Source organism: Streptomyces dysideae, from assembly GCF_001514305.1.
Lineage (GTDB): Bacteria > Actinomycetota > Actinomycetes > Streptomycetales > Streptomycetaceae > Streptomyces > Streptomyces dysideae.
This window is the reverse complement of sequence record NZ_KQ949104.1, coordinates 2194-114012: the sequence shown is the minus strand read 5'-3', so window position 1 is coordinate 114012 and position 111819 is coordinate 2194. Positions and strand designations below refer to the sequence as shown.

Below are 111819 nucleotides of genomic sequence, written 5' to 3'. Positions count from 1 at the left end.
TCACACAGTTGGAGGTAACGCCATGGGGTGCGCCCTCCAGGGCGGCGGTCTTGGAGAGTCCCTCCAGGCCGTGTTTGGCGGCCACGTAGGCCGACTTGAAGGCCGAGGCCCGCAGGCCGTGCACGGAGGACACGTTGACGATGCGGCCCCAGCCCTGTCCGTACATGTGGGGCAGCGCGCCGCGGATGAGCCGGAACGGCGCCTCCAGCATCACGGTGAGCACCGTGTGGAAGACGTCGGGCGGGAACTCCTCGATGGGCCGGACCAGTTGCAGCCCGGCGTTGTTGACGAGGACATCGGTCCCGGCGGCGGCCAGTTCGGCGGCGTCCAGGTCGGTGAGGTCGAGGACGTGCGGCTCGACGGAGCCGACCAGGCCCCGGGCCTCCTCAGCGAGCGCCTCCAGGCCCGCGGCGTCCCGGTCGACCGCTCTCACCTTGGCCCCGGCGTCCGCGAGCCGCAGCGCACAGGCGCGGCCGATGCCGCCGCCGGCGCCGGTGACGAGAGCGGTACGGCCGCCGAGGTCGAGCGAGGGGGCGTGGGGGGCCGGAAGGGCGCTGGGCGGGGTCATGGCCCGACCCTAGACAGCGCCCCTGTCTCACCCCATATGGTCAGCACCCATACTTCAGCTGAGGCTCGTGGTGTCGAACCATGTGGGTGCCTGGGACATGGCCTGCTTGATCCGATGGTGACCGAACTCGCTCAGCTCGGGCAGCGCGTCCACCGCGAACCAGCCCACGTCCAGCGACTCGTCGTCATTGACCCGCGCCTCGCCGTCGAGGGCCCGGCAGCGGAACGAGATGTCCATGTACTGGCACATGTCGCCGTTGTCGTAGGTGACCGGCTGCAGCGCCTGGACGACGATCACCCGCTCGACGACGCATCGCACTCCCGTCTCCTCCTCGACCTCCCGCACGGCGCAGGTCGCCGGCTGCTCCCCCGGCTCCGGGATGCCGCCGATCAGCGACCACTTGCGGGTGTCGGAGCGCTGGTTCAGCAGCACCCGGCCCTCGTCGTCGAAGACGACGGCGCTGACGCCGGGGAGCCACAGCAGCTGGTTTCCGGCGGAGGCCCGGAGGGTGCGAATGAAGTCGGGAGTAGCCATGGCTCCGACCCTAACGGGCAGGTCCGGGCGCCCCCGGCGAATTCCGGGGGCGTGGGGCGGGCGTACGGCTACACGTCACCGGCGCGTCGCCCGCGCACCCCGGCGCCGATCGCCCAGCCGAGTCCGCCGGCTGCGACCAGCACCAGGGCGATCTCCGGGAGGATACCCAGCCGGGTCGCGGGCGTCTCGGAGGAGCGCAGCGGCACCTTCTGGACCAGCGAGTCGGCGACGAACATGCCGGTCTTCTGGGTGATCGTCCCGTCCGGCATGATGATCGCGCTGACGCCGCTGGTCACCGGCACGGTGACGGTCCGGCTGTGCTCGACGGCGCGGACGCGGGACATGGCGAGCTGCTGGTAGGTCATCTCGCTGCGGTCGAAGGTCGCGTTGTTGCTCGGGACGGAGATCATCTGGGCGCCGTCGGTGACGGTGTCGCGGACGGCCCAGTCGAAGGCGGCCTCGTAGCAGGTCGCGAGGCCGACCTTGGTGCCGTCGATGGTGAACACGCCCGGCTTGTCGCCCCGGCTGAAGTCCTGGCGGACCATGGACGTCCAGTCGCTGTTGATCGCCCCGATGAGCGAACGCAGCGGGAGGTACTCGCCGAAGGGCTGGATCTGGCGCTTGTCGTAGGTCTGCAGGGGGCCCTTGACCGGGTCCCAGAGGATCTGCTCGTTGAGGAGCTTGCCGTCCCGCCCGACGACGCCGCCGACCGAGATGGACGCGCCGATCGCCTTGGCGGCCCCGTCGATGACGGCGCGCGCGTCGGGGTTGGCGAAGGGGTCGATGTCGGAGGAGTTCTCCGGCCACAGCACGAAGTCGGGTTGGGCGACCTTGCCCGCCTTCACCTGGGCGGCCAGTCGCTCGGTCTCCCGGGTGTGGTAGTCGAGGACGGCCCGCCGCTGGGCGTTGAAGTCCAGCCCGGCGCGGGGCACGTTGCCCTGGATGGCGGCGATGGTCACGGTGCCGTTCTCGGCCTTGTCGCTGACCAGCGACCGGGCGGCCACGGCGCCCACCACCGGGACGGCCACGCTCAGCAGGGCGACGGCCGCGGCGGACCGCTGTACGGCGCGGGTGCGGCGCCCCTCCACGACCAGGCGTGCGGCCTCGTAGAGCCCGAAGCCGCACAGGACGACCGCGAAGCCGAGGACCGGGGTGCCGCCCAGCGCGGCGAGGGGGAGGAAGACGCCGTCGGCCTGGCCGAACGCGATCTTGCCCCAGGGGAAGCCGCTGAAGGGCGCACGCGCGCGTGCGGCCTCTCCGGCGATCCACAGTGCGGCCGCCCACACCGGCCGGCCGGGCAGTTTCGACACCGCGGCGATGCCCGCGCCGACCAGCGCGACGAAGACCGCCTCGATCACGACCAGCGCGATCCAGGGCCCGGGGCCGACCTCCACGCCGGTCCACACCAGCAGCGGCAGCAGGAAACCGAGGCCGAAGAGGTAGCCGAGCCCCAGGCCCGCCTTCCAGCTGCGGCCGCGCAGCACCCAGCCGAAGGCGGCGAAGGCCGGGAGGGCGAGCCACCACAGGGTGCGCGGCGGGAAGCTGACGTAGAGCAGCACTCCGGAGAGCGCTGCGGTGAGAGCCGGGACCATGCGCACGAGCCGCGCCGCGCGCGAGGCGGACGCTGTCTGCTGCTGCGACTGGGCCGACTCGTCCACAGAAGTTGCGGTGACGGTCACTCCGGGAGTGTACGGCGAGTGGTACGGGGACCGACAGCGCGGTCCGCGTCGGCAGCGACGGCCGTTCGGCGCCCGCATGTGCCGCATCGTTCCTGCGCAACACGTCCACAAACCGTCCATCAGCCGTTACGGTGTGCCGGAGCCCGAGTCGTACGGGGAGTGCGACGGGCCACGTCACAGGTCGGGGGACCGGGTTCGGGGGGACGGGGTGGGTGCCACGGGGATCACGTCTGCGGCCGGTCCGGACGAGGACGGCGAGAGACGAATCGTTTCTGACACAACGGGCGTGGTGGTGCTCGGGGCCTGTGCCGCCTGGTCCCTGATCACGGCGGCCGCGCACGACGGCCGTCCCGAGGGCGTGCTGCTGGCCATCCTGGCCGTGGCCGCCGGATATGCCGCCGGGCGGATCGGCGGGGCGCTCCTGCCGGTCGCCGCGCCCTGTGCCGGAGCACTGGCCGGAGTGGCCCTGACGGTGGCCGTCCCGCATCTCTCCCCCGGACCCGAGATCGTCGTTCCGCTGGGCCACGCCGGTGCCACCGCCGCCGTGCTGACCCTGTCCGTGGGCGCCGCGTGCTGTGCCGCCTGGGCGACGTCGGCGCCCGTGCCGCGGCTGGCCCTGCGGCTGCTGGCCGCCGGGATCATGGTGACCGCGGCTGTGGTCGGCTCGACCATCGGCTTCGTCGCCTGCTCCGCGGTCCTGCTGTGCTCGCTCGCCGCCGGCCGTGTGCGCCGCCGCGGCCCGGGCATCGTCGGACTCGCCCTGACCGCCACCCTGGTCACCGGCCTGACCTGGGCGGTCGCCGGAAACGCGGTCCCGGAGCGGCTCGCCGAGTCCCTGGAGGGCCGGCTGACCCGGCAGCGCGTCGAGCTGTGGCACGACGCGCTGTACCTGACGCGCCAGGACCCCGCCCTGGGCGTGGGCCCGGGACGCTTCGGAGAGCTCAGCGACACCTCGGTACAGACCCTGCTGTCCGACGGCAAACCGCACTCGGCGCTGCTGCAGCAGGCGTCGGAACAGGGAGTTGTCGGCGTGCTGCTCCTTGCGGCGGCCTTCTGTTGGGTGCTCTACGCGCTGTGGCGTACCGCGCGTCCCACGCCGATCGCGCTCACGGCGGGTGCGGCCCTGACGGTGCTGGCGGCGATCGCCGCGGTCGGCAACGCGCTCAGCTTCACCATGGTGTCGGTGGGCGCCGGACTGCTGGCGGGCCTGGCCACGGCACGCCCCCTGGCCGACGAGCCGGCGGGGTCAGAATGGGACGTACACGCGCGTGGCGACCGTCCGGCCCCGTGACCTCAGTGCGCCGGGCCGGGCGTCCTGGTGCGCAGCCGCTCCCGGATGACCCGTACGGCCGCCTCCGCGTCGTCCACGGTGATCGTGAACGTATGGCCGTCCCACAACCTGAGCACCACGCCCTCGCCGCGCCGTACGACGACCGCGGTGCCCTTCTCGGGCCGCCAGCGGTAGCCCCAGCCGCCCCAGTGGCGCGGGGTGACGTTCGCGTCGAAGTCGACGCCCGCGACCTGCGACAGGGGGATGCGGCGGCGAGGCACGCCCATATGGCCGCAGCGCACTTCGAGGGAGTCCTTGTCGACCCGCAGGGCGACGTGCACGAACGCCAGGGTGCCGAAGAGGACCAGCAGCCCGGCCGCGATGCAGCCGACGACGGCCATGACGAGCGGCGCGACCCCGGACGTCCACGCCGAACCCACGGCCAGCTCGATGCCGAGCGCCATACAGGCGCCTCCGGCGAGCGCCAGCAGCCACTGGATCCGGTTGGTCGCGCGACCGGTCCAGACGTCGGGGTGCGGCGTCTCGCCGTGGGGGTGGTCCCTCATGCCTTTGAGGTTACTCAGGTTTCGCTGCGCCGGTAGCGCGTCGCGGAGGGGGACTGCGCCGACCGGGCCCGCCGCGGACCCGGGGCGTCCCTTTGGTGGCCGCCGGTCACCGCACGGTGCTGACCGCCCGGAGGAGCCGGCCTTCCGCGTAGGCGAGGGCGGGCTCGGGCAGGGTGCCCTCGCGTCCGCTCAGCAGCACCACCAGGGTGCTGGCGGCCGCGGCCTCGGGGGCGGGCTGTTCGCCGATCCGGCGCAGCGCCTGGGCGGCGACGGCACCCGCCGAGCCGTGCAGGACGAGCGGCGGGGAGCCGGGGCGCTGCACGGCGGTACGGATGCGCTCGGCGACGAGCTCGTAGTGGGTGCAGCCGAGGACGACGGTCGTCACGTCGTCGGGGGTCAGCGCGGCGGCCGCGGCGACGGCGGCGTCGATCGCGCTCTCGTCGGCGTGCTCCACGGCCTCGGCGAGCCCGAAGCAGGGCACCTCGGTGACGGGCACGCCGTCGGCAAACTCCGCGATGAGGCTGCGCTGGTACGGGCTGCCGGTGGTGGCGGGGGTGGCCCAGATCGCGAAGGGGCCACCGCTGGCAGCGGCCGGCTTGACGGCCGGGACCGTGCCGATGACCGGCAGGTCGGGCTCGAGGCGGGCGCGCAGAGTGGGCAGGGCGTGCACGGTGGCCGTGTTGCAGGCGATGATCAGGGCGTCGGGCCGGTGCGCGGCGGCGGCCTCGGCGACGGCCAGAGCGCGCTCGGTGAGGTCCTCGGGGGTCCTGGGGCCCCAGGGCATGCCGTCGGGGTCGAAGGAGAGCACGATATCTGCGTCGGGCCGCAGGCGCCGTACCGCTGCGGTGGCCGCCAGCAAGCCGATTCCGGAGTCCATCAGCGCGATCTTCACCCGGCCACGATAGACGATGAGCCCTTGCGGGCCGGTCCGGTGGGGCAGACTGCGCGCGTGAGCGCCATCGTGTGGACCGCCGTCGGATCTCTCGCCGCCTGGCTGTGGCTGCTGCTCTGCCAGGGCTTCTTCTGGCGTACGGACGTCAGACTGCCACCCCGGACGGAACCGGACGGCTGGCCCCCGGTCTGTGTCGTCGTACCGGCCCGCGACGAGGCCGGGGTACTGCCCGCGAGCCTGCCGTCGCTGCTGGCCCAGGACTATCCGGGGCGGGCGGAGGTCTTCCTCGTCGACGACGGCAGCTCGGACGGCACCGGGGAGCTGGCACGCGAACTGGGGCGACGGCACGGCGGGCTGCCGCTCACCGTGGACTCCCCCGGCGAGCCGCCCGCGGGCTGGACCGGCAAGCTCTGGGCGGTACGTCACGGCATCGGCCTGGCACGCGCGCGTGGCCCCGAGTACCTGCTGCTGACGGACGCCGACATCGCGCACGGCCCGGACAGCCTGCGGACGTTGGTCGCGGCGGCGCGCACCGAGGGCTTCGACGCGGTCTCGCAGATGGCCCGGCTGCGGGTGGAGAGCCTATGGGAGCGGCTGGTCGTGCCCGCCTTCGTCTATTTCTTCGCGCAGCTGTATCCGTTCCGCCGGATCGGCAGGAAGGGCGGCCGTACGGCGGCCGCGGCAGGCGGCTGTGTGCTGCTGCGCGCCGACGCCGCCGAGCGGGCCCGCATCCCGGATGCCATCCGGCACGCCGTGATCGACGACGTGGCGCTCGCGCGGGCCGTCAAGTCCGGTGGCGGCCACATCTGGCTGGGGCTGGCCGAGCGGGTGGACAGCGTGCGCCCGTATCCGCGGCTGCACGACCTGTGGCGGATGGTCTCGCGCTGCGCGTACGCGCAGCTGCGGCACAACCCGCTGCTGCTGGCCGGTACGGTCACGGGGCTGACGCTGGTGTACCTGGTGCCGCCCGTGGCACTGGTCGTGGGCCTGGCGACGGGTGGTACGGCGGCTTGGGGCGTCGGCGGTCTCGCGTGGCTGGTGATGACGGGGACGTACATCCCGATGCTCCGCTACTACCGGCAGCCGCTGTGGCTCGCTCCCCTGCTGCCGTTCACGGCGTTCCTCTATCTCCTCATGACGGTCGACTCCGCGGTGCAGCACTACGGGGGGCGCGGCGCGGCCTGGAAGGGCCGCACCTACGCGCGCCGCAACGCCGTTCCGGACGAGACCTGAGGGGTCATTTCCGGCCGGGCGTCCAGTTCATGCCCCACCCGTAGGCGTAGTCGACGGTCCGCTGCGGGCTCACCCCGCGCTCGGGCACCAGGTAGCGGGCCTCGCGCTGGACGACCAGGTCGCTGCCGGTGTTGGTGATCAGGGCGAGGGCGCACACCGTGGAGGGGACCGTGCACTCGTCGAGCGAGAAGTCGATCGCGGCGCCGTGCTGCGGGGTCAGGGTGACCGTGGCGTGCAGGTCGGCGAAGGAGCGGGCGCCTTCGTAGATGGTCACGAAGACGAGGACACGCCGGAAGGCCTGCTTGTGGTCGAGGTTCACGGTGAGGTTCTCACCACTCGACCGGGCACCGGTGCGGTCGTCGGCGTCGAGGTGGATGTACGGCGGCCGGCTCAGCGAACCGAAGGCGTTGCCCAGGGCCTGGATGACGCCCTTGCTGCCGTCGGTGAGTTCGTACAGGGCGCACAGGTCGAGGTCGAGATCGGCGTGCATGGCGGCCACGCGGCCCAGCTTGCTCGCCCAGCCCGAGAACTGCTTGTGCACCTCCCAGTTGAGGTTCACGCGCAGCGCGCCGGAGGTGCCGCCCTGTTTGGTCAGTGACACCGAGGGGGCGGCCTTCGTCAGCGTCACCTTGGTGAGGCGGACCGGCGCGGTGGGGGGTGCCGCGGGCGGGGGCGGGGGCGCGGCGACAGGGGTCGCGACCGGCGGGGGCATGGTCACCGGAGAGGCGGCCGGCGGGGCCGTGGGCTGGGGCTCGTCCACCGTGATGCCGTAGTCGGTGGCGAGGCCCCCGAGTCCGCTGCTGTAGCCCTGGCCGACGGCGCGGAATTTCCAGGCTCCCTGGCGGCGGTAGAACTCGCCGAGCACGAAAGCGGTTTCGACGGTGGCGCCCGCGCTGTCGAAGCGGGCGATCACCGTGCCCTGTGCGGCGTCCTTGACCTCGATGCAGAGGTCCGGGACCTGGCCGAACGCGCCGCCGTCCGCGGAGGCGGCGAGGATCACGGTCTCGAACGCGGGCTCCACACGCGCGAGGTCGACGAGAAGGCTGTCGGTCACCCGGCCGCCGGCGTCCCGCTTGCCCTCGTGCCGGACCGCGCCGGAGGAGTGCACTGCCTGGTTGTAGAAGACGAAGTCGCCGTCGGAACGGACCTTGCCGCCGGCCAGGAGCAGCGCCGAGGCGTCCACGTCGGGCACGCCCGGTCCGGACCGCCAGCCCAATTCGACCCGCAGTGCCGTCGCAGGCACCGGAACATTCGATCCTTTCGACATTGACATGTCCGCCCCCATCACCTGTCGTCGCGCCAGGCCGAGCCCCGGCAGCCCATTGGGTTCTCCACCCGTCCAACCTATTCCCCGGGGCCGTGAACTCCCATGAGGAGCACCGGAAGGTCACTGTCCAACCCCCGGTAACCCGCCCGGAACTCGGCCTTTACCTGATCCGAACGCGGCACGGCGTCCCTTTTTGCCGAGTTCGCTCGCATTGGGGATCCCACGTCACTGCCGACACGGAAAACAACCCTCTTATCGGTCTCCCCAACCAGCACATCGTGGGCTTAACTTATGTGCCATGACCTCCCCCCGCTCCACTTATGGCGGCGGCTACTACTCCGCCTCCTTCCCGGACACTCCGATCTACGACTCGCTCGTGGCCGAGCGGGGCACCCCGCAGATCGCCCCGATCCGGGTCCCCGCCGCCTACGACACGGGCAGCAGCCACCTGCCCGCGCTCCCGTCGGCCCTGCCCGCCCTACCGGCGGGCCCCTCCCAGCCCTCCTACGGTTACCCGCAGGCGCAGCAGCCCTCTCCGCTGCAGCAGGCGCCCGGGGCGTACATCCCGCAGCAGGCCGGCGTGCCCCGCGGCTACCCGGGCCCGCAGGCCCAGCAACCGCGTCCGGCGGCGCCCGGCGGTACGGGCTACGAGGCGATGCGCCCCGCGGCTCCCCGCCCCGCCGCGGCGCCGTACCAGGACCCGTACAACAACCAGCAGTACCGCGGCTACTGATCCACTCCCCACGTTGTCCGTGCGGCCTGGCACGATGACGGCATGGGGAATGTGCAGCTGCAGTCGATCCACCTTCATCCGGTCAAGGCGTTCCGGGGTCTGGCGCCCCGGGAGGCCGTCGTGGAGCCCTGGGGGCTGACCGGAGACCGGCGCTGGGCGCTGATCGACGACGGGGGAAAGGTCGTCACACAACGTCAGCAGCCGCGCCTCGCACTGGCCGCCGCCGAGCTTCTGCCCGGCGGCGGCGTTCGGCTGTCCGCACCCGGCATGGACCCGCTGACCGTGTCCGTGCCGCGGCCGGTCGGCACGGTGCCCGTGCAGATCTTCCGGGACAAGGTCGAGGCGGTGCTCGCCGAGGACGCCGCCGCACACGCCTGGTGCAGCGCGTATCTCGGCGCCGAGGTGTGCCTCGTGCACCTGGACGATCCCGCCAGGCGTCGGCCCGTCGACCCGGAGTACGCGCTGCCGGGCGAGACCGTCACCTTCGCCGACGGCTATCCGCTGCTGCTCACCTCGGCGGCCTCCCTCGACGCCCTCAACTCGCTGATCGCGCGGGGCGATCACGCCGGGGAGGGCCCGCTGCCCATGAACCGCTTCCGGCCGAACGTGGTCGTGGCGGGCCCCACCGCCTGGGCCGAGGACGGCTGGTCGCGCGTCACCATCGGCGAGGTCGCCTTCCGCGTCGCCAAGACGTGCGGCCGGTGTGCGGTGACCACGACCGACCAGCGGACCGCCGAGCGCGGCAAGGAGCCCCTGCACACCCTGGGCAGACACCGCCGCATCGGCGGCAAGCTGGTGTTCGGCCAGAATCTGGTGCCGCTCCACCGGGGCACGATCCGGGTCGGTGACCCGGTCGAGATCCTCGATCAGGAATGACCCACCGAAGCTCCCGCGTATGGGAACCGGGCCCCGGGGCCCGCGCGTTGGGCTTTTCGTGAGAAGTTCATGAGAGGTCCGGTCGCGGGCGATTTCGCTCTCTCCTTGACCGGTCCCGCGCGTGAACTGCTCTTGCGGGGGTTATCACGGAGCGGGAAGGGGGTGCGGGACCGTGCGAGCGATCAGTGGACTCTGGCGCTGGCGGCACAATGCGCTGCGTCGCGCGACCGATCTGGCCGAGGCCTGGGTCGCCCTGGCGGCTCTGCTGCTGATCCTGCTCCTCGCGCCCGTCGTCGGGGCGCTCGTCGGCGGTGCCACACAGGACACCCTGCAGGAGTCCGTCCGTGAACAGCGCGCCGCCCGGCATCTGGTGACGGCCACAGTGATCCGCAAGGCGGGCGGCTCCGCCCTGGAGGCCGACCCGGAGGCCTCCTCCGGGCGGGATCTGCGCACCCAGGTCCTCGCCCAGTGGACGGCACCGGACGGCACCGGGCGGCAGGGCCCGGCCATGGCGAGCATCGACAGCCCGCAGCGGGGCGACCGCTTCACGATATGGACGGACCCGCAGGGCCGGATCGTCGCCCGCCCGCTGGACTCCGCGACCGCGGCGACGCACGCGGTGCTCGCCGGGTTCGGTGCGGCCCTGCTCCTCATGGGCCTCGTCGAGGGCGGCAGGCGGCTGATCGTCTGGCGCATGGTCCGCCGCAGGTACGCGCGTTGGGACCAGGCGTGGGAGCGCGCGGGCCCCGACTGGGGCCGCACCGGCACTGGCAGCTGACAGCCTTCCGGCTCTGGTCAACCCACCGCCCGCACGCACGCTACGGTGGACCGGCCGACTTCTTCGGCAATCAACCCGCGTACCACGAGGTGGGGGCTCAGCAACGCCATGGCACAGGGCACGGTCCAGGTGACGCACACCGGCACATCGCGGTGGCGGCGCCGCACGGGTGAGTACGCATCGCTCGCCGCCGCCCTGGAGGCCGCGGCCGACGGCGACGTCCTCACCGTCGCCCCCGGCACCTACCGGGAGAACCTCGTCGTCCAGCGGGCGGTGACCCTGCGCGGCCCCGAGGGCTCCCCCGGATCCGTGCGCATCGCGCCCCTGGACGGGGTGCCGCTGACCGTGCGTGCCTCGGCCGTGGTCCAGGACCTGCACATCGAGGGCCAGGACGCGGCCGCGCCGGCCCTGCTCGTGGAGGAGGGCACCCCGGAGCTGGCGGACATCCGGATCGTCACGCGATCCGCGGCCGGCATCGAGGTGCGCGGCGGCGCGCGGCCCACCGTGCGGCGCTGTACCGTCGACAACCCCGCGGGCATCGGTATCGCCGTACTCGACGGCGGGGGCGGGGTGTTCGAGGAGTGCGAGGTCGTCGCGGCCGGGCAGGCCGGCGTCGCGGTGCGCGGCGGAGCGCACCCGCGGCTGGAGCGCTGCCGGGTCCACCACGCCTCGGGCGTGGGACTGTCGGCGACCGGTGAGAACTCCGCGCTGGAAGCGGTGGGTTGCGAGGTCTACGAGGTGCGGGGCTCCGGCGTCCAGGTCACCGGCCGGGCCACCGCGCACCTCACCGACTGCGACGTCCACCGCACCACCGCCGACGGCGTCACCCTCGACACGGACGCGGTGCTGACGCTGGCCGACTGCCGTATCCACGACATCCCGGAGAACGCGATCGACCTGCGCTCCCGCTCGGTGCTCACGCTGACCCGGACAACGGTGCGTCAGTTCGGGCGCAACGGCCTGTCGGTGTGGGATCCGGGCACTCGCGTGGACGCCAACCAGTGCGAGATCTTCGACAGCACGGGCGACTATCCCGCGGTGTGGGTGAGCGACGGCGCCACCGCGGTGCTGGACTCCTGCCGGGTGCACGATGTGCCCGACGCCCTGTTCGTGCTCGACCGGGGCTCGCGCGCGGACGTCGTCGACAGTGACCTGTCGCAGGTCCGCAACACGGCCGTGTCGGTGAGCGACGGCGCCACCGCGCAGCTCGACGACTGCCGGATCCGGGAGGCGGCGACGGGCGCCTGGTTCCGGGACCACGGCAGCGGCGGCACCCTCAACAACTGCACCCTGGACGGCACCCAGACCGGCGTGATCGTCACCAAGGGCGCCGACCCCACCATCGAGCGGTGCACGGTCGACTCCCCCGCGGAGGCCGGGTTCTACGTCTCGGCGGGCGGCCGCGGCAGCTTCCTCGACTGCCGGGTCACGGGCAGCGGCGGCTACGGCTTCCATGTCCTCGACGGCTGCCGTACGACGCTGAAGAAGTGCCGCACGGAGCGGTGCGCGCGCGGCGGGTACGAGTTCGCGGAGGGCGGCCCCGACGCGGCGTCCGGAGCAGGACCCGTCGTCGAGGACTGCACCAGCGACGAGAGCGCGGGCCTGCGGCAGCCGCCCGTGCTGCCGGAGACCGTCGTGCAGACGGCGAACCAGTCCCCCGGTCTGCTGGGCGCGATCCCGGGCCAGCGCACCACCGAGCAGGAACCGCTCGTCGCCGCCCAGGAGCCGGAGAAGCCGGTGCGGGCCTCGCAGGCCGTGCTCGGTGAACTGGACGCGCTGGTGGGCCTGGAGAGCGTCAAGCGCGAGGTGCGGGCCCTCATCGACATGATCGAGGTGGGCCGGCGCCGCCAGCAGGCGGGCCTCAAGGCCGCCTCGGTCAAACGGCACCTCGTCTTCACCGGCTCCCCCGGCACCGGCAAGACGACGGTCGCCCGCCTCTACGGCGAGATACTCGCCTCCCTGAGCGTCCTGGAGAAGGGCCATCTCGTCGAGGTGTCCCGCGTCGACCTGGTCGGCGAGCACATCGGCTCCACCGCGATCCGCACCCAGGAGGCCTTCGACAGGGCGCGCGGCGGCGTGCTGTTCATCGACGAGGCGTACGCGCTGTCCCCGGAGGACTCCGGCCGGGACTTCGGCAAGGAGGCCATCGACACGCTGGTGAAGCTGATGGAGGACCACCGGGACGCGGTCGTGGTGATCGTCGCGGGCTACACGGCCGAGATGGAACGGTTCCTTTCGGTCAACCCCGGTGTGGCATCCCGCTTCTCACGGACCATCACCTTCATCGACTACAGCCCTGAAGAACTGCTGCGGATCGTGGAGCAGCAGGCCGAGGAGCACGAGTACCGGCTCGGTCCCGGCGCCTCGGAGGCCCTGCTGAAGTACTTCACGGCGCTCCCCAAGGGCCCGGCGTTCGGCAACGGCCGCACGGCCCGCCAGACCTTCGAGGGCATGGTGGAACGGCACGCGAGCCGGGTCGCCCAACTCGCGGAACCGAGCACGGACGACCTGACGCTGCTCTACGCGGAGGACCTGCCGGAGCTGTCCTGACCCGGATCCGGATCCGGCGGCTCCGCCATGAGGCGCTGCGCCGGCACCGCCGACCGCAGCCGGGACAGCAGCCGCTCCCGTTCCTCCGCGAACGCCGGGTCCGCCTGGTAGTCGGAGTGGCCCAGGATCGGGGCGGGCAGGGGGTGTTCGGGGGTGCGGCCGTAGGCCAGGGGGTCCGCCAGGGCTTCGCGGTCCACTGCGGGGCCGCAGTCGCCGGAGAGGCGAACCGGGCCGCCGATGGGGTCGGTGCGGCGGTGCAGGTTGCGCCAGCAGTCGACCTCGTCGTGCAGGGAGCTGAGCGCGGTCGGGCCGAAGTGGGCCGGGAACCAGCGGCCGTAGAGGCGCTCCAGCGGGGAGCCGTAGGTCAGCAGGGCGACCCGCTTGCGTACCGACGGCGCCAGCTGCCAGGCCGCGGCGGCCGCGAGCACGCTGCCCTGGGAGTGTCCGGACAGGACCAGCCGACCGCCGGTGGCGCGCGTCCAGGTGGCCATCCGCCAGGTCAGGTCGGGTACCGCGCGCTCGGCGTAGCAGGGCGGCGCGAAGGGGTGCGCGGCGCGCGGCCAGAACGTGCCGACGTCCCACAGGATGCCGATGGTGCGCCGCGCCGAGGGGTCCTTGTAGGCGCGCCGGCCCCAGGTGACGAAGAGTATGAAGCCGAGCCCGATCAGCCAGGAGCCCAGCGCCTGCGCGGTGTCCGCGGCGCCCTGGACGAAGGCGTGCGCGTGCCGCGCGGCTTCGCCCGGCGTCTCGTCGGTCGTCAGGGCGCCGACCAGGGCTCCGGCGCCCAGGAGCAGCGTCGTGGCGGAGCCGACGGCGACGAAGAGCGGGCCGCGGTCGGTGAGCGTCGCCAACGCGCGCGTGCTCGCGATACGGCGGGTACGTCCCGGGTCCTTGGGCTCCTCGTCGTACTCGGTCTCCACCGCGCCCAGTTCGGTGCGGCGCAGCAGCCAGGTCCGCCAGCCGAGCCCGCCGCACAGCAGCAACAGCACCACGAGCAGCGGCGGGATCACCGACGCCTGCCAGGTCAGCAGCACCGGCGGTCCGTCGATGGACGTCCCCGTGCCGTCCAGCCAGTCGGCCACCCGCTGGGACACACCGCCGGACATCAGCCCGCCGAGCGCGCAGGCCAGCATCGCCACGGCGGGTCCGCCCAGGCCGCGCATCGCGGCGCGCGGGTCGGGGTGGGTGCGGTGCAGGAGGTGGGCGACCACAGCGAGGACGATGACGAGCAGCCCCTGGAGGAAGGCGACGGCGCCGAAGGTGGTGTCGCCCGGGAGGCGGCCCGTCGACTCCCATCCCGGGCGGTCCCACCCTGCGTACACCAGGGCGAGGACCAGCAGGAGGAGGGAGGCGAGCGGCAGCCGTCGTACGACGTGCTCGTCGAGTTCCTGGTCCAGGCGCTTCTCGCTGCGGCCCCGGCGGCACACCACCCACACCACGCCGACCGCGGCCGCCACCAGGGCGACGCTCAGCAGCCGGCCGAGTGTGTCGAGTACGGCGGGCCCGCCCGGCCTGCGGTCGAAGCGTGCCGCCGCCGAGCCGACCGCCGCGGCGACGGTCAGCAGGCCGGCGGAGGTGTGCGCGGCGCGCAGCCGGGCGACCAGACGGCGGCCGTACCAGAAGCCGGGGCGGCCCAGCGCGGTCCGGCCGGTCTCCTGGTCGGGCTCGGCGGTGCGGGACATCGGCAGCTGGGACTCGTAGGCGCTCCAGGTGCGGTGGGAGAGGTACCAGAGCAGCCCGGTCAGGGCGAGGGGCACCAGGGCGGCGAGGGCGAGGCGGCGGCCCGGGCGGCTCCACCAGCCGCCGTCCGACATGTCGGGCGAGAGGAAGCCCAGCCAGGAGTGCCGCTCGGCACACGCGGGCGTGCCCGCGCACTGCCAGGCCGCCAGGTCGAGGGCGACCTCGCAGGCGGCCGCGACGAGCAGCACCGTCAGGCTCAGTCCCGCGAGCCGCACCAGCAGCCCGTACAGCCGCACCGTCCGCTTGCGCCCGCGCGCGGTGGGGCGCATCCAGTGCGCGAGGTTGACCACCATGAACGGCAGCAGCAGCAGCCACAGGGCGCGGGTGCCGTTCCCGGAGGTGAGGTTGCACCAGACGTACGCCTCGGGCACCGGCTTGCCCTGGTAGTCCTCGGGTCTGGCTTCGGCGTCGGCGTCCTCGGTGCGGCGGAAGACGGCCGCCGTGTCGTCGCCGGTGATCCGCACCGTGCGCGGATCACCGAGCATCTCCTCGGGTGTGGTGCCACCCACCCCGTGGACCAGAAGTTCCAGGGCCGTTCCATCGGCCGAGACACGTTCCACTGTTCGCACTCCCCCATGACACGCGATAGAGATGTGTCCGTGCGGGCACAAGGATCTCCACTCCGGGCGCGGCGCACACCTCTCGTCACGGAATCTCCCCGATCCGAGGGCGAGCGGTGCCTGTGTGGCGCGCGGATGACATGCGCGCGTCGGGCCGGTGGCACAACCGGCGCCGACCCGTGCAAGGATGGGACGCCCACACACCGAGACGGGAAGAATGACCTCGTCACCGCAGGTGCGAGGCCTGTCGGACGGCTTGACGCGAAAGGACCGGAGCGTACGTGAGTGAGAATCAGAACCTCCTCGCGGAGCAGCGCCGCGCCCTGATCCTGGACGAGGTCCGGCGCCGGGGCGGGGTCCGGGTCAACGAGCTCACCCGCAAGCTCGGCGTGTCGGACATGACGGTGCGGCGCGATCTGGACGCGCTCGCGCGACAGGGCGTGCTGGAGAAGGTGCACGGCGGCGCCGTGCCGGTGGTCGAGGCGAGTACGCACGAGCCCGGTTTTGAAGCCAAGTCGGGCCTGGAGCTGACGGCCAAGGAGGACATCGCGCGGGCCGCGGCCGAGCTGGTCGCACCGGGCTCGGCGATCGCGCTGTCGGGCGGTACGACGACGTATGCGCTGGCGCACCAGCTGGTCGACGTGCCCGACCTGACCGTCGTCACCAACTCGGTGCGGGTGGCCGACGTCTTCCATGTCGCGCAGCGCACCTCGGGCCCCCGGCAGGGCGCGGCCACGGTCGTGCTGACCGGCGGGGTGCGCACCCCGTCCGACTCGCTGGTGGGGCCGGTGGCCGACCAGGCGATCGCGGCGCTCCACTTCGACGTGCTGTTCCTCGGTGTGCACGGGATATCGGTGGAGGCCGGCCTGTCCACGCCGAATCTCGCGGAGGCCGAGACCAACCGGCGTCTGGTGCAGTCGGCGCGCCGGGTCGTGGTGGTCGCCGACCACACCAAGTGGGGTGTGGTGGGGCTGAGTTCGTTCGCGGCGCTGGAGCAGGTCGACACCCTGGTGACGGACGCGGGGCTGCCGGCCGAGGCGCGCACCGAGATCTCGGAGCAGCTGCGGCGGCTGGTGGTCGCGGGCGCGCCGGGCGACGAGGACTGACATCCATAGGAGCATCCTGGCCGTACGGGAATCCGGTGGTGGCGGCCGGGGCAGGCGGTACAGACATCTGACGGGCCGCCAGCTATCGTGGCGCTCCCGGAACTCGGCGTCGGCACAGGGGGTTTCGTCCATGGCGCACCTGCTGCGTGAGATGGGGCTCGACTTCGTCGAGACCGCGCCCGTACGGCTGGTCTTCGCACGCGAGATCGCCGCTCCCCCGGAAAGGGTCTTCCGCGCGCTCGCCGAGGACGTGCCGGGCTGGACGGAGTGGTTCGCGGCGGTGACGCTGGCCCGGCCGACCTCCCCCACTCTCGGCTTCGCTCGAGCGGGGGGACCCCCATCGGCGCGGGGACGCGAGATCCGGCTGCGGGGCGGTACGCGCTTCGAGGAGACGGTCCTCGCCGCGAAAGAGCCCGAGGTGTACGCCTACCGGGCCGACGTGACCAACGCGCCGGGCGCCCGCGCCCTGGTCGAGGAGTGGCGGCTCACCCCGGCCGGGACGGGCACACGGGTCCAGTGGACGTTCGCCGCGGACGGCACGGCGGCGTTCCGGTTCACCCTGAAGCTCGCGCGTGCGGGTCTGGGGCGCGCGTTCCGGGACGCGGTCACCTCGCTGGACCGGCGGCTCGCCGCGTAGCCGCTCAGTCGGGCCAGACGCCCGTCTCCAGCAGTTGCTCGATGGCCGCCGCGTACGGGTCGATGTCCAGGCTCTGTTCGGCGAGCCAGGTGTCCGAGTAGTACTTGTCCAGGTACCGGTCCCCCGGGTCGCACAGCAGCGTCACCACGCTGCCCTGCCTTCGCTCGGCCACCATCTCGGCGACGATCTTCAGCGCGCTCCACAGCCCGGTGCCCGTGGAGCCGCCCGCCTTGCGGCCGATGGTCCGCTCCAGGGCGCGTACGGCAGCGACGCTCGCCGCGTCCGGGACCTTCATCATCCGGTCGACGGCGCCGGGCACGAAGCTCGGTTCCATGCGCGGCCGGCCGATGCCCTCGATGCGCGAGCCGCAGTCGGTCGTGACGTCCGGATCGCCGGTGGTCCAGCCCTCGAAGAAACACGAGTTCTCCGGATCTGCGACACAAATGCGAGTGTCGTGCTGCATGTAGTGGACGTACCGCGCGATGGTCGCGGAGGTGCCGCCGGTGCCGGCCGTGGCGATGATCCACGCGGGCTCCGGGAACCGCTCCAACTCCAGCTGACGGAAGATGGATTCGGCGATGTTGTTGTTGCCGCGCCAGTCCGTGGCCCGCTCGGCGTAGGTGAACTGGTCCATGTAGTGGCCCCCGGTGTCGACCGCGAGGCGGGCTGACTCCTCGTACATCCTGCGCGAGTCGTCCACGAAGTGGCACCGGCCGCCGTGGAACTCGATGAGGCGGCACTTCTCGGCACTGGTCGTGCGCGGCATGACGGCGATGAAGGGCACACCGATCAGCTTCGCGAAGTACGCCTCGGAGACGGCCGTCGAGCCGCTGGACGCCTCGATCACCGGGCGGCCCGGCCGGATCCAGCCATTGCACAGGCCGTAGAGGAAGAGCGAGCGGGCCAGCCGGTGCTTGAGGCTGCCGGTCGGGTGGGTCGACTCGTCCTTCAGATACAGGTCGATGCCCCATTTCTCCGGCAGCGGGAACCGCAGGAGGTGGGTGTCGGCAGAACGGTTGGCGTCCGCCTGGACCTTGCGGACGGCTTCTTTCAGCCAGTGCCGGTAGGCGACGTCACTGTGGTCGACGTCGAGGGTCGCGCCGGTCCGGGTCTGCTGGGGCGTGATCACGGCGGGGCTCCTTAGGCTTCGCGCCGACGACGCGTCGCGCGGCCGACGCCTCGATCATAAACACCTTCCGCACGCTTCTCACCTGCATAAACATACCTTTGAGGGTCTCAAAGGCACCCCAGGGGAGACGCCATGCCGAAGAGGTAGGGGCGCATTCACGCGAGTGCTCCGGGCGCCCCGCGACCAGGGCGTCGTGCACACTGGTGCTCGACGCCGGGGCCGGGCAGACTGCCACGGGACGGGACGGCGATCCCGCACGGGGGCGCACACTGGATCACGACATGAACTGGATCACGCCGACGCCGGCGATCCAGCACACCGACGCGTACAAGGGGGCGGGCGGCATGGCGGAGCCGGAGTTCAGGGCCACGGGCGTGCGAATCGGGAAGCGGCTGCGCTCACTCACCCGGGCCGGGCAGGTCCGGATCAGCGACGGCAGGCTCCAGTTGCTCACCAGCTACGGCAGTGAGATCGACAGTGCGCCGGTGCAGGCGGTGCGGGCCTCCAAGCCCTGGTTCGCCCCGGACGACCGGGCGCTGGCGGACCTCAACGGCAAGCGGTACCTGCTGACGCTGGGCGATCACGATCCCGCACCGGGCGAACCCGGGCCCCCCGCGGCACGCCGGTTCATCGAGGCCGTACGGAAGGCGGCGGGGCGGGGCCGCTGAGCTACCGCGAGTTGCGGTACCTCACCCCCTGCGTCACGCTGATCTCACGTCACTCTGGGTTTACCGGCGATAGCGCTGCGAACCAGCCCGCCGGCCAGGACAGCAGGCGGCCGTTGCACGCAGGCACTCTGCTGGAACGATCCGAACTCCGTGTTCTTCCGGACCTTCTTCAGTCGGGGAGTCGCAGCCGTGATCAGTCACCCAAGCAGGCACTGCACGGTGGAGCTGCAAGCCCTGCCGTCGCGGATCGGCCAGGTCCGCAGAATCGTATCGGCGCAGTTGCGCTACTGGCATCTTGATCCCCTCATAGACCGAGCCGCGCTCGGTGTGACGGAGCTGTTGACCAACGTCCACCAGCATGCGCAGCCCGACAAGATGTGCACCGTGGAGATCGAGCTGCTGCTCGACCGGCTCATGGTCTCGGTGCACGACCACGACCCTCGACTGCCGGTCGTGACGGACCCGCAGGACGCCGAATCGCTCGCCACGTGCGGGCGTGGGCTCGCCATGGTGGCCGCCGTCAGCGAGAGCTGGGGTGTGCGGCCGGACGGCGAGTCCGGGAAGGTCGTGTGGTTCACGCTGCCGACCGACGCCACGACACGGCCCGCGACCGCGCGACCGCCACGGCGTATCACCGTGGAGAAGCCCGCGCGCCGGTTCGCGGAGGTCGACCACCGCGTCGACCTGCGCAGGCCCGAACACACTCCCGCCCGGTCGGCCGTTGCCGGCTGACCGGGCGGTGACACGCGTTTGATGGCTCGGCCGGTGGCGTTGGGACAGTGGGCGTTGGTGGGCTCCTGCCGTTACTCGGTGGCGATGGCCCGCAGTACGTCCAGGCGTGCCGCGCGCCGGGCCGGGCACAGGCCCGCCGGGGCGCCGACCGCGAGACCGACCAATGCCACCACCGCGAGCTGCAGGGGCGGCAGCGCGAACGCGAAGGCGCTGTCGCTCGCGCCGTCCGTGGCCTTCACCAGGACCCAGCCGAGGAAGGCGCCGAGGGCGAGCCCGCCGACCGTGCCGAACGCGGCGACCGGGGCCGACTCCCAGCGGACATGGCCCGCAGCTGGGACCGGGTCTGGCCGACGGCCCGCAGCAGTCGATCAGCGCGTCGATCCACTCGCGGCCGCCGTTGCCGCCCGCGAGGTCCAGAGGCAGCGTGATGTTCTCCGCGACCGTCAACGTCGGCACCAGGTTGTACGCCTGGGAACACGAAGCCGACGCGGTCGCGGCGCAGCAGGGTGAGGCGGCGGTCGTCGGGGGTGCTCAGGTCGGTGTCGCCGATGTGGGCGGCGCCCGGGGTGAGGGTGTCGAGGCCGGCCGCGCAGTGCATGAGGGTGGACTTGCCGAAGCCCGAGGGCCCCATGATCGCGGTGAACCGGCCGACCGGAAAGTCGACGCTCACCCCGTCCAGGGCCCTCACGACGGTGTCGCCGCTGCCGTACACCTTCACGGCGTCGACGACCCGGGCGGCCGTACGGGTGACGGCCGCGGTGGTCATGCCGCACCGCCCTTGCCCGCCGTGCGGCCGAACTGCTCGTCCAGGACGGACAGCCGGCGCCGGTACTCGTCCTCGTCGATCTCGCCAGAGGCGAAGCGGTGGCCGAGCACGGCGATGGGTGAGTTGTCGGCGACGGTGTCGGTCCGCCAGGGGCCGCCGCGGCGGCCGCGCCACGCGGTGCGACGCAGCAGGGTGATGCCGCCGACCACGACGGCCGCCCAGATCAGCGGGAAGAACAGGATCCACGGGCCGGGCCCGCCGTCGCCGAAGTGCGCGAGGGTCTGCATCTCGAGTCATCTCCCGAGTCGTTTCGGATGGGTCGTGCGGTGATGTCTCGAGACTGGCTCCGGCAGGGGGTCCGGTCCGTCGTACGGCCAGCGGCAGTGCGGGTGCCTCGCGGGGAGTACGTGCGCGGCGGGTCGCTGCTCCTCAATGCCTCTCCATTGCCTCGACTTCTGTAACTACTAGTATGTACAGTCGAGGTGTGAACACGTCGGAGCGACTGATCGAGTCCACCCGCGAGCTGCTGTGGGAGCGCGGCTATGTGGGCACCAGCCCCAAGGCCATCCTGGAGCGCTCAGGCGCCGGGCAGGGCAGCATGTACCACCACTTCAAGGGGAAACCGGACCTCGCGCTGGCCGCGATACGGCGGACGGCTGAGGAGATGCGGGCTACCGCCGAAGGAGTACTCGGCGGGCCGGGCACTCCTTACGAGCGCATCGAGGCCTATCTGCGGCGCGAGCGCGATGTGCTGCGCGGTTGTCCGGTCGGGCGGCTGACGATGGACCCGGACGTCGTCGCCGACGACGAACTGCGCGCGCCGGTCGACGAGACGCTGGACTGGCTCCGGGAGCGGATCGCCGGAATCGTCGAGGAGGGCAGGGAGCAGGGCCAGTTCGCGTCCTCGCTGGACGGCGAGGAGATCGCGGCGGCCATTGTCGCGACGGTGCAGGGAGGTTACGTCCTGGCTCGTGCGGCGGGGTCGCCCGCCCCCTTCGACGCGGGCGTCCGGGGGCTGCTGTCCCTGCTCGCGTCCGCCACCCCTTCCGCCTGAGGAGGCATCCGTTGCAGGCCATGCAGTACGGGATCACCCTGCCCGCCGACTACGACATGGGCGTCATCCGCGACCGCGTCGCCGCCAAGGGGCATCTGCTCGACGGGTGGGAGGGGCTCGGTTTGAAGGCGTTCCTGATACGCGAGCGCGGTGTGCATGGCTCGCCGGTCAACCAGTACGCGCCGTTCTATCTGTGGAACACCGTCGAGGGCATGAACTCCTTCCTCTGGGGAGGCCCTTTCCAGGGGATCCCCGACGACTTCGGCCGGCCCTCGGTCCGGCAGTGGAGCGGCCTGGCCTACGAGGAGGGCGGCGCCGCCGGTTCGGCCGCGCGGGTCGCGGTGCTGCGGCGCCAACCGGTGCCGGACGGGGTGCGGTTGGCCGAAGTCGCGGCGGAGGCGGCACGGGAGACGGGGCGGCTGGCCGGGGAGGACGGCGCGGTGCTCGCGGCGGCGGCCGTGGACACGAGCCGCTGGGAGCTCGTCCACTTCTCGCTGTGGGAGCACGATGCGCCCAAGGCGGGTGGTGAGGTGTACGAGGTGCTGCATCTGTCGGCGCCGGGGCGGGGCCGGTTGCCGCGCGGGCGCCAGTGGTGAGCGCGGTCCGTACGGTGCTCGGGGACGTGGCCCCGGAGCGGCTCGGCGTGTGCGACGCGCACGACCACCTGTTCTTCGGCAGCCCTCGACTCCCCGGGCAGGAGCTGCGCAGCGTGTCCGCGGCGCGGGCAGAGCTGGCCGCGTTCCGGGCGCTGGGCGGGGGCTGTGGCGTGCAGCGGACGCCGTACGGGCTGGGCCGGAGGGCCGCCGATCCGCCGCCGCTGGCGCGGGAGACGGGGGTGCACGTGCTGGCCGCGACCGGGCTGCATCAGACCGTGCACTACGCCGAGGAGACCCTTGCCGGGCTGCGTGACAGGCTCGCCGAGGTGTTCGTCGCCGAAACTGACGACGGGCATCGGCACGTCGGGCGTCCGCGCGGGCCTCATCAAGGTCGCGGGCGGCTTCCACGCCCTGGACGCGCACGCCCTCCGGACGATGCGCGCGGCGGCGGAGGCCCATCGTGCGACGGGCGCGCCGATCGCCGTACACCTGGAACTGGGAACCGGCGCGCTGGACGTACTGGACCGTTGCGCGGGGAGTTCGGGGTGCCGCCGCACCGGGTGATCCTCGGGCCACGGACTGGCGGATGCCGGACGCGGTACGGGCCCTGGCGGACGCCGGCTTCGGCGACCGGCTGCTGCTCGGCGGCGACACGACGACCGCCGCGGCCCGGTCCGTCAACGGCGGCCCCGGGATGCCGTATCTGCTGCGGCGGGTACGGCCGCGGCCGGCAGCCGCCGTGGGTGCGGAGCTGGTGGAACGGATCCTGACCGTCAACGCGGCCTCCGCCTTCTCCGTGGACTGGGCACAGTGAAGGAGTGAACGACCCGCGCCGACGGGCTAGGGAGCCGTCCTGCCGAGGTCGAGTCGGCCGACGTGCGCCACGTTCTCCCGGTCCTCGGCCTCCGTGCCGGCCTCGGCCGCGAACCAGGCGTCGAGGATCTCCTTGAGCAGGGGCTCGGACGTCAGACGCAGGCTGAGGGCGAGGACGTTGGCGTCGTTCCAGCGGCGGGCGCCGGCCGCCGTGTAGGCGTCCGTGCACAGGGCCGCCCGTACGCCCGGCACCTTGTTCGCGGCGATCGACGCGCCCGTGCCGGTCCAGCAGCACACGACCGCCTGGTCCGCGCTCCCGGCGGCGACCTCGCGGGCGGCCGCCTCGGAGCAGGCCGCCCATTGCCGGTCGGCGCCGGGGCTCAAGGCTCCGTGGGGTACGACCTCGTGGCCGCGGTTGCGCAGTTCCGTGACGACCGAGCGGGCCACGGGTTCGTCCATGTCCGAGGAAACGGAGATCCGCATGTCCCGAGCCTACCGGCCCTACGTCAGCGCCCCCAGCGGATCGTCCAGCACCGGCTGCCAGGCCAGTTCCGCCGCGCCGACCAGGCTGTTGTGGTCCAGGGTGCAGGCCAGGATCGGGACGCCGCCGCTCTGGCCCCACAGGCTGCGGTCGGCGACGACGGCGCGCAGGCGGTCGGGGTCGGTGTCGAGGAGGGTGCGGTGGAGGCCGCCGAGGATGATGCGGTCCGGGTTGAGGATGTTGACCAGGCCGGCGAGGCCGAGGCCGAGGCGGTCGATCAGGGTCTCGGTGGCCGTGCGGACCGTCGGGTCGGTGTAGTGCGTACGGATCAGGTCCTTCGCCTGCTGGAGCAGGGACACCTCGGGGCCGGGGTCGCGGCCCGCCGCCGTGAGGAGGGCCAGCGGGTCGGCCTCGACGTCCAGGCAGCCCCGGCTGCCGCAGTGGCAGGGGCGGCCCTCGGGGTTGACGGTGAGGTGACCGACCTCGAGGGCCAGGCCCGAACTGCCGGTGTGCAGGCGACCGTCCAGGACCAGCGCGCCGCCCACGCCCCGGTGTCCGGTGGCCACGCACAGCAGGTCCCGGGCGCCGCGGCCCGCGCCGTGCCGGTGCTCGGCGAGGGCGGCGAGGTTGACGTCGTTGCCGGCGAACGCCGGTCCGGTGATCCCGGCCGCACGCACGCACTCCGCGAAGATCCGGCGGACGGGCGCGCCGACGGGCCAGGCCAGGTGCAGAGGGTTCAGGGCCAGGCCGTCGGGTTCGGCGACGGCGGACGGTACGGCGAGGCCTGCGCCGACGCAGCGCCGGCCGGTCGTGCGGAGGAGGTCCGCGCCCGCCTCCACGACCGACCCGAGGACCTTCGCCGGGTCGGCGTCGACGGTCTCACAGCCGGGCGCGGTGGCGACGATACGGCCGCCGAGACCGACCAGCGCCGCCCGGAACCCGTCGGCGTGCACCTGAGCGGCGAGGACGACGGGACCGTCCTCGGCGACGGAGAGGCGGTGCGAGGGGCGGCCCTGCGAACCGGCGGCGGCGCCGGGCCGGGCGTCGACCTGGATCAGGCCGAGCGCCTCCAGCTCGGCGGCGACCGCGCCGGCCGTGGCCCGGGTGACGCCGAGCTCGGCGGTGAGTACGGCACGGGTCGGCGCGCGGCCGGTGTGCACGAGTTCCAACGCGGGTCCGAGCGCACCTCGCCCCCGGTCCAGTCGCGTCCTCGAGGTGGTTCCTTCCCCCGCCGTCCGGGGGTCCGCCTTGCCGCTCATGAGGGCGAGTCTCCCATGATCCGTTCGTCCGGTGGCCGTGGACGCGGTCTCAGAGGCCGCTGACCCGGAGGGTGACGTTCAGCCGTCCCGTCAGCCCCAACTCCGGTGGTGCCGTGCCCGGGTGCACGCGCGGCACACCGTGGTAGGCGAGCCGGGACGGTCCGCCGAAGATGAACAGGTCGCCGCTGCGCAGTTCCACGTCGGTGTAGGGCCGGGTCCGGGTCTCGGCGTTGCCGAAGCGGAACACGCAGGTGTCGCCGAGGCTCAGGGACACCACCGGCGTGTCCGACTCCTCGTCGCTGTCACGGTGCATGCCCATGCGGGCGTCGGCGTCATAGAAGTTGATCAGTGCGATGTCGTACGGCACCGGTGCGATGCCGAGGGCGTCCCGCACGGCGCGTCCGCCCAGCTCGCCCAGCCATTGCGGGAACGGCTTCACCGGGGCGCCGTCACCGTCGACGACGGTCCGGGCGTAGGCGTACGGGTACCAGTGCCGGCCCAGGCACACCTGCCGCGCGGTCATCGTGCCGCCGCCGGGTGTCCGGACGGTGCGCAGGCCGGCCGGCGGGCGGGCCCTCCCCCAGTCTCGGCTTCGCTCGACCGGGGGGACCCCCACCGGCAGGCCGCCAGCAGCTCGCGCTGCAGGCCCGTGTCCAGCCAGTCCGGCAGGTGCAGCGCGCCCGGCGCGACCTCCGTGCGGGCTCTGGGGAACAGCTCGGCGTCCATGCCTCCCATCCTGCCCGACACTCGCTGAGCTGCGGCTCCGCTAGCCTTGACGCACGATGAACGACCGTATGACGACGCCCTGGAGCGAGCTCGCGCTGGCCCGCTTCCCCGCGGATCCGCGTGACCGGCTGCGCGCCTGGGACGCCTCCGACGAGTATCTCCTCAGGCATCTCGCGGAGCGGGAGGTCCCGCTGTCCGGCACGGTCGTGGTCGTCGGCGACCGCTGGGGCGCCCTGGTCACGGCGCTCGCGGCGCACCGGCCGACGCAGATCACCGACTCGTATCTGGCCCAGGAGGCGACCCGGGCGAACCTCGCGCGCAACGGCGTCGAGCCCGGCGCCGTGCGGTTGCTCACGACCCAGGACGCGCCGCCCGGCCGGGTCGACGTCCTGCTCGTGCGGGTGCCCAAGAGCCTCGCGCTGCTGGAGGACCAGCTGCTGCGGCTGGCACCCGCGGTGCACGAGGGCACGGTGGTCGTCGGCACGGGCATGGTGAAGGAGATCCACACCTCGACGCTGGAACTGTTCGAGCGGATCCTCGGGCCGACACGTACGTCGCTCGCCGAGAAGAAGGCGCGGCTCATCCTCTGCACGCCCGGGCCGTCACCGGAGCGGGCCGCCGCCGCGAACCCGTGGCCGTACCGCTATGCCCTCCCCGACGGCATCGGCCCGGTCTCGGGACGCACGGTCGTCAATCACGCCGGGGTCTTCTGCGCCGACCGGCTCGACATCGGGACCCGGTTCTTCCTGCAGCATCTGCCGGGCGGCAAGGGTGCCCGGCGGGTCGTGGACCTCGGGTGCGGCAACGGTGTCGTCGGTACGGCGGTGGCGCTGGCCGATCCGGAGGCCGAGGTGCTGTTCGTGGACGAGTCGTTCCAGGCCGTGGCCTCCGCTGAGGCCACGTACAAGGCGAACGGCGTGCCCGGACATGCCGAGTTCCGGGTCGGGGACGGGCTGGCGGGGGTGCCGGCCGGGAGCGTCGATGTCGTGCTGAACAATCCGCCGTTCCACTCGCACCAGGCGACGACCGACACGACGGCGTGGCGGATGTTCACGGGGGCGCGGCGCGTGCTGAGGCCCGGCGGGGAGCTGTGGGTGATCGGGAACCGGCATCTCGGCTATCACGTGAAGCTGCGGAAGCTGTTCGGCAACAGTCGGCTCATGGCCAGTGACCCGAAGTTCGTCGTGCTGAAGGCCGTCAAGGAGTAGCGCCTCTGAGCGCGCGGGGCGAGGCGCCCAGTTCGCGGCGGCATGCCTTGTTGAACGCCTGGAGGTCGGGGATGCCGACCGAGGCGGCGACGGCGGAGATGGAGAGGGTCGAGGCGCGCAGCAGGTGGTGGGCGCGGTCGAGTCTGCGGCGGCGGAGGTAGCCGACCACCGTGGTGCCGGTGGCGGCGCGCAGCAGCCGGGTGAGGTGGTTGTGCGAGACGCCGGCGGCCCGCGCGATGTCCGGCACGGTCAGGGGGGCGGCCAGGTTCGCCTCGATGTAGGCGAGGGCGGCGCTGACCGCCGGGTGTGGGGCGGGCCGGTCAGTGGCCGGGGTGAGCTGGGCGATGCGCCACAGCGCGGTCCAGAGCTCGGCGCGGGTGCGTTCGGGTTCGCGGGGTACGGCGGTGACCGCCTGCCGCAGCAGGGCGCTGAGGAAGGGGAATTCGGGGCCGGTGTCCTGGACGACCGGGACGGTGCGGGCGGGCTCGGTGGCGAGGATGCGCAGGTGGGCGTAGAGGTGCTGGGAGCGGCCCTGGTAGCGGTAGCGGACCGTGACGCCCGGCGGGACCAGGCTCACCCGGCCGGGGCGGATGGTGTGCGGGGTGCCGTCGACGACGAGTTCGGCGTCGTACTCGTACAGGTGCAGCTGCCACAGCTCGGGCAGCCGGAAGACGTCGGTACGGCTCGCGACCCCGTGCACGCCGACGCCGACGCCCGCCACGACGGGCGGTTCGCCGAGGTGGAGGCGGGTTTCGCGCATGGCCGGAAAGTACCAGTCGGCCCGTCAGCGCGCCTCGGGGTCCCCGAGGCGGTAGCGGTTCAGACGGTAAGACTCGATCTCGCTCCGTCGGATCACCGTCATGGCGCGCAGCAGCCGTACCGAGAGCGGGACGGCGCCGCGGACGGCGCCGGTGAAGTCGGCGGGGGTGCGGCGGTCGGTGCCCTGGAAAAAAGTTGTATGCGGGGTGCGCTGTCAGGGAGTCCCGAGCACCCGGATGATCCCCGCCACCGCCCGGACCATCGCCTCCCGTCCCACGCTCAGGTACTTGCGCGAGTCGACCGCCTCGGGGTGGGCGGCGAGGAACGCGCGGATGGCGCCGGTCATGGCGATGTTGAGGGCGGTGCCGATGTTGACCTTGGCGATGCCGCCCGCGACCGCCGCGGTGAGTTCGCCGTCGGGGACTCCGGATGAGCCGTGCAGGACAAGGGGGACGTCCAGGGTGGCGGACAGCCGTTTGAGGAGGTCGTGGTCGAGGGTGGCCGTACGGGTGGTCATGGCGTGCGCGCTTCCGATGGCGACGGCGAGGGCGTCGACGCCGGATTCGGCGACGAAGGCGTGGGCCTCGGCCGGGTCGGTGCGGGCGCCGGGCGCGTGCGCGTCGAGGGGCGGCCGGGCGGATCTCTCCCACCCACCCTGCCCGGATCTCTCCCACCCACCCTGCCCGGCCTTGCCGCCGATCCGGCCCAACTCGGCCTCGATCCAAAGGCCTTGGGCGTGCGCCCAGTGGGCGGCGGCCCGGGTCGCGGCGAGGTTCTCGGCGTAGGGCAGGCGGGCCGCGTCGTACATCACGGAGCTGAATCCGGCGTCGGGAGCCTGCCGCAGCAGGTCGTCGCTCTGGATGTGGTCGAGGTGCAGCGCGACGGGGACGGCGGCGCGTTCGGCGGCGGAGACGGCGGCGCGGGCAAGCGGGAGGAGGCGGCCGTAACGGAACTTGACGGCGTTCTCGCTGACCTGGAGAACGACGGGCGAACTCACGGACTCCGCGCCGGCGATGACCGCCTCGACGTGTTCCAGCGTGATGATGTTGAAGGCGGCGACGGCGGAGCGGGCTGCGGCGGCGCGGGTGACGAGCTCACCGGTGGTGACGAGGGGCACGGCCTGTTCCTTTCTCAGCGCGTCACGGGGTCAGGATCACCGAGCGGGTCAGATGGCGCGGCCGGTCCGGATCGAGGCCGCGGGACTCGGCGACGGCGACCGCTAGGCGCTGGGCGCGGACCAGCTCGGCGAGCGGGTCCAGGTCGCCCGCCACCCACAACCCGCCGGTCTCCCGCACCTGTTCGGCGAGCCCCTCGGGCGCCTGGCCGAGCATCCAGGTCGCGGTGCCGTGGGTGGTGATGCTGATGGGGCCGTGCCGGTACTCCATCGCCGGGTAGGCCTCGGTCCAGGACTGCGCGGCCTCGCGCATCTTCAGCGCGGCCTCGTGGGCGAGTCCCACGGTCCAGCCGTGGCCGAGGAAGGTGAACTGGGTGCGGTCGACGAGGCCTTCGGGCAGCGGGGCGGTCAGCGCGGTGCGGGCGTCGGCTACGACGGCGTCGGTGTGCAGGCCCAGGTGGGCGCGGAGCAGGGTGAGCGCGGTGGTCGCGAACCGGGTCTGGACGACGGAGCGTTCGTCCGCGAAGCCGAGGACGACGACGTCGTCGGCGGCCGCCATGACGGGCGTGGCGGGGTCCGCGGTGACGGCGGTCGTCCGGGTGCTTCCCCTCAACTCGCCGAGCAGGTCGAGGACTTCGGTCGTCGTACCCGAGCGACTGAGGGCGACGACCCGGTCGTACGAACGGCCGGGCGGGAACTCCGAGGCGGCGAAGGCGTCCGTCTCGCCCTGCCCCGCGCCCTCGCGCAGGGCGGCGGCCGACTGCGCCATGAAGTACGAGGTGCCGCAGCCGACGATCGCGACCCGCTCCCCCGGCGCCGGCAGTGCCCCGGCGTGCCCGGGCGCCTCCGCCGCGGCCCGGGTCCAGCACTCGGGCTGGCCGGCCAGCTCGTCCTCGACGTGCGTCATGGCGAACCCCTCCACTGGTTTGATTGTTCTTGCAAGATATAGCGATCTTTCGAGCACAATCAAGCATCCGGGCGGAGCGGGGGTGCGCTAGGGTCGCCGGTAGATCGAGGATCGGAGGGTGCGGATGTCGCGCGACGCCCGCTGGAAGGCGCTGCTGGAACTGCTCGTCGAGCGGGGCCGGCTGGACGTCGAGGAGGCGGCCGCCGAGCTGGAGGTCTCGTCGGCCACGATCCGCCGTGACTTCGACCAGCTCGCCGAGCAGCAGATGCTGGTCCGCACCCGGGGCGGCGCGGTGGTGCACGGCGTGTCGTACGAACTGCCGCTGCGCTACAAGACGGCGCGGCGCGCCTCCGAGAAGCAGCGCATCGCCAAGGCGGTGGCCGGTCTCATCGCGCCCGGTGAGGCGGTCGGGCTGACCGGCGGGACGACCACCACCGAGGTGGCGCGTGCCCTGGCCGTGCGGGGCGACCTCGCGTCGGGCTCGCCGGCGCTGACCGTCGTCACCAACGCGCTCAACATCGCCAACGAGCTGGCGGTACGCCCCCAGTTCAAGATCGTGGTGACCGGCGGGGTCGCCCGGGCACAGTCGTACGAGCTCATCGGCCCGCTCGCGGACGGGGTGCTGAGCCAGATCACCGTCGACGTGGCGGTGCTCGGCGTCGTCGCCTTCGACGTCACGCACGGTGCCGCGGCGCACGACGAGGCGGAGGCGGCGATCAACCGGCTGCTGTGCGAGCGGGCCGAGCGGGTGATCGTGGCCGCCGACTCCAGCAAGCTGGGGCAGCGGGCGTTCGCCCGGATCTGCGCGGCCGAGGCGGTGGACACGCTGGTCACGGACACGGCGGCGGCCCCGGAGGCGATACGGCGGTTCGAGGAGGCCGGGATCAGGGTCGTCGCGGTCTGAGCCCCGTTCCCGGTACGCGCGCTGCCGGATCCGCCTAAGCTGAGGCGAGGGAGGCTGCGATGAGCGGAACACCCGACGGCACGGACGTACCCGGGGCTTCTCGCTATCTGCCGATCGCCGAGCACGGGCTGATCGGCGATCTGCGCAGTGTGGCCCTGGTCGGGAGCAACGGCACGATCGACTGGTACTGCTGCCCGTCCTTCGACGCGCCGAGCGTGTTCGCCGGGATCCTGGACGCTGAGCGGGGCGGGTCGTTCGAGCTGGCGGCGGCCGTGCCGGCGCACACGAAACAGTTCTACTTCCCGGACACGAACGTCCTGATCACGCGGTTCTTCACCGAGGACGGCGTCGGTGAGGTGCAGGACTTCATGCCCGTCGACGGCGACTCGGTCGAGACCGAACGGCACCGGCTGATCCGGCGGGTGGTGTGCGTACGCGGCTCCATCCCGTTCCGTACGCGGGTCGCGCCGCGCTTCGACTACGGCAGCCGGCCGCACACCGTCCACATGGCCGGCGACGTGGCGGTCTTCGAGTCCGCCAAGCTGTCGCTGGGCCTGACCGCGACCGTGCCGCTGGAGACCGACGACCTGGACGCCCGGGCCGAGTTCAAGCTCACCGAGGGCGAGTCCGCGGTGTTCGCGCTGGACCAGGTCGGCGGCGAGGTGACCCCGCGCCGCTGCGCGCGGACCGAGGCCGAGGAGCAGTTCAACAGCACGGTCACCTACTGGCGGCGCTGGCTGTCCGCCTCCAAGTACCGGGGCCGCTGGCGGGAGATGGTGCACCGCTCCGCCCTCACCCTGAAACTGCTCACCTACGCGCCCACCGGCGCGATCGTCGCCGCGCCGACGACAAGCCTCCCCGAGCAGCTGGGCGGCGAGCGCAACTGGGACTACCGGTACGTGTGGGTACGCGACGCCGCCTTCTGTGTGTACGCGCTGCTGCGGCTGGGGTTCACGGGCGAGGCCGAGGCGTTCATGAAGTTCGTGACCCGACACGTCGCTCCGGGCGACGGCGGACACTCCGGGCCGCTGCAGATCATGTACGGCATCGACGGCCGCACCGACCTCGAAGAGCGCGAACTCGACCACCTGGAAGGGCATCACGGCTCCGCGCCGGTGCGGGTCGGCAACGCCGCCGCCGACCAGCTCCAGCTCGACATCTACGGCGCGCTGATCGACTCGATCTACCTCTACGACAAGTGGGCGCAGCCGATCTCCAGCGACCAGTGGGACGACGTGTGCGCCCTGGTGGAGTGGGTGTGCGAGCACTGGGACCAGCCGGACGAGGGTATCTGGGAGACCCGCGGCGGCCGCAAGAACTTCCTGTACTCGCGGCTGATGTGCTGGGTGGCGATCGAGCGGGCCATCCGCATGGCCAACCGGCGCGGCCTGCCCGCCGACCTGCCCCGCTGGCGGCAGAGCCGCGACACCATCTACCGGCGGATCATGAGCCGGGGCTGGTCCGAGACGCGCCAGGCCTTCGTCCAGCACGAGGACGGCGACGTGCTCGACGCGGCCGTGCTGATGATGCCGCTGGCGAAGTTCATCGCGCCCACCGACCCCAAGTGGCTGTCCACGCTGGACGCCCTCACCCAGGACCTGGTGTCGGACTCCCTGGTCTACCGCTACGACCCGCAGGCCAGCCCCGACGGACTGCGGGGCGACGAGGGGACGTTCTCGATCTGCTCGTTCTGGTACGTCGAGGCCATGGTCCGCGCCGGCCGGGTCGACGAGGCGCGGCTGGCCTTCGAGAAGATGCTGACGTACGCCAACCACCTGGGCCTGTACGCCGAGGAGCTCAGCCACACGGGCGAGCAACAGGGCAACTTCCCGCAGGCGTTCACGCATCTCGCGCTGATCAGCGCGGCCTTCAACCTGGACCGTGCCCTGGGCTGACGGCGGCCCGGGGCACGGTGACAGGGCGTCAGGAGGACAGGCTCGCCTCGAAGGGCCGGACGGGCGCCTTGACCTGGGCGGCGGCGACAGCGGGGCGGGTTTGACGCGCAGACAGGCGAGGACGTCGGCGGCGGTGGCGCAGCCGATCTCCTTGACGAAGGCCCGGATCAGCCATGCCTTCCGGCACCCCACCGTCGGCCGACGACGAGGTGCGGGTCGTGAACGACGAGGGCCGCGAGGCGCCGGCCGGGGCGAGCGGCCATCTGCTCGTCCGCGGTCCCGCCACGGTGCGCGGCTACTGGCGCTCCCCCGCGCTCGACGCCCGTTTCTTCACCGCCGACGGCTTTCACCGCACCGGGGCGGTGGGTCGGGTGACCGACACCGGGCAGCTGGTCGTCGAGGGCGGATCCGACGTCCCGGGCCCGGCGCAGCGCCCCGCACTCCGGCAGGTGGTCCGCCGGATTCCGGCCGGGCCCGGCCGGCCCATACCGACTCACGCGAAGGGCACCCCGAGATGACGCAAGGTTCGATCTTCCCGTACGTCATGCCGACCCTCACCATACCCCCAGAGGGTATCAAGTCAACCCCGATGAGCCTCTTGCCTTCTCTACCCCCTGGGGGTATACATGACCACGATGCCAGGATACCCCCGCCCGGTATTCCGGTCGACCGCTACCGCACCCTTCGGGAGGAACCGTGTCCACCACCACGTACGCCGTCTCCGGAATGTCCTGCGGCCACTGCAAGGCGACGCTCACGAAGGCCATCGGCGACCTGGACGGTGTGACCGGCGTCGACGTCGACCTCGGCCGCGGTCACGTCACCGTCACCGGCGCCGCCCAGCCGGACGACGCCCTGATCGCCGAGGTCGTCGACGAGGCCGGCTACGAGCTGACCGGCCGGGCCTGACCCGCATCCACCGCAGTGCCGGGACCCGGCCGGCACCGGGTTCCGGCGCTCCACCCGTACGAGGAGCAGTGATGACCACCACGACCCCGACCGGCGCCACCGCCGAGGTAGAGCTAGCCATCGGCGGCATGACCTGTGCCTCGTGCGCGGCGCGCATCGAGAAGAAGCTGAACCGCATGGACGGCGTGACGGCCACCGTCAACTACGCCACCGAGAAGGCGAAGGTCAGCTACGACGGGGACGTCTCCGTCCAGGACCTGATCGCGACCGTCGAGGCGACCGGGTACACGGCTCAGGAGCCGGTCCGGGACGTTCCGGAGCACAGTGCCGAGGAGGACGACGAACTGCGGCCACTGCGGCAGAGGTTGATCACGGCTGTGACGCTCGCCGTCCCCGTCATCGCGATGGCGATGATCCCGGCCCTGCAGTTCGAGTACTGGCAGTGGCTGTCCCTGACCCTCGCGGCGCCGGTCGTGACATACGCCGGATGGCCCTTCCACAAGGCGGCGTTCACCAATCTGCGGCACGGCGCGGCCACCATGGACACGCTGATCTCGGTCGGCACGTCGGCCGCGTTCGGCTGGTCGCTGTGGGCGCTGTTCCTCGGGACCGCGGGCGAGCCGGGCATGACGCACCCCTTCGAGCTGACCATCTCCCGCAGTGACGGCGCCGGGAACATCTATCTGGAGGCCGCCGCCGGTGTCACCGCCTTCATCCTGGCCGGGCGGTACTTCGAGGCCCGCTCCAAGCGGAAGGCGGGCGCGGCGCTCCGGGCGCTGCTGGAACTGGGCGCGAAGGACGTCACCGTACTGCGTCCCGACGGAACCGAACGGACCGTCCCCGTGCCGGAGTTGAAGGTCGGCGACCGCTTCCTCGTCCGGCCCGGCGAGAAGATCGCAACCGACGGCACGGTCGTCGAGGGTTCGTCGGCGGTGGACGCCTCGATGCTCACCGGCGAGTCAGTCCCCGTCGAGGTCTCCGCGGGCGACCCCGTCACCGGCGCCACGGTCAACGCGGGCGGCCGGCTCGTCGTCGAGGCGACCCGGATCGGCGCCGACACCCAACTGGCCCGGATGGCCAGGCTGGTGGAGGACGCGCAGAACGGGAAGGCGGCGGCGCAGCGGCTCGCGGACCGGATCTCCGCCGTCTTCGTGCCGATCGTGATCGCCCTCGCGCTGGGCACCCTGGGCTTCTGGCTGGGCAACGGCGCCGGTCCGGCGGCCGCCTTCACCGCAGCCGTCGCCGTACTGATCATCGCCTGCCCGTGCGCCCTCGGGCTGGCCACGCCGACCGCGCTGATGGTCGGCACCGGGCGGGGCGCCCAGCTCGGCATCCTGATCAAGGGTCCTGAGGTGCTGGAGTCCACGCGCAAGGTCGACACGATCGTCCTCGACAAGACAGGCACCGTGACCACGGGCCGGATGACCCTGCTCGCCGTGCACACCGCCGACAACGCCGACGAGGCCGAAGTCCTGCGGCTCGCGGGCGCGTTGGAGCACTCCTCCGAGCACCCGATCGCCCGTGCCGTCGCCGACGGGGCGGTGGCGAAGCTGGGGTCGCTGCCCACTCCCGAGGACTTCGCAAACGTGCCCGGGCTCGGGGTACAGGGCATCGTCGAGGGCCACGCGGTGCTCGTGGGCCGCGAACGGCTGCTGAGGGAAGGGGCGATGGAACTGCCGGAGGAGTTGCAGCGCGCCAAGTCCGAGGCCGAGGCGGCCGGTCGTACGGCCATCACCGTCGCCTGGGACGGTGAGGCGCGGGCGGTCCTGGAGGTCGCCGACGCGGTGAAGGAGACCAGCCCCGAGGCGATCACCCGACTCCGTGCCCTCGGTCTGACACCGATCCTGCTGACCGGCGACAACCGGGCCGTGGCCGAGTCCGTCGCCCGTGAGGTCGGCATCGCGCCCGAGGACGTCATCGCCGAGGTGCTGCCGCAGGACAAGGTCGACGTCGTCAAGCGGCTGCAGGGCGAGGGCCGTTCGGTCGCGATGGTCGGCGACGGCGTCAACGACGCGGCCGCCTTGGCCCAGGCCGACCTCGGGCTGGCCATGGGCACCGGCACGGACGCGGCGATCGAGGCCGGCGACCTGACCCTGGTACGCGGTGACCTGCGCGCCGCGGCCGACGCCATCCGCCTGGCCCGCAGGACCCTCGGCACCATCCGCTCCAACCTGTTCTGGGCCTTCGCGTACAACGTCGCCGCCCTGCCCCTCGCCGCGGCCGGCCTGCTCTACCCGATGATCGCCGGGGCGGCCATGGCCTTCTCCTCGGTGTTCGTCGTCGGCAACTCCCTCCGCCTGCGCTCTTTCCGCGCGGCGGACTGACCACACAACTGCCTCCTCGGCCCGGCTGTTCACCCGGAACAGCCGGGCCGAGGCGTGCACGAGCTCAGCCCCGTCGCCGACCCGCACCCTGTCAGCCGAACGTCCTCACAGCCCGGTAGTACGTCCACGCCGTGCTGTTGCACGCACTCTTCGCGCCGCCGCTGTAGCCGGCGCACACGCGCTTGAGGTCCTCGTAGAAGGCGCTGTCCAGGCGCGACTTGTCCGCGCTGAAGACGCCCGCCGCCTTGTACGGACCAGCCTGCCTGGTTGGTGCGGGCCGCGGCCCAGAGGCTGTAGCTGGACGCGCTGGTCTGGGTCCAGCTCGCGATGGCCTGGGGCTTGTCGGCGGGAGCGACGTCGGCGGTGGTGGTGGCAACGGCCGTGAGGAGGGGGAGAGTTGAGGCTGCAGGACCGGTGGCGAGTCTGCGGTGCATTCCACACCTCCATGAGGCTGCGACCCGCCCGTCGGACCGCAGGTCCATGACAAGATGATTGGCACCGCAACAGCCCTTTCACACCGCATGCACCCTGATGGCCCATTAACTCTCGGACATGCCAGGAGATCGGCGGAGGAACCGACGGTCACCAACGAACCGACAGGAGTGAGGTTGCGATGTCCGTACGAGGTGGCCTCGCCGGCCTGGCGCTGGTGCCGCTGCTCGTCTCCCCGGCGGCCGCGCACGCCACGGCGCACGACGGCTCCGGCGTCCCGCCGCACCAGGCCCGCTTCGACCTCCAGGCCCACCGCGGCGGCATCGGCATGACGACCGAGTCGACCCTGGAGGGCTTCGGCAAGGCGCTGCGGCTCGGGGTGTCCACTCTGGAGCTGGACACCCAGGTCACCAGGGACGAGAAGGTCGTCGTCACCCACGACCGGCAGGTCAGTGCCCAGAAGTGCCGGGACACGGCGCCGGTCGTACCGGGCGACCCGATGTACCCGTACGTCGGCAAGTACATCAAGGACCTGACACTGGCCCAGATCAGGACCATGCACTGCGGTTACCAGCAACTGCCCGGATTCCCCGAACAGGAGGTCGTCAGCGGTGCCCGGATGGTCGAGCTGAAGGACGTCCTGAACCTGGTGAAGAGCTACCGCGCCAGACAGGTCACGCTCAACATCGAGACGAAGGTCGAGGCGGGCGCCCCCGAACAGACCGCGCCGCGTGAGCTGTTCGTGCGCCGGGTCTTCGAGGCGATCCGCGCCTCGGGCATCGAGCGCCAGGTCACCATCCAGTCCTTCGACTGGGGCGCGCTCAGGGCGATGCACAGGCTGGCCCCGAGGTGGCCGCTGGTCGCGCTCACCAACTACGACTTCCTCCAGGTCGGCAAGCCCGGCGCCTCACCGTGGCTCGGCGGGATCGACGCGGACGACTACGGCGGCGACTTCGTGAAGGCGGCCGCCACCCTCCCCGGCGTGAGGGCCCTCTCCCCCAACTACGGCTTCCCGCAGAGCGGCAAGGTCGGCGATCCCGGCTTCCGCTTCTACGCCGACCCCACGATGGTCACCGAGGCCCACGCCAGGGGCCTGAAGGTCGTCCCGTGGACCTGTGACGACCCGGCCACCGTCGAGGCGCTGATGGACATGGGCGTCGACGGCATCATCACCAACTACCCGGACCGCGTCCGGCAGATCATGGCCGACCGCGGCATGCGTCTGCCCAGGGCCTATCAACCCCGCTGACGCTACCGACCCTTGCGCAGGAACCGCTTCAGCCGCGTCAGGGTCCAGGTGTTGATCACGTCGTCCTTGGTCAGCCAGCCGCGCTGCGCGGTCCCCACGCCGTAGCGCATGTCGGCCAGGTGCAGGGTGGAGTGGGCGTCGCTGTCGACGGCGAACTTCACGCCGTGCCGCTTCGCCCGCAGGATGTCCTCGTCACCCAGGTCGAGGCGGTCCGGATGCGCGTTGATCTCCAGGACGGTACCGGTGCGCTCGCAGGCGGCGAAGACCGCGTCGAAGTCGGCGTCGAGGCCCGGCCGTTTGCCGAGGATGCGGGTGGTCGGGTGGCCGATGATGTCGACGTACGGGTTCTCGCAGGCCCGCACGAGACGTCGGGTCAGTGCCTCGCGCGACTGGTTGAAGTGCGAGTGCACCGAGGCCACGCACAGGTCGAAGCCGTCCAGGAACTCCTCCGGCCAGTCCACCTCACCGTCGGGGTCGATGTTCAGCTCCACGCCGTGCAGCAGCCGCATCCCGCCGCGCCTGTCCTGCTTCTCGCGCCTGCCGTGTCTGCCGTACGCGCCGTCGAGTTCCCGTACCTGTTCGCGCTGGGCCAGCATCCGCTCGTCCGTCATGCGCTGCATATAGAGGTTGGGGCCGTGGTCGGTGATCGCGTAGTACGCGTAGCCGCGTTCGGCCGCCGCGGCGACCATCTCCTCCAGCGGGGCGAGTCCGTCGGTGAGGTCGGTGTGCGTGTGCAGATCGCCCCTGAGGTCCGACTCCTGCACCAGGTCGGGCAGTTCGTCGTGCAGTCCGGCCTCGATCTCCCCGCGGTCCTCGCGCAGGACCGGCGGGATCCAGGGCAGGCCGAGCCGGGCGTACACCTCCTCCTCGGTCCCGGAGACGATCTTGTCCCCGCTCTCGGTGTCGAACAGTCCGTACTCGGAGAGCTTCAGCTTCCGGTGCAGGGCCAGTTCCCGGGTGCGGATGTTGTGCGCCTTGGAGCCGGTGAAGTACTGCAGCGCCGCTCCCCAGGAGTCCGGCGGTACGACGCGCAGGTCGACGGCCAGGCCCTTGGTGGTGCGGACCGACGTCTTCTTCTCGCCGTGGGCGATGACCTCCGAGACGTACGGCAGCTCGGTGAACGCCCGCATGAGCGGCCCCGACTTCGTGGCCGCGGCGAGCACGTCGATGTCGCCGATCGTCTCGCGGACGCGGCGCAGGGACCCGGCGTAGGCGCAGCGCCTGCAGCCGCGCGCCCCGGACAGCGCGGCGACGACGTCCTCGGCGAGGTCCATGGCGACGTCGAGGAGGACGCGGTCGCCGGAGGACTGGAGGAGTTCGATGCCGTGGAGGATGTTCTCCTCCGTCTTCGGGCCGAAGCCCTTCAGGTCGCGCAGCCGCTCCTCGTGGATGGCGTCGGCCAGTTCCTCGACGGAGGAGATGCCCAGCTCCTCGTAGAGCACGCAGGCCTTCTTCGGGCCGAGCGTGGGGATGGCGGTCAGCCGCCTTACCCCGGCCGGGATCTTCGCCCGCAGTTCCTCGACGGCGGACACGCTGCCACCCTGGAAGTACTCGATGATCTTCTCGGCGATCGACTTGCCGACGTTGGGGATCGCCTGGAGGCCCTTGGTGTCGAGGGTGGACACCTCGGCGTGGTGGCCGCCGATCGACCGGGCGGCCTTCTCGTAGACGCGCGCCCTGTACGCGTCGCCTCCGGTGATCGAGATCAGGTCCGCGTACTCCTGGAAAAGCGCGGCGACCTCGTCGTTGGACCGAGCCACACCTCCAGGGTAGGCAGAGATGCGGCGATCATGCGTGCGTCTTCGAAACGGCCGATGCCGCGGTACGGCGCAACGATCGCGGGTACTCAGTGTGCGCACGACTCCCTGAGGAGATGACTCGGATGCTGATCCTCGGACTGCTGCTCCTCGCGGCCACGGGTGCCTTCACCGGCCTGCTGATCGCCGACAATCTGTCCGGCGGCCCCGATTACACCGTGTCGGTCCTCGGTAACGACATCGCCACCATGAACTCGCTGGCCATCTTCAGCTCCGGACTCGCCCTGGCGCTCATCTTCTGTCTGGGCCTGGCCATGATGACGACCGGTGCCGCCCACCGCCGCCACAGCCACCGGAGGCCGCGACGGCGGCACGCACGGCAGGACACCGCCCCCCTGGACGAGCTGATGGGGCCGGACGCCCGGGCCTGAGGGAGTTCCTCCGGATCTGAGGGACTTCCTGAGGCGTCACGCCGCCTCCCGTGTGACGGGGGAGGCGGCGTGCCGTACGTCGACGGCGGTGAGCGCCAGCGCGAGCGGCCCCGGGGCCAGGAAGGCGAGCGGCAGCAGCATCCAGGCGCACAGGGCGGCGGTCGCCACCGCGAGCAGGATCAGCCCGCTGCCGCCCAGGTCCTGTACGGCGTCCCGGGCGGCCGCGCGCACGGCCGCGGGCCAGTCGGTGAGCGACTCGGGGCGGGCGCAGGCCCGCAGGCCCACCACGACGGCGCCCACGCCGATCGCGGCGGCGGCCACCGCGAAGAGCGGCGCCCCGGGCAGCCCCGCCCCCGCCAGTGCCAGGTCGGCGGCGAGCAGCAACAGGCCCCCGAGGGCGACGGCCCCGGCGACCAGGTCGCCGGCCCGCAGCCGCCGCCGTAGCAGAGCGACGTACCGCCCGGCGGTGGCGGGCCGGTCCTCCCTCGCGCCCCGCAGCACCGCGCACGCCGTCGACAGCGCGGCCGGAGCGGTCACGAGGGGCAGGCACAGGACCGCCGTGGCGAGGCCGACGCTCAGCACGTCGGCGAACAGGGTCATCCGGGGTCCGAAGACCTCGCCCGGCTCGCGTGTACGCATCCCGCTCACCCCTTGAGTCCGGAGCTGGCCATGCCCTCCACCAGGAACCGCTGGAAGGCGAGGAAGAACAGCACGATCGGCAGCAGTGCGATCACCGACATGGCGAACATCGGGCCGAACGCCGAGGTGCTGGAGGCGTCCACGAAGGACCGCAGGGCGAGCGTGAGGGTGAACTTGTCCGGGTCGAAGAGATAGATGAGCTGGGTGAAGAAGTCGTTCCAGGTCCAGATGAAGGTGAAGATCGCCGTGGTGATCAGTGCGGGCCGGGTCAGCGGCAGGATGACCTGGAAGAAGCTGCGGAAGGGGCCGCAGCCGTCGATCCGGGCCGCCTCCTCCAGTTCGCGCGGCAGGCCGCGCATGAACTGCACGATGAGGAAGACGAAGAAGGCTTCCGTGGCGAGGAACTTCGGCAGGATCAGCGGCCAGTAGGTGTTCACCAGGCCGAGTTGGTTGAAGATGATGTACTGCGGGATCAGCACCGCGTGGTGCGGCAGCATGATCGTGGCGATCATGAAGGCGAACAGCGGGCCACGGAACCGGAACCTGAGGCGGGCGAAGGCGTAGGCGGCGAGCGAGCAGCTGATGACGTTGCCGAGGACCGCGCCGCCCGCGATCAGCAGCGAGTTGGAGAGCAGTCGCCAGATCGACACGTCGTTCACGCCGTCCATGGCCGTCTTGTAGTTCGACCACTCCAGACGGCCCGGCAGCAGGTCGAGGCTGGCGATGACCTCGTCGGCGGGCTTGAGCGAGGTGGCGAGCAGCCAGGCCAGCGGGTAGAGCATCACCAGCAGGGCGGCCAGGCAGCCGAGGTGCAGGGCGATCCGGTGCCGGCGAACAGGCTTGTGAGCAACGGCAGTCGAGGTCATCGGGCGCCCCCATCAGTGTCAGACGCGTAGAAGACCCAGGAGCGCGACGTCCGGAACAGCACCACCGTGACGGCGCCGATCACGAGGAGCAGCACCCAGGCCATGGCGGAGGCGTAGCCCATGTGAGAGGCGACGAAGCCGCGGTCGTAGAGGTAGAGGGTGTAGACGAGGGTCGAGTCGGCGGGGCCGCCCTTGCCGGCGCTGACCGCGAAGGCGGGCGTGAACACCTGGAAGGCCTGGATGGTCTGGAGCACCAGGTTGAAGAAGAGCACCGGGGAGAGCATCGGCACGGTGACGGACAGGAACTGCCGCCATGTGCCTGCCCCGTCCACGGCCGCCGCCTCGTAGAGCTCGGCGGGTATCTGCTGGAGGCCGGCGAGGAAGATGACCATCGGTGCGCCGAACTGCCACACCGTCAGCAGCGCGACGGCCAGCAGCGCCCAGCCGGGCTTGTTGACCCAGCCGCCGGTGCCGAACAGGTTGTCCACGGTGCCGCCGTCGTTGAAGACCGCCCGCCACACGAGGGCGATGGACATGGAGGCGCCGAGCAGGGACGGGGCGTAGAAGGCTGAGCGGTAGAAGGCCTTGCCTCGTTTCATGGACTTCAGGGCGATTGCGACGAGGAGCGCGAGGGCCAGTTGCAGGGGCACGGCGAGGACGACGTACGTCAGGGTCGTCAGGACCGAGCGCCAGTAGCGCGGGTCCTCGGTGAACATCTGTGTGTAGTTGCGCAGGCCCACCCACCGGGGCGGGTTGAACAGGTCGTAGTCGGTGAACGACAGGTACAGCGACACGGCCATCGGGAGCAGGGTGAGGACGGTCGCGCCGAGCACCCATGGGGAGAGGAACACCCAGGCGGCGCCCTCGCGTTCGCGCCTGGGGCGGCGCTTCGGGACGGCCGGCCGTGAGGGGCGTGCGGTGCGTGCGGGGACGTCGGTGGTGGTCATGACCTCAGCTCCGCCTTCGCCTCGGTGACGTAGTTCTCGGCCGCCTCGCGGGGCGACATGCGCTCGTACGACACCTGGTCGTAGTCGCGCTGGAAGGTGGTCTGCAGGGCGTTGTCGCCGGAGGGCGGGGCCTGCGGCGGGTCCTTGAGGGTGCCTTCCAGGGACGACTGGTAGTCGGCGACGGTCTTGTCGAAGTCCTTGAGCCGGGGGCCGACTTCCTCGCGGATGGTCTCGTTGACGGGGATGCCGCGGCTCGCGCCGAGGATCTCCGCGGCCTCCCGGTCGTTGATGAGGAAGTCGACGAGCTGCGCCGCCTCCTTCGGGTGGTCGGTGTTGGCCGAGACGCCGAGGAACATCGACGGCTTGAAGTACTGGCCGGGCGTGCCGTCCTCGCCGGAGGGCATGGGCGCGAGCGCGACCCCGGTCGGGATGATCGCGAGGTAACCGCTGGACGGGGCGTCCCAGTTGGTGTCGGAGGTGGCCTTGCCACGGCCGAGCGGGGTGTTCTCGACGGATCCGTCGAGCTGGGTGGTCTGTTCGGCCGGGGAGACAGCTCCCTCGCGGCGCAGCCGGTCGGTGAAGGTCCACCAGCGGGTCAGGTCGTCGGCGGTGAAGCCGAGCCGGCCGTCCTCGGTGTAGAGGGACTTGCCCCGGCCGCGCAGCCACACCTCGAAGGCGTCCTCGCTCTGGCCCGGGTCGGTGGCCCCCGGCCGGCCGGTCCTCCGCGCCAGCTCGCGCATGGCGTCGGCCCAGTCGTCCCAGGTCCAGCCCTCGTGCGGGAGCGGTACCCCGGAGTCCTGCCAGGTCTTGACGTCGTAGACGACCGTCTCGGTGCCGCGGCCCTGCGGGACGGCGTACTGGGTGCCGTCAACTCGGCCGGTGGCGAGCAGGCCCTGGTCGATCTCGGAGGTGCGGAGTACGGATTTCTGCTGGGCCAGGTCGAGGAGGACGTCACCGGAGGCGTACTGGTCGATCTGGCGGTAGTCGAGCTGCATCACGTCGGGGGCGTCGCCGCCGGCGGCCTGGGTGGCGAGCTTCTGTTTGTAGGCGTCGTATCCCGAGAACGACGTCTGCACCCGCACGTCCGGGTGCTGTTTCTCGAAGAGGGCGACGGCCTGTTCGGTGCGTTCCGCGCGGTCGGGGTTGCCCCACCACGTGTAGCGCAGCACGACCTTGCCGTCGCCCGTCGAGTCCCCGGATCCCCCGCAGCCGGCCAGCACCGCGCAGAGCACGAGTGCGGCGGCCGACGCGCAGAACCCCTTTGTCCTGTGTCCGGGCATGCCGAGGTCACCTCTCTTCTCCTCGGACTTTCCTCTGACGTCCCCCCTTTGGACGCTGGGTGCTACTCCCCCTGGTACGGCAGCGTCGTCCCCGGCAGCGTGTACTCGTCGCGGCGGCCGCACATGCCGAAGCCGCCGAGCCGGGTGGGCGCGGCCTCGTACGCGGTCGCCTCGCCCAGGTACGCCGGCTCGCCGTCGGCCAGCGCGTCGAGCTGGGCCCCGGTGCGCTCGGCCGTGGCCAGCGCACCCGCCCGCCACAGCTCCCGCCAGTTCGGCACCTTGGCGCGCACCAGCCGGGCGGCGGCGCGCTGGAACTCGGCGTACGGACCGTTGTCCCCGGCGACGAGGGCCTCGCGCAGGGCGAGGTAGCCCTCGACGGCGAGGTCTCTGCGACGCCGGGCGGCCGCCGCCGTCTCCGGTCCCGTACCGGGCGGCAGCGTCGCCGCGGCCGCGTATTTCTCGGGGTCGGCGAGCACCTCGGGCGGGAACGTGAAGACGGCGTCCCCGGCCTCGGGCAGGCCGCTGTTCTGCATCAGCACGGTGATGCGCAGGTCGCCGCCCTGCACCATGCGGTGCACGGTGCCCGGTGTGAACCAGGCGACGGAGCCGGCCTCGAGCGGGATGTCCCGGTAGCCGTCGGGGCTCAGGGTCTGCACGGCGCCGCGGCCGCCGGTGACGACGTACGCCTCCGTGCACACCAGGTGCAGATGCGGGCTGCCGCCGCACACACCGTCGGCGGCCTCCCAGTCGTAGGCGCTCAGGTGGGACAGGCCGACGGCGCCGGGGAGGGGGTGCGGCAGGGCGGGCTTGGGTTCGGTCACCACGGCAGGCCCTCCAGGTGGGCGCCGACGCGGTCGCGGTCCCAGGCGCCGTCGGCGAAGACCACGCGGTAGCGGTACGCGAAGGACTCCCCGGGCGGCAGCTCGAACTCCTCGAAGAACGCCCAGGAGAAGGCGACCGTGGGGATCGGCTCGGCGCGTACGAACCAGTGCGACTCGTGGACCGCGGACATCTCGTCGAGGTTCTCGGGCGCGTGCGCGAAGACGAGCGTGGAGTGCCCGTCGACGTCGTCGTGCTCGGTGGTGAAGGCGAGCCAGGGGCCCTGGGTGCCCATCAGCTTCTCGGCGCCGACGTCGCCCTCCGGGGCGAAGACGGAGCCGCCGGTGAAGTCGCGCGGGCCGCGCCACTGCAGCCCGGTGTAGCCGGCCATCTCACGGCCCGCGGTGGTCGGGGAGCCGAACGCCAGGGGCTCGTCGCGGAGGTTGGTGAGGCGGATCGACCAGTCCAGGGCCCAGGCACCGGCTTCCACGTCGACCGAGTGGACGGTCAGCCCGCGCTCCTCGCGCGCCCACTCCGCTCCCCCGTTCTCCACCCAGGTGAGCTCCTCGGTGACGGCGAGCCGGTCGCCCTCGACCGTGAACCCGGAGAAGCCGTCGTGCCGCATCGAGCCGATCCGGCCGGGCAGCGGCAGGTAACCCTCACCGTGGACGTAGCAGTTGCCGCCCCAGAAGTTCTGGCCGGACAGATGGCTGGCCGTCATCTGCAGGCCCTTGTGCCAGCGGTGGTCACTGGGCCGGTAGCCGGTCACCGTGCGCCCGGCGAGGGTGCGCACCGGGTGGGCATAGGGCTTGCGGGACTCGAAGGCGTCCGGGTCGGGGCGGTAGACGTAGCGGAGGATCTCGGTGCCGTTCGCCGCCGTGACCGCGATGTGCTCGCCGTGAGTGTGGGTGACGCGGATGCTCATGCGCGCTCCTTGGGAGCCCAGTGGGGGTGGTCGCCGTGCATGGCCGGGTAGAAGGGGTCGCCGGCTGCGATCTCGCCCGCGTGCACCGGGTGCCCCGTGAAGGCCGCCTTGTACAGGGCGGCGGCGAACTCGAGCGTGGCGCGGGCGTCCGGACCGCTGCCGGGCGGTCTGACGCCCTGGTCGTAGGCGTCGAGGAGGGCGCCCAGCTGGGCCGTGTGCGAGCTGGGCACGTCGGTCGTGGGGGCGTGCCAGGCGGTGGCGCGGTCGGAGGTGACATGCGGGGCCGGGGTGTAGATCCAGTCCTCGTTGCGGTGGCCGTAGAGGTGGGTGAGCTCGACGGTCGCGTCGGAGCAGTCGATGCGGATGCGGCTCACCTCGTGCGGGGACAGCACACTGTTGACGACGGTGGCGAGGGCGCCGTTCTCGAACCGTACGAGGGCCGTCGAGACGTCCTCGCTCTCGGTGTCGTGGACCAGCCGTGCCGCCATGGCCCGCACCTCCGTCCACGGACCGAGCAGATGCAGCAGCAGGTCGTACTGGTGGATGCCGTGCCCCATCGTCGGCCCGCCGCCCTCGCCGGCCCACGTCCCGCGCCACGGCACCGTGTAGTAGGCGGCGTCCCGGTGCCAGGTCGTCTGGCAGTGCGCGACCAGCGGGGCGCCCAGCTCACCGCTCGCGATCAGCTCCCGGGCGTGTACGGCGCCGGAGCCGTAGCGGTGCTGGAAGACCACCGACGCGTACGCGCCCGACGCCTCCTCGGCGGCCGCGATGTCGTCGAACTCGGCCAGCGACAGGGTCAGCGGCTTCTCGCACAGCACCCAGGCACCCGCCTTCAGGGCGGCGACCGTCTGCTCCCGGTGCAGGGACGGCGGCGTACCGATGAGGACCAGGTCGGGGCGTACGGCATCCAGCATCGCGCCCATCGACGTGTACCCGGCGACCTGTTCGCCCGCGAGCTCCCGGAAGGCGTCGAGCCGGGTCTGGTCCACGTCGACGGCGGCGACCAGTTCGACCCGGTCGGAGTGGGCTCTGAGGGCGGGAAGGTGACTGCCGCTGACGATGGCACCGGTGCCGACCACGGCGACACGGCGCTGGACTGGATGTGGGGGCATGCGGTCCTCCTCGGACGGCCGGCGGACAGCCCGCGCAGAAAGCGCTTGCGCTCGAGGTGACCCTAGGTGGGACCGAATGTCAGGACAACCCCCCCTGCAACGATCTTTGAGAAACCCCGACCCGGCCCCCTCGGCAGTCGCGCAGGGCAACTCGGTTCGGGCGTGGGGGAGTTGACAGTGGTGACGATCCGCGTAACGGTGATGACCCATCGTGCTCGGAGGTAGCCCATGGCTCCGTCGTCAGCAGCCCGTCCGGAGGCCGACTTACTGGCACGCGTACGCGGGCTGCGGCCGCTCATCAGCGAGCACGCGCTGCGTACCGAGCAGGAGCGGCGGGTGACGCCCGAGGTCGTCGCGGCGCTCACGGAGGCCGGGGTGCACCGGATGGGCGTGCCCCGGCGGTACGGCGGCTACCAGACCCCGCTGCACACCCAGGTCGATGTGATCGCCGAGATCGCCGCCGCGTGCGGTTCGACCTCGTTCAAGGCCCTGATCCAGGCCGGCTGCTCCTTCATCGCGGCGCTCTTCCCCGACGAGGCGCAGGACGAGATCTTCACCAGCCCCGACGTGCGGATCGGCGGCACCCTGATCCCGGACGCGACGGCGGTGCCGACGGACGACGGCTACGTGGTCAACGGCACCTCGGGCTTCGCCACCGGCTGCCAGGACGCCGACTGGCACCTGCTGACGGCACGGGTCGAGTCCGAGTCCGGCGACGGGCCGCCCGAGGTGCTGTGGACCGCCGTGCCCATGGCCGATCTGGAGATCCTCGACGACTGGTACATGTCGGGGCTGACCGGCAGCGGAAGCAACAGCGTCGTCGCACGGGACGTCGTCGTCCCCGCCCACCGCGTCCTGCCGGTCGGGCCGCTGCTGGGCGGCGAGTTCCCGTCCAAGACGAACGCCGACGACCCCTTCTACCGGATGCCCGTCCTGCTGCTGTTCTGCGCGTGGACGGCGCCGAACGCGCTCGGTCTGGCGCGGGCGGCTCTCGCCGGGTTCACGGAGCGGATCCACCGGCGGGGCATCACATATACCTTCCACCAGCGCCAGAACGAGGCCGCGGTCACCCATCTCCAGGCGGCCGAGGCTGCTCTGAAGATCGCCTGCGCCGAGCTGCTGACCGGCGAGTTCGTCGCCCTGATCGAGTCCCGGGCAGTGAGCGGCGAACCGTACACGGATGAGGAGCGGGCCAGGATCAGGGCGCAGAGCGGGTATGTGACGCGGCTGTGCAAGGAGGCCGTCGACCTGATCGGCTCGGCCTCCGGAGCCTCCTCCCTGCACCGTGAGGTGCCGGTCCAGCGTGCCGTGCGCGACCTGCACGCCCTGAGCCTGCACTCCTTCGTGAACCCCGCCACCAACCTGGAGCTGTACGGCAGGGTCCTGTCGGGGCTCGACGCGGGGACGCCGTTCCTCTAGGGGGCACTTGGCCCGCGTGCGCATCCGCGCCGGGCGCGCGCACGGGGTCGCGCGCTGGTGGGGACAACGGGGAAACCACCGCCGGAGAATGACGATCACCGCTGGTCAGCCGCCCGGTCGGGCTGCGGGACGGCAGATTCCGTGGCCGGAACTGTGATCAAGCGGCTCAATCCTGTTCCCCTGCGGCAAGCACTCCGCAGTTCCTCGTCGTCTCGGTCGGCAAGCGCGCCCCCGCTTCCACTCTGGCCGTCCGGCAGGCGCTCGCCGACCTGGTCACCGGTTCCGACCGCGTCCTGTCCGCCGCCCGTCCGCCGAGTCTCCGCCCGATATCGGCCGACGGTCCGTCCACCAGGCCCTGCCGGCCAGGGCGCGGCGCTCGCTGGGCCGGGCGCTGCCCAGCGCGGAGGTCCGTCTCGTCACCGCCGACACCGTGCCGGAGGCCGCCCGGTCACTCGGCGCGCACGATGGCGCGCCGCTGCTCATACTCGTCGACGCGGCCGGAGCCGGCCTCGGCACCGCACCGCTCGACAGCACGCCCCCGAGCGCCCTGCCCGCGCGGAACACCGCCGTGTACGCCGAAGGCCCGTCGCCCGCCGTGCGGATGGCCCAGCCCCACGAGGTGCTGCACCTGCCCGACGAGCCCTGGGTGCTCCCCGCCGACGTGGTCCGCCGGTTCACCGACCACGTCCAGCGCCAGCACGGCCATACGGCCCTCAGGTCCGCCTCCCGGACCGGTCCCCCGGCGCTCGCCGCCGCGCTCCACGGCTTCCTCACCGAGCAGGCCGGCGAACGCGCTGGGGCCTGCACAACGTCCCGGCGTTCGTCCCCCGGGGAGGTCTCCCACGTCAACGCGCACGGCACCGGAACCGTCCTCGACGACGCCGCAGCCCTCATGGCCGCCCTGGGTGGGCACGCCGGGCGCGTCCCGGTGACCGCCACCAAGTCGCTGACCGGCACACGCTCGGCGCGGCCGGCGTTGTCGAGGCGGTGGCCGCCGTGCAGGCCCGCACCCACCAGGGGTCGCGCGCGAACCCCGTGCCACCGCGGTGGCGGCGGTGCTGTCCAACTCCTTCGCCTTCGGCGGCCACAACGTGGTCCTCGCCCTGACCCTGCCCTGACCGCACGTCCGCGGCGCCGACCCCCGTGCATGATCAAAACGGCATGGGTTTAGCATATGAGCGCCGCCTAGCTCGAAAGAGAAACCTGTGCCTGTCAACGACGACTCGTTCACCAACTGGAAGAACCGCGAGGAGATCGCGGAGTCGATGATCCCGATGATCGGGAAGCTGCACCGGGAGCGGGACGTCACCGTCCTGCTGCACAGCCGCTCCCTGGTGAACAAGTCGGTGGTGAGCATCCTCAAGACCCACCGCTTCGCCCGGCAGATCGCCGGCGAGGAGCTCTCGGTCACCGACACGCTGCCATTCCTGCAGGCCCTCACCACGCTCGACCTGGGCCCCTCCCAGATCGACCTCGGCATGCTCGCCGCGACGTACAAGGCCGACGACCGCGGTCTCTCGGTGGAGCAGTTCACCGCCGAGGCCGTCGCCGGCGCCACGGGCGCCAACAAGATCGAGCACGGCGAGGGCCGCGACGTCGTCCTCTACGGCTTCGGCCGCATCGGCCGCCTCGTCGCCCGCCTGCTCATCGAGAAGGCCGGCTCCGGCAACGGCCTGCGGCTGCGCGCCATCGTGGTCCGCGGGGGCGGCGAGCGGGCCCCCGAGGATCTCGTCAAGCGTGCGTCCCTCCTGCGCCGCGACTCCATCCACGGCCAGTTCCAGGGCACGATCACCGTCGACGAGACGAACAGCACGATCTTCGCCAACGGCAACGCGATCAAGGTCATCTACGCGAACGACCCGTCGGAACTCGACTACACGGCGTACGGCATCAAGAACGCCATCCTCATCGACAACACCGGCAAGTGGCGCGACCGCGAGGGCCTCTCGCAGCACCTGCGTCCCGGCATCGACAAGGTCGTCCTGACCGCGCCGGGCAAGGGCGACGTCCCGAACATCGTGCACGGCGTCAACCACGACACGATCAAGCCGGACGAGCAGATCCTGTCCTGCGCGTCCTGCACCACCAACGCGATCGTGCCGCCGCTGAAGGCGATGGACGACGAGTACGGCGTGCTGCGCGGCCATGTGGAGACCGTCCACTCGTTCACCAACGACCAGAACCTGCTGGACAACTACCACAAGGCCGACCGCCGGGGCCGTTCCGCGCCGCTGAACATGGTCATCACCGAGACGGGCGCCGCGTCCGCCGTCGCCAAGGCGCTGCCCGACCTCAAGGCGCCGATCACCGGCAGCTCGATCCGGGTCCCGGTGCCGGACGTGTCGATCGCGATCCTCAGCCTGCGGCTCGGCCGCGAGACCACCCGCGAGGAGGTCCTCGACCACCTCCGCGACGTCTCGCTGACGTCCCCGCTGAAACGCCAGATCGACTTCACCACCGCCCCCGACGCGGTCTCCAGCGACTTCATCGGCTCCCGCCACGCCTCGATCATCGACGCCGGCGCCACCAAGGTCGACGGTGACAACGCGATCCTCTACCTCTGGTACGACAACGAGTTCGGCTACTCCTGCCAGGTCATCCGCGTCGTCCAGCACGTCTCCGGGGTGGAGTACCCGACGTACCCGGCGCCGGCGGTCTGATCCCGTCCTACGGAAGTTCCTCGCTCGGCACACGGCGCCAGTCCCATTGCGGGTGGCGGGCGAGCAGAGCGAGGAACTCGCCGGCCGGTATGACGTCGTAGTGGTTGGTGTCGACGAGCCCGCCGAACCCGGGCAGGGCCTGCGTCAGGAAGGCGCGGGCCGCGTCCATGGACTGGCACGACACATAGACGCCGTACGGCTCCCCGATCCGGGCCGCGATCTCGACCAGATCCTCGGGCTCGAAGTCCTCCAGGATGTCCCCGGACAGGTCGAACCGGTACGAGTACCCCTGCCAGTGCAGGATTTCGTCGCCCAGCCGCGGATCCGGCACCAGTCCGAAGGAGCGGATCAGCGCCTCGAGCGAGGAGCGCTGATCCGCAGGAGCGAGAAGGATCACAGATGGCCAGGACACACGCTCAGGCTGCCTGACGGGCGCGCTCGGCGTCCACCGCTTTCCTGGCCCGTGCACGCGACGCGCGGCCACGCCGCGTCAGTCCCCACGGCTTGAGGACCGATATCACGGTCATGAAGACGTAGGCGGACAGTGACACGATCGGCCCGAACAACACCTCACCAGGGTCGGGCAGGGGGCCACCCGCGGCGACCGCGGCGACCGCGGCGACCGCCGAGTTCGCCCCGGGCCGCAGGGCGAAGACCGTGGCGGTGGTCGTGGCCAGAGTCAGCCAGAACTTCGTGCAGACCCAGCGGTGCCGCGCCAGTCCCCACGGGGTGCCGAGGGCCAGCAGCAGGCCGCTGAGCAGCGTGAGGAACGCGACGGGCAGCAGGAGCCAGTCGGCGAAGAGCTTCATGGCCCGGACGGAGGCCTCCACAGTCACCGCCGACCCGGTGGTCGTCGCGGTGATCCCGAGCGCGAGCAGCCCGAGCGTGAGCCCGAGCCAGCTCGCGGAGGCGGCCACATGGACAACGAGGGAGGCCCGGCGTGCGGGTCGGCTGAGTCGCATGGAAATCACAGTGCCGGGCCGGGGCCGTTCGGACGTCTGACGGCGGGAGTAACCGCGCGTACTAGCCTCGGCGTACACCCCGCCCTACTGCTCAACTCCCCACTCCCGTACCGTCATTGCCCTTGAAGTGGCCATGACGAGGGAAGGGCTTTCATGGGCAGAGGTCTGCTTTCGCTGCTATTCGCCGCGGTGACGGGTGCCGCGTTACTCACGGCGCCGGCGGCCGCCGCACCACCCGGACCGGAGGACGTGTACCGGCCGGTCCGCGGGCCGTCCGCGCCGGCGGAGTACCGCTATCTCCAGAAGACCCTGCCGGGCGAGTCCATCCCGCGCCACGCCCATGACCTCGCCGCGGCCCAGGCTCAGGAACTGCCCGCCGTCGGCGGCCGTTGGAAGGGTGTCGGACCCACCGACATCGGCGGCCGAACAGTCTCCCTCGCACTCGACCCCAAGCGCGCCGACACCCTGTACGCGGCGGCCGCGAGCGGCGGGCTGTGGCGCAGCACCGACGCCGGGGCGACGTTCCACTCGGTGTGGCCCGACAGCTGGACGCAGGCCATGGGCGCCGTCACCACCGCCCCGGACGGCACCCTGTACGTCGGCACCGGCGAGCCCAATCCGGGCGGCGGCAGCATCACGTACGAGGGGACGGGGCTGTACCGCAGCAAGGACGGCGGCCGGACCTGGACGCCGCTGGGCCTGCGCGACTCCGGCGCCATCAGCGCGATCACCGTCGACCCGGCCAACCCGCGACGTATCTATGTGGCCGCCACGGGCTCGCTGTACAACGGCGGCGGCGACCGGGGCGTGTACCGCTCGGAGGACGGCGGCGCCACCTGGCAGCGGATCCTCGCCGGCGCCAACGAGTTCACCGGCGCCACCGAGATCATGGTGGACGGCGACCGGCTGTACGCCGTGCTGTGGGACCACCGTCGCCGCCCCGATCTGCGGACGTACGGCGGGGTGGGCTCCGGTGTCTTCCGCTCCACGGACGGCGGCGAGACCTGGCAGCGGCTCGGCGGCGGCCTGCCCGCCGAGGGCCCCGATGTGGGACGCATCGGCCTGGCCGTGGCGGGCGACCGGCTCTACGCCATCGTCAACAAGTCCACCGGCTACTTCGAGGGCTTCTACGCCTCCACCGACGGCGGCGACAACTGGAGCCGCACGCCCGCGAACGAGGACCTCACCAACTCCCAGTCCAGCTTCGGCTGGTGGTTCGGCAAGGTGTGGATCGACCCCCGGGACACCGAGCATGTGCACGTGGCCGGGGTCGCCCTGCTGACCACGAAGGACGGCGGCGCCACCTGGACGGCCGACGACACGAGCATGCACGTCGACCACCACGCCATGGTGTGGGACCCGCGCCGCCCCGGCCGCGTCTACCTCGGCAACGACGGCGGCGTCTACCGCTCGGACGCCGACGGCGACGGCGGCTGGGTCAAGTCCCGCCACCAGCCGTACACCCAGCTCTACAGCGCGGCGATCAGCCCGCAGGACGTCACCAGGATCTCGGGCGGCGCACAGGACAACGGCTCACTGCGTTCCTGGGGCGGCGACGGGTTCAACGAGTACCTCGGCGGCGACGGCGAGGAGAACCTGATCAACCCGGCCGACGTGAACAACGTGTTCGCCTGCTACCAGTACGGCAACTGCTTCCGCTCCACCGACGGCGGCGACACCCTCACCTACTTCGCCGACAGGACGACGTACAAGCGCCGCAACTGGTTCACGCCGGTGGTCTTCGACCCGCGCGACCCGAAGGTCCTCTACTACGGCTCCGAGGTCGTCAACCGCTCCACCGACGGCGGCGCGACCTGGCAGCCCATCAGCACCGACCTGAGCGGCGGCCCGGGCTCCGACCCGCTCTACACCAACTACGGCACCATCACCTCGATCGCCCCGGCGGGCGACGGCCGCACCGTGTACGCCGGAACGGACGACGGCCGCGTCTGGGTCACCCGGAACCTCGGGACGACCTGGACCAAGCTGGCCGAGGGACTCCCCTGGGTGACCCGCGTGGTCGTCGACCCGAAGAACCCCGACCGGGTCTGGACCACCCACTCCGGCTACCGCTCCGGCTCCCCGCTCGCCCACGTCCACGGCAGCACCGACGGCGGCAAGCACTGGCGCAACCTGTCCGGCAACCTCCCGGCGGCCCCGGTCAACGACCTGGTCGTCGCGCGCGGCGGCGTCCTGCACATCGCCACCGACCAGGGCGTGTTCACCAGCGTCACCGGCGGCGGCCGCTGGCTGCGCCTCGGTCGCGGTATGCCGGCGGTGCCGGTCGACGACATCGAGTACGACGCGGGACACCACCGTCTGGTGGCGGCGACCTTCGGCCGGGGCTTCTACGAACTCGCCACTCCCTGATCCCTCGACCCCATCGTTCCCTCGCACCCTTCGGGCGTCTTCGTCCACCGGCGTCAGGCCAGGTGGGCGAAGACGACGAGGTTCGCGGTGTAGTCCTTGACCGCCCGGTCATAGTCCCCGGCGCAGGTGATGAGCCGCACCAGGGCCCGGGGGGTGTCGGCGTACACGCGGTCGTTGGGAAAGTCGTCCTTGTCGAACGTCTCCGCACTGTCGACCACGAAGGTCGCCTGGCGCCCGTCGGCCCTCGCCACCTGGAAGCGGTCCCCCTTCTCCAGCTTGCCGAGGTTCGCGAACACCGCGGCGGACGTCGCCGTGTCCACGTGCCCGGCGATGATCGAGGTGCCCGTCTCACCGGGGGACACACCCTTGGCGTACCAGCCGACGAGGTTGGTGTCGTCGGCCGGCGGGGGCTGGAGCTGGCCCGAGCGGCCGATGGCGAGGTCGGTGAAAGGTGCGTCGACCGAGATCTTGGGGATGAGCAGGCGGGTCGGTCTGGACCGCGGCAGATGCTTTCCCACCGGGTGTGCGGCGGGCGAGGCCGGCGCGGCGTACGGTGCGCGGCCCGGGTCGGACGGCTCGTCCTGACCGCCGAGCAGACTCACCGTGAGGACCAGGGCGACGGCGCTCCAGAAGAACGTCGCGATGGTGCGGCGGGACCTCCACTTCGGGGTCACCGCATCGGTATCGGAATCGGCGGGGGAAGGGTGGGCTGCCATCGGACACCACCTCGCTCGGGCACGGCAGCGGACACGAGGGACGGCGGGCAGGGCCGCCGCGACGCGCTGCGTGCGTGCGGCGGCCACAGCCGCTATGTCGTCAGGCGTGGCTCAGGCCGCGCCTTCGGATGCCTTCTTGCGGCGCAGCGCGTACACGCCGGTGCCCATCACCGCCAGCACGGCCAGCCCGCCGGCGGTGACGCCGGGCCCGTCGAGGGCGCCACCGCCGGTGTGCATCCCGCCGTGCGGCTTGTCGTGCTCACCGCTCCACGAGTCCTTGTCGTGCTTGCCGCTCCAGTCGTCCTTGTCGTGGTCACCGCTGCCCTTGTCCCGGTAGGTCGCCGGGTCGTACTTCGGGTCCTTGGGCGTGCTCCAGTCGTCCGCGTTCACCGCGGTCAGCGCTCCGCCGCCGGTGTGCATGCCCCCGCGGGGCTTGTCGTGCTTGTCGCGCTTGTCGTGCTTGTCGTGCTTGTCGTGCTTACCGTCCTTGCCGTGCTCCTTGCTGTATGAAGAATCGTCGTCGTGGTCACCCGCGTATGCGGTTGGTGCGGCGATCGCGAGAGCGGCCGTGGCTGTCGCGGTGGCGAGCAGCATGCGGGCTGAGCGCATTCGAGAACCCTTCCGTCGCGGCCGGTCAGCTGACGCCTCGCCAGCTCGGGGGAATCCGGCCTTGACGTGATTCACCGTCAGCCATTCCGGACCTTCGCGCCATTCAGGGCGTTCACGCGGGTTACGGCCCCACTCCGACGGCGGCACCTGATCCCATTCGGCCGACGCGAGATCTCTTGACGCTGAACCGTTTCATTGCTTCTCTCGAAAGACTGCTCATGGGAGCGCTCCCACCCCACACGTGAAAGGGATCCCCATGCAGACCACCCCCCACAGCACCCCATTACGCCGCGTCAGACACGCGCTGTCGGCCGTCCTCACGGCTGTGCTCACCGCCTGCCTGCTGTCCCTGGCCGGCGGTTCCCCCGCGCAGGCCGCGCCGGGAGACGGCTCGGTGTCCGACCCCGACATCGGCTACGTCGGCCGCTGGGACGTCGGTTCGGGCACCGCGGCGGTGCCCGGCTGGACCGGCGCGTATCTGCAGACGGCGTTCACCGGCACCACGGTGAAAGTGAGGGCCAGAGACGCGGTCAACCTGTACGCGAGCATCGACGGCGGACCCGACGTCTTCCACGCCGGCGTCCGCGGAACAGTGAACCTGACCCCCACCCCACTGTCCGCCGGCACCCACACCCTGCGGATCTCCTACCGCTCCGGCGACACCGTCTTCCAGGGCCTGGTCCTGGACGCGGGCGCCCGCACGGTCAGCCCGGACACGCCGTCCGGGCTCGTCGAGTTCGTCGGCGACTCCATCACCGCCGGTGCCCTCACCGACCGGCTGGCGCTCGACTCGTACGCCTGGAAGACCGGCGAGCGGCTGGGCATGCGGCACACCCAGATCGCCCGGGCCGGCTACTGCCTGGTCGCCCGGTCCGGATGCACGGGCCTGAGCACCCAGTTCTTCAAGACGGCCAGCACGGGAAGCCAGGACTGGGACTTCTCCCGCTACCGGGCGGACGCGGTCGTCGTCAACCTCGGCACCAACGACATCGGCCACGGGGTGTCCGGGACCGCCTTCCAGTCGGCGTACACCAAGTTCCTCGGCGACCTGCGCGCCACGTACCCGGACGCGCACCTCTTCGCGGTGCAGACGCTGAAGAAGCGCTACGTCACCGAGACCAGGGCCGCCGTCAGCGCCCGCGCCAACGCCGGTGACGCCAGGGTGCACTACGTCGACACCACGGGCTGGCTCACCGACGGCGCCGACTACGAGGACGGCAACGGGCATCCCAACGAGGCGGGCCACACCAAGTTCGCGAACCGTCTCGCCCCGGTCATCGGGGCCCGGCTCGGCAGTACGGCCACTGTCAAGTCCGCCGAGGCGGCCGCCCCCGGCCGGCCCGGTGACCCCAACATCAAGTTCGTCGGCCGCTGGGACACCCGGAGCTCCAGCACCGCGTACACCCCGTACTGGGCGGGCGCGTACTACCGGGTCGGCTTCACCGGCCGGACCGTCCAGCTCAAGCAGCGGGGCACGATCGACTTCTGGGCGCGGATCGACGACGGGCCGGTGAAGTTCTACGACGACGTCAGGGGGACCGTGAACCTGACGCCGTCGCCGCTGTCGGCCGGCACCCACACCCTCCAGGTGAACTACCAGGTGGTCGCCGGGTCGTACCGCGGTGACGCCGTCTTCCAGGGGCTGTTCCTCGACAGCGGCGCGACGACGTTCGCACCGCCGGCGCCGGGCAGGCTGATCGAGTTCGTCGGCGACTCGATCACGGTCGGAACGACGACCTCGCAGAACGCCCGGACGGCGTACGGCTGGCTGATCGGGGAACGGCTCGGCGCCGAGCACACCCAGGTCGCGCAGGGCGGCGCCTGTCTGGTCGCCGCGGCGGACGGCTGCGTAGGACTGGAGCAGCAGTTCACCCGGCTCAACCCGAACGCGGCCACGCCCGACTGGGACTTCTCCCGCTACCGGGCGGACGCGGTGGTCATCAACCTCGGCACCAACGACGTCGGCCACGGGGTCAGCTCCACGCAGTTCCAGGCGGCGTACAGCAGCCTGTTGCGCAAGGTACGCGCCGCGTATCCGCAGGCGTGGATCTTCGCTCTGGAGACCTTCCGCGGACGGTACGTCCCGCAGACCGAGGCGGCCGTCAGGGCGGCGGTCGACGGCGGTGACTCGCGGGTCTCCTTCGTCGACACCACCGGCTGGCTGGGCTCCGGCGATCTCACGGACTCCGTCCATCCCAACGACCAGGGCCACCGCGTCATCGCCGACCGCCTCGCACCGGTCATCGCGGCGAGAATCGGCACGTGACGCGTTCTGCGGGCCCGGCCTCACCGGCCGGGCCCGCAGGGTCAACCGGTCGTGCGCGACACCGGGACGCCTCGGAGAGGGGGCGCGACGCTACGGAGCTTCTCGCAGGTCTCCTCCCCTTCGCGTTCCGGGGTAGACCGGCCCATGATGCCGCCGTCGGCGGTGAGGAACAGGGTCGCGAGCGCGTGCCAGGGGCCCTGTCCGTCGGCCAGGTGGGTCGACGACGCGGGAGGCAAGGTGCTGCACCGAGCCGCGTTCACTGACCGTCATGAAGCCGGGCCGTCTCGTCGGGCGCCGCCGCGAGGGCGCGGGTGCCGGCCAGGGGCTGGGTGGAGACACGGCGGGTGCCCGCCTCGACCTCGACCACCGTCTCGGGGCTGAACCCCGCCGCCCGCGGAGTGCGCGAGGGCGAGATCGAGGAACCCGTCGGCCATGGTGAGCGGCAGTTCGACGGTCTGTGGGTCCTTGGCCCGGGCGTTCTTGGGGTCCATGTGGGTGAGGAACCCGCCCTGCGGGCTGCGCTTCTCGACCAGGGTGCGCAGGCTGAACAGCACGTCGTCCGCGGTGAGCCGGCACCCGTCGCTGAAGGTGACGCCCTTTCTGATCCGTACGGTCCAGTCTGTCGCGTCGGCGCTGGGCCCGAAGGGCTGCGCGCTGCCCCCGGGACGCCGCGCAGCACGGCACGCCGAGATGTGGCACTGAATCCAGCCATCCACGTGACCCGCGTGACAGAAGTGGTCGAACGCCTGAACGTAGGCCGGGGCTGAGTTAGCCTCAATCTTCCCCTTGGGGGCGAACTGACGTACGGCGAACATCACTTCGGGGGATTTGTGTCGGAACAGCCGCCGGTGCCACCGGTCTCGGCGACGAGCGAGGCTGCCGCGCTGCGGCAGACCGGCACCTCATCCCTGCGTGCCAACGACCCTCGCCACATCGGCCCTTACGAGGCACTCGCGCTGCTCGGCAGCGGTGGCATGGGGCGGGTTTATCTCGGACGTCCCACGGACGGCAGCTCCGCCCTGGTCGCGGTGAAGGTGATCCGACCGGAGTACGCGGACGATCCCGGCTTCCGGCGCCGGTTCGAGCGTGAGGCGTCCGTGCACGCCCAGGTCGTCACCCCGCACACACCGCGGCTGTGCGGCACGGGCTTCCAGGACGAACTGCTGTGGATGGCCACCGAGTATCTGCCGGGGCTCGATCTGGCGGACGCCGTACGCGAGGACGGCGCCCTGGCGACCGCCGCGGTCTGGCGGCTGGTGGCGGAACTGGGGCGGGCGCTCGCCGACTTCGCCACCGCAGGGATCGTCCACCGGGATCTGAAGCCGTCCAATGTGCTGCTGTCCGTCCGGGGAGCGCATGTGATCGACTTCGGTCTCTCGAAGGCCGTGGACGCCAGCGCGCTCACCGGCACGGGCAACCGGGTGGGGACTCCGGCCTACATGTCGCCGGAGCATCTGAGAACGGGCGTGTGCGACACGGCGTCGGACGTGTTCTCGCTGGCCGGGACACTGATCTACGCGGCGACCGGTCGCGCTCCGTTCGGCGACGGCACGGGTGTCGACGTGATGCACCGGGTGGCGTTCGAGGAACCGTATCCGGAACTGCTCGCCGAGATCGCGGCGTCGGACGCGCTGCTCAGCTCACTGCTGTCCGCCTGTCTGGCCAAGGAGCCCGAACACCGGCCCGCTCCCCAGGACTTGGTCGACGCGGCCGATGCGCACGCCGGGACGTCGGACTGGCCCGAGCCGCTGGGCGGCAGAGTGCTGGCCCGGCAGCGGGCGTACGAGGTGCTGTGCGACCTCCCCGCCGCGCCGGAGGCCCCCTTACCGTCTCCGGGCGACCGGTCAAAGGAGGTGCCGCCGTCCCCGGCCGCGCAGGTGAACCGCCCCGCACGGCCCGACGCCGAGCCACCGGCAGGCCCGTCGCGCCCGGCGGAAGCCCGTACCCGGGGGCGGCGGAAGCCGATGCTGGCGGTCGCCACGGGCATCACCCTGTGCGCGGTGGCCGCGGGGGTCTTCGTCCTCACCCGTACGGACACCCCGACGACCGCCGCCCCTCCGGGGCCCGGCGCAACGAGCGACTTCGGCACCGAGCCCGGCGACGCCCCCTCCTCTCCGGCCCCCGGGGTCACGGACGGGGCGTCCAGTTGGGGCAAGAATGCCGACGGCTCCGCCTCGCACCCCGAGATCCCGGACTCGACCGACGCCACCGTCCCGGACCGACAGGGCACCTCCTCAGCCCCTGCCGCCACCGAGTCCGGCGCCCCCACCACCCCGACCGCGACACCGAGCAGCCCGCCCGCCGAGCAGCCCGCGACCCCGGCCTGGATCTCCGACTGCACGCACTACTCCGGCAGCGGGCGCACCCGCCAAGGCGACAGCGGCAAGCGTGTGTTGCAGGTGCAGTGCATGCTGACGAAGCGCGGATACGGCGTGGGCGGCTCGGGTGTGGACGGCGAGTTCGGTCCCGGCACGGAGTCCGCGGTGCGGAGCTTCCAGAGCGACAGGGGGCTGGCCGCCGACGGCATCGTGGCCAACACCACGTGGGCCGCGCTGCGCAGCACAGAGTGACCGCACGCCCCTGACGCCGTGCGGTCAGTCGGCGTCCCCGTGGGTGACGCGGATCTTGGACTGGCCGTGCGGGAGTTTCTCCCAGTCGTCCATGAAACGGGCCCGCAGGCCGTGCTTCTCGGCCAGCGCCACGAGGGTCTCGGTGCGGTAGTAGAAGTCCTCGCGGAGTACGTGGTGTTCCTCGCCCTCGGTGCGGTCGAAGGTGAAGTCGAACCAGCCTCCCGGTGCCAGTACCCGGCCGACGTTGGCCAGGCATTCGTCGATGACCGGCAGGGGTGAGTGTGAGAAGACGCTGTGTGCGTGTACCACGTCGAAGTGGGCGTCGGGCAGGAACCGCAGGGTCAGGTCGGCCACCGGGGTGAGTGTGGGGAGCCGCTGCCGCAGGTCCAGTTCGACGATGGTGTCCTGTGCGGCGAACAGGATGTCGGGGGAGATGTCGATGCCGTAGTAGTGCCCGGGCTCCAGGTGGCGGATGAACCGCCAGCCGCCCCGCAGGTTGCCGCACCCGATCTCCAGCATCCGGTGTTCGGGGCGCAGTCCGTGGCCGAGCAGGTAGTCGAACTGCATCTCTCCCAGCGCCAGCCATCGTGCCCGGTTGCGGCTGCCGACCGCCGCGTCCGGGTCGGTCCGGGTGTCGGAGCGCATCACGGCGCGGTAGTAGGCGATGTGGTCCGGGTGGCGGTGGCGCAGCCACATGTCCCGGGCTGCGCGGGCCAGATGGCGTGGCACTCGGCCGGGGTTGCGCAGGGCGTAGGTGACGCGGTGGCCGAGGGTGGCGCGGTTGGCGGTGAGGTTCTTGGCCGGCATGGGGTGTTCGCCTTCCTGTGGTGTGGGGTGCCGAGCGGCGCGGCTCCTGGTGTCAGCCTCGGGCATCGGCGGTCTGCCCGGGTCGGCCGACAGACGTCCGTTCGGGGGCGGTTCGGACGGTACCCGTATCAACCGATCGGTTGATACGGGCGGGCGGGCGTGGTGTTAGACAGGGGAGGATGAGACACACCGATCCGGACGAGCGCCTGCTGGCCACGGTTGTGGATGCCGCGTTCCTCCTGCTGCTCGGCTCCTCCGTCGCCCGTTTCCTCACCCGCGACGGGGGCGGCTCGCGCACCGGATGGGTGGTGGCGCTGTTCGCCGTCTTCTTCGCGCTCTACGTTCTCGGGCGCTTGCTGGCCCCGGCGCCTCGCCCCGGCTCTCCGCCCTCGGCCCGCCATCTGGCCTGGCTGAGCTCGGTGACGGCCGTCTGGATCGTCCTGCTCGCCCTCTCGCCGAGCGCCACCTGGTGTGCGATGCCCCTGCTGTTCGCCGGTCTGCACGCGCTGCCGCCACGGCTCGCGGTGCCGCTGGCGGCGGTGCTCACCTCGCTGGTCGTCGTGTCCGAAGTGCGCGTGGCCGAAGGGCCGCTCAACCCCAACATGGTGGTCGCCCCGCCGGCTGTCGCCGCGGTCGCCACCGCCGTACTGGTCCATCTGCGGCGCCAGGGGACCCGGCAGCGCGCGCTGATCGCCGACCTGGTCCGAACCCGGCACGAACTCGCGGCCACCGAACGGCGGGCGGGTGTCCTGGCGGAGCGCCAGCGGCTGTCCACGGAGATCCACGACACCCTCGCGCAGGGCCTGTCCAGCCAGCAGATGCTGCTGCAGGCCGCCGAACGGGTCTGGCGGACGGACCCGGACACGGCCCGCGAGCACATCCGTGAAGCGACCGGGATCACCTCCCGCAGCCTCGCCGAGGCCCGCCGTTTCGTCCACGACCTGGCGCCGGCCGACCTCGCCGGCCACTCGCTCCCCGGCGCTCTCGCCGCGCTCGCCGAACGGGAGAGCGGTCGGGGCCTGACGGTGGAGTTCCGGCTCGACGGCGACCTCGGCCGACTGCCGGAACGGGTCGAGGCCGCCCTCCTGCGCATCGCCCAGGGCGCGCTGGCCAATGTGCGCGAACACGCCGCGGCGACCCGGGCCGCGCTGACGCTGACCTGCCTGGACGACCAGGTCGCGCTGGACATCGCCGACAACGGCCGCGGTTTCGCCGTGACCGCGGCACGCGGCGCGTCCGGCTTGTCCGCGCGGACCGGAACCGACGCCCCGGACCAGGAGCGCGGGCACGGGCTGCCGGCCATGCGCATCCGGGCCCGGCAGTCGGGCGGCGCCCTCACGCTGGAGTCCACCCCCGGCGAGGGCACCGTCGTCACGGCCGCCGTCCCCCTGACGCCCTCGGCCCTCTCCCTCCCTGAGCCTTCGAAGGGGTACACCCTGTGAGTACGCCGGTGTCCTCGCCGTCCGTCCGGCTGTTGCTGTGCGACGACCACGCCGTGGTGCGGGCCGGACTCCGCGCGCTGCTGTCCAGCGCCGACGGCATCGAGGTGGTCGGGGAGGCCGGCGACGGCGAAGAGGCTCTCGCCATGGCTGCCCGTCTGAAACCCGACGTCGTGCTGATGGACCTTCAGCTCGGGGACGGCATGGACGGCGTGACGGCCACCCGGCGCCTCACTTCCGGCGGCGCGGCGGGTCCCCGGGTGCTGGTGCTGACCATGTTCGACACGGACGCCGACATCACCCGTGCCGTGGCGGCGGGCGCCACCGGCTATCTGCTCAAGGCCGAGCGGCCCGACGAACTGTTCACGGCGATCCGCCACGCGGCAGCCGGCCGCACCGCGCTGTCCGCCCCGGTGGCCGACCGGCTGCTGGCCCAGCTGCGCAGCCCCCGCCCCGCCCTGTCCGAGCGCGAGCACGAGATCCTCGGGCAGCTCGCCCGCGGCCTGGGCAACCGGGAGATCGCCCGCGCCCTGTTCATCAGCGAGGCGACGGTCAAGACCCACCTCGGGCGCATCTACACCAAGCTGGGGGTGGAGACACGGGCCGGCGCGGTCGCGGTCGCCAAGGAGAGACGGCTGCTGGCGTAAGCCCCCCTGTCAGGAAGCGGCACCACAACATCCGTTGGTTCCACCATTCTTGACGCATCATCATATAGTTGCCGACGACGCTGCGGCGGACCGTTGTCCCGCCGCGCCCGGATCCCCCGCACCCGGAAAGGCACGACCCTGCGGAACCAACCGCGCAGCCGCACCGACGACGCACCCGCCGACCAGCCCTCGGTCCGCCGGTCGGCCTTCTCCCCCGCTGCCGACGTCATCGGCTCGGAACTCGATCTGTGGATGACCGGCAGCCATGTCGTGCACGCCCTGACGCCCGGGTTCTGCGACGCGGCGTCGGTCTATCTGCTGGAGCGCTGGCGTCGCGAGGAGGACGCGCACGTCACCGCGGACCCGCCGCAGATCGAGGCGCGCCGACTGGCGCTGCGCGTGCGACCGGACACGTGCGCGGACTGGGAGAGCATGCTGCCGGTCGGCGAGGTGATCGCCCTCCCCCGTGAGACGCCCTACGCCCGTGCTCTCACTGCCGGGCACACGCAGTTGCTCGACACACTCGACCCGCACACGTCCGAGCGGCTCATCGCCTCCGGCGGCCACGACGCGCGGATCGCCGCTCTCCTGCGGGTAGCGTCCCTGCTCGTCGTCCCGCTGCGGCTGCGGGGCGCCTCGATCGGCTTCGTCGTCTGCACACGCGGACCTGACCGGGCGCCGTTCCTGCCCGTGGACGTGGCAGCCGTGGAGTCGCTGGCCGCGCGGGCCTCCGTGGCCCTGGACAACGCGCGCCGCTACGAGCGCGAGCGCCGCACCGCCCTGGCCATCCGGAACAGTCTGCTGCCGGACACGGCCCAGGAGTTCGAGGGCTGCCGCATCGCCCACGGCTCCCTGCCCGCCGGACAGGGCACGGTCATCGGCGGTGACTGGTTCGACGTGCTGAGACGGCCCGGCGGCCGGGTCAGCCTGATCGTCGGGGACGCCATGGGGCACGGTCCGGAATCCGCCGTCGCGATGATCCAGCTGCGCACCGCCGTCCGCACCCTGGCGGGCCTCGACATCCCCCCGGCCGATCTCGTACGGCGGCTCGACGCGCTGGCCAGCGACACCCCGGGCGCCTCCTTCGCGACCTGCATCTACGCCGAGTGGGACGCGCGGCGACGCACCTGCACCCTCGTGGGAGCGGGCCACCCTCCCCCGCTGCTGCGCGGCCCGGACGGCCGGACCGCCCCGGTCCCGCTGGTCGGCGCGGGCCTGCCCCTCGGACTCGGCGCGGGCGCCTACGAGGCCACCGTCCTGACCGTGCCGGAACCGGCCCTGCTCGCGCTGTACAGCGACGGTCTGGTCGAGTCCCGTGACGCCGACATAGACCAGGAGATCACCCGACTCGCCCAGGCTGTGGACGCGGGTGCCGGCGACACCCTGCCCTCGCTGTGCCGACGGCTGCTGGGCACCCCTTCCGGCACGTCCGCCACGGACGACCGCACCCTGCTGCTCGCCGAACTGACGCCCGCGCAGGGCTGAGCGCCGGGGCCGGGCGCGCTCATAAGGTCAGGGTCGCCCACACGGCGTTGCCGCCGGTGCGCCCGGACCGGTCGACTCCCCAGGCGTCCGCGAGCTGCTCCACCAGCAGCAGTCCGCGGCCGCCCTCGTCGTCGAGGCCCGGCTCGCAGCGGGGCAGACCGCGGCCCGTGCGGTCGTGGTCGTGCACCTCGAGCCGGACGCACGCGTCCGTGACCAGCCCGACGCCGCACAGGATCCGCGTGCTGAGTGTGTGCCGTACGGCGTTGGTGGCCAGCTCGGACAGGAGCAGGACGACGTCCGCGCAGAGCTCGCCCGGCAGCCTCCAGGCGATCAGCCGGTCGCTCACGAAGCGGCGGGCGACACCGACGCTGGAACGGCGTGCCGGGAGTTCGAGCCAGTGCGTGCGGTCCAGGCTCGACACGTCCAGGGACCGGGGAGAGGACATCGCGTGGGGGGACACGGTGTTCGCCTTCCGTGGGGGGGCGGGCGGCAGCAGGAGAGAAGGAAGGTGCGCAACGGCCCTGCGGGGGTGGGGTGTTCCGGGCAGGATTGCGCTTCGGGCGGTTCAGGGATTTGCCAACTCCCATGGGGGTACACGTGGTTGGCGGTGAAGTCGTTCACTCGTGAGGGAACGGTTCACGCAAGTCACTATGCTCGCACCTAAGTTCAACCTGCAACTGACTGCCTGATAATTTCACCGTGCGGGTCTCGGCAGGAGGTGCGAGCGTGAGCGAAAGCCGTTCGGGCACAGGTGGCACGAGTGCGCCCACGGTGCTCCGCATGATTCTCGGCCGACGGCTGCAGGAGCGGCGGCAGGGGGCCGGTGCGTCACTGGAGGACGCGGCCAGTGCGCTGCGGGTGACGCCCTTGACCATCCGCCGCCTGGAGAAGGCCGAGGTCGCCCTCAAACCCCTCTACGTGGAGAAGCTGCTCCAGACCTACGGGGCCGGACCGCAGGAGATCGACGAGTTCGTCGCCCTCGCCGAGCGGGCCAACGAGCCCGGCTGGTGGTACGCGTACCGCGATGTGCTGCCCAACTGGTTCAGCGGCTACGTGAGTCTGGAGACCGGCGCCAAGACCCTGCGCACCTACGAGCCGCACTACGTCACGGGGCTGCTGCAGACCTACCGGTACGCGCGCCGAGTGCTGAGCGGCGGCTTCCCCAACGACAGCGACGAGGACCTGGAGCGGCGCGTCGACCTGCGGCTGCGCCGCCAGTGCCTGCTGGAGAGACCGGACGCCCCGACGCTGTGGGTGGTGATGGAGGAGGCCGTACTGCACCGGGTGGTCGGCGGCCCCGAGATCATGCGGGAGCAGGTCGAACGGCTCCTCGAGGTGTCGGAACTGGCGCACGTCGGCGTCGACATCGTGCCGTTCACCGCGGGCGCCCATGTCGGAGCGTGCGCCCCGTTCACGTACTTCCGCTTCGAGGAGCCGGAGCTCCCCGACATCGTCTACAGCGAGATCCTCTCCGGTGCCATGTATCTGGATCAGCGCTCCGATGTCTCGGCCCATCTCGAGGCGCACAACCGCATGTCCCTGCTGACCTCGGACGGGGACAGCCGGGCGCTCCTGAACCGCATGCGCAAGGAGTACTCATGACCACCATCGACGGCCGCGTCTACAACGGCATGCCCGCGTCGGACCTCGGCGAGCAGGGCTGGGAGTCTCCGTGGAGCGGCCCCAACGGGGGCCAGTGCGTGCAGACGAAGCAGCTCTCCGACGGCCGCGTGGCCCTGCGGCAGTCGACCGATCCCGCCGGACCCGCGCTGATCTACACCCCGGAGGCGATCGCCGCGTTCGTCGCGGGAGTCAAGCGGGGCCTGGCCGATCACCTCGCGGCCGGCTGACCGCCTTCCCTCGCCTCCCCTCCCCCCACACGCGCCACCGAAAGGCACAGGATGACCAACTCGCACGCCGCGCGGGACATCGACACCAGCCGGCCCCACTCCGCCCGGATGTACGACTACTACCTCGGCGGCAAGGACCACTTCGAGGTCGACAAGAAGGCCGCCGAGACCGTCGCGGCGGCCTACCCCGGCATCTTCGTGTGCGCCCGCGAGAACCGCGCCTTCATGCACCGCGCCACCCGCGTCCTCGCCCAGGAGCACGGCATCCGCCAGTGGCTGGACATCGGCACCGGCATCCCCACCGAGCCCAACCTGCACCAGGTCGCCCAGTCCGCGGTCCCCGAGGCGCGGGTGGTCTACGCCGACAACGACCCCCTCGTCCTCAAGTACGCCGAGCGCCTGATGCGCAGCACGCCCCAGGGCCGCACCACGTACATGGAGGCGGACGTCAACGACCCCGACGCGCTGCTCGACTCCCCCGCGCTGGCCGAGGTCCTGGACCTGGACCGGCCCGTGGCCCTGTCGCTCAACGCCCTCATGCACTTCGTCACGGACGCGCAGGACCCGTACGGCCTCGTGAACCGTCTGCTGGCCGCCCTCCCCTCGGGCAGCGCGCTGGCCCTGAGCCACTGCACGCCCGACTTCGACCCGGCGACCTGGCAGAAGGTCACCGCCATCTACACCAACGCCGGCACTCCGGTGCGGTTCCGCTCCCGCGAGGACGTCGCCCGCTTCTTCGACGGCCTCGACCTGCTCGCCCCCGGCATCACCATCGGCCACCGCTGGCGCCCGGACACCGCCTCCACCGCCACGAACGCCGAGGTCAGCTTGTGGACCGGGGTGGGCATCAAGCCGTAGCCGGCGGCGAGGTCGAAGTGGCGACGGCGGCCGTGGCCTGGAGAGCGCCCTCGCGGGTCAGGGCATGGGCCCGGTTGCCGCTCACGTGAGTGGTCCACCCAAGGAGGCGGGGGCTGTTGCCCCCTGTCCCCGGCTACGCGCGGGCCTCGCCGCCCGACCGGAGGTCCGCGGGCCGGCCTCGGAAGCGGTAGCGGCGTTCGAGGCGGCCCGTCGTTCCGTAGCGCAGGGAAACGTCGGCGGTGCCGGTGGTGTGGAAGTGCTCCAGGTAGCGGCGGGCGCTGACGCGGGAGATGCCGGTGCGGGTCGCGCACTCGGCGGCGGACAGGGTGCCCTCCGCGTCGCGGAGCGTACGTTCGATCAGTTCGGCGGTCGCCGCGCTCATGCCCTTGGGCAGCGTGCCGACCGTTGGCGCCGGTCCGGCCGGTCCGGCTTGGCCGCTGCTGAAGAGGCTCGCGACCCGCGGGCGCGCGGGGGCCTGATCCGGCTCAGGCGGCCCGGGGGCGGGCGTGCAGCAGGAGGTGCTCGGCGAGCAGTTCCAGCGCCGCCCGGCTGTCGTCGCTGTTGCGGTCGACCAGCCATGTCATGTTGAGGCCGTCGATCACCGACTGCACATAGCGGGCGAGGACCGGCACGGGCACCGTCCACTCGATGCCGGCGTTGTCCGCGGCCAGTTCGAGCAGTGAGGCGAAGGCGGTCAGGAAAATCTCGTACTGCCTCCTGGCCACGTTCTCGAAGCCGGGATTGCGCAGCGCGTACTGGGTGAGCTCGTAGCTGATCTGGTGCTCGCCGGGGCTGGCCTCGAAGCCCTTCCAGAAGGCGTGCAGGCTGTCGAGGACGCTGTCGCGGATCTCCTTGTGCGGCGCGAACAGGCCACGGACCTCGGCGACATATCGCTCGGTGAGGGTCTGGGTGACGAGTTCGAGGAGGTGCGCCCTGGACTCGAAGCAGTAGTGGAACGCCCCGAGGGTCATGCCCGCCTCGCTGACGATCGCGCGTGTGGTGGCCTTGGCCACGCCGTCGCGCGTCATGACCCGGATCGCCGCCTCGAGAAGCTCGGCCCTCCGGTCGCTCGCCGCCATGCGGGGCACGCGTGCTCCTCTCTTCACCTGCGGGTTGGTACCTCAGAATAGCCATCTACAGAAGTAAGTCAGCCGTCTTGGACACTTGACTTACTTCTGGTGGTGGGGCACCGTGGCGGGAACCGACGCGCGGCACGAGCACCCCCGGGAGGTAGGAGTGCGACCGAAGGCCACTGTGGTGCTGGACGGCTTCGGCGTGCTGGAGTCGCTGCGCTGGCACGACGACGCGCTGTGGTTCTGCGACCTCGCCCAGGGCACGGTCCACCGCTGGGACACCCACGGGAAGCCCGAGACCGTGCTGGACGTCCCCGGCCGGGCCGGGGGCCTCGGCTGGCTGCCCGACGGGCGGATGCTGGTCGTCTCGATGGACGGACGCCGCGTCTACCGGCGGGAGCCGGACGGCTCGCTGGCCGTGCACGCGGACCTCGGGGACATCGCCGGCGGGCCGGTCAACGACATGTTCGTCGACGAGTGCGGCCGCGCCTACGTGGGCAACTTCGGCTTCGACTACCACGGCTTCGTCCGCCGACGGCCCAACTCCATGCTCTACGAACCGCCGGGTCCGCCCCGAGCCCCGATCGCCTGCTACTCCCCCGAGGGCGAACTCCTCGGTCTGAGCGATCCGTTGGTGTTCCCCAACGGCCTCTTCCTCACCGACGGCGGCCGGACCATGCTGGTCGCCGAGACGCTGGCGATGCGGCTCACCGCGCTGCCCGTGCTGCCGGACGGCCGGCTGGGCGAGCCGCGCCCCTGGGCGCCCCTGATCGGGCCGTGGCTGTGGAAGTCCCTCAACCGTCCCGGGCCGCTCGGCCGGATCACCCGGCGTGTCTCGGCCCTCCTCGACCACCAGGCCGTCGCCGACCGCTCCAGCACCCCCGTCGCCCCGGACGGCATCGCCCCCGGCCGGGACGGCACCGTCTGGGTGGCCAACGCGCTGCGCGGCGAGTGCGTCCGGGTCGGCCCCGGCGGCACGGTCCTGGACCGCGTCGCGACCAGCCAACGCACCCTGAGCTGCCTGGTCGCCGGGCCCCGGGGCGACACCCTGTACGCCGCGACCACACCCACCGACGACCCGCAGCGGGCGGCGCGGCTCAAGGGGGCACGGCTGGAGGCGTACGTCCTGCCGTCCTGATCACGGACTTCGACAACTCTGCCCACTTTCCTGGGAGTTCACATGCACGGACAGCGGACGGCCCGCGCCTCTCACGAAGGGCCGCTGCGATGACTGTCGTCCTGATCACCGGCGCGGCCAGTGGGATCGGCGCCGCGACCGCGCGCGAGGCGGTACGGCGCGGCCACCGTGTCGCCGTCACCGACATCGACCTGGCGGGGGCCGACCGGCTCGCCGGCCAACTGGGTTCCGCCGCCTGCGCGGTCGGGCTCGACATCCGCGACGAGGCGGCCTGGGAGACGGCCTTCGACACCGTCGCGTCCCGGCTCGGGCCCGTCGAGGTCCTCATCAACAACGCCGGGATCATCCACACTGGATACGCACGCCAGTTGTCGATGGCCCAGCACCGTCACATGGTGGAGGTCAACCTGCTGGGTCCGATGACGGGGATGATGACCGCGCTGCCCCGGATGCGCGCGCAGGGCCACGGGCACATCATCACCGTCTGCAGCATGAGCTCGTTCCTGCCCCTGATCGGCTACACCAGCTACGGCGCGACCAAGCACGGGCTGCGCGCCTTCCACCACAGCGTCGCCATCGAGGAGCGGGGCGGCCCGGTCACGTTCAGCATCATCCATCCGCCCGGCACCCGGACGCCCATGCTGGAGCAGGAGATGGCGGACCCCAGCTCGGTGATCACCTTCGCGGAGAAACCGCTCGCCCCCGAGCGGGTCGCCTCGGTGATCGTCGACGCGATCGTGAAGAAGCCGGTCGAGGTCGTCCATCCGGCGCTCGGCGGACGCGTCCAGCGGGTCGCCGGCGTGTTCCCCCGGCTGATGCGCGTCGCGATTCCGCGGGTGGCGGCCATGGCGAAGCGCCGCGCCCCGGGCGCCGGGGCGGCTCCGGCCGCGGTACACGAGCAGGACGGGAGCCGATGACCATGGACGCCTTCACCGCCGTAGCCGATTCCGCGCGAGCGGCCCAGGGCCGGTTCGGCCGGCTGCGGGCCGCGACCGCCGAACTGGAACCCCCGTTCGGGGTCGTCGACCTGGATGCCTTCGACACCAACGCCCTCGACCTCGAACACCGCGCGGCCGGCAAACCGATCCGGCTGGCGAGCAAGTCGCTCCGTTCCCGGGCGCTGATCCGGCGCGCCCTCGACCGCCCGGGATTCCGGGGCATCCTCGGCTTCACGCTGCCCGAAGCGCTGTGGCTGGCCGAGGAGTTCGAGGACATCCTGGTCGGCTACCCCACCGCTGACCGCACGGCGTTGAGGACTCTCGCGGCTGACGAGGACCTCGCCTCCCGCATCACGCTGATGGTGGACTCCGTCGAGCACCTCGACCTCGTCGACGCCGCGACCGGCCCCCGGCGGACCCGTGTCCGCGTCTGTCTGGAGCTGGACGCCGCACTGCGCCTTGCGGGCGGCCGGATCCACCTCGGGCCGCGCAGGTCCCCGGTGCACACCCCGCGGGAGGCCGCCTGGTTCGCGCGCGAGATCGCGTCCCGCCCGGGCTTCGAACTCACCGGGATCATGGGGTACGAGGGGCAGATCGCGGGCCTCGGCGACAACCAGCCCGGCTCGCGGCTCAAGCGGGCCGCGGTCCGGGCGATGCAGCGTTCCTCCGCCGAGGAGCTGAACCGCAGACGGGCCGCCGCGGTCGACGCCGTACGGGCCGTGACACCGCTGCGGTTCGTCAACGGCGGCGGCACCGGCAGTCTGGAGACCACCACGCGGGAGGACGCCGTCACCGAACTCGCCGCGGGCTCCGGCCTGTACGGTCCGGGCCTGTTCGACTTCTACCGCACGTTCCGCCCGGTTCCGGCGGCGTTCTTCGTCCTGCCCGTCGTACGCCGCCCCTCCTCCCGGATCGCCACTCTGCTGGGCGGCGGCTGGGTGGCGTCCGGCCCGCTCGGCAAGGACCGGCTGCCCACGCTGGCCTGGCCGCCGGGACTGCACGTCACCGCCACCGAGGCGTTCGGGGAGGTGCAGACACCGCTCACGGGCAGCACCGCACGCGCCCTGCGCATCGGCGACCGGGTGTGGCTGCGCCACGCCAAGGCCGGTGAACTGTGCGAGCGGGTCGGCGAACTGCACCTCGTGAGCGCCGGCGAGGTGGTAGAGACCGTGCCCACGTACCGAGGCGAGGGCCGGCACTTCCTGTGACAGCCGACTCTCCGAGCGAAGAGGCACCATGGCACGTATCACCGGACGGACCGTCCTGATCGTCGGCGCCTCGTCGGGCATCGGTGCCGAGGTGGCGCGCCGGCTCGCCCGCGACGGCAACCGGCTCGTCATCACGGCACGGCGCGGCCCCGAACTCGCCTCCGTGGCACAGGAGGTGAGGGCCGCCGGCAGCGCCTGCCTGGACCTCGCCGCCGACGCCCTCGACCCGCGGGCGGCGGCCGACGTGGTGTCGGCCGCCGTCGCGGAGTACGGCGGAGTCGACATCGCGCTGCTCAACGCCGGCCAGGGACCGGACATGTCCATGGACCGGGTGAGCGTGGCGGACGTCGCCCGGATCATGGCACTGAACTACGACGTCGTCGTCAACTACCTCGTCCCACTGATCGAGCGGATGGGAAGCCAAGCGGACGGCGGGCTGATCGCCCACACCAACTCGCTGGCGGGACTGATGGGCATCCCGCGCCAGGGTCCGTACTCGGCGGCGAAAGCGGCCGCGCGCACTCTGATCGACACCGCGCGGGTAGAACTGGCGCCCCGGGGCATCCGGTTCACCTCGATCCACCCGGGTTTCGTCGCCACCGAACGCATCGACGGGGACGGGCTGCCCAAGCCCTTCCAGATCAGTCAGGAGCGCGCGGCACGGCACGTCGTACGCGCCCTGGAGCGGGAACCGGCGCAGGCGTACTTCCCCTGGCCCACAGCGGCCCTGGTCCGCACGCTGCGTACCCTGCCCACGCCGCTCTCCGCCCTCGTGCTGCGCACACTGGCCTCCCGTACTCGCCGCCCTCTCGGCAGTCGCGGGACCCCTGGCACACCCTCGTAGGACAGGAACAGCAGTTCCCCTCTCCAGGGAAGGCGGCACCTGTGAAGTTCAGCTACGCCATGCTCCCCGACTACCCCCTGCTTCTCTTGGGGCCCGGGCCTGATGCGGAGCATGGGCCTGACCCGGCCCGGGCAGCCCCTGCACGGCCTGCCCGCGGACTTCATGCTGCTCGCCCAGGACATCCCGGACGAGCCCGAGGACTCGGAAGCGGGCAAGGACCTGCCCGACGAGGTCATGCGCCAGCTCTGCGCCCACCTCGACCTCCTGGAACAGAAGTCCAGCCGCGAGGTACGCGTCGCCGTCGAACTGCTCATCGACACCGGGCGGCGTCCCTTCGAGATCTGCCATCTGCCCTACGACTGCGTGTCCCGGGACGCCGACGGCAAGCCCGTCCTGCTGTACGACAACCATGAGGAATTACGCCTGCGCCGTCGCCTGCCCATCCCTGAAGCCACCGCGGCGCTGATCATCGCGCAGCAGGAACGGGTCCGTGCTCGCTTCCCCGCCACGGCGCTCGGCCAGCTTGTGCTGCTGCCGTCCGTCGTGTCCAACCCCGAGCGGACCAAGGCGATCTCCGGTGTGCTCACCCAGCACCGGGACTGGGTCGCAGCTCTGCCCGACGTGACGTTGACGATGACCGTCCACGAGGAGGGGAAAGCTGTGGCCAAACACCTCTGCTTCGACAAGGAGAAGATCTTCCCCTACGCCTACCGGCACACCTACGCCCAGCGGCACGCGGACGCCGGCGTACCGGTCGACGTGCTGCGCCAGCTCATGGACCACCGGCAGTTGACCACCACTCAACGCTGTTACCGCGTCGGCGAGCAGCGTCGCCGGGAGGCCATCGACCGGGTCACCGCGATGCAGTTCGACCGGCACGGCAACCGCGTCCGGCGGCGGGCGAAGGCCCTACTGGACTCCGAGCACGCCCTCCGCGCGGTCGGTGAGGTCGCGGTGCCGTACGGGGTGTGCACCGAACCGTCGAACGTCGCGGCCGGCGGCCACGACTGCCCCGTCCGCTTCCGCTGCGTGGGCTGCGGACACTTCCGCACCGACGTGTCCTACCTTCCCGACCTTGAGGCTTACCTCGCCGATCTGTCGTGGTCTCCCAGCTGACAGCCACGATGGAGGTGCCGGGCGGCTCGGTCACCGCCCTCGACGTCGTCTCATCCGACGCCGGCCGTCTCGACATCGGCGTCACCATGACCGCCACCTCGACCGCCCACGCCGACGAGATCGTCGAACAGCTGCGCGGCATCGAGGGCGTCACGCTCGGCAAGGTCTCCGACCGTACGTTCCTGATGCACCTTCGCGGCAAGATCGCCCGGCGCCAGGCGGTGAAGTTCGGCGGAGATTCTCAGCACCCGGGAGGTGGTGGCGCTCGAGCCGGCCGGGTCCGCGAGGGTGCCGCGGTTCAACGACGGATCCGCCGCCGCCCAGACCGTGATCCTGGCCACCGGGGTCTCCTACGGGCGGCTCGCGGCGCCCGGTCTGGAGGCGCTGACCGGCTGTGGCGTCTTCTTCTACGGCCCAGCCAGGGACCGCCGATCCATGGATGAACCGTCCTCTCCCGCCCCTGCGCGGGCGCCCCTACGGTCGAGGCTGCGGGCGCTCACCGGCCCGCCGTACCGAAGGAGCAAGACCCCCATGAAGATGACCGGCAACACGGTCCTGATCACCGGCGGAACCTCGGGCATCGGCCTCGGCCTGGCCCTGCGCCTGAACGAGGCCGGCAACACAGTGATTGTCGCCGGCCGGCGCAAGGAACTCCTCGACGACATCACGGCCGAGCACCCGGGCATCGACGCGCTCGTCCTCGATGTCGCGGACCCCGACTCGATCGCCCGGGCCCGTGAGACCGTGGCGGCGAGCTACCCGGGGCTCAACGTCCTGGTCAACAACGCCGGCATCATGCTGCGGGAGAACCTCCTCGCCCCAGCCGGACTCCCGGCCGCCGAGGATCACGTCACGGTCAACCTGCTCGGCACGATCCGGATGACGTACGCCTTCCTGCCCCTGCTCGCGGGCAAGGACGACGCGGTCGTCATGAACGTCACCTCCGCGCTGGCGTTCGTACCGTACCCGAGCACCCCGACCTACAGCGCGACCAAGGCCGCGCTGCACTCCTTCTCCGAGAGCCTGCGCATCCAGCTCGCCGGTGCTGACGCCGGCGTCCAGGTGATCGAGGTGGTCCCGCCGGGCGTGCGCACGACCCTGCTCGGCCAGCAGGACAACGACCAGTCCATGCCGTTGGACGACTTCCTCACCGAGACCCTCGACCTGCTGCGCGAGAAGCCCGACGCGGAGGAGCTTGTCGTCGAGCGCGCCAGGTTCATCCGCGACGCGCAGGCCAACGGCTCCTACGACGACGTCCTCGCCATGATCACCAGCAGCTGACCGCCCTGTAGTGACCGACGCGGAACAACAGCACGCGGGCAGGTCCTGTTGGGCCACATCATGGACGAACGCCAACTGGATCGCCTCCGGGAGGTCCTCACCGAAGACGCGGAACGGTAAGGAAGCGTCTTCGGCTTCGCCCCGGTCGTCGCACTGGAGGCGACCGGCTCCGTCCTGAGCTCCGACGGGCACGCGAGCTCCCGTCACACGACGAACATCGTCGTGCCGGCCAGGCCGGGCCGCCGACGGTGGCGGTGCAACGAGGCCCGGCGCCGGTCCGAAGCGTTGGGCGTCATCGACGGGGACCGTCGCCGCAGGCCGTCTTCCATACCGGCGGCCTGCGGCGCACCGCCGACGGTCGGCGCATTCCCCAGCGGGTCATGCAGGTCAGGTGACCATCGGGACGTCGCGCTGCGAGCGCCCTCGGCGTCGACCGTCCGAGTCGCGGGCGGGAGAGGACTGCTCAGCCATGGATCGGCGGTCTCTGGATAGTCAGGCGGGATGCGGTGAGGATGGGGGCATGGACAAGAAGGAACTGGCGGAATTCCTGCGTCGCCGGCGTGAGATGTTGCGCCCCCGCGACGTCGGGCTGGTCGAGGGGCCGCGCAGGCGTACCCAGGGGCTGCGCCGCGAGGAGGTCGCGCAGCTCGCCGGCATGTCCACCGACTACTACGCCCGGCTGGAACAGCGGCGTGCTCCGCAGCCCTCCGTCCAGATCACCACCGCTCTCGGCCGGGCACTGCGGCTGACCCTGGACGAACGCGACCACCTCTTCGTCCTCATCGGCCACAACGCCCCGGCCCGCTTCCACCGCTCCGAACATGTCAGCCCGACGCTGATGCGGGTCCTGGACCGCCTGGAAGACTCCCCGGCCCTGGTGCAGACCGACCTGGTCGACACTCTCGCGATGAACCCGTTGGCCGTCGCGCTGCTCGGCGACCAGACCCGCCACACCGGTCTGGCCCTCAGCGGCTACTACCGCTGGTTCATGGACCCGGCCGAACGTCTGATGGTTCCCGAGGAGACCCACGAACGCCACGGCCGCGCCCAGGCAGCACGCCTGCGGGCCGCGCTGACAGCCGGCAGCGACACCCCCCGAGCCGCCCGGATCCTCGCCGAACTCCAGGAACACAGCCCTGAGTTCGTCCGCATGTGGGAACTTCAGGAGGTCGCCCAGAGCTACGACGACTGCAAGACCATCCTCCATCCCGAACTCGGCCGCATCGACGTCGACGCCCAGGTCCTGTTCACCGAGAACCGCGCCCAGACCCTGGTGGTGCTGACCACTCGCCCCGGCACGGAGAGCCACAGCAAGCTCGAACTGCTCTCCGTCATCGGGCACCAGCAGCTCACCCCCTGACGTCCTGGGCCGGGAGGTCAAGGCTCGGCGCGGGAGAGGCCGGACAAGTGCATCCTGGAGTACTGCAGGCTGAACCGGATGACCCTGCTGCACAATCCTGCCTATGCCGGCATCTATGCCTACGGGCGTCGCCGGGGCGACCCGCGGCACCCCTGCCAGGGGCACCGGTGATGCATGCGGGCCACGGTCCAGGACGCCGGAAGCCGTCGGGACCGGCAGCGCGGCACCACGTCCACCCGCCTCCGTACTGCTTTTGACTTCGAGGCGTACTGCCGCCCGTACGGCGGCAGTCTGGTCGGCAGACTCGCGGCCACCGGCCTCATCGTCCACGAGATCGGCGGGCTGCAGGTGTACCGCACCGTCGTGCCGTTCCACACCAGGGCGAAGTCCAGCTGGTCGGACTCGGTGGGCTGGTACGTGGGCGGTGCGCCCATCGAGATTCCCGTGGCCCAGGCGCCGGATTTCGGCAGCGCACTCGTGATGGTCCGGACGGCACTGCGGGACAACCGGTCGCTGTCCCGGATGCCCATCGCCCGGGTGCTCCGTCTGCTGGGCTCCGGCTTCCGGCCCACGTCTCCGGACCTGTACTCGATCGTCTCGTTCGTCGACACGCGCGGCATTCCGGGGTCGGAGCGGTGGCAGGACCTGAAGGCGCACGGGCTGATGCGGATCTCGTACGGCGACCAGGTGTGCGTGTGGATCACCAGGCTGCACGAGGGCCTGCAGTTCGCCAGCCGCTTCCCGGACACCGAGGTCGCTCACCACAACATGCGGCGGTGCGTCGAGCGGCTGCGGGAAGTCATCCTCTCGGTGGCCCGGGAGGACGCTCCCGTGCGCGCCCCTCAGACAGTGTCCTGAGGCACCCCCTGGACTCCACGCGGGGCGGGGTCAGTGCTGGGCGAACTGGACCCGGGTGGGCTGCGCGACGTCCGGCCGGATGGCGATCCCGTCGACGGTGAGTCGCTCCCCGTAGATGTCGGTGACCCTGATCGCGCCGCCGCACCCGCTGCCGTCCTCGGAGAGGAAGTAGTTGTAGTCGGTACGCGGGAGCTGACGCCAGCCGCTGCCGGCGCGGACCTCGAGCCGGGCCACCGGATTCCGGTGACCTGTCGCCTGGATGCCGCACCAGTAGCGGGTGGACCCGGTCTTGTAGCGGATCGACATCGTGCCGGAGGTGCTGGGGCTGACCAGTTTCCAGGTGATCGCGATCCGGCCGAGGGTGGGGTCGGCGAGTGCGGCGAAGGCCTGTGCGCTGAGGTCGATCTGGCCGGGCGCGCAGTCTCCTGGGCATTCGTTGGTGATGCGGACCGTGACGGAGGCCCCGTTGGCCGCGCGGACGCGCACAAACGCGCCGCACGCCTTGGCCGACTCGTAGTCGGTGGAGTTCATCGCCGCGGTCATGACGTCACCGCTCGGGTCGTACAGGCAGGCGCCGGAGCCGTCCGTGTCGTAGAAGGTGGCGACTCCTTCGTAGGTGGCGCCGGGCCGTATGCGTCCCGCCAACGGCGCGCCGCCGGACGCCGCTTGCGGGGTGTCAGCGGCCGACGGCGTGGTGGACGGGGTGGTCGCGTCGGCGGATGCCCGCCGCCGGGTGCTCCTGGCCGACGGCTTCACCGGTGGTTCGGTGGCACGGGGGGATGCGCTCGGGGATGCCGCGGCGGGCGGGACGTTCGCCCGGCTGCCGGCGGCGGGTGTGGCCGCGGCGCGCCCGGCGTCGGGCTCCTGGCCGGGGAGGAGTACGGCGGTCAGGGCGGCGACGATGAGCGCCGCTGCCGCTGACAGGAACAGCCACCGTCTGCGCACCGGACCTCCTTGACGGCCGCCAACTCATGGCCATGGGTTGGCGGGAAGGAGCGATCGTGCCAGACCCACGAGCACGGCGACAAGCCTGGACCCCGCCCACGGCGGGGCCCGGGCCGCTCGTCCACGGGCTGGTGCAGGCCCGCGACCACGGGTTCGACGCCCCCGGTTCCTGGCTTCCGGTGGCCGGTGCCGTGTTGTCGGCGGCCGGCCTTCGTCGCCGTCGAGCGCCGGGGGCGCCAGCCCCTCGTTCTACGTCCAGCACGTCCTGGGGTTCAGGGCGTTGAAGACGGTCCTGCTCTTCCTGCCGGCGGCCGTGGCGATCACCTTCGGCGCGCACGCGGCTTCCCGTCTCGTGGCCCGGCTGGGCCGGCGGCCCGTGGGTGCGGTCGCCTTCGCGCTGACCGCCGTCGGGGCGCCACTGCTGACCCGACTGGACACGGACAGCGGTGTCTGGACCGAGCTCGTCCCCGGGTTCGCGCTGTTGTCGCTCGCCCTCGCTACCGCCTTCGGCTGAACCACCACGGCCGCGATGAACGGACTCCGGGACCGGGACATGGGGCCGGCCTCCGGCCTGGTGAGTACCTCGCACGAACTCGGCGCGGCGGCACGCTGCTGCCCGCGGGTGCCCGGACCCGGCGCAGGGTCCGGTGATGGCGCGCTGACGTCACCGGCTGACCGGCGCCGTCAGCGCGTCGAGGACCGGCCCGCCCGCCAGGCCCAGGCCGAGTGAGACCGCCGTGGCGGCATACGCGACGACCCGCGCGGCACGGTCACTCTCGACGGGCCGTGGGGGTGCGTCCCCGGAGACCGCCGGCACGATCCAGCGCAGGTAGTAGAAGAGGGACGCCACGGTGTTGGCGGCGGCCAGCACGGCCAGCCACGCGTAGCCGCCGTCGAACGCGGCGCTGAACGCCTCGAGTTTGCCGAGGAAGACCGACGTGGGCGGGGTGCCCACGAGGCCCAGCAGGCAGACGACCAGACTCGCGGCCAGCAGCGGGCGCTCTCGGGCCAGCCCACGGTAGTCGTCCAGGGTGTGCGCGCGGCAGTGCGCAGACCACGGCGAACGCACCGAGGTTGGTGACCGTGTACGCGGCGAGGTAGTACAGCAGCGCCTGCTGGGCGAGGTCCGCCCGGCCCGCGACGGCCACCGGCATGAGCAGGTATCCCACCTGACTGATCGTCGAGTAGGCGAGCAGCCGTTTGACGTCCCGCTGGAAGAACGCGCCGAGATTGCCCAGCGTCATGGACGCGGCCGCGAGAACGGCGACGAGCACGGCCCACGGCAGGGTGCTGCCGGCGAGGACGACGTCGCCGAGGCGGAAGAGCGCGGCGAGTGCCCCGATCTTCGGGATGCTGGTGAGCAGCGCCGCGACCGGCGGGCTGCTGCCCTGCACGGCGTCGGGCACCCAGAAGTGCGCCGGCACGGCTCCGGCCTTGAAGAGCACACCCGCCAGCAGCCCGGTCGCCCCGGCGGCGAGCAGTGCCTTCGGCGCGTCGCGGACCGCCTCCGCCAGCATCGGATACGCCGTCCCGCGCCCGGTCGCGTACAGCACGGTGATGCCGGTCAGCATCAGTACGCCCAACAGGGCGCCGATGACGTAGTACTTGAGCGCCGCCTCCGTGCCGGGCCCGTCCTTGCGGAATCCGGCGAGCGTGCAGGCGGGGATGCTCGCCAGCAGGTACCCGGCGGCGAGCAGCAGCAGGTCCTGCGTGCCGGCCATCATCAGCGCGCCGAGGGCCGCCAGTTGCACGAGGGCGTAGAACTCGCTCTCCCGCGCGTCGCCGCGCAGCGGGCGGAAGGAGACGCCGAGGACGAGGAGTGTGCCGCCGAGGACGACGATCCGGGACGTGCTCGTCACCGGGTCGAGGGCGAAGGCCTCCCCGAACGCGGTGGTGGCGGGCTCCGCCGCGGCCACCGCCGCCGCGACCGTCCCCGCCACGCAGGCGACGGCCGCCAGTAGCCCCACCGCCCACTGTCTGCTCCGGGGCAGCCAGGAGCCGAGCAGCAGGCCCAGCACGGCGGACGCGGCGAGCAGGACCTCGGGCAGCAGGTCGAGCGGGTTCTCGTTCATGTCGGTCATCGGGCGAGCAGCTCCAGGACGGCCCGGGAGGCGGGCTCGATGACGTCGAGCAGGAAGCGCGGCGCCACTCCCAGTACGACGGCCAGCGCCAGCAGCGGTACGACGGCGAGGCCCTCGTGTGCCCGTATGTCGGGCAAGGCGCGCGGCGTCCCCGGGGCGTCGGGCAGCCGCAGCGGCCCCATGAGGACCTGCCGCAGGGCCCGCAGGAACAGCCCGGCCGTGAGCAGGATGCCGATCACCGAGAGCGCCGTGGCCAGCGGGCGGGGCCCGAGGCTCCCGCTGAAGATCTGCAACTCGGCGATGAAGCCGGAGAAGCCCGGCAGGCCGAGGGAGGCGAAGGCCGCGACACCGGTCAGGGCCGCGAACACGGGTGCCGCGCCCGCGAGACCGGAGTAGGAGCCCATGTCGTGCGTCCGGCCCCGCTCGTAGAGCACCCCGGCGAGCAGGAACAGGGCCCCGGTGAGCAGCCCGTGGCTCACCATCTGTGTCACCGCCCCGGTGACGGCGAGGGAGCGGACCTGCTCGGAACTGTCCGCCGTCGCGGCGGCGGCGCCGACCGCGAGGACGATGTAGCCCATGTGGTTGACGGAGGTGTAGGCGATCATCCGCTTGAAGTCGGTCTGCGCGAGGGCGACCAGCCCCGTGGAGGACCGAGAGGACACCGACGACGACCAGTACGAGCGCGTACCTGCGCCAGGCTTCCGGGAGCATCGGCATGGCGATGCGGACGAAGCCGTAGGTCCCCATCTTCAGCAGCACACCGGCGAGGATCGCCGAGCCGGCGGCGGGCGCCTCGACATGGGCCGGCGGGAGCCACGTGTGGAAGGGCACCGTGGGTGTCTTCACCGCGAGGCCGACGGCGACGGCGAGCAGCACCAGGGCGCCGTAGCCGGACCGTCCGGCGATCGGGTTCTGCTCGGTCAGTTCGACCATGTCGAAGGTGTGCGGCGACGCGGCGGGGTACAGGCCGATGAAGCCGAGCAGCAGAGCGAGCGAACCGATGAAGGTGTAGAGGAAGAACTTCAGCGCGGCGCGGGCCGCCTGCCGGTGCCCCCAGCCGGCGATGACGAAGTACATCGCCACGATGGACAGGTCGAAGAAGACGAAGAACAGAATCAGGTCGAGGGCCGCGAACAGGCCCAGGCAGGTGGTCTCCAGGAACATGAACAGCGCGGCGAACTCGCGGATACGGCGGTTCTCGCGCAGTGAGTACAGCGCGCAGGCCAGGAACAGCAGGCAGGTGAGGGCGAGCAGCGGCAGCGACAGCCCGTCGACGCCGACGTGATAGCTCACCCCCGCGCCGGGGATCCAGCGGGCGCGCTCCTCGTACTGCATGCCGCCGTCGGCCCGGTAGCCGGCCCACATCGCCACGGTCAGGGCGAGTTCGAGTGCCGACGTCAGGATCCAGGCGGTGCGGACGACCGTCGGTGTCGTGCGGCGGGGCAGTACGAACAGGAGCAGCGCGACGGCCGTGGGCACGAAGACGAGGGCGGTCAGCATGCGGGTCACCTCACGAGGACGAGCACGACGGCGAGGACGGTGAAGGCCGCGACGGCCTGGGCGAGGTACTGGTGCAGCTGGCCCGTCTGCGGGCGCCGGGCCCAGCGGCCGAGGGCGCGGGATCCGGACGCGACCGCCGTCACCGCGCCGTCCACGGCGTGTTCCACGACGCGGTCCGTCCAGCGGGCGAGGCGGACGACTGTCGCCGCCGTGCCGTCGACGGCGCGGTCAAGCCCCCGGTCGTCGAACGCCGCGGCCGTGTGCGCGAGGCGCAGCACCGGGGCGACCAGGAGCACATGGGCGGCACGTTCGAGACGCAGCCAGTCGACGAAGCCCGACCTCACGCGGGCGGGAAGGGGCGGTGGACGCCTGACCCAGGCCCAGGTGACCGCGGCCACCAGCAGCGCGAGCACGCCCGAGAAGACGAACTCCCATGCGGCCGGGGCAGGTTGACCGGATGCCGTGAGGACACGCCCGACGCGGTCGCGCAGCGGCGAGAAGGCCGTCGTCGTCAGTGCGAGGCAGGCCACGGCCAGCAGGATCAGGGGCGGGACCGCGCCGGCCGGGATGCGGCGGGCAGTGGGCCGTGCCACCGCCGGCTGCCACACGTACCACAGGCTGCCCGTGTTCGTGCCGTTCCCCGGCATCGGGAAACGGCGGGGACTCACCGTGCCGGAGGTCGGCGAGGCCGCGGTCGAGGGCCTCGGTGACCCGTTCCGCCCGCGTCAGGGACACCCACGCCTTGGGGGCCGGAACGGCGTGCCACAGGCGAGCGCCCCACCCCCCGGCCGTGAGGCCGGGATCGCCCACGACCACCAGCAGGTCCGCCTCCGCCGGCGCAGCCACGCACGGCCAGCGCCGACGCACGAGCTCCGCCTCCACGGCGAGCCGCTCCCTGGTGGCCCCGGCAGCCGTCGCCAGAAGAACTCCCGGCCGGGACACGGCCGTTCGCCGGAGCCCGCGCCTCAGCTCCACCGGAAGGCCCCCTCCCGCCAGGCGTATCCGACCCCCGCGAGCAGGATGCCGAGGAACAGGAACATCTCGACGACCGCGGGCGTGCCGACGGCCGAGACGACCTTCGTCCACGGATACATGAACAGCATCTCCATGTCGAAGGCGAGGAAGACCATCGTGACCGGGTACCAGCGCACATGGAAGCGTGAGAGCGGATGCTCGCGCGGTTCCAGACCGCCGCTGAACGGGCCGGTGTTCAGTGGCTCGCGGACCGCCCGGAGGGCGACGGACAGGGCGTGCAGCAGGACGACGGCGGCGACGAGCAGCACCAGCAGGGCCAGTACCGGTTGCCAGTCGGATGTCTCCACACGGGCCCCTTCTCGACGATTGCCACGACGGTTGCCCCGCCGGGCAGCATGTCAGCCGTCCGTGGCGTACGGAACGTCCGACACCCGGGTCGCCTCGGCGACGGTGTGCTTCACGAAGCGAGCGGCGCGAGTCGGGTGAAGGTCCGGCCGCCGTCGCGCGACTCGTACACACCGTCCTGCGTCGCGGCGAGGACGCGGTCGGCGTCGGCGGCGGTCAGCGCCTGGGGCTGTCCGCCGGGCACGGTGGTGAGCGGCTGCCACGTCGTGCCGCCGTCCGCGCTCGTGCTCAGCTTCCCGGCGGTGTCGATGCCGAACAGGGCCTTCTCCGCCGGCCAGGACAGGAACGCCTGGAGCGGTCCGGCGCCCTTGCCGAAACTGCGGCCGCCGTCGGTGCTCGTGACCACGCCCTCGGCAGTGGTGGCCAGCAGCCTGTCGCCGGAAGGGCTCACCGCGAGGTCGAGAGCCGCGAGCGTCGCCCGGTCGTCCCAGGTCCCGAGGTCGCCGCTGACCCGGATCCGTCCGCCCTCGTAGCCGTAGACGGTGCCCTTCGCCGAGTCCAGGGAGTGGAAGTCTGCGTCTCCCTCCAGCGACCGGGCCGTCCAGGTGCGGCCCGCGTCCCGGCTCTCGATCAGGCCGAGGTTGCCCGGACGGCCGCTGCCCTCGGCGCCGTGTCCGCTGGCGATGAAGGTGTCCTCGCCGGTGATGGTGAACCCCATGAAGTCGTCCCTGCGGTCGCCGACCAGTTTCGGCTCCTGCCCGTCGGCGACCATGTACAGGCCGTCGTGGGTCGCGACGTACACGCGGTCGTCCGCCGAGCCGACACCCAGACCGTGCACGTGCGAGAGCGCGGGAGCGGGCGCCTCCGATGTGTCATCCGTTCCGGACGAACCGTTCCCGCAGGCGGCGAGCAGCAGAGCGGTGAGGGCGGCACCCGCGGCCGCGAGCAGGGTGCGGGGGACCGGGCGTGTGCTCACGGAAGTTCCTCGTGCGGTACAGGTGTGGGGGCTCACCGACGTCAGAAGTCAAGCTCAGGGCCGGGAGGCGGCGAAGAACGGCATGGTGTCCACCGGGACGATCTCGATGTTCTTGCCGGTGCGCGGCGCGTGGATGGCCTTGCCGTTGCCGACGTACATGCCGTTGTGCTGGCTGCTGTTGTACCAGTAGATGATGTCGCCGGGCTGCATGTCCGACCTGGCCACCTTGCGGCCGGCGTCGTACATCTGCTGGACGGTGCGGGGCAGCGAGACGCCCGCCGAACGCCAGGCGGCACCCACCAGGCCCGAGCAGTCGTAGGAGCCGGGACCGGTCGCACCCCACTCGTACGGCTTGCCGAGCTGGGCGTACGCGAACTCGATGGCGGTCCTCGCGCGACCGCTGGCCGGGCCGGTGTAGCTGGTGGGCGCGTCGCTGGTGCCCGCGGCGGCGTCCGCGCGCTGCTGGGCGGCCGCCATCCTGGCGCGCTGCTCGGCGGTCAGGCTGTTCAGCAGCTTGCGCGCCTCGGTGAGCTTGCTCTGGACCTCGTCCTTCTTGGCCTCGGCCCTGGCGCGTGCCTCCTCCAGGGCCGTCAGCCGCTGCGCGGCGTCAGCGCGCTCCTGGGCGAGCTCCCGCTGTCTGCTCTCCAGTGCCTGGAGTGCGGCCGCCTGCCGGTGACCGGTACGACCGAGCGCCTCGGCCTTGCCGAGGTACTCGTCCGGGTCGCTGGAGAGGAAGAGCTGCACGCTCGGGTCGATGCCGCCGGTGCGGTACTGCTCGGCCGCCAGCGGGCCCGTCTGCTCACGGAGTTCGTTGATCTCCTGCTGTTTGCGGGCCAGGCGGTCCCGGGCTCCGTCGACCTCGCGCTGCAGCTTCTGCTGCTTCTCGCGGATGGCGTTGTACTCCTCGGTGGGGGCCTCGGCCTCCTCGTAGAGCTTCTCCACCTGCTTGCGCACCTCGTCCACCGAGGGCTTGGGAGCCGCCTGGCTCTGTGCGGGCAGGAGGCTCACCGCACCGGCGGCGACGCCGAGGGTGGCTATTCGCGTACGGCTGGGCGGCTTCGGCCGACGGTGCGTTCCCATCGTGAGGTGACTCCTCTGGACGTCGTGGACCGAGGGACAGGGTGCGGCCGTCGGTGCGGTGCCGTGGCACCGGCCACTCGAACAAGCAAGAACTTAGTAGCTTCGTAGTTCGAATCGCAAGCAAGTCCGAGTCACAACAGCCCCATCAGTACCGACGGGTCAGCCGAGCACGGGAGGGCAGGCGACGAGCAGCGGCAGCAGCGGAACCGCCACGGCCACGGCGGCCACGGACCCCCAGAACGCGGGGTGCGGGGCCGGGCGCGGGCCGAGGACCCTCTGCAGGCGGATCAGAACCGTGTGCCCGCCCGCCGCGAACGCGCCTCTCGGGGTGCGGGCCGCCGCCATCTCGTACATCGCGGTGGCCAGCGCGGCACTGGAGTGGCGGCGCAGAGCCCGGTCGTCGGCGACCATCTCCAGCAGCAGCGCCGTCTGTTCCCGGGCATGGCGGGCGAGCGGCAGCCGGCGGAACACGGAGTGGAACGCCTCCGCGACGGCCAGGGCCAGGTGGTGCCGCCCCGCGATGTGGCCCCGTTCGTGTGCCAGTACGGCGGCGAGCTGCTCCGGTGTGAGCTCGCGTATGGCCGCGTCGCTGATCACGATCCGGGCGCGCCGGCCGGGCAGGCAGTACGCGGCGGGCACGCCGTACGGCAGGACGGTGGCTCGCAGCCGGGCGGAGTGGCGGCCCACCAGGTCCACGGCCTCGCGGTGCCGGGTCCGCGCACGGCGGGCCCGTACGACGTGGAAGGCGAGGCTGGCGGCCAGAGCGGTCCCGAGGGCGACGGGCAGGGCCACCGCGAGCCGGTCCGCGGTGTCGGGGTCGGGCCCGCCCGGGCCGACGTGCAGTCCGCAGGAGTGCAGCAGGCCCACCAGGCCCGCGTGCAGGTGCTCGGTCGGCGCGGCCAGGTTGTACGCGGCGAGCGCGACCCCGATCGAGAAGGAGACCAGCAGCGCGTGCCACACCGCCGCCGCCAGGGCCGGGGCCCGGTGCGGCCAGGCCGCGCGCAGGAGGAGGGGCGGGGCGACGAAGCCCACGGCCGCCGTGTAGCCGACCAGGACGGGGGCCGCGTTCACACCTTCGCCTGTCGTCCCACGCTCCGCAGGGCCTCGCGCAGGGCGGCCACCTCGTCCTCGGACATGTTCTCCACGAAGTGGACCAGCGCGGCCGAGCGGTCCCGGCTCTCCCCCAGGCCGTCCTCCATCAGCGCGGCGGCATACGCCTCGCGGCTGCGGACCGGCGAGTACAGCCAGGCCCGTCCCTGTTTGCCGCGCAGCAGCCAGCCCTTGTTGTAGAGGATGTTGGTGACGGTCATCACTGTGGTGTAGGCGACAGTGCGGGCCCTGTTGATGTCGTCGACGACCTCACGGACCGTCGCCGGCCGGTTCCATGTCCAGAAGCGATCCATGATCTCCGCCTCGAGATCCCCCAGCCGCCGCATGGCCCCGACTTCCTTTCAGCACCGAATGCGCAAGCGAAATGCGCGGGGCCATGATAGACGGCGGACCTGTCCGGCTCCGGCGGGCCGCAGTGGAGGGGTGAACACAGGCGCATACTGGTGGCAATGACAAAGCCAGCCGCACCCAAGCGCTACTTGCCCACCAGCCCCTTCAAGGCCCCGGCCACGCCGACTCCCAAGGAGTTCGCCGTGGGTGACCGGGTCACACATGACATGTACGGTCTCGGCCGGGTGATCGGCATCGAGGACGGAATCGCGTTGCTCGTGGACTTCGGTTCGGCGCAAGCGCGGATCCTGAGCCCGTACACCAAGCTGAGCAAGCTCTAGCACGCCAGGCCTGCTCCCTCCCCTGTAACGATTGGAACACCTCTCATCGACTCGACCTCGCTGTTCTCCGCCCCGGAAGGGGCGCCCCACTGTGCCACCACAGCGTCGCCGCCGCCGGCGACGAACCCCTTCCAGGCCCCACCGGACTTCGGGGAGGACGCTGCACAACCGCAACTCGACGTGGACCCGCCGAGCAAGCCCGGACACGGGTGAACGGTGGCGTCCCGCCGAGTGGCGGAGCCACGCGGTCCGCGTGGCTCCGCTCAGCGGTCGCCTCACAGGCACGAACAAGCCAAAGGGCCGTCAGTGCAAGGGTGTTGGGGCCGACGATGCACATGCGCCGAGCGAGGAGGAATAGCGTGGTCCGCACCACGCACTCACAGGAGCGTCCATGACCGATGAGGCAGCGAACTCCGAGCAGGAGGCGCTCTCCAAGATCGACACCTCCGTCCCGCAGTCGGCCCGGATCTGGAACTACTGGCTGGGGGGCAAGGACAACTACGAAGTCGACCGTGTGGCCGGAGACGCGTTCCGCGAGATCTTCCCCGGTATCGAGACCGGAGCCCGTGCCGCCCGGTACTTCCTCGCCCGCGCCGTCCGCCATCTGGCCGCCGAGAAGGGCATCCGGCAGTTCCTGGACATAGGCACCGGACTACCCAATATGGATAACACCCACCAAATCGCCCAGCGGGTCGCCCCCGAATGCCGGATCGTCTACGTCGACAACGACCCGTTGGTCCTGGCGCACGCCCGCGCGCTGCTCACCAGCACCCCGGAAGGTGTCACCAACTACGTCGACGCCGACCTGCGCGAGCCGGGCACCATCGTGCGGGAGGCCGGGAAGACGCTGGACTTCGACCAGCCCGTCGCACTCATGCTGATGGGCATCCTGGGGCACATCGAGGACCACGACGAGGCGCGCTCGATCGTGCGGCAGCTGGTGGACGCCCTGCCCTCCGGCAGCTACCTCGTGCAATACGACAGCACCGACACCAGTGAGTCCTACGTCGAGGCCATCCGGCAGTACAACGAGGGCGGCTCGATCCCGTACATCCTCCGCAGCCCTGAGCAGATCGCGCGCTACTTCGACGGTCTGGAACTGCTCGAACCGGGCGTGGCGTCGTGCTCGCGCTGGCGTCCCGACACCGAGACCCTGGGCCTGCCCGCCGAGGTGCATCAGTACGGCGGTGTCGCCCTCAAGCGCTGACCCGCCGGCGGCCGGCCCAGGTCAAGCAACAGCGCCCTTGCCCGGGTCGGCGGCCCCCACCTAGCCTGATTTTGTGCCGCTAATAAACAAAGCCCGATCACACAGCGCCGTGCCGGGCAACGGCAACGACCTCACCCGCCTCCGAATCGCCCTCACCGTCTTCTTCGCCCTCGACGGCTTCATCTTCGCCGGCTGGGTCGTCCGCATCCCGGCCATCAAGGAACAGACCGGCGCCTCCGCCAGCGCCCTCGGCCTCGCGCTCCTCGGCATCTCCGCCGGCGCCGTGATCACCATGGTCCTCACCGGCCGCCTCTGCCGCCGCTACGGCAGCCACCAGGTCACCGTCGTCTGCGCCGTCCTGCTTTCCCTCAGCGTCGCCCTGCCCCCACTCACCCACTCCCCCCTCGCCCTCGGCGCCGTCCTCCTGCTCTTCGGCGCCGCATACGGCGGGATCAACGTCGCTTTCAACAGCGCCGCGGTCGACTTGGTGAGCGCGCTGCGACGGCCCGTCATGCCCAGTTTCCACGCCGCGTTCAGCCTCGGCGGCATGATCGGTGCCGGGCTCGGCGGGCTGGTCGCCGGGGCGCTGTCCCCCGCGCGTCATCTGCTCGGCCTCACCGTGTTCGGACTGCTCGTCACCCTCCTGGCAGGCCGCACCTTGCTACGCATCCGCCCCCCGACGGCACCCGAGACCGGCTCGCCCGTGGAGTCCGCGCCGCGCCGCCTGAACACCCGCACGCGTGGTCTTGTGATCACCTTCGGTCTGATCGCCCTGTGCACGGCCTTCGGCGAGGGCGCCCTGGCCGACTGGAGTGCCCTGCACCTGGAGCTGGACCTGGACGCCACACCCGGCGTCGCGGCCGCCGGCTACTCCTGCTTCGCACTCGCCATGACCATCGGCCGCCTGACCGGCACGAAGCTCCTCGAACGCCTGGGCCAGACCCGCACGCTGGTGTACGGCGGCACGATCGCCGGAGCCGGCATGCTGCTCGGCGCCCTCGCGCCCGCCCTGTGGGCAGCGCTCCTCGGTTTCGTGGTCACCGGACTCGGACTCGCCAACCTCTTCCCCGTCGCCGTCCAACGCGCCGGCTCACTGGCCGGACCCGACGGAGTCGCCATCGCCTCCACCCTCGGCTACGGCGGCATGCTCCTGGGACCACCCACCATCGGCTTCATGGCCGACTGGCTCTCCCTCCCCACCGCCCTCACCAGCGTGGCGGCCCTCGCCGCCGCGGCCGCGGTCATCGCCTTCATGACACGGCGGGCGGCAGCGGCCTGACAGGGGCCGGCCGCCCCGTCAGGGCTTGAGGTCTTCCTCGCCGCCCTGCCGTTCGATGATCATCTCGATCAGCTCGTCGGCGCTCGCCCGGGTGTGGCGTTCCACCTCGGCCTCGATGAGACGGGGGTCGCCGTCGAGAATGGCGTCGATCAGCCGTTCGTGGACGCGCAGGGCCCGGTCGGGATCGGACCGAGTGCTCTCGTCGACCGTGATGGCGAGGTTGATCTGTGCTTCCACGGTCGGCCAGATCCGCTTCAGCATGGCGTTGTCGGAAGCGCCCCAGATGGTCCGGTGCAGAGCGACATGGGCTTGGTGGAGACGTGCGGCGTCCTGCGCGCTGTGCGCTGTGCGGTACTCCTGCCAGGCGGCCTTCAGCTTGGCCCGGCGGGTGCCGTCGGGGTCGTCGTCGGCCAGTGCCCGCGCGGCGAGCGTCTCCAGGGCGACACGGACGGCCGCGGTGTCGGCGATGAACTTCTCGTCGATCGCGGTGACGACGACACCGCGATAGGGCTGCTGTTCGAGGAGCCCTTCATGGATCAGCTGGTAGATGGCTTCGCGCAGGGTCGGGCGGCTGACGCCGAGCTGCTGAGCGATATGCACCTCGCGCAGCGGCTGGTCGGCTTTCAGCTCACCGGCCATGATCGCCCGGCGAACCTCGTCCACGACCGCGTCCCGACGCGTCTGAGTGGTGACCGGCCTCGGACCGGCGCCCTGGGCCGCGTGCTCGCTCATGAATCCTCCGCAGATTGTCAGACCGCATTCTGGGGGAGCGGCGGGGGCGGCCGGGCTGCACCACATGCGTACGGTGACCGCGACGCGATACCGGCGGCGTTGTCGCCGACGCGGTCGCTCGGCGGGGTCGGCGGGGTCGGCGGGGTCGGCGGGGTCTGTTTCGCGGACGTGGGGATGCTGGGCGCCGGCGGGCGCGCGGGCCGGCGGTCTCCGAACCACCGGGCGACAGCACAGGAGTCCAACGGTCACGACGCAACACCAGCGCCGGTGACGTCCCGCGAAGCGGTGCAGCGGCACGGAGTTCATGACTCCGCACGTCAGCACAACCGCGTGCCCGGCGCCACGCAGGATTACGGCGTAGCCGCCGGTGAGCGGCGCGGACGGCCGCGCGGAGACAGGCCGGCGCCTTCCCTCGGCACGCCGAGCGGAGATGCACAAGGCCGGTGTCCTGCTGGCCTTCGAGACCCGGGAGCGGTACGAGGAGCAGTGCGCCTCCCTCGGCGTGTTCGAGCGGTTCGGCATGGTTCCCGCGCACCTGCACGGGAACGCCGTCCAGACCCGCGAACCGGCGCTGAACAGCCGGACCTGCCACGGCCTGTACTTCCCGGACGACCGCCAGGTCGAGCCCGACTCCCTCACCCAGGGCCTGCTCAAGCGCTGTCAGGAGCTGGGCGTACAGATCCACGAGCACACCCCGGTACGCCGCTTCCTGCGCCGCGGCGACACCGTGACCGGCGTACTGACCGACAAGGGCGAGATCACCGGCGACACCCTGCTCCTGGCGGCCGGCGTGTGGACCGGCCCCATGACCCGCGAGCTGGGCGTCCCGCTGCCCATCCGCCCCGGCAAGGGCTACAGCGTCGACTACTCCCCCGCACCCCTGCAACTGCGTACCTCCCTCACCCTGGAGGACGCCCGGGTCGCTGTGACCCCGCTCAACGGCTTCCTGCGCCTGGCCGGGACGATGGAGTTCGGCGGTCTGGAGGAGAACATCAACCTCCGGCGCGTCGCCGCCATCAAGAAGGCCGCGGCCGACTCCTTCACCGACTGGGGCAACCCCCCGGGGGAGGCCAAGCCGTGGGCGGGCCTGCGGCCCATGACCCCGGACGGTCTGCTCCTCATCGGCCGGCTCCACCCGCTGCCCAATGTCTACGTCGCCTCGGGCCACGGCATGCTGGGCCTCACCCTGGCTCCCGCGACCGCCGAGATCATCACTGAGGCCATCACCCGGCAGCGCCTCCCCGCCGTCGCCGAGCCGGTCTCCCCGCTCCGCTTCACCCGCCGGTGACCGCCATCCTCCCCTCTCTTTCCCTTCTCACTTCAGGAGATCTCCCATGAGTGCCCCGCAGTTCACCGGCATCCTCGCCGCCGTCGTCACCCCGCTGACCGCGGACGGCTCGGCCGTCGACGCCGCGGGTGTCAAGCGCCAGGCCGACCACATCATCTCCGGCGGCATCCACGGCCTGGTCCCCGGCGGCAGCACCGGCGAGTTCACCACGCTGCCCCTCGACGAGCGCAAGCAGACCACCGAGCTGTACGACGCCCTCGTCGAGACGGGTGCGGTGCCGGTGACCGAGCCGGTCACCGAACTCACCGTGGACACCGCGGTCGGCCTCGTCCGGGTCCGCGCCGAGGTCGAGGGCGGCAAGGCCACCCGGGTCACCTTCGCCAACGTGCCCGCGTTCGCGGTCGCCCTCGACCATGTCCTGGAGCTGCCCGGGTACGGGCCGGTGCCGGTCGGCATCGTCTTCGGCGGGCAGTTCTACGTCCAGGCGCGCGCCGCGGACCTCGGCGTCCGTCTGGAGCCGGACGCGGCCAAGAAGCTCGCCCGGGCCGGCGCGGTGCTGCGGACCGCCGCCCAGCAGCAGTTCCCGGTCAGCCACCCGCTCAACCCGGGCATCAACCAGATCTCCCTGATGATGATCCAGGGCCCCTCTCCGACGCCGGGCGTCGCAGGCCGCAACACCGTCGTCCTGCCGAACGGCGAGGTGGACCTGGCCGACCCGGCGACCTGGACCGGCACACTGGACCGCTCGCTGTGCGGCACCGGCACCAGCGGCCGGATGGCCGCCCTGCACGCCCGCGGCGAACTCCCCCTGAACACCCCGTTCGTCCACGAGTCGATCATCGGCACCACCTTCACCGGCACCCTCCTGGCGACCACCCGGACCGGGCCGTACGAGGCCGTGCTGCCGACGATCAGCGGACGCGGCTGGATCACCGCGTTCAGCGAGTACGTCCTGGACGAGACCGACCCCTTCCCGCACGGTTACACGCTCGGCGACCTGTGGGGCGAGCAGGCCTCCCGGCCGACCGAAGGTCCTCGTCTGCCTGCCCTTCGACAGCGACGACGAGGCCATCGGCCTGGCCAACGACACCCCCTACGGGCTGGCCGCCTCGGCCTGGACGGGCAACGTGTTCCGTGCCGGGCGCGCGAGCCGCGAGATCCAGGCGGGCTGCGTGGTGAAGACCACGTCGTGCCAGGACTTGTGCGGGGCGCCGGTGATCTCCGACATGACGTGCTTGACGTTGGTGTACTCGTCGAAGGAGTACGCCGACATGTTCTTGCCGAAGCCGGACGCCTTGTAACCGCCGTGCGGCATCTCGCTGATGATCGGGATGTGGTCGTTGATCCAGACCCGCCATGCCCTCGGGATCGACGGCGTACCAGACCCAGGTGCCGCGCTACTCGCGGGTGACCAGGCCCGCCGTGGTCATGGTCTTCAGGTGGTGGCTGATGGTCGGCTGGCGCAGCCCGAGCCGCTCGGTCAGGCTGGCCACGCACGCCTCGCCGCCGAGGGCGGTCTGGATGAGATGCAGCAGTTGCAGCCGGGTGGGGTCGGCGATCGCCTTGAGGACCTGCGCGACACGTTCGGCATGGTCACGCGCCATCAGCGGTTCGCTCAGCACCGGAGCACTCGGTCCGGCACTTCCCTCACTCGGTTCCGGTTGCACCACAGAGACGACCATCTGTGCAGCATACGAAGCTCCCCCCTTCCGCCAACAGGAACGAGCGCTTCATGTGCCATGTGTTCACTCGGGGTTCACCGGTCGCGGCCCGCTCGGGCACCGTTCACGCACGGGCGAGTTCAGCGGCCCCGAAGGAGACGTCGAAGCGGTCGCACCAGATGCTGACGCTGCTGTACGCGGCGAGGTCGACGTCCTTGGGCACGGGGTAGTTCTGGCTGCCCTTGTTGCCCTTGAGCTTGCCCAGGCTGACGTACTTCCCGTCGTCGAAGACGTGCCAGCCGGCCTGCCCCTCCTTCACCGGCGCGTCGGTGAGCCACACGCGCAGGTCGGGCCCGTTGCTGGTGTCGAGGTTCTCCAGCCGGACGACATGGGAGCCGTCGGCGAGCTGGACGAGTTTCACCGTGCCGGACGTCGCGTGCTCGTGGGTGATCAGCTCACCGCCGGCCACCGTGCGCGGCCCGGGCGCCGGCGTCGAGGGCTCGGCGGTGGGAGTGGCGGCGGCCTCGGCCTCCTCGGGCGGGTCGGCCGGCTCGGACGCCTCCACGGTCTGGGGCAGAGCCTCGTCCACGGTCTCGTCCTGCCACAGCTTCCACGGCTGGAACCAGTACAGCCCGAACCCGACAGCGGCCACAGCCACGACCAGCACCCCGACGACCATCTTGCGCATACCCGTCCCGTCTCTGAGATTCACCTGCCGACACCCATTCCAACGGACCGCGAGGCCGTCCCGCACCCCAGGAGCGATGACGAAATCCTTACGTCACGCTCCGGGGCCCGGTTCCCGATGGGCTGGTCGGGGGCGGGCAGAGCAGCAGTCGGTCTTCCCTTCGACCGCACTCCATCCGGCACACTCACCTCTATGCAGACAGCCGAGTTCGTTCGAACCCTGGACCGGGAGGGCCGGTTGCTGGCCGCGGCCGCCGAGGAGGCCGGGACCGACGCCAAGGTGCCGACGTGTCCGGACTGGCAGGTGCGTGATCTGCTGCGGCACACGGGTACGGTGCACCGGTGGGCCGCGGCGTTCGTCGCCGAGGGACACACCTCACCCCGCCCCATCGGTGACGAACCCGACCTCGACGGTCCGGAGCTCCTGGCCTGGTACCGGGACAGCCATGGCCGTCTGGTCGACATCCTGTCCGACGCCTCGCCCGACCTGGAGTGCTGGACCTTCCACCCCGCACCCAACCCGTCACCGCTGGCCTTCTGGGCCCGGCGGCAGGCCCATGAGACGACCGTCCACCGCTACGACGCGGAGTCGGCGCTCGGCGGGACGCCGACCGGCATCGCCGCGGAGTTCGCCGTGGACGGCATCGACGAGTTGCTGCGCGGTTTCCATGCCCGCCCCAGGAGCAGGGTCCGCACGGAGGAGCCGCGCGTGCTGCGGGTACGGGCGTCGGCCCCGGACGCGGTGTGGACCGTACGGCTGTCGGCGGAACCGCCCGTGACGACACGGGACGACGGGTCCGGGGACGCCGACGCCGAACTGGCCGGTCCCGCCGGGCAGTTGTACTTCGCCCTGTGGAACCGCCTGCCGGTGCCGAGCGTGACGGGCGACCGCTCGCTCGCCGCGTTGTGGCGGGAGAGGTCGGCGATCGGCTGAAGCGGGCGGCGGACGGTCAGACGGCCGGGCCGCCGGCCAGCATCCGCGTCAGCACCGCACGCTGCACCGGCAGTACCTCGCCGTGCAGCGTGCGCCCCTTCCCGGTGAGCGCGACCTTGACGCCCCGCCGGTCCTCCGGGCACATGCCGCGCTCGACGAGTCCGTCCTTCTCCAGCCGGGCGATCAGCCGCGACAGCGCGCTCTGGCTCAGATGGACACGCTCGGAGATCTCCTGCACGCGGTACGAGCACGTACCGTCCGGCGCGCCGCTCTCCGCCAGCACGTCGAGGACCTCGAAGTCACTGGCGCACAGGCCGTGTTGATGCAGTGTGCGGTCGAGTTCGTTCTGGGTGCGCGCGTGCAGCGCCAGCATGTCCCGCCACTGGTCCACGAGCGCCCGCTCGGCCTTCTTCGCCGCCATGGCCGCACCGTAGCAGAGAAGCACCTTTGTTGCATCAACATTAAATGCATTTACATTCCATGTATGTGCATGTACTGCCGAGGGCATGACCTCTCCGTCCACCACCCCCGCGGCCCCGTCCTCGGCGGGTCGTTGGGCTCCCCGGTTGTGGGGCACACTGCTGGTGCTGTGCGCCGCCATGTTCCTGGACGCGCTCGACGTGCTGAGCCCGGTGTACGCGGCGGTGATCCTGCCGACCATGCTGCTGGTCGGCGCGGTGTTCGCGCTGACCTTCCCGTCGCTCAACGTCCAGGCCACGAGCGGCGTCGACGAGCACGAGCAGGGCATGCTCTCGGGTCTGCTCAACACCTCGGTCCAGGTAGGCGGGGCGCTCTTCCTGGCCGTGGTGACGGCGGTACTGACCGCGAACGCGCCCGCCGAGCCGGCCTCCCCGCAGGCCGTCCTGGACAGCCACCGGCCGGCGCTGACCGTGATCACGGGGATCGCGGTGGTGGGCCCGCTGATCGCGCTCACCGGACTGCGGACCCGCCGCAGGCAGCAGAGCGTCGTCGTCACCAAGTCCACGGTGGAAGAGGCGGAAGCGGAGCCCGTTGCGGTCCGCGACCAGGGGGACGCCTCCCGCGCGTGCGCCCGGCGGAGCCTGCTTGCTCTGCCGGGCGCACGCCTGTGACACTCGCCGTATGACGACGTACGGGGGACGACGGAATCAGGCGGAGCGGGACGCCATGACCGTCGAGATCGGGTACGCGCTGTGCAGCGCGGCGTTCGCGGCGGCCGTCGTCTTCGGTGCCGTCGCCGGTCCGGCGCTGCTCTTCGAACTGCCGGACACGCTGGAGAAGGTGCTGCTCCGGCTGGCCCTCGGGATCGTGCCCGTGTTGTTCGTGGCGCGGGTCGTCAGCGTGCTGGTCCGGTACCGGAAGTCGGCTCAGCCCAGCCAGCCCGGCCGCACCAGCCCCGACTCGTAGGCCAGCACGACGAGTTGGGCCCGGTCCCGGGCGCCCAGCTTCACCATGGTGCGGCTGACGTGGGTCTTCGCGGTGAGCGGGCTGACCACCAGGCGGCGGGCGATCTCGTCGTTGGACAGGCCGATGCCGACCAGGGCCATCACCTCCCGTTCCCGCTCGGTGAGTTCGGTGAGGGCGCCGTCGGCCGCGGGTTCCTTGGAGCGGGCGGCGAACTCGGCGATGAGGCGGCGGGTAACGCCGGGCGAGAGCAGGGCGTCACCGCCGACCACCGCCCGTACAGCGCGCAGGAGTTCCTCCGGCTCGGTGTCCTTGACCAGAAACCCGGAGGCCCCCGAGCGGATGGCTTCAAAGACGTACTCGTCGAGTTCGAAGGTGGTGAGCATGACCACCTTCACCTCGTCGAGCCGACCGTCCTCGGTGATCCGGCGGGTCGCGGCCAGCCCGTCCAGGACCGGCATGCGGATGTCCATCAGGACGACGTCGGGGCGCAGTTCGCGCACCTTGCGCAGCGCCTCCTCGCCGTCGGAGGCCTCTCCGGCCACCTCGATGTCGGGCTGGGCGTCGAGCAGTGCCCTGAAGCCGGCCCGCACCAGTGACTGGTCATCGGCGAGCAGTACGCGGATCACCGGTCCTCCTTGACCTTCAACGGCAGTACGGCCAGCACCCGGAAGCCGCCATCGTCGCGCGGGCCCGCCTCGATGGTGCCACCCAGTGCGGCGGCCCGCTCCCGCATCCCGGCCAGCCCGTTGCCGCTGCCGCCCGCGTCGGCGCCGGTCGCGGGTCCGTCGTCGTCGATACGCAGCCGTAGCGTCGTCCCGTCGCCGGGATCGAGGCGCACGCGCGCGTGCCGTGATCCCGAGTGCCGTACGACATTGGTGAGGGCTTCCTGGACGATGCGGAAGGCGGCGAGGTCGGTGCCGGGCGGGAGGTCGGGGGTCTTCCCCTCGACCTCGACGGTGAGGCCCGCGCTCGCCGCCTGTGCCACCAGCTCGGGCAGCCGGCCGAGGCCCGGCGCGGGGGTGCGGGGCGCGTCGCCGGGGGTGCGGAGGGTGTCGAGGACCTGGCGGACCTCGCCGAGCGCCTCCTTGCTCTTGGCCTTGATGGTGGTGAGCGCGGTGCGGGCCTGCTCGGGGTCGGCGTCGAGGAGGGCGAGGCCGACGCCGGCCTGCACGTTGATCACGGAGATGCTGTGCGCGAGGACGTCGTGCAGCTCGCGGGCGATCCGCAGCCGCTCCTCGTCGGCGCGCCGCCGGGCCGCCTGCGCGCGCTCGGCGCGCTCCCGGGCCCACTGCTCGCGCCGGGTCCGGGCCAGCTCCGCGACCGCCATGATCGCCACCACCCAGGCGGCGATCACGCCCTCCGCTCCCCAGGCGGCGGCCGAGCCCCCGGACGGCGGCAGCCACCGGTACAGCCAGTGGGCGACCAGGACGTGCCCGGCCCACAGCATGCCCATCGCCGCCCACGCGGCCGGGCGGTGCCCGGCGACCACGGCGTTGAAGCAGGCCACGGCGACGGCCACGAAGACCGGCCCGTACGGGTAGCCGGCGCCCAGGTAGACCATGACCGCGGCCGCCGTACCGAACGCGACGGCCACCGGACACCGCTTCCGCCACAGCAGCAGCCCCGAGGCCACGACCAGCAGCACCCGAGCGAAGGAATCCAGGGGCTCCCGCTCGCCCTCCTGCTCCTGGGCCGCGACGTGGGAGCCGGCGAACACGAAGACGGTGAGCAGCGCGGTGGACGGCCACGGCCACCGGGCGTCGCGCCCCTCGTCCTCCCCGCGGTTCCACCACGGCGGCCCGTGCCGCCACCACTGCGGCGGACCTCCCCCACGCACGTGCTGCTCGTCCATGTCCGCCACGCTAGTGCCCCAACAGGCAACGCTCGCCCCGTCGCGACGCCCGGCACGCTCCCCCACTGCCTCAAGGGCGTGGGAGGTGCCCCCACTCGCCGCACCGGCCGAAAGCCCAAGTACATCCAGTACGAGGACTTCCGGCCGGCACGCCGAGAGCACGCACCGGACGCCGCTCCTTGACGGGCAAACGCTGCCTGCCGGGGCACTAGACGCGACGGGCGCCGGGCGACGTCACCCGAACGTGGCGATCACACGTACTCCCCGCGCAATACGCCGACCGACAGTTCACGCCGCCCGGAGCCCCACTCCATGGGCAAGTCGCTCCACCGCGTGCCGGAAGAACGTCTCACGGTCCTCAACGACCCGGTTGAACTGGCCGAACAGCTCGAAGCCGACCAGGCCGTAGAGCTGGGCCCAGGACGCGACGAGCGCCGTCACCGTCTCCGGGGGGAGGTCGGGGGCGAGGTCGGCGGTCATCCGCCCGGCCTCGGGGCGCAGCTCGGCGGGCAGCGGCGGCTCGGTCAGGCCGGGGCCCCGGTGGGCGGCGCGGACGATGCCGATCAGGACCAGGCCCACACGGGAAGCGGCGGGAACCGTGGTGTCGGGCGCGGTGTAGCCGGGTACCGGCGAGCCGTAGATCAGCGCGTACTCGTGGGGATGTCCGAGCGCCCATGCGCGCACCGCCTCGCACACCGTGGTCCAGCGTGCCACGGGGCTCGCGTCGGCGGCCTTGCCGTGCGCGGCCTCCGCCCTCTCGCCGAGGGAGTCGTAGGCGTCGATGATGAGAGCGGTCAGCAGGTCGTCGCGGCTGGGGAAGTAGCGGTAGAGCGCGGACGAGACCATGCCGAGTTCGCGGGCCACGGCGCGCAGCGAGAGCTTCGCGGCGCCGTCGGCCACGAGCTGTCTGCGGGCCTCGTCCTTGATGGCCGCGGTGATCTCGGTCCTGGCCCGGGCACGGGCGCCGTGTGCGGTGCTCATGCCGGTCAGTGTCCCACGTAAGCAGATCACTGCACACAAACAAGAGCGGTGAACAAAAAAGAGAACATCTGCTCTTGCTTCGGATCACCGATCCGGTGCAGACTGAGCATCATGAACGAGAGCGTCGCTCACAGAAGAGAGCAGCGCTCTCCCGCATCCTGGGGGTTCCCATGTCCACGCACGTCCAGAAGCCCGGCTGGTTCACCGTCAACGTCTTCAACCGCGTCGTGGCCTGGATGACCCGTCGCGGCCTCAGTGTCTGGGGCTCCAGGGTCCTGGCGGTCCGCGGCCGCAAGAGCGGCGCGTGGCGGACCACCCCCGTGAACCTGCTGACGGTCGATGGCCGGCAGTACCTCGTCGCCCCGCGCGGTCACGTCCAGTGGACGCACAACATGCGCGCGGCCGGCGGCGGTGAGCTGCGCCTCGGCAAGAAGGTGGACGTGTTCACCGCGACCGAGGTCACCGACGACGAGAAGGTGCCGCTGCTGCGCGCCTACCTCAAGCGCTGGAAGGCCGAGGTCGGCGTGTTCTTCAAGGGCGTCGGCCCCGACTCCCCCGACGGCGACCTGCGCCGCATCGCCCCGGACCACCCGGTGTTCCGGGTCACGGTCAAGAGCTGACGCCGTCCCCGGTGACGGGCCGGCGGTCCAGTGCGGTCAGGGCGCGCTGGGCCATCGGGCGGTTCCGGACGATCTCCCCCAGGGACGACGACCCCTGGGTGATGTCCTTGAACGCGTTCCACGCCGGCCGGAAGCCGGTCAGCGCCGCGTGGAACAGCCCGGGACGGCGCTCGAACACCGTCAGCAGCCGCCTGCCGATGCTCATCTCGACGCCGAGCCCGGCCTTGATCGCGAACGCGTAGTTCAGGGCCTGCCGGCGTGCGTCCACCGCGTCGTGCGCCTCCGCGATCCGTACCGCCCACTCCCCTGCGAGCCGCCCCGACCGCAGCGCGAACGAGATGCCCTCGCGCGTCCACGGCTCCAGCAGCCCGGCCGCGTCCCCGCACACCAGCACCCGCCCGCGCGACAGCGGCGAGTCGTCGGCCCGGCAGCGGGTCAGATGCCCGGAGGAGATGCTCGGCTCGAACCCGGCGAGCCCGAGCCGCCCGATGAACTCCTCCAAGTACCGCTTGGTCGCCGCCCCTTCACCGCGCGCCGAGATCACCCCGACCGTGAGGGTGTCGCCCTTCGGGAACACCCAGCCGTAACTGCCGGGAATCGGCCCCCAGTCGAGGAGCACCCGCCCCTGCCAGTCCTCGGCGACGGTCTCCGGCACCGGGATCTCCGCCTCCAGGCCGAGATCGACCTGGTCGAGCTTCACCCCGACATGTGCTCCTATCCGGCTGGCGCTGCCGTCCGCGCCGACCACGGCCCGGGCGAGGAGGGTCTCGCCGCCCTGCAGGACCACGGCGACCGTGCGCCGGTCCGGCACCGCCGAGCCGTGCTGCTCGACCCGCTGGACGGTGACGCCCGTGCGCAGCTCGGCGCCCGCCTTCTGCGCGTGCTCGACCAGCTGGTGGTCGAACTCGGGCCGGTTGATCAGCCCGAACAGCATCTGCCTGGATCGGCGGGTGCGGGTGAAGCGGCCGTTGTTCGAGAACGTCACCGCGTGCACCCGGTCCCGCAGGGGCAGTTCGAAACCTGGTGGCAGGGAGTCGCGCGACGGGCCGATGATGCCGCCGCCGCACGTCTTGTAGCGGGGCAGCTCCGCCTTCTCCAGCAACAGCACGCGCCGCCCCGCGACCGCCGCCGCATAGGCGGCCGAAGCACCTGCCGGCCCCGCGCCCACCACGACGACGTCCCACACCTGCCGCACGTCGTCCGCCGAAGAGTTCTCGCTGCTCACGATGGTCTACTGCTCCCGATCAAGCCGCTTGCCGCACCTGTCTCCCGCATCCTACGGCGGGCATCGGCGCAGGCCACTGTGGGAGGATCATCGGTACCCACTCGTACAACGTCGCACCCACAAGGAGCGTGCCCATGTCGTCGAATCCGGTCGCCGAGACCGTCGCCTCGCTGATGCCGAGGGCGAAGCGGGAGCTCACCGAACTGGTGGCCTTCCCATCGGTGGCGGACTTCGACCAGTTCCCTCGCAGCGCGAGCGAGGGCGCCGCGAACTGGGTCGCCGACGCGCTGCGTGCCGAGGGCTTCCAGGACGTGGCCCCGCTCGACACCCCCGACGGCACCCAGTCGGTGTACGGCTACCTGCCCGGGCCCGAGGGCGCGAAGACGGTCCTCCTCTACGCCCACTACGACGTGCAGCCGCCGCTGGACGAGGTCGCCTGGACGACCCCGCCCTTCGAGCTGACCGAGCGGAACGGCCGCTGGTACGGGCGCGGCGCCGCCGACTGCAAGGGCGGCGTGATCATGCACCTGCTCGCGCTGCGCGCCCTGAAGGCGAACGGCGGCGTGCCCGTGCACGTCAAGGTGATCGTCGAGGGCTCCGAGGAGATGGGAACGGGCGGTCTGGAGCGGTACGCCGAGCAGCACCCGGAGCTCCTCGATGCCGACACCGTCGTCATCGGCGACGCGGGCAACTTCCGGGTCGGCCTGCCCACGGTCACCTCGACGCTCCGCGGGATGACGCTGGTCCGCGTGCAGATGGACACGCTCGAAGGCAACCTGCACTCCGGCCAGTTCGGCGGTGCGGCGCCGGACGCGCTGGCCGCGCTGATCCGCGTACTGGACTCGCTGCGCTCTGAGGACGGTTCGACGACGGTCGAGGGGCTTGCGCCGGAGACCCGGTGGGACGGCCTGCAGTACGACGAGGCGCAGTTCCGCCAGGACGCCAGGGTTCTCGACGGCGTGGGGCTGATCGGCTCCGGCACGGTCGCCGACCGCATCTGGGCGCGCCCGGCCGTCACGGTCCTCGGCATCGACTGCCCGCCGGTCGTCGGCGCCACACCGTCCGTGCAGGCGAGCGCCCGTGCGCTGGTCAGCCTGCGGGTGCCACCGGGCGTGGACGCCGCCGAGGCGAGCAAGCTGCTCCAGGCCCACCTCGAGGCGCACACGCCGTGGGGTGCCCGGGTGCGCACCGAACAGGTCGGCCAGGGCCAGGGGTTCAGCGCGGACACGACCAGCCCGGCGTACGCGGCGATGGCCGAGGCGATGGCGGTGGCGTACCCGGGCCAGGAGATGCAGTACGCCGGCCAGGGCGGCTCCATCCCCCTGTGCAACACGCTCGCGAGCCTCTATCCGCGGGCGGAGATCCTCCTCATCGGCCTGAGCGAGCCGGAGGCCCAGATCCACGCCGTGAACGAGAGCGTGTCCCCGCAGGAACTGGAGCGCCTGTCGGTGACGGAGGCGCTGTTCCTGCGCAACTACGCGGTGAGCTGAGCGGACCCGCTCCGCTGCGCTTCCCGGTCGGCCGGGCGTATCGCCACCGGTGTTCGAGGACTGGGAGCGCCCCCTCCACGGGGCCGAGCACCGAGGATGGGGGGCATGTCCCGTACCGCGCGTCTCACCGCCCACACCGACATCGCCACCTCGCTCGCTCTCCTCGGCGACCGTGACCTCGCCGAACTGCTGGCGTCGGGTGCGCCGCTCGGCACCGGGATCGGCGGTCGGTCGACGCTGGTGGAGGTGGACGGCAGACGGGTGTTCGTGAAACGGGTGCCGCTCACCGACGCCGAGCGGCACCCGGACCACGTACGGTCCACGGCCAACGTCTTCGGCATGCCGACCTTCTGCCACTACGGCATCGGCCGCATCGCCAGCCCGGGCTTCGGTGCCTGGCGGGAGCTCGCCGTGCACACGATGACCACGAACTGGGTGCTGGGCGGCCGGTTCCCGGGGTTCCCGCTGATGCATCACTGGCGGGTCCTGCCCGATGGCCCGCACCCCCTGCCCGACGAACTGGCGGACGTGGAGCGGGCGGTCTCGTACTGGGGCGGCGGCCCGGGCGTGCGCGAGCACATCGAGGGGCTGCGGACGGCCTCCGCGAGCGTGGCGCTGTTCCTGGAGTACGTGCCGTACACCCTCCACGACTGGCTCGACGACCGGCTGCGCACGGACGACGCGGACGCCGCGTGCACCCTGGTGGAAGAGGGCCTGAAGGCCGTCACCGACTTCCTCCACGAGCACCGACTCCTGCATTTCGACGCGCACTTCCGGAACATCCTCACCGACGGCCGGCAGCTCTACCTCGCCGACTACGGTCTCGCCCTCTCCGCCCGCTTCCAACTCACCGCACAGGAACGCGACTTCTTCGAGGCACACCGGCACTACGACCGCGCCTACACCACCACCTACCTGGTGAACTGGCTCGCCCATGCCCTGCACGGCTACAGCCCGGAGGGCCGCGCGGCCTTCATCGCCGCGTGCGCCGACGGCATGCGCCCCGAGGGGATCCCGGCGGCCGCCGCCGGCATCCTCGTCCGGCACGCGCCGCTCGCCACCATGCTGGGCGGCTTCAGCCGGCGACTGACGGACGAGAGCAGACTGACCCCGTTCCCGGCCGAGGAACTCCGGCTCGCCTACAGCAGTGCGACCCGCTGAGAGCTGAACCGCGCGGTCACGGCGTGGGAATCCCGGCCTCCAGATAGAGCGCCGCCCCGCGTTCCCGGGCCCGCAGCGCCCAGCGCAGCCGCTCGTACCGGACGGGCGGCAGCAGGTCGGCGGCCTCCTCCTCGGTGGCGAAGCACCAGTCGCGCAGCTCGGGCCCCGGCAGCAGCAGCCGCCCGGCCTCCGCGGAGTCGAGGCGGCCGCCGTCGAAGAGAAGGCGCAGTCCGCCGAATCCGGGCGGTGCGGGCCGCTCCCAGTCGATGACGAGGAGGCGGGGTACGTCGTCCAGCCGTATGCCGGTCTCCTCGGCGACCTCCCGTATCCCGGCCCGCGCGGGCGCCTCGCCGGGTTCGACGACGCCGCCGGGGAACTCCCAGCCGGCCTTGTAGGTGGGGTCGACGAGCAGCACCCGGTCCTGCTCGTCGAAGAGGAGGACACCAGCGGCGAGGGTCTCGGCGGTGGGCTCGGGGGTCTGCACGATGTCGCAGACGGGCACCTCACCGCTGCTGACGGCCTCCGCGATGCGGACTGCGGTCTCGTACGGGGTGAGGGCGCCGGTGTCGATCGGATGGGCGTCCGCGGTGAGCCAGGAGGCCAGGGCGGCGCGGTACGGCTCTATGTGGTCGTACGACCACTGCCGTATCCGCAAGTCCCCGTCCGGGAGGTCGGCGGGGACCTCCCGGTTGGCTATTCGCTCCCGCAGGATCGTTTCCGCCGGGGCGAGGAGGACATGCCGGACCGCGATCCGGCGTGCGGCCAGACCGCCGAAGATCTCGTCGCGGTACTCCTGGCGCAGCAGGGTCATCGGGACCACCAGCGTCCCGCCGAGCTCGGCCAGCATCGCGGCCGCGGTGTCGATCACGAGACGTCGCCAGATCGGCAGGTCCTGGAAGTCGCCGACCTCGGCGAGGTGTTTGGCCGGGAGCAGGTGTGTCAGCGCTCCGCCGATGACCTCGGGGTCGAAGAACGTGCTGTTCGGGATCAGGTCGATCAGTTCCCGTGCGGTAGTGGTCTTCCCCGCACCGAACGCGCCGTTGATCCAAACAACGGTCACGGTTCCCCCTCTTCTGTTGGCCCCCTGTGGCTTGCCCGCTCCACCCTGCCACGGAAACCAGCCCCAGTTGAGAGCGCACAAAGGGGCGGCGCCGGCGCCCCCGCGTCAGGGGCACCGGCGCCGCGCGCCGTCTGGTCGTTCTCATCAGGGGTTCTGTCCCAGGGCGTTCTGGTCCACAGCCATGCTGTCGCTGGTGGCGGTGTTCTCGAGGGTGCTGAGGGTCCTGTCGACATTGAGGTCGGGGAGCTGCTCCTCGCCGAGGGCGTGGGACGGAGTGACCGCGGCGACGACGAAGCCGGTGGCGAGGGAGGCGATGGCGAGCATGCTGCGCTTCTTCATGGCCGGTTCAACTGCGAAACGACGCGGGGGGTCACGCCCCGCTCGCGAGTGATCGGGACACCGGCCGCGCGCCTCCTGGGCCGAGCCGCCTCCGCCGCACGAGATCACCGGCCGCCTCCGGCCACCCGGCGTACTCGAAGTCGAACCCCGCCGCCGACAGCCGGCCGGGGACGACACGGCGGCTCTTGAGCAGGAGCTCGGTGTCCGAGCGCAGGGCGAACGCACCGAGCTCGGCCATCCAGTTCGTCGCGGGCAGCCCCACCGGAACGCCCCACGCGGAGCGCAGCGCACGCATGAACGCGCGCTGCGGCAGCGGTCCGGGAGCGGCGAGGTTCACCGGCCCGGTGAGATCGTCCCGGTCGACCAGGAACTCGACCGCGCGGACGAAGTCGCGGTCGTGGATCCAGGACACGTACTGCCTGCCGCCCGCGACGGGTCCGCCGAGGCCCAGCCGCGCCAGCCGCAGCAGCACGTCGAAGACGCCGCCGCGATCGGGGCTCATCACCATGGCGGAGCGCAGGGCGACCTTCCGGGTGTGCGGGGTGTCGGCCTGCTCCTGCGCCCGCTCCCAGTTCCGGGCGATCTCGACGCTGTAGGCCCAGTAGCCGGGCACGTCCGGTTCGGTGCCGCCGATGACGCCGGTCGTCTCGTCGTTGGGTGCGTCGAAGCGGTGGGCGTAGACGGTGGCGGTGCTCATCTGCAGCCAGACCCGCGGTGGCCGGACGGCGGCCGCGATCGCCTCGCCCACCACCTGGGTGGAGCGCACCCTCGAGTCCATCATGGCCCGCAGATTGGCCTCGGTGTAGCGGCAGCTGACGCTGCGCCCGGCCAGGTTGATCACGACGTCGCTGCCGTCGATCACCTCGGTCCAGGGGCCCGGCATCTCGCCGTCCCAGCCGACCTCCCGCTCCCGCGTCGGCCGTCTGGTCAGGACGACCACGTCGTGCCCCGCGGCGGTCAGCGCGCGGTCCAGGATGGCGCCGACCTGCCCGGTTCCCCCGGGGATCACTATCTTCATCGGGCTCCCCTTTTCGTATGGGAGTACCCTAGCGCAGAAAGTTGAACACGTTCAAAAGAGGGGCGCGACTGTACTGCCGAGCCCCACCGGGCCCGGCACCCATCAGGGTCGCGGGAACGTTCCTGCTGACGCGCCTCAGACCGTCGCCGCGTCCGTCCGCCGGGCCAGCGCCGCCGCGGCCGCCCCCACCAGCCCGGCGTCCGTGCCCATCTGCGCCGGCGCGATCGTCAGACGCTGCACGAAGGAGAGGGTCGCGTAGTCGCTCAGCGCCTTCCGCAGCGGTGTGAACAGCACGTCACCCGCCTTGCCCACACCTCCGCCGATCACGGCGATGTCGATCTCGACGAGGGTCGCGGTGGCCGCGATCCCGGCGGCCAGGGCCTGTGCGGCGCGCGCGAAGGAGGCCATGGCGATCGGATCACCGGCCCGCGCGGCGGCGGCGACGGCAGCGGCGGACATGTCGCCGTCCGGGCCGGGCCGCCAGCCGTTCCCGACGGCCCGCCGGGCGATGTTGGGGCCGCTCGCGATGCGCTCCACACACCCGCGCGAGCCGCACGGGCACGGATCGCCGTCGAGCTCGACGCAGATGTGGCCGATGTGGCCCGCGTTGCCGGTGGGGCCGGGATGCAGCCGGCCGTTCAGCACCAGGCCGCCACCGACGCCCGTCGACACCACCATGCACAGCGCGTTGTCGTGCCCGCGCGCGGCGCCCTGCCAGTGCTCGGCCGCCGTGATCGCGACGCCGTCGCCGATCAGCTCGACCGGCAGCCCACCGGCCGCGTCCCGGACCCGACGCACCAGCGGAAAGTCGCGCCAGCCGGGGACGTTCACCGGGCTCACCGTGCCCGCGGAGGCGTCCACCGGGCCCGCACTGCCGATGCCGAGGGTCGTGGCGCGTCCCCACAGGGGCGATGCGGCGAGCTCGGCGAGCACCTCCTCGGCGGCCCGCATCACGGTTTCGCCGTCCTCCCGAGCCGGCGTCGCGCGCTGCGCTCGGACCGCGATCTTGCCGTGACCGTCCACCAGCGCTCCGGCGATCTTGGTGCCGCCGATGTCGAGCGCGGCCACGAGGTCGGTGTGCATCAGTGTCAGTTCTCCCCGTCAGTCATGCGGATCTCCCCGTCAGCCACGGGAAATGGGCAGGCCGGTCTCGCGGTGGGTGCGCAGGCCGGAGATTGCGGTGGACAGTCTCTCTCGCATCTGACAACGTTGTCCAGGCTCTATGCTCGACGCCACATCCTCATACACCTCATGGACCGCCGCATCCCCGTGGACGACAGGACAGGACACCGCATCGTGCCCGAGACCATCCGACGATCCGAGAGCCGCTACGGCAACCGTCCGACGATGAAGGACGTAGCAGCGCGTGCCGGGGTCGGGCTGAAGACCGTCTCGCGGGTCGTCAACGGTGAGCCCGGGGTCACACCGGAGACGGAGCGCCGGGTCCAGGAGGCCATCGAGGCGCTGGGCTTCCGCCGCAACGACAGCGCGCGGGTGCTGCGCAAGGGCCGTACGGCGAGTATCGGCCTGGTCCTGGAGGATCTCGCGGACCCTTTCTACGGCCCCCTGAGCCGCGCCGTGGAAGAGGTGGCCCGCGCGCACGGTGCCCTGCTGATCAACGGTTCCAGCGCCGAGGACCCGGACCGCGAGCAGGAGCTGGCGCTGGCGCTGTGCGCGCGGCGGGTGGACGGTCTGGTGGTGATTCCGGCCGGTGACGACCACCGTTATCTGGAACCCGAGATCAAGGCGGGCGTCGCCACGGTGTTCGTGGACCGGCCGGCCGGAAAGATCGACGCCGACGTCGTCCTGTCCGACAACTTCGGCGGTGCCCGCGACGGCGTCGCCCACCTCATCGCCCACGGACACCGCCGGATCGGCTTCATCGGCGACATGCCCCGTATCCACACGGCCGCCGAGCGGCTGCGCGGTTACCGGGCCGCCATGGAGGACGCGGACATACCCGTGCGGGACTCCTGGACGTCCCTGGGCGTCACCGACCCGGCGCGGGTGCGCCCGGCGGCCGAGGCCATGCTCTCCGGCCCCGAGCCGGTCACCGCGATCTTCGCGGGCAACAACCGGGTGACGGTCACCGTGATCCGCGTGCTCGCCGAACAGAACCGCCGCGTCGCCTTCGTCGGCTTCGACGACCTCGAACTCGCCGACCTGCTGCAGCCGGGCGTCACCGTGGTCGCCCAGGACGCGGCGGCCATCGGCCGCACCGCCGCCGAACGCCTGTTCGGCCAGCTGGACGGCAACCTGGTCACCCCGGAGCGCATCGAACTGCCGACCCGTCTGATCACCCGCGGCTCGGGCGAACTGCCGCCGGCGGACTGAGCGGCCCGTGGAGGACCTCACCGACGAGCCGGAGCCTGCCTCCGGCGACCGCACGCTGGAGGCACTGGGTCTGGCCGCGGCACCGCGCGAGAATCCGCTGCTCTACCCTGGCGCGTGGCCCGCGGACTCCGGACTCCTCGACGGCGACCGGCTGCTCCCCCTCGACCGCCTGGTCCACGAGGACCGCACCCCCGTCCTCGCGGTCGGCTCCAACGCCTGCCCGGGCCAACTGCGCCACAAGATGGCCGAGTTCGGGATCACGACCCCCGTCCCGATGGTGAAGACACGGGTGACGGGCATCGAGGTCGGCGTCTCCGCCCATGTGAGCCGCATGGGTTACGTCTCCGCGTCGCCGTTCAACGCCCCGGCCGCCGTGCGGGAGTTATTCGTCACCTGGCTCGACGCCGAGCAGCTCGCGGTGGTCGACGCGAGCGAGGGCGTTCCGCTGCCGGAAGGCAACTACGCCCGCGCCTGGCTGCCGGCGCCCGAAGTGCGGATCGAGCTGACGGACGGCACGGCTCTCCCCGGCGTCTTCGCCTACGTCAACCGCCACGGCGTCCTCCACAACGGCGCCGCCGCGCCCCGCACCCACCCCGGCCAGCGGGCCCTGCTGACCGAACTCCTCCTGGGCTCGGCCCGGTTGAGGGAGCTGTTCGGTGTCACGCCCGAGGAGTTCAGCGCGCGGGCGCGGGCCGACGGGCGGCTGTGCGCGCGGGGCACGCAAGTGTTCGCGGAGGAGAAGCTGGTGACGGTCTCCGGGCTGGAGCAGTACGTGCGGGTTCAGCAGACGGGGAGTCCGGGGACCGGCTCGTCGTTGTTCCCGCCCTTGAGGTAGACGTCGCTGACGAAGACGTTCGTATTGCCGCTGCCGCTGTCGCCGTCCGTCTTGGCCCACCAGACGTTGGTCCACTCGCCGTATGTCTCGCGGCGGCCCAGGTTCTGCTGGCAGTAGAAGTAGTTGGTGCCCGCGTTGAGGACGCCGACCTCGGTGCCGGAGGCGGTGTAGGACGTGGCGGTCTTCCAGACCTCGCAGTTGTACTTGCCGCCGCCGATGCCGAAGCAGGACGGGGCCCGGGTGGTTGGGCCACCGCCCCCACCCGTCGTACCGCCGCCCGTGGTACCGCCGTTGGTGCCGCCGCCCGAGGTCTTGGTCGGGGCGGCCGTGGTGGCCAGGCCGGTGGGCCTGCTCTCACTCGTGCGACTGGGTGCGCTGCTCGCGGCCGGGGTCTTCTCGCCCTTCTTCGTGGGCTCGGCGTCGTCCGAGCGGTCGGCGTCGGGGCTGCCGGTCGCCGGGGCGGCCGCACCGAAGGCGTGCGGGGGCGAACCGGCCTGACTGGAGGCGCCGGGCTGCCGACCTGGCCGGTCGGCCCGGCCCGGGAGCGCCGAAACGCTGTGGCTTCGGTACGCCGTGTCCCGAAGTACCGAAGCCGTGGGCCGCCGGTCCGTCGTGGCCCGGCGCACCGCCCTGTGCCGTCGGCGTGCCCTGGCCAGCAGTCCCGTACCCCTGAGCGGCGGACGCGCCCTGCCCCGGAGTAACCAACCGTTCCTTTGGACTGAGCCTGTTGTTCAGCCGCACGCCCCGAACGGTCTTGGGCGCACTGGTCCCCAGCGTACTCAGCCCCGAGGCGGCGACACGGATCCTGTCCGTGGTCCGGGCCCGGGAGGCCGGTTCCCTGTGCGACCTGGCCATGTAGGTACGGCCAGAGGCGACGGAGAGGCCCCGAACCATCACTCCGGTGGAGCGGGGGCCCCGCACGCTGGCGCCGTACCCGGCGTCCCAGATCGCGCGACCACCGTAGCCCGAACGGCCCAGAGCACCGCAAGCCCGGAAGCCCGGAAGCCAACCATCACACGATCGAGCTAATACGACCTTGTTCGCGCTCCTCAACGAGCAGTTGCAACCCCTCAGCGCCCGGCATCCCCGGCCCCATCGGCCCCACCGCCTGCGGCGGACCGAACCCCGGTGGCATCGATGGCATGCTCCGCTCGGTCTCCGCGCGCGTCGGCGAGGTCGGTCCTCGCAGGCCCGAGGTCGGTGTGTCCGTGCCGTATGCCACCGCCTCCAGCAGCTCGCGTGCCTCGTCCGCCTCCGGGCGGCCCTCGGCGCGCTTGTCCAGCAGGCGCTGGAGGACGGGGCCGAGCCCGTCGGCGGGGGTGACGACGCCGGCCGGTGGTGGCCGCTGTGACATGGCCGCTACTTCCCGGAGATCGTCAGGTCACCGCGCCGCGGCGCCGCGAAGCCCTCCAGGTCGGTGCGGGTCAGGCCGGTCAGGCGGGCGACCTCGGCGATGTCGAGGGCGCCGCAGTCCAGGCCGCGCAGGAGGTAGCCGCTGAGGGCCTTGGCGGTGGCGGGCTCGTCCATGACGTCGCCGCCGGTGCGGCTGGCGTAGCGGGCGAGGCGGGCGGCGGCCTGTTCGAAGCCCTCGCGGTAGAAGGCGAAGACGGCGGCGTAGCGGGTGGGGATGTGGCCGGGGTGCATGTCCCAGCCCTGGTAGTAGGCGCGGGCCAGGGCGCGGCGGGTGAGGCCGTAGTGGAGGCGCCAGGCGTCGTGGACCTTCGCTGTCGGGCCGACGGGGAGAACGTTGGTGGAGCCGTCCGAGACGCGTACGCCGGTGCCCGCGGCCGCGACCTGCATGATCGCCTTGGCGTGGTCGGCTGCCGGGTGGTCGCCGGCCTGGTGGGCGGCGGAGACGCCGAGGCAGGCGCTGTAGTCGAAGGTGCCGTAGTGGAGGCCCGTGGCACGGCCCTCGGCGGCCTGGATCATGCGGGCCACCGTCGCGGTGCCGTCCGTCGCCAGGATGGACTGGCTGGTCTCGATCTGGATCTCGAAGCCGATCCGGCCGGGCTCGAGCCCACGCGCCTTCTCGAAGGCCTCCAGTAGCCGCACCATGGCGGTGACCTGCTCGGCGTACGTCACCTTGGGCAGCGTGAGGACGAGCCCGTCGGGCAGGCCGCCCGCCTCCATCAGACCGGTGAGGAAGATGTCGAGGGTACGGATGCCCCGGTCCCGTACCGGCGCCTCCATGCACTTCATGCGGATGCCCATGTACGGGGCCGCCGTGCCGTTCCGGTACGCCTCCGCGATCAGCCGGGCGGCGCGGGCCGCCGTCTCGTCCTCCTCGGCGTCCGGGCGGGGGCCGTAGCCGTCCTCGAAGTCGACGCGCAGGTCCTCGACGGGCTCGCGCTCCAGCTTGGCGCGGACCCGGGAGTAGACCGGCTCGGCGAGTTCGTCACTCAGGCCGAGCACGGCCGCGAAGGAGGCCGCGTCCGGGGCGTGTTCGTCCAGGGTGGCCAGTGCCTGGTCGCCCCAGGAGCGGAGGGTGTCGGCGGCGAAGGCGTCGCCGGGGACGTAGACGGTGTGGACGGGCTGGCGAGTGCCGGGGTCTCCTGGATAGCGGCTCTCCAGTTCGGCGTCGACCGGCGCGAGGGAGGCGCTGATCTCCTCGCTGACGGCGCCCGCGAGGCTCGTCGCCACCTTGTCCTGCTGGCCCTGACCCATCCCACACCCTCCCGTTTTCCGCTCTTCGGAATCAACAATCCGTAGAATGAAGTTATCTGTGGACCTTCCCGCAGGTCAACACCCTGTCCACGGCGTGGTCCGCCCGGCCACTCCCGCCCCGACGCCCCCTTCCGCACAGCGGTTCGCACCCTTCATCCTGACCCTCGAGGGGAGGGGCACATGTCGAACACCAGGAGAGTGACGCGACGCATGGGCTTGCGGACAATGGTGGCCGCCGCTGTCATCGTGCCCCTGATCGGCTCGATCGGTGCGTCGGCGGCCCGGCCGAGGGCCCGCCGTCTGGACGTCATGACCTTCAACCTCCGGTTCGCGAGCACCGACGAACCCAACAGCTGGGCGGCCCGCCGCCCGGTGATGCGCGAGCTGCTGCGCCGGACGTCACCCGCCGTGGTGGGCACGCAGGAGGGCCTCTACCAGCAGTTGCGCGACATCCACGCCGACCTCGATCCGCTGCACTACGAGTGGGTCGGCACCGGCCGCGAGGGTGGCAGCCGCGACGAGTCGATGGCCGTCTTCTACGACACCCGCCGACTGACCCCGGTCGAGTACGACCACTTCTGGCTCTCCGACACCCCCGAGGTCATCGCGTCGAACACCTGGGGCGCCCGCTTCAGCCGCATGGTCACCTGGGTCCGGTTCCGCGATCTGCGCGACGGCGGGCGGGAGTTCTACGTCCTCAACACGCACTTCGACCATGCCAGCCAGTACGCGCGCGTGCGGTCCGCGGACCTCGTCGCGCGGCGGATCGCCGGTCTCGACCGTTCCCTGCCGGTGCTGCTGACCGGCGACTTCAACGTCCCTGCGCACCAGAACCCGGTCTACGACCAGTTGCTGTCGACGGGACTCGTCGACACCTGGGACGCGGCCGCCGAACGCGGTCCCCTGTATGCGACCTTTCACGGCTTCAAACCGCCGGCGCGCGGCGGCGACCGCATCGACTGGATCCTGTCCACACCGGGGGTCATGGTGCACAGGGCGTGGGTCGAGACCTTCGCCGCGGGTGGCCAGTTCCCGAGCGACCATCTGCCGGTACTGGCGTCCGTGAGCCTGGGATGAGGCGAGGCCCCCGCGACCGCCTGGACGGTCACGAGGGCCTCGTAGCGCCTGGGTGCGATCAGCCCTTGCGGGTCTTGATCTCCTCGGTCAGCTGGGGGACGACGTCGAAGAGGTCGCCGACGACGCCGTAGTCGACGAGGTC

At 71.8% G+C, this 111819-nt stretch carries 104 protein-coding genes and 15 pseudogenes (1 of these 119 only partly in view); 59 read left to right on the top strand and 60 right to left on the bottom strand.

What is annotated here, in order from left to right; translation table 11 throughout:
• From AQJ91_RS35530 to lnt, 3 genes are all read right to left on the bottom strand, one after another.
• Positions 1-568, bottom strand: the 5' portion of a protein-coding gene (locus AQJ91_RS35530; RefSeq protein ID WP_067029849.1) for a 3-hydroxybutyrate dehydrogenase. It extends 233 nt beyond the left edge of the window; only the first 568 of its 801 coding nucleotides appear in the window; the start codon lies at positions 566-568; the stop codon falls past the left edge of the window.
• A gap of 54 nt (positions 569-622) precedes the next feature.
• Entirely contained in the window at positions 623-1102 is a 480-nt protein-coding gene (locus AQJ91_RS35525) for an NUDIX hydrolase (protein WP_067029847.1), read from the bottom strand.
• 68 nt (positions 1103-1170) lie between these two features.
• Positions 1171-2781, bottom strand: a complete 1611-nt coding sequence (gene lnt, locus AQJ91_RS35520; protein ID WP_067029845.1) for an apolipoprotein N-acyltransferase — start codon at positions 2779-2781, stop codon at positions 1171-1173.
• Between the two features lie 289 nt (positions 2782-3070).
• Between lnt and AQJ91_RS35515 the strand changes: the two genes are divergently transcribed.
• Positions 3071-4072 (top strand): O-antigen ligase family protein, encoded by a 1002-nt coding sequence (locus AQJ91_RS35515; RefSeq protein ID WP_407696971.1) that lies wholly within the window; start codon positions 3071-3073, stop codon positions 4070-4072.
• A gap of 2 nt (positions 4073-4074) precedes the next feature.
• Here the strand turns inward: AQJ91_RS35515 and AQJ91_RS35510 are convergent, their stop codons facing one another.
• Both AQJ91_RS35510 and AQJ91_RS35505 read right to left on the bottom strand, forming a co-directional pair.
• Positions 4075-4617 carry a hypothetical protein gene (locus tag AQJ91_RS35510; protein ID WP_067029841.1) on the bottom strand — a complete coding sequence of 181 codons (543 nt, stop codon included), beginning with the start codon at positions 4615-4617 and terminating at the stop codon, positions 4075-4077.
• 106 nt (positions 4618-4723) lie between these two features.
• Positions 4724-5509, bottom strand: coding sequence for a glutamate racemase (locus tag AQJ91_RS35505; protein ID WP_067029839.1), 786 nt, complete (start codon positions 5507-5509; stop codon positions 4724-4726).
• 57 nt (positions 5510-5566) lie between these two features.
• Between AQJ91_RS35505 and AQJ91_RS35500 the strand changes: the two genes are divergently transcribed.
• Entirely contained in the window at positions 5567-6742 is a 1176-nt protein-coding gene (locus tag AQJ91_RS35500; RefSeq protein WP_199848105.1) for a glycosyltransferase, read from the top strand.
• Between the two features lie 4 nt (positions 6743-6746).
• Here AQJ91_RS35500 and AQJ91_RS35495 read toward each other — a convergent pair whose 3' ends face one another.
• Positions 6747-8009, bottom strand: a complete 1263-nt coding sequence (locus AQJ91_RS35495; RefSeq protein ID WP_067029835.1) for a TerD family protein — start codon at positions 8007-8009, stop codon at positions 6747-6749.
• 298 nt (positions 8010-8307) lie between these two features.
• Between AQJ91_RS35495 and AQJ91_RS35490 the strand changes: the two genes are divergently transcribed.
• From AQJ91_RS35490 to AQJ91_RS35475, 4 genes are all read left to right on the top strand, one after another.
• Positions 8308-8742: a DUF6643 family protein gene (locus AQJ91_RS35490; RefSeq protein ID WP_067029833.1), complete on the top strand. Its 435-nt coding sequence runs from the start codon at positions 8308-8310 to the stop codon at positions 8740-8742.
• 42 nt (positions 8743-8784) lie between these two features.
• Positions 8785-9618: an MOSC domain-containing protein gene (locus AQJ91_RS35485; protein WP_067029832.1), complete on the top strand. Its 834-nt coding sequence runs from the start codon at positions 8785-8787 to the stop codon at positions 9616-9618.
• A 172-nt stretch (positions 9619-9790) separates the two neighbouring features.
• Positions 9791-10396: an Rv1733c family protein gene (locus tag AQJ91_RS35480; protein ID WP_067029830.1), complete on the top strand. Its 606-nt coding sequence runs from the start codon at positions 9791-9793 to the stop codon at positions 10394-10396.
• Positions 10397-10504: 108 nt separating this feature from the next.
• Positions 10505-12946, top strand: a complete 2442-nt coding sequence (locus AQJ91_RS35475) for a right-handed parallel beta-helix repeat-containing protein (protein ID WP_067029828.1) — start codon at positions 10505-10507, stop codon at positions 12944-12946.
• On the opposite strand, the gene AQJ91_RS35470 is transcribed toward AQJ91_RS35475, so the two are convergent.
• The gene (locus tag AQJ91_RS35470; RefSeq protein WP_407696970.1) at positions 12916-15255 is read right to left on the bottom strand and encodes a hypothetical protein; all 2340 of its coding nucleotides are present in this window, start codon (positions 15253-15255) and stop codon (positions 12916-12918) included. The genes AQJ91_RS35475 and AQJ91_RS35470 overlap by 31 nt on opposite strands.
• A gap of 272 nt (positions 15256-15527) precedes the next feature.
• Between AQJ91_RS35470 and AQJ91_RS35465 the strand changes: the two genes are divergently transcribed.
• Together AQJ91_RS35465 and AQJ91_RS35460 are read left to right on the top strand one after the other, a co-directional pair.
• Positions 15528-16352 carry a DeoR/GlpR family DNA-binding transcription regulator gene (locus AQJ91_RS35465; protein WP_067029826.1) on the top strand — a complete coding sequence of 275 codons (825 nt, stop codon included), beginning with the start codon at positions 15528-15530 and terminating at the stop codon, positions 16350-16352.
• A 130-nt stretch (positions 16353-16482) separates the two neighbouring features.
• A complete protein-coding gene (locus tag AQJ91_RS35460; RefSeq protein WP_067029824.1) occupies positions 16483-16989 on the top strand; it encodes an SRPBCC family protein in 507 nt (168 codons plus the stop codon).
• A gap of 4 nt (positions 16990-16993) precedes the next feature.
• Here AQJ91_RS35460 and cds1 read toward each other — a convergent pair whose 3' ends face one another.
• On the bottom strand, positions 16994-18118 hold the full coding sequence (gene cds1, locus AQJ91_RS35455) for an L-cysteine desulfhydrase Cds1 (protein ID WP_067029822.1): 1125 nt from the start codon (positions 18116-18118) through the stop codon (positions 16994-16996).
• 344 nt (positions 18119-18462) lie between these two features.
• Between cds1 and AQJ91_RS35450 the strand changes: the two genes are divergently transcribed.
• The gene (locus AQJ91_RS35450) at positions 18463-18786 is read left to right on the top strand and encodes a hypothetical protein (protein WP_067029899.1); all 324 of its coding nucleotides are present in this window, start codon (positions 18463-18465) and stop codon (positions 18784-18786) included.
• Positions 18787-18975: 189 nt separating this feature from the next.
• Positions 18976-19518, top strand: a complete 543-nt coding sequence (locus AQJ91_RS35445) for an ATP-binding protein (RefSeq protein WP_079085456.1) — start codon at positions 18976-18978, stop codon at positions 19516-19518.
• A gap of 71 nt (positions 19519-19589) precedes the next feature.
• Here the strand turns inward: AQJ91_RS35445 and AQJ91_RS58495 are convergent.
• The 3 genes and pseudogenes from AQJ91_RS58495 to AQJ91_RS35435 all read right to left on the bottom strand — a co-directional run.
• Positions 19590-19882, bottom strand: a pseudogene (locus AQJ91_RS58495) (FtsX-like permease family protein); the annotation flags it as partial.
• A pseudogene (locus AQJ91_RS54750) lies at positions 19883-20149 on the bottom strand (hypothetical protein); the annotation flags it as partial. It lies immediately after the preceding pseudogene.
• Positions 20150-20280: 131 nt separating this feature from the next.
• Positions 20281-20571, bottom strand: a complete 291-nt coding sequence (locus AQJ91_RS35435) for an SHOCT domain-containing protein (RefSeq protein WP_067029817.1) — start codon at positions 20569-20571, stop codon at positions 20281-20283.
• Positions 20572-20753: 182 nt separating this feature from the next.
• On the opposite strand from AQJ91_RS35435, the gene AQJ91_RS35430 reads away from it, so the two are divergent.
• From AQJ91_RS35430 to AQJ91_RS35420, 3 genes and pseudogenes are all read left to right on the top strand, one after another.
• Positions 20754-21338 (top strand): TetR/AcrR family transcriptional regulator, encoded by a 585-nt coding sequence (locus tag AQJ91_RS35430; RefSeq protein WP_067029815.1) that lies wholly within the window; start codon positions 20754-20756, stop codon positions 21336-21338.
• 11 nt (positions 21339-21349) lie between these two features.
• Complete coding sequence (locus tag AQJ91_RS35425) at positions 21350-21934, top strand: DUF4865 family protein (protein WP_067029813.1); 585 nt, start codon at positions 21350-21352, stop codon at positions 21932-21934.
• Positions 21931-22748: pseudogene (locus AQJ91_RS35420) on the top strand (phosphotriesterase family protein). The gene AQJ91_RS35425 and the pseudogene AQJ91_RS35420 overlap by 4 nt, the downstream one beginning before the upstream one ends.
• 26 nt (positions 22749-22774) lie before the next feature.
• Here AQJ91_RS35420 and AQJ91_RS35415 read toward each other — a convergent pair.
• The 3 genes and pseudogenes from AQJ91_RS35415 to AQJ91_RS35405 form a co-directional block, all read right to left on the bottom strand.
• Positions 22775-23230: an RpiB/LacA/LacB family sugar-phosphate isomerase gene (locus AQJ91_RS35415; RefSeq protein WP_067029811.1), complete on the bottom strand. Its 456-nt coding sequence runs from the start codon at positions 23228-23230 to the stop codon at positions 22775-22777.
• An 18-nt stretch (positions 23231-23248) separates the two neighbouring features.
• A complete protein-coding gene (locus AQJ91_RS35410) occupies positions 23249-24487 on the bottom strand; it encodes an ROK family protein (protein ID WP_079085449.1) in 1239 nt (412 codons plus the stop codon).
• 49 nt (positions 24488-24536) lie between these two features.
• Positions 24537-25213: pseudogene (locus AQJ91_RS35405) on the bottom strand (alpha-ketoglutarate-dependent dioxygenase AlkB family protein).
• 68 nt (positions 25214-25281) lie between these two features.
• Between AQJ91_RS35405 and AQJ91_RS35400 the strand changes: the two are divergent.
• Complete coding sequence (locus tag AQJ91_RS35400; protein WP_067029810.1) at positions 25282-26421, top strand: methyltransferase; 1140 nt, start codon at positions 25282-25284, stop codon at positions 26419-26421.
• Here AQJ91_RS35400 and AQJ91_RS35395 read toward each other — a convergent pair.
• The 3 genes from AQJ91_RS35395 to AQJ91_RS35385 form a co-directional block, all read right to left on the bottom strand.
• Positions 26411-27181 (bottom strand): helix-turn-helix domain-containing protein, encoded by a 771-nt coding sequence (locus tag AQJ91_RS35395; RefSeq protein WP_067029808.1) that lies wholly within the window; start codon positions 27179-27181, stop codon positions 26411-26413. The two genes, AQJ91_RS35400 and AQJ91_RS35395, sit on opposite strands and share 11 nt — an antisense overlap.
• Before the next feature lie 213 nt (positions 27182-27394).
• Positions 27395-28297: a class II fructose-bisphosphate aldolase gene (locus tag AQJ91_RS35390; protein WP_067029806.1), complete on the bottom strand. Its 903-nt coding sequence runs from the start codon at positions 28295-28297 to the stop codon at positions 27395-27397.
• A 22-nt stretch (positions 28298-28319) separates the two neighbouring features.
• Positions 28320-29201, bottom strand: coding sequence for an SIS domain-containing protein (locus AQJ91_RS35385; RefSeq protein ID WP_067029804.1), 882 nt, complete (start codon positions 29199-29201; stop codon positions 28320-28322).
• Positions 29202-29325: 124 nt separating this feature from the next.
• Between AQJ91_RS35385 and AQJ91_RS35380 the strand changes: the two genes are divergently transcribed.
• The 5 genes from AQJ91_RS35380 (at position 29326) to AQJ91_RS35360 (ending at position 35233) form a co-directional block, all read left to right on the top strand.
• Complete coding sequence (locus AQJ91_RS35380) at positions 29326-30105, top strand: DeoR/GlpR family DNA-binding transcription regulator (protein WP_067029802.1); 780 nt, start codon at positions 29326-29328, stop codon at positions 30103-30105.
• A gap of 59 nt (positions 30106-30164) precedes the next feature.
• Positions 30165-32000, top strand: coding sequence for a glycoside hydrolase family 15 protein (locus tag AQJ91_RS35375; RefSeq protein WP_067029800.1), 1836 nt, complete (start codon positions 30165-30167; stop codon positions 31998-32000).
• Positions 32001-32173: 173 nt separating this feature from the next.
• Positions 32174-32518 (top strand): AMP-binding protein, encoded by a 345-nt coding sequence (locus AQJ91_RS58490; protein ID WP_067029798.1) that lies wholly within the window; start codon positions 32174-32176, stop codon positions 32516-32518.
• Positions 32519-32696: 178 nt separating this feature from the next.
• Positions 32697-32909 carry a heavy-metal-associated domain-containing protein gene (locus AQJ91_RS35365; RefSeq protein WP_079085448.1) on the top strand — a complete coding sequence of 71 codons (213 nt, stop codon included), beginning with the start codon at positions 32697-32699 and terminating at the stop codon, positions 32907-32909.
• Between the two features lie 71 nt (positions 32910-32980).
• Positions 32981-35233 (top strand): heavy metal translocating P-type ATPase, encoded by a 2253-nt coding sequence (locus tag AQJ91_RS35360; protein ID WP_067029796.1) that lies wholly within the window; start codon positions 32981-32983, stop codon positions 35231-35233.
• Between the two features lie 91 nt (positions 35234-35324).
• Here the strand turns inward: AQJ91_RS35360 and AQJ91_RS50675 are convergent.
• Positions 35325-35667 (bottom strand): annotated as a pseudogene (locus tag AQJ91_RS50675) (phospholipase A2).
• A 179-nt stretch (positions 35668-35846) separates the two neighbouring features.
• Between AQJ91_RS50675 and AQJ91_RS35355 the strand changes: the two are divergent.
• The gene (locus AQJ91_RS35355; protein ID WP_067029794.1) at positions 35847-36914 is read left to right on the top strand and encodes a glycerophosphodiester phosphodiesterase family protein; all 1068 of its coding nucleotides are present in this window, start codon (positions 35847-35849) and stop codon (positions 36912-36914) included.
• A 2-nt stretch (positions 36915-36916) separates the two neighbouring features.
• On the opposite strand, the gene polX is transcribed toward AQJ91_RS35355, so the two are convergent.
• The gene (gene polX, locus AQJ91_RS35350; RefSeq protein WP_067029792.1) at positions 36917-38674 is read right to left on the bottom strand and encodes a DNA polymerase/3'-5' exonuclease PolX; all 1758 of its coding nucleotides are present in this window, start codon (positions 38672-38674) and stop codon (positions 36917-36919) included.
• 122 nt (positions 38675-38796) lie between these two features.
• On the opposite strand from polX, the gene AQJ91_RS35345 reads away from it, so the two are divergent.
• Positions 38797-39102, top strand: a complete 306-nt coding sequence (locus AQJ91_RS35345) for a hypothetical protein (RefSeq protein WP_067029790.1) — start codon at positions 38797-38799, stop codon at positions 39100-39102.
• Between the two features lie 36 nt (positions 39103-39138).
• Here AQJ91_RS35345 and AQJ91_RS35340 read toward each other — a convergent pair whose 3' ends face one another.
• The 7 genes from AQJ91_RS35340 to AQJ91_RS35310 form a co-directional block, all read right to left on the bottom strand.
• Positions 39139-39741 (bottom strand): hypothetical protein, encoded by a 603-nt coding sequence (locus tag AQJ91_RS35340; protein ID WP_067029788.1) that lies wholly within the window; start codon positions 39739-39741, stop codon positions 39139-39141.
• A 5-nt stretch (positions 39742-39746) separates the two neighbouring features.
• Positions 39747-40607, bottom strand: coding sequence for a carbohydrate ABC transporter permease (locus AQJ91_RS35335; RefSeq protein ID WP_067029786.1), 861 nt, complete (start codon positions 40605-40607; stop codon positions 39747-39749).
• Positions 40604-41554 (bottom strand): carbohydrate ABC transporter permease, encoded by a 951-nt coding sequence (locus tag AQJ91_RS35330; RefSeq protein WP_067029784.1) that lies wholly within the window; start codon positions 41552-41554, stop codon positions 40604-40606. Before AQJ91_RS35330 ends, AQJ91_RS35335 begins: the two co-directional genes overlap by 4 nt.
• Positions 41551-42834: an ABC transporter substrate-binding protein gene (locus tag AQJ91_RS35325; protein WP_067029782.1), complete on the bottom strand. Its 1284-nt coding sequence runs from the start codon at positions 42832-42834 to the stop codon at positions 41551-41553. Before AQJ91_RS35325 ends, AQJ91_RS35330 begins: the two co-directional genes overlap by 4 nt.
• Positions 42835-42896: 62 nt before the next feature.
• On the bottom strand, positions 42897-43658 hold the full coding sequence (locus AQJ91_RS35320; protein ID WP_067029780.1) for a cupin domain-containing protein: 762 nt from the start codon (positions 43656-43658) through the stop codon (positions 42897-42899).
• On the bottom strand, positions 43652-44578 hold the full coding sequence (locus tag AQJ91_RS35315; RefSeq protein ID WP_067029778.1) for a DUF6807 domain-containing protein: 927 nt from the start codon (positions 44576-44578) through the stop codon (positions 43652-43654). The genes AQJ91_RS35320 and AQJ91_RS35315 overlap by 7 nt, the downstream gene beginning before the upstream one ends.
• Positions 44575-45690, bottom strand: a complete 1116-nt coding sequence (locus AQJ91_RS35310) for a Gfo/Idh/MocA family protein (RefSeq protein WP_067029775.1) — start codon at positions 45688-45690, stop codon at positions 44575-44577. The genes AQJ91_RS35315 and AQJ91_RS35310 overlap by 4 nt, the downstream gene beginning before the upstream one ends.
• A 228-nt stretch (positions 45691-45918) precedes the next feature.
• Here AQJ91_RS35310 and AQJ91_RS35305 point away from each other — a divergent pair, with 228 nt between their 5' ends.
• The 3 genes from AQJ91_RS35305 (at position 45919) to AQJ91_RS35295 (ending at position 49769) form a co-directional block, all read left to right on the top strand.
• Positions 45919-47109 (top strand): acyl-CoA dehydrogenase family protein, encoded by a 1191-nt coding sequence (locus AQJ91_RS35305; RefSeq protein ID WP_067029773.1) that lies wholly within the window; start codon positions 45919-45921, stop codon positions 47107-47109.
• A 601-nt stretch (positions 47110-47710) separates the two neighbouring features.
• A complete protein-coding gene (locus tag AQJ91_RS50670) occupies positions 47711-48280 on the top strand; it encodes a hypothetical protein (RefSeq protein WP_234383231.1) in 570 nt (189 codons plus the stop codon).
• A 34-nt stretch (positions 48281-48314) separates the two neighbouring features.
• On the top strand, positions 48315-49769 hold the full coding sequence (locus AQJ91_RS35295; protein WP_067029769.1) for a glyceraldehyde-3-phosphate dehydrogenase: 1455 nt from the start codon (positions 48315-48317) through the stop codon (positions 49767-49769).
• 7 nt (positions 49770-49776) lie between these two features.
• Here AQJ91_RS35295 and AQJ91_RS35290 read toward each other — a convergent pair whose 3' ends face one another.
• A complete protein-coding gene (locus AQJ91_RS35290) occupies positions 49777-50181 on the bottom strand; it encodes a hypothetical protein (RefSeq protein WP_067029767.1) in 405 nt (134 codons plus the stop codon).
• A 4-nt stretch (positions 50182-50185) separates the two neighbouring features.
• Positions 50186-50731: a DUF2269 family protein gene (locus tag AQJ91_RS35285; protein ID WP_067029765.1), complete on the bottom strand. Its 546-nt coding sequence runs from the start codon at positions 50729-50731 to the stop codon at positions 50186-50188.
• Between the two features lie 153 nt (positions 50732-50884).
• Here AQJ91_RS35285 and AQJ91_RS35280 point away from each other — a divergent pair, with 153 nt between their 5' ends.
• Complete coding sequence (locus tag AQJ91_RS35280) at positions 50885-53101, top strand: WD40/YVTN/BNR-like repeat-containing protein (protein WP_067029763.1); 2217 nt, start codon at positions 50885-50887, stop codon at positions 53099-53101.
• Between the two features lie 53 nt (positions 53102-53154).
• On the opposite strand, the gene AQJ91_RS35275 is transcribed toward AQJ91_RS35280, so the two are convergent.
• Both AQJ91_RS35275 and AQJ91_RS35270 read right to left on the bottom strand, forming a co-directional pair.
• Entirely contained in the window at positions 53155-53817 is a 663-nt protein-coding gene (locus AQJ91_RS35275) for a class F sortase (protein WP_067029761.1), read from the bottom strand.
• 111 nt (positions 53818-53928) lie between these two features.
• The gene (locus AQJ91_RS35270; RefSeq protein WP_067029759.1) at positions 53929-54426 is read right to left on the bottom strand and encodes a hypothetical protein; all 498 of its coding nucleotides are present in this window, start codon (positions 54424-54426) and stop codon (positions 53929-53931) included.
• Between the two features lie 256 nt (positions 54427-54682).
• Here AQJ91_RS35270 and AQJ91_RS35265 point away from each other — a divergent pair, with 256 nt between their 5' ends.
• Positions 54683-56692 carry a GDSL-type esterase/lipase family protein gene (locus AQJ91_RS35265; RefSeq protein ID WP_067029757.1) on the top strand — a complete coding sequence of 670 codons (2010 nt, stop codon included), beginning with the start codon at positions 54683-54685 and terminating at the stop codon, positions 56690-56692.
• A 482-nt stretch (positions 56693-57174) separates the two neighbouring features.
• Here the strand turns inward: AQJ91_RS35265 and AQJ91_RS58485 are convergent.
• Positions 57175-57507: pseudogene (locus AQJ91_RS58485) on the bottom strand (ABC transporter substrate-binding protein); the annotation flags it as partial.
• Between the two features lie 15 nt (positions 57508-57522).
• Between AQJ91_RS58485 and AQJ91_RS35250 the strand changes: the two are divergent.
• The gene (locus AQJ91_RS35250; RefSeq protein ID WP_067029750.1) at positions 57523-59262 is read left to right on the top strand and encodes a serine/threonine-protein kinase; all 1740 of its coding nucleotides are present in this window, start codon (positions 57523-57525) and stop codon (positions 59260-59262) included.
• Positions 59263-59286: 24 nt separating this feature from the next.
• Here AQJ91_RS35250 and AQJ91_RS35245 read toward each other — a convergent pair whose 3' ends face one another.
• A complete protein-coding gene (locus tag AQJ91_RS35245) occupies positions 59287-60069 on the bottom strand; it encodes a class I SAM-dependent methyltransferase (RefSeq protein ID WP_067029748.1) in 783 nt (260 codons plus the stop codon).
• A 179-nt stretch (positions 60070-60248) separates the two neighbouring features.
• Here AQJ91_RS35245 and AQJ91_RS35240 point away from each other — a divergent pair, with 179 nt between their 5' ends.
• The 3 genes from AQJ91_RS35240 (at position 60249) to AQJ91_RS35230 (ending at position 63640) form a co-directional block, all read left to right on the top strand.
• Positions 60249-61511: a sensor histidine kinase gene (locus AQJ91_RS35240; protein WP_067029746.1), complete on the top strand. Its 1263-nt coding sequence runs from the start codon at positions 60249-60251 to the stop codon at positions 61509-61511.
• Positions 61508-62155, top strand: coding sequence for a response regulator (locus AQJ91_RS35235; RefSeq protein ID WP_067029744.1), 648 nt, complete (start codon positions 61508-61510; stop codon positions 62153-62155). Before AQJ91_RS35240 ends, AQJ91_RS35235 begins: the two co-directional genes overlap by 4 nt.
• 93 nt (positions 62156-62248) lie before the next feature.
• The gene (locus AQJ91_RS35230) at positions 62249-63640 is read left to right on the top strand and encodes a PP2C family protein-serine/threonine phosphatase (protein WP_079085447.1); all 1392 of its coding nucleotides are present in this window, start codon (positions 62249-62251) and stop codon (positions 63638-63640) included.
• A 19-nt stretch (positions 63641-63659) separates the two neighbouring features.
• Here the strand turns inward: AQJ91_RS35230 and AQJ91_RS35225 are convergent, their stop codons facing one another.
• The gene (locus AQJ91_RS35225) at positions 63660-64100 is read right to left on the bottom strand and encodes an ATP-binding protein (RefSeq protein WP_234383225.1); all 441 of its coding nucleotides are present in this window, start codon (positions 64098-64100) and stop codon (positions 63660-63662) included.
• A 266-nt stretch (positions 64101-64366) separates the two neighbouring features.
• Between AQJ91_RS35225 and AQJ91_RS35220 the strand changes: the two genes are divergently transcribed.
• From AQJ91_RS35220 to AQJ91_RS35210, 3 genes are read left to right on the top strand one after another with little or no spacing between them, the layout of a single operon-like run.
• Positions 64367-65242 carry a helix-turn-helix domain-containing protein gene (locus AQJ91_RS35220; protein WP_067029740.1) on the top strand — a complete coding sequence of 292 codons (876 nt, stop codon included), beginning with the start codon at positions 64367-64369 and terminating at the stop codon, positions 65240-65242.
• Positions 65239-65490, top strand: a complete 252-nt coding sequence (locus AQJ91_RS35215) for a DUF397 domain-containing protein (RefSeq protein WP_067029738.1) — start codon at positions 65239-65241, stop codon at positions 65488-65490. The genes AQJ91_RS35220 and AQJ91_RS35215 overlap by 4 nt, the downstream gene beginning before the upstream one ends.
• Before the next feature lie 51 nt (positions 65491-65541).
• Positions 65542-66348: an SAM-dependent methyltransferase gene (locus AQJ91_RS35210; RefSeq protein WP_067029736.1), complete on the top strand. Its 807-nt coding sequence runs from the start codon at positions 65542-65544 to the stop codon at positions 66346-66348.
• Between the two features lie 133 nt (positions 66349-66481).
• On the opposite strand, the pseudogene AQJ91_RS35205 reads toward AQJ91_RS35210, so the two are convergent.
• Positions 66482-66778 (bottom strand): annotated as a pseudogene (locus tag AQJ91_RS35205) (two-component system response regulator); the annotation flags it as partial.
• A 55-nt stretch (positions 66779-66833) separates the two neighbouring features.
• Positions 66834-67427 carry a TetR/AcrR family transcriptional regulator gene (locus AQJ91_RS35200; protein ID WP_079085446.1) on the bottom strand — a complete coding sequence of 198 codons (594 nt, stop codon included), beginning with the start codon at positions 67425-67427 and terminating at the stop codon, positions 66834-66836.
• 112 nt (positions 67428-67539) lie between these two features.
• Between AQJ91_RS35200 and AQJ91_RS35195 the strand changes: the two genes are divergently transcribed.
• The 9 genes and pseudogenes from AQJ91_RS35195 to AQJ91_RS35155 all read left to right on the top strand — a co-directional run.
• Positions 67540-68559 (top strand): SMP-30/gluconolactonase/LRE family protein, encoded by a 1020-nt coding sequence (locus tag AQJ91_RS35195; protein WP_234383224.1) that lies wholly within the window; start codon positions 67540-67542, stop codon positions 68557-68559.
• A gap of 89 nt (positions 68560-68648) precedes the next feature.
• Entirely contained in the window at positions 68649-69476 is an 828-nt protein-coding gene (locus AQJ91_RS35190; protein WP_067029732.1) for an SDR family NAD(P)-dependent oxidoreductase, read from the top strand.
• A 2-nt stretch (positions 69477-69478) separates the two neighbouring features.
• Positions 69479-70705 (top strand): amino acid deaminase/aldolase, encoded by a 1227-nt coding sequence (locus AQJ91_RS35185; RefSeq protein WP_067029880.1) that lies wholly within the window; start codon positions 69479-69481, stop codon positions 70703-70705.
• Positions 70706-70733: 28 nt separating this feature from the next.
• Positions 70734-71549, top strand: a complete 816-nt coding sequence (locus tag AQJ91_RS35180; RefSeq protein WP_067029730.1) for an SDR family NAD(P)-dependent oxidoreductase — start codon at positions 70734-70736, stop codon at positions 71547-71549.
• 102 nt (positions 71550-71651) lie between these two features.
• Positions 71652-72665 carry a site-specific integrase gene (locus tag AQJ91_RS50655; protein WP_324618043.1) on the top strand — a complete coding sequence of 338 codons (1014 nt, stop codon included), beginning with the start codon at positions 71652-71654 and terminating at the stop codon, positions 72663-72665.
• A pseudogene (locus AQJ91_RS56370) lies at positions 72650-72871 on the top strand (NAD-dependent malic enzyme); the annotation flags it as partial. The gene AQJ91_RS50655 and the pseudogene AQJ91_RS56370, both read left to right, overlap by 16 nt.
• A gap of 82 nt (positions 72872-72953) precedes the next feature.
• Positions 72954-73946 carry an SDR family oxidoreductase gene (locus AQJ91_RS35165; RefSeq protein ID WP_456113463.1) on the top strand — a complete coding sequence of 331 codons (993 nt, stop codon included), beginning with the start codon at positions 72954-72956 and terminating at the stop codon, positions 73944-73946.
• 520 nt (positions 73947-74466) lie between these two features.
• Complete coding sequence (locus AQJ91_RS35160) at positions 74467-75306, top strand: helix-turn-helix transcriptional regulator (protein ID WP_067029724.1); 840 nt, start codon at positions 74467-74469, stop codon at positions 75304-75306.
• A gap of 258 nt (positions 75307-75564) precedes the next feature.
• A pseudogene (locus AQJ91_RS35155) lies at positions 75565-76164 on the top strand (condensation domain-containing protein); the annotation flags it as partial.
• Between the two features lie 30 nt (positions 76165-76194).
• Here the strand turns inward: AQJ91_RS35155 and AQJ91_RS35150 are convergent.
• Positions 76195-77109, bottom strand: coding sequence for an expansin EXLX1 family cellulose-binding protein (locus AQJ91_RS35150; RefSeq protein WP_067029723.1), 915 nt, complete (start codon positions 77107-77109; stop codon positions 76195-76197).
• A 280-nt stretch (positions 77110-77389) separates the two neighbouring features.
• Between AQJ91_RS35150 and AQJ91_RS35145 the strand changes: the two genes are divergently transcribed.
• Together AQJ91_RS35145 and AQJ91_RS54730 are read left to right on the top strand one after the other, a co-directional pair.
• Positions 77390-77623 carry a hypothetical protein gene (locus AQJ91_RS35145; RefSeq protein WP_067029722.1) on the top strand — a complete coding sequence of 78 codons (234 nt, stop codon included), beginning with the start codon at positions 77390-77392 and terminating at the stop codon, positions 77621-77623.
• 15 nt (positions 77624-77638) lie between these two features.
• Positions 77639-77839 (top strand): hypothetical protein, encoded by a 201-nt coding sequence (locus tag AQJ91_RS54730; RefSeq protein WP_199848107.1) that lies wholly within the window; start codon positions 77639-77641, stop codon positions 77837-77839.
• Here AQJ91_RS54730 and AQJ91_RS35140 read toward each other — a convergent pair.
• The 8 genes and pseudogenes from AQJ91_RS35140 to AQJ91_RS35105 all read right to left on the bottom strand — a co-directional run bounded on the left by AQJ91_RS35140 (position 77774) and on the right by AQJ91_RS35105 (position 85502).
• Positions 77774-79190: pseudogene (locus AQJ91_RS35140) on the bottom strand (NADH-quinone oxidoreductase subunit N). The gene AQJ91_RS54730 and the pseudogene AQJ91_RS35140 overlap by 66 nt on opposite strands.
• A pseudogene (locus AQJ91_RS35135) lies at positions 79187-80690 on the bottom strand (complex I subunit 4 family protein). The pseudogenes AQJ91_RS35140 and AQJ91_RS35135 overlap by 4 nt, the downstream one beginning before the upstream one ends.
• 5 nt (positions 80691-80695) lie before the next feature.
• The gene (locus AQJ91_RS35130; protein WP_067029721.1) at positions 80696-81337 is read right to left on the bottom strand and encodes a NuoL/Nad5 family protein; all 642 of its coding nucleotides are present in this window, start codon (positions 81335-81337) and stop codon (positions 80696-80698) included.
• A gap of 318 nt (positions 81338-81655) precedes the next feature.
• Positions 81656-82012 carry an NADH-quinone oxidoreductase subunit A gene (locus AQJ91_RS35125; RefSeq protein WP_067029720.1) on the bottom strand — a complete coding sequence of 119 codons (357 nt, stop codon included), beginning with the start codon at positions 82010-82012 and terminating at the stop codon, positions 81656-81658.
• A 110-nt stretch (positions 82013-82122) separates the two neighbouring features.
• Positions 82123-82986, bottom strand: a complete 864-nt coding sequence (locus tag AQJ91_RS35120; RefSeq protein WP_067029719.1) for a F510_1955 family glycosylhydrolase — start codon at positions 82984-82986, stop codon at positions 82123-82125.
• A gap of 54 nt (positions 82987-83040) precedes the next feature.
• Complete coding sequence (locus tag AQJ91_RS35115) at positions 83041-84066, bottom strand: C40 family peptidase (protein ID WP_067029718.1); 1026 nt, start codon at positions 84064-84066, stop codon at positions 83041-83043.
• Between the two features lie 159 nt (positions 84067-84225).
• The gene (locus AQJ91_RS35110) at positions 84226-85137 is read right to left on the bottom strand and encodes a M56 family metallopeptidase (protein WP_067029717.1); all 912 of its coding nucleotides are present in this window, start codon (positions 85135-85137) and stop codon (positions 84226-84228) included.
• Complete coding sequence (locus AQJ91_RS35105; RefSeq protein WP_067029715.1) at positions 85134-85502, bottom strand: BlaI/MecI/CopY family transcriptional regulator; 369 nt, start codon at positions 85500-85502, stop codon at positions 85134-85136. Before AQJ91_RS35105 ends, AQJ91_RS35110 begins: the two co-directional genes overlap by 4 nt.
• Before the next feature lie 123 nt (positions 85503-85625).
• Here AQJ91_RS35105 and AQJ91_RS35100 point away from each other — a divergent pair, with 123 nt between their 5' ends.
• From AQJ91_RS35100 to AQJ91_RS35090, 3 genes are all read left to right on the top strand, one after another.
• Complete coding sequence (locus AQJ91_RS35100; protein WP_067029713.1) at positions 85626-85847, top strand: hypothetical protein; 222 nt, start codon at positions 85626-85628, stop codon at positions 85845-85847.
• Between the two features lie 391 nt (positions 85848-86238).
• On the top strand, positions 86239-87054 hold the full coding sequence (locus tag AQJ91_RS35095; RefSeq protein WP_067029711.1) for an SAM-dependent methyltransferase: 816 nt from the start codon (positions 86239-86241) through the stop codon (positions 87052-87054).
• Positions 87055-87163: 109 nt separating this feature from the next.
• Entirely contained in the window at positions 87164-88333 is a 1170-nt protein-coding gene (locus AQJ91_RS35090) for an MFS transporter (protein WP_067029709.1), read from the top strand.
• Between the two features lie 18 nt (positions 88334-88351).
• On the opposite strand, the gene AQJ91_RS53965 is transcribed toward AQJ91_RS35090, so the two are convergent.
• Positions 88352-89065 carry a GntR family transcriptional regulator gene (locus tag AQJ91_RS53965; protein ID WP_067029708.1) on the bottom strand — a complete coding sequence of 238 codons (714 nt, stop codon included), beginning with the start codon at positions 89063-89065 and terminating at the stop codon, positions 88352-88354.
• 430 nt (positions 89066-89495) lie between these two features.
• Here AQJ91_RS53965 and AQJ91_RS35080 point away from each other — a divergent pair, with 430 nt between their 5' ends.
• The 3 genes and pseudogenes from AQJ91_RS35080 to AQJ91_RS56360 form a co-directional block, all read left to right on the top strand.
• Complete coding sequence (locus AQJ91_RS35080) at positions 89496-90353, top strand: NAD(P)/FAD-dependent oxidoreductase (RefSeq protein WP_234383223.1); 858 nt, start codon at positions 89496-89498, stop codon at positions 90351-90353.
• Positions 90354-90399: 46 nt separating this feature from the next.
• Positions 90400-91329: pseudogene (locus AQJ91_RS56365) on the top strand (dihydrodipicolinate synthase family protein); the annotation flags it as partial.
• Positions 91330-91384: 55 nt separating this feature from the next.
• A pseudogene (locus AQJ91_RS56360) lies at positions 91385-91528 on the top strand (aldehyde dehydrogenase family protein); the annotation flags it as partial.
• 2 nt (positions 91529-91530) lie between these two features.
• Here AQJ91_RS56360 and AQJ91_RS56355 read toward each other — a convergent pair.
• The 3 genes and pseudogenes from AQJ91_RS56355 to AQJ91_RS35065 all read right to left on the bottom strand — a co-directional run.
• Positions 91531-91704, bottom strand: a pseudogene (locus AQJ91_RS56355) (aldehyde dehydrogenase family protein); the annotation flags it as partial.
• Between the two features lie 46 nt (positions 91705-91750).
• On the bottom strand, positions 91751-91975 hold the full coding sequence (locus AQJ91_RS52690) for an ArsR/SmtB family transcription factor (RefSeq protein WP_234383222.1): 225 nt from the start codon (positions 91973-91975) through the stop codon (positions 91751-91753).
• Positions 91976-92138: 163 nt separating this feature from the next.
• A complete protein-coding gene (locus tag AQJ91_RS35065; RefSeq protein WP_067029707.1) occupies positions 92139-92702 on the bottom strand; it encodes a DM13 domain-containing protein in 564 nt (187 codons plus the stop codon).
• 192 nt (positions 92703-92894) lie between these two features.
• Between AQJ91_RS35065 and AQJ91_RS35060 the strand changes: the two genes are divergently transcribed.
• The gene (locus tag AQJ91_RS35060) at positions 92895-93635 is read left to right on the top strand and encodes a maleylpyruvate isomerase family mycothiol-dependent enzyme (protein WP_067029706.1); all 741 of its coding nucleotides are present in this window, start codon (positions 92895-92897) and stop codon (positions 93633-93635) included.
• A gap of 16 nt (positions 93636-93651) precedes the next feature.
• Here the strand turns inward: AQJ91_RS35060 and AQJ91_RS35055 are convergent, their stop codons facing one another.
• Positions 93652-94056, bottom strand: a complete 405-nt coding sequence (locus AQJ91_RS35055) for a MarR family winged helix-turn-helix transcriptional regulator (RefSeq protein ID WP_067029877.1) — start codon at positions 94054-94056, stop codon at positions 93652-93654.
• 202 nt (positions 94057-94258) lie between these two features.
• On the opposite strand from AQJ91_RS35055, the pseudogene AQJ91_RS35050 reads away from it, so the two are divergent.
• Positions 94259-94660: pseudogene (locus tag AQJ91_RS35050) on the top strand (MFS transporter); the annotation flags it as partial.
• Between the two features lie 76 nt (positions 94661-94736).
• Complete coding sequence (locus tag AQJ91_RS35045; RefSeq protein ID WP_067029702.1) at positions 94737-95021, top strand: DUF6332 family protein; 285 nt, start codon at positions 94737-94739, stop codon at positions 95019-95021.
• Here AQJ91_RS35045 and AQJ91_RS35040 read toward each other — a convergent pair.
• The 3 genes from AQJ91_RS35040 to AQJ91_RS35030 form a co-directional block, all read right to left on the bottom strand.
• Positions 94982-95647, bottom strand: a complete 666-nt coding sequence (locus AQJ91_RS35040; RefSeq protein ID WP_067029699.1) for a response regulator transcription factor — start codon at positions 95645-95647, stop codon at positions 94982-94984. The two genes, AQJ91_RS35045 and AQJ91_RS35040, sit on opposite strands and share 40 nt — an antisense overlap.
• Entirely contained in the window at positions 95644-96873 is a 1230-nt protein-coding gene (locus tag AQJ91_RS35035) for a sensor histidine kinase (protein ID WP_107122616.1), read from the bottom strand. The genes AQJ91_RS35040 and AQJ91_RS35035 overlap by 4 nt, the downstream gene beginning before the upstream one ends.
• Before the next feature lie 288 nt (positions 96874-97161).
• Complete coding sequence (locus AQJ91_RS35030; protein WP_067029695.1) at positions 97162-97854, bottom strand: TetR/AcrR family transcriptional regulator; 693 nt, start codon at positions 97852-97854, stop codon at positions 97162-97164.
• Between the two features lie 170 nt (positions 97855-98024).
• Here AQJ91_RS35030 and AQJ91_RS35025 point away from each other — a divergent pair, with 170 nt between their 5' ends.
• Complete coding sequence (locus tag AQJ91_RS35025) at positions 98025-98474, top strand: nitroreductase family deazaflavin-dependent oxidoreductase (protein ID WP_067029693.1); 450 nt, start codon at positions 98025-98027, stop codon at positions 98472-98474.
• Here the strand turns inward: AQJ91_RS35025 and AQJ91_RS35020 are convergent.
• Positions 98464-99699, bottom strand: a complete 1236-nt coding sequence (locus AQJ91_RS35020) for a geranylgeranyl reductase family protein (RefSeq protein WP_067029691.1) — start codon at positions 99697-99699, stop codon at positions 98464-98466. The two genes, AQJ91_RS35025 and AQJ91_RS35020, sit on opposite strands and share 11 nt — an antisense overlap.
• Before the next feature lie 134 nt (positions 99700-99833).
• Between AQJ91_RS35020 and AQJ91_RS35015 the strand changes: the two genes are divergently transcribed.
• The gene (locus AQJ91_RS35015; RefSeq protein WP_067029689.1) at positions 99834-101189 is read left to right on the top strand and encodes a dipeptidase; all 1356 of its coding nucleotides are present in this window, start codon (positions 99834-99836) and stop codon (positions 101187-101189) included.
• Positions 101190-101294: 105 nt separating this feature from the next.
• A complete protein-coding gene (locus AQJ91_RS35010; RefSeq protein ID WP_067029687.1) occupies positions 101295-102350 on the top strand; it encodes a protein kinase family protein in 1056 nt (351 codons plus the stop codon).
• 16 nt (positions 102351-102366) lie between these two features.
• Here the strand turns inward: AQJ91_RS35010 and AQJ91_RS35005 are convergent, their stop codons facing one another.
• From AQJ91_RS35005 to AQJ91_RS34990, 4 genes are all read right to left on the bottom strand, one after another.
• Positions 102367-103410 (bottom strand): NUDIX hydrolase, encoded by a 1044-nt coding sequence (locus AQJ91_RS35005; protein WP_067029685.1) that lies wholly within the window; start codon positions 103408-103410, stop codon positions 102367-102369.
• A 144-nt stretch (positions 103411-103554) separates the two neighbouring features.
• Entirely contained in the window at positions 103555-103749 is a 195-nt protein-coding gene (locus tag AQJ91_RS35000) for a hypothetical protein (protein ID WP_067029682.1), read from the bottom strand.
• Positions 103750-103780: 31 nt separating this feature from the next.
• A complete protein-coding gene (locus AQJ91_RS34995) occupies positions 103781-104767 on the bottom strand; it encodes a TIGR01777 family oxidoreductase (RefSeq protein WP_067029680.1) in 987 nt (328 codons plus the stop codon).
• Positions 104768-104902: 135 nt separating this feature from the next.
• Entirely contained in the window at positions 104903-105850 is a 948-nt protein-coding gene (locus AQJ91_RS34990) for an ROK family protein (protein ID WP_067029678.1), read from the bottom strand.
• Positions 105851-106018: 168 nt separating this feature from the next.
• On the opposite strand from AQJ91_RS34990, the gene AQJ91_RS34985 reads away from it, so the two are divergent.
• Together AQJ91_RS34985 and AQJ91_RS34980 are read left to right on the top strand one after the other, a co-directional pair.
• Positions 106019-107101: a LacI family DNA-binding transcriptional regulator gene (locus AQJ91_RS34985; RefSeq protein ID WP_199848101.1), complete on the top strand. Its 1083-nt coding sequence runs from the start codon at positions 106019-106021 to the stop codon at positions 107099-107101.
• Positions 107102-107108: 7 nt separating this feature from the next.
• Positions 107109-107936 carry a hypothetical protein gene (locus AQJ91_RS34980; protein ID WP_079085442.1) on the top strand — a complete coding sequence of 276 codons (828 nt, stop codon included), beginning with the start codon at positions 107109-107111 and terminating at the stop codon, positions 107934-107936.
• On the opposite strand, the gene AQJ91_RS34975 is transcribed toward AQJ91_RS34980, so the two are convergent.
• The 3 genes from AQJ91_RS34975 to AQJ91_RS34965 form a co-directional block, all read right to left on the bottom strand.
• Entirely contained in the window at positions 107882-108562 is a 681-nt protein-coding gene (locus AQJ91_RS34975; RefSeq protein WP_067029676.1) for a hypothetical protein, read from the bottom strand. The two genes, AQJ91_RS34980 and AQJ91_RS34975, sit on opposite strands and share 55 nt — an antisense overlap.
• Positions 108563-108948: 386 nt before the next feature.
• Complete coding sequence (locus AQJ91_RS58480) at positions 108949-109290, bottom strand: hypothetical protein (RefSeq protein WP_067029674.1); 342 nt, start codon at positions 109288-109290, stop codon at positions 108949-108951.
• A 5-nt stretch (positions 109291-109295) separates the two neighbouring features.
• Positions 109296-110600, bottom strand: coding sequence for a DUF6986 family protein (locus AQJ91_RS34965; protein WP_067029672.1), 1305 nt, complete (start codon positions 110598-110600; stop codon positions 109296-109298).
• A 180-nt stretch (positions 110601-110780) separates the two neighbouring features.
• On the opposite strand from AQJ91_RS34965, the gene AQJ91_RS34960 reads away from it, so the two are divergent.
• Positions 110781-111677, top strand: a complete 897-nt coding sequence (locus tag AQJ91_RS34960) for an endonuclease/exonuclease/phosphatase family protein (protein ID WP_067029670.1) — start codon at positions 110781-110783, stop codon at positions 111675-111677.
• The last annotated feature ends 142 nt before the right edge of the window (positions 111678-111819 follow it).

Bases quoted from the DNA above. Each gene is read 5' to 3' on its own strand.
- AQJ91_RS35460 (WP_067029824.1), top strand. From the start codon at position 16,483: ATGGCGCACCTGCTGCGTGAGATGGGGCTCGACTTCGTCGAGACCGCG.
- AQJ91_RS35490 (WP_067029833.1), top strand. From the start codon at position 8,308: ATGACCTCCCCCCGCTCCACTTATGGCGGCGGCTACTACTCCGCCTCC.
- AQJ91_RS35270 (WP_067029759.1), bottom strand. From the start codon at position 54,426: ATGCGCTCAGCCCGCATGCTGCTCGCCACCGCGACAGCCACGGCCGCT.
- AQJ91_RS35115 (WP_067029718.1), bottom strand. From the start codon at position 84,066: ATGGGAACGCACCGTCGGCCGAAGCCGCCCAGCCGTACGCGAATAGCC.
- AQJ91_RS35450 (WP_067029899.1), top strand. From the start codon at position 18,463: ATGGCGGAGCCGGAGTTCAGGGCCACGGGCGTGCGAATCGGGAAGCGG.
- AQJ91_RS35000 (WP_067029682.1), bottom strand. From the start codon at position 103,749: ATGAAGAAGCGCAGCATGCTCGCCATCGCCTCCCTCGCCACCGGCTTC.
- AQJ91_RS35335 (WP_067029786.1), bottom strand. From the start codon at position 40,607: ATGACCTCGACTGCCGTTGCTCACAAGCCTGTTCGCCGGCACCGGATC.
- AQJ91_RS35030 (WP_067029695.1), bottom strand. From the start codon at position 97,854: ATGAGCACCGCACACGGCGCCCGTGCCCGGGCCAGGACCGAGATCACC.
- AQJ91_RS35015 (WP_067029689.1), top strand. From the start codon at position 99,834: ATGTCGTCGAATCCGGTCGCCGAGACCGTCGCCTCGCTGATGCCGAGG.
- AQJ91_RS35180 (WP_067029730.1), top strand. From the start codon at position 70,734: ATGGCACGTATCACCGGACGGACCGTCCTGATCGTCGGCGCCTCGTCG.
- AQJ91_RS35130 (WP_067029721.1), bottom strand. From the start codon at position 81,337: ATGCCGGGGAACGGCACGAACACGGGCAGCCTGTGGTACGTGTGGCAG.
- AQJ91_RS34960 (WP_067029670.1), top strand. From the start codon at position 110,781: ATGTCGAACACCAGGAGAGTGACGCGACGCATGGGCTTGCGGACAATG.
- AQJ91_RS34965 (WP_067029672.1), bottom strand. From the start codon at position 110,600: ATGGGTCAGGGCCAGCAGGACAAGGTGGCGACGAGCCTCGCGGGCGCC.
- AQJ91_RS54730 (WP_199848107.1), top strand. From the start codon at position 77,639: ATGAACGGACTCCGGGACCGGGACATGGGGCCGGCCTCCGGCCTGGTG.
- AQJ91_RS35375 (WP_067029800.1), top strand. From the start codon at position 30,165: ATGAGCGGAACACCCGACGGCACGGACGTACCCGGGGCTTCTCGCTAT.
- AQJ91_RS35190 (WP_067029732.1), top strand. From the start codon at position 68,649: ATGACTGTCGTCCTGATCACCGGCGCGGCCAGTGGGATCGGCGCCGCG.
- AQJ91_RS35210 (WP_067029736.1), top strand. From the start codon at position 65,542: ATGACCAACTCGCACGCCGCGCGGGACATCGACACCAGCCGGCCCCAC.
- AQJ91_RS35360 (WP_067029796.1), top strand. From the start codon at position 32,981: ATGACCACCACGACCCCGACCGGCGCCACCGCCGAGGTAGAGCTAGCC.
- AQJ91_RS35065 (WP_067029707.1), bottom strand. From the start codon at position 92,702: ATGCGCAAGATGGTCGTCGGGGTGCTGGTCGTGGCTGTGGCCGCTGTC.
- AQJ91_RS35215 (WP_067029738.1), top strand. From the start codon at position 65,239: ATGACCACCATCGACGGCCGCGTCTACAACGGCATGCCCGCGTCGGAC.
- AQJ91_RS35415 (WP_067029811.1), bottom strand. From the start codon at position 23,230: ATGCGGATCTCCGTTTCCTCGGACATGGACGAACCCGTGGCCCGCTCG.
- AQJ91_RS35435 (WP_067029817.1), bottom strand. From the start codon at position 20,571: ATGCAGACCCTCGCGCACTTCGGCGACGGCGGGCCCGGCCCGTGGATC.
- AQJ91_RS35285 (WP_067029765.1), bottom strand. From the start codon at position 50,731: ATGCGACTCAGCCGACCCGCACGCCGGGCCTCCCTCGTTGTCCATGTG.
- AQJ91_RS58490 (WP_067029798.1), top strand. From the start codon at position 32,174: ATGCCTTCCGGCACCCCACCGTCGGCCGACGACGAGGTGCGGGTCGTG.
- AQJ91_RS35185 (WP_067029880.1), top strand. From the start codon at position 69,479: ATGGACGCCTTCACCGCCGTAGCCGATTCCGCGCGAGCGGCCCAGGGC.
- AQJ91_RS35525 (WP_067029847.1), bottom strand. From the start codon at position 1,102: ATGGCTACTCCCGACTTCATTCGCACCCTCCGGGCCTCCGCCGGAAAC.
- AQJ91_RS35160 (WP_067029724.1), top strand. From the start codon at position 74,467: ATGGACAAGAAGGAACTGGCGGAATTCCTGCGTCGCCGGCGTGAGATG.
- AQJ91_RS53965 (WP_067029708.1), bottom strand. From the start codon at position 89,065: ATGAGCGAGCACGCGGCCCAGGGCGCCGGTCCGAGGCCGGTCACCACT.
- AQJ91_RS35330 (WP_067029784.1), bottom strand. From the start codon at position 41,554: ATGACCACCACCGACGTCCCCGCACGCACCGCACGCCCCTCACGGCCG.
- AQJ91_RS35055 (WP_067029877.1), bottom strand. From the start codon at position 94,056: ATGGCGGCGAAGAAGGCCGAGCGGGCGCTCGTGGACCAGTGGCGGGAC.
- AQJ91_RS35010 (WP_067029687.1), top strand. From the start codon at position 101,295: ATGTCCCGTACCGCGCGTCTCACCGCCCACACCGACATCGCCACCTCG.
- AQJ91_RS35340 (WP_067029788.1), bottom strand. From the start codon at position 39,741: ATGCGTACACGCGAGCCGGGCGAGGTCTTCGGACCCCGGATGACCCTG.
- AQJ91_RS35245 (WP_067029748.1), bottom strand. From the start codon at position 60,069: ATGCCGGCCAAGAACCTCACCGCCAACCGCGCCACCCTCGGCCACCGC.
- AQJ91_RS35060 (WP_067029706.1), top strand. From the start codon at position 92,895: ATGCAGACAGCCGAGTTCGTTCGAACCCTGGACCGGGAGGGCCGGTTG.
- AQJ91_RS35385 (WP_067029804.1), bottom strand. From the start codon at position 29,201: ATGACGCACGTCGAGGACGAGCTGGCCGGCCAGCCCGAGTGCTGGACC.
- AQJ91_RS35080 (WP_234383223.1), top strand. From the start codon at position 89,496: ATGCACAAGGCCGGTGTCCTGCTGGCCTTCGAGACCCGGGAGCGGTAC.
- AQJ91_RS35100 (WP_067029713.1), top strand. From the start codon at position 85,626: ATGACAAAGCCAGCCGCACCCAAGCGCTACTTGCCCACCAGCCCCTTC.
- AQJ91_RS35345 (WP_067029790.1), top strand. From the start codon at position 38,797: ATGCTGATCCTCGGACTGCTGCTCCTCGCGGCCACGGGTGCCTTCACC.
- AQJ91_RS35400 (WP_067029810.1), top strand. From the start codon at position 25,282: ATGACGACGCCCTGGAGCGAGCTCGCGCTGGCCCGCTTCCCCGCGGAT.
- AQJ91_RS35045 (WP_067029702.1), top strand. From the start codon at position 94,737: ATGACGACGTACGGGGGACGACGGAATCAGGCGGAGCGGGACGCCATG.
- AQJ91_RS35035 (WP_107122616.1), bottom strand. From the start codon at position 96,873: ATGGACGAGCAGCACGTGCGTGGGGGAGGTCCGCCGCAGTGGTGGCGG.
- AQJ91_RS35275 (WP_067029761.1), bottom strand. From the start codon at position 53,817: ATGGCAGCCCACCCTTCCCCCGCCGATTCCGATACCGATGCGGTGACC.
- AQJ91_RS35240 (WP_067029746.1), top strand. From the start codon at position 60,249: ATGAGACACACCGATCCGGACGAGCGCCTGCTGGCCACGGTTGTGGAT.
- AQJ91_RS35310 (WP_067029775.1), bottom strand. From the start codon at position 45,690: ATGCCCCCACATCCAGTCCAGCGCCGTGTCGCCGTGGTCGGCACCGGT.
- AQJ91_RS35410 (WP_079085449.1), bottom strand. From the start codon at position 24,487: ATGAGCGGCAAGGCGGACCCCCGGACGGCGGGGGAAGGAACCACCTCG.
- AQJ91_RS35095 (WP_067029711.1), top strand. From the start codon at position 86,239: ATGACCGATGAGGCAGCGAACTCCGAGCAGGAGGCGCTCTCCAAGATC.
- AQJ91_RS35510 (WP_067029841.1), bottom strand. From the start codon at position 4,617: ATGAGGGACCACCCCCACGGCGAGACGCCGCACCCCGACGTCTGGACC.
- AQJ91_RS34990 (WP_067029678.1), bottom strand. From the start codon at position 105,850: ATGCACACCGACCTCGTGGCCGCGCTCGACATCGGCGGCACCAAGATC.
- AQJ91_RS35325 (WP_067029782.1), bottom strand. From the start codon at position 42,834: ATGCCCGGACACAGGACAAAGGGGTTCTGCGCGTCGGCCGCCGCACTC.
- AQJ91_RS35315 (WP_067029778.1), bottom strand. From the start codon at position 44,578: ATGAGCATCCGCGTCACCCACACTCACGGCGAGCACATCGCGGTCACG.
- AQJ91_RS34995 (WP_067029680.1), bottom strand. From the start codon at position 104,767: ATGAAGATAGTGATCCCCGGGGGAACCGGGCAGGTCGGCGCCATCCTG.
- AQJ91_RS35475 (WP_067029828.1), top strand. From the start codon at position 10,505: ATGGCACAGGGCACGGTCCAGGTGACGCACACCGGCACATCGCGGTGG.
- AQJ91_RS35395 (WP_067029808.1), bottom strand. From the start codon at position 27,181: ATGCGCGAAACCCGCCTCCACCTCGGCGAACCGCCCGTCGTGGCGGGC.
- AQJ91_RS58480 (WP_067029674.1), bottom strand. From the start codon at position 109,290: ATGTCACAGCGGCCACCACCGGCCGGCGTCGTCACCCCCGCCGACGGG.
- AQJ91_RS35495 (WP_067029835.1), bottom strand. From the start codon at position 8,009: ATGTCGAAAGGATCGAATGTTCCGGTGCCTGCGACGGCACTGCGGGTC.
- AQJ91_RS35485 (WP_067029832.1), top strand. From the start codon at position 8,785: ATGGGGAATGTGCAGCTGCAGTCGATCCACCTTCATCCGGTCAAGGCG.
- AQJ91_RS35380 (WP_067029802.1), top strand. From the start codon at position 29,326: ATGTCGCGCGACGCCCGCTGGAAGGCGCTGCTGGAACTGCTCGTCGAG.
- AQJ91_RS35265 (WP_067029757.1), top strand. From the start codon at position 54,683: ATGCAGACCACCCCCCACAGCACCCCATTACGCCGCGTCAGACACGCG.
- AQJ91_RS50670 (WP_234383231.1), top strand. From the start codon at position 47,711: ATGGCCCAGCCCCACGAGGTGCTGCACCTGCCCGACGAGCCCTGGGTG.
- AQJ91_RS35430 (WP_067029815.1), top strand. From the start codon at position 20,754: ATGTACAGTCGAGGTGTGAACACGTCGGAGCGACTGATCGAGTCCACC.
- AQJ91_RS35305 (WP_067029773.1), top strand. From the start codon at position 45,919: ATGGCTCCGTCGTCAGCAGCCCGTCCGGAGGCCGACTTACTGGCACGC.
- AQJ91_RS35280 (WP_067029763.1), top strand. From the start codon at position 50,885: ATGGGCAGAGGTCTGCTTTCGCTGCTATTCGCCGCGGTGACGGGTGCC.
- AQJ91_RS35105 (WP_067029715.1), bottom strand. From the start codon at position 85,502: ATGCGGCGGCTGGGGGATCTCGAGGCGGAGATCATGGATCGCTTCTGG.
- AQJ91_RS35025 (WP_067029693.1), top strand. From the start codon at position 98,025: ATGTCCACGCACGTCCAGAAGCCCGGCTGGTTCACCGTCAACGTCTTC.
- AQJ91_RS34985 (WP_199848101.1), top strand. From the start codon at position 106,019: ATGGACCGCCGCATCCCCGTGGACGACAGGACAGGACACCGCATCGTG.
- AQJ91_RS35355 (WP_067029794.1), top strand. From the start codon at position 35,847: ATGTCCGTACGAGGTGGCCTCGCCGGCCTGGCGCTGGTGCCGCTGCTC.
- AQJ91_RS35200 (WP_079085446.1), bottom strand. From the start codon at position 67,427: ATGGCGGCGAGCGACCGGAGGGCCGAGCTTCTCGAGGCGGCGATCCGG.
- AQJ91_RS50655 (WP_324618043.1), top strand. From the start codon at position 71,652: ATGCGGAGCATGGGCCTGACCCGGCCCGGGCAGCCCCTGCACGGCCTG.